This window comes from Roseibium denhamense (assembly GCF_009711415.1).
Taxonomy (GTDB): Bacteria; Pseudomonadota; Alphaproteobacteria; order Rhizobiales; family Stappiaceae; genus Roseibium; species Roseibium denhamense.
Genome location: NZ_SMLZ01000109.1, coordinates 1 through 115,343, shown reverse-complemented (window position 1 = coordinate 115,343; position 115,343 = coordinate 1). Strand labels below are relative to the sequence as shown.

98 protein-coding genes and 1 tRNA gene (1 of these 99 running past the window's edge) are annotated in these 115,343 nt (G+C 56.8%); 62 read left to right on the top strand and 37 right to left on the bottom strand.

The window, feature by feature from the left end:
- Positions 1-224, bottom strand: partial view of a GGDEF domain-containing protein gene (locus E1180_RS12895; RefSeq protein WP_155191594.1) — the 5' portion only. Its footprint begins 700 nt before the window's first position; the window shows 224 of its 924 coding nt (coding positions 1-224); its start codon is at positions 222-224; the stop codon falls past the left edge of the window.
- 345 nt (positions 225-569) lie between these two features.
- On the opposite strand from E1180_RS12895, the gene E1180_RS12890 reads away from it, so the two are divergent.
- From E1180_RS12890 to E1180_RS12880, 3 genes are all read left to right on the top strand, one after another.
- The gene (locus E1180_RS12890) at positions 570-854 is read left to right on the top strand and encodes a hypothetical protein (RefSeq protein WP_155191593.1); all 285 of its coding nucleotides are present in this window, start codon (positions 570-572) and stop codon (positions 852-854) included.
- Positions 855-946: 92 nt separating this feature from the next.
- Positions 947-2,167 (top strand): YcaO-like family protein, encoded by a 1,221-nt coding sequence (locus E1180_RS12885; protein ID WP_208997121.1) that lies wholly within the window; start codon positions 947-949, stop codon positions 2,165-2,167.
- Entirely contained in the window at positions 2,164-3,498 is a 1,335-nt protein-coding gene (locus tag E1180_RS12880; protein ID WP_196220588.1) for a TfuA-like protein, read from the top strand. The genes E1180_RS12885 and E1180_RS12880 overlap by 4 nt, the downstream gene beginning before the upstream one ends.
- A 97-nt stretch (positions 3,499-3,595) precedes the next feature.
- Here the strand turns inward: E1180_RS12880 and E1180_RS12875 are convergent, their stop codons facing one another.
- The 3 genes from E1180_RS12875 to E1180_RS12865 form a co-directional block, all read right to left on the bottom strand.
- Positions 3,596-4,489: an SDR family oxidoreductase gene (locus E1180_RS12875; protein WP_155191591.1), complete on the bottom strand. Its 894-nt coding sequence runs from the start codon at positions 4,487-4,489 to the stop codon at positions 3,596-3,598.
- Between the two features lie 41 nt (positions 4,490-4,530).
- Complete coding sequence (locus E1180_RS12870) at positions 4,531-8,091, bottom strand: ATP-binding protein (protein WP_155191590.1); 3,561 nt, start codon at positions 8,089-8,091, stop codon at positions 4,531-4,533.
- Between the two features lie 365 nt (positions 8,092-8,456).
- On the bottom strand, positions 8,457-9,974 hold the full coding sequence (locus E1180_RS12865; RefSeq protein ID WP_155191589.1) for an aldehyde dehydrogenase (NADP(+)): 1,518 nt from the start codon (positions 9,972-9,974) through the stop codon (positions 8,457-8,459).
- Between the two features lie 264 nt (positions 9,975-10,238).
- Between E1180_RS12865 and E1180_RS12860 the strand changes: the two genes are divergently transcribed.
- The 12 genes from E1180_RS12860 to E1180_RS12805 all read left to right on the top strand — a co-directional run bounded on the left by E1180_RS12860 (position 10,239) and on the right by E1180_RS12805 (position 31,338).
- Positions 10,239-12,719, top strand: a complete 2,481-nt coding sequence (locus E1180_RS12860) for a PAS-domain containing protein (RefSeq protein WP_155191588.1) — start codon at positions 10,239-10,241, stop codon at positions 12,717-12,719.
- A gap of 25 nt (positions 12,720-12,744) precedes the next feature.
- Complete coding sequence (locus tag E1180_RS12855) at positions 12,745-13,926, top strand: EAL domain-containing response regulator (RefSeq protein WP_196220587.1); 1,182 nt, start codon at positions 12,745-12,747, stop codon at positions 13,924-13,926.
- Between the two features lie 285 nt (positions 13,927-14,211).
- A complete protein-coding gene (locus E1180_RS12850; RefSeq protein ID WP_208997120.1) occupies positions 14,212-16,107 on the top strand; it encodes a DUF4114 domain-containing protein in 1,896 nt (631 codons plus the stop codon).
- A 286-nt stretch (positions 16,108-16,393) separates the two neighbouring features.
- Entirely contained in the window at positions 16,394-17,992 is a 1,599-nt protein-coding gene (locus E1180_RS12845; protein WP_244314061.1) for a PilZ domain-containing protein, read from the top strand.
- The gene (locus E1180_RS12840) at positions 17,989-19,581 is read left to right on the top strand and encodes a glycosyltransferase (protein WP_155191585.1); all 1,593 of its coding nucleotides are present in this window, start codon (positions 17,989-17,991) and stop codon (positions 19,579-19,581) included. Before E1180_RS12845 ends, E1180_RS12840 begins: the two co-directional genes overlap by 4 nt.
- A 473-nt stretch (positions 19,582-20,054) precedes the next feature.
- Complete coding sequence (locus E1180_RS12835; protein WP_155191584.1) at positions 20,055-21,323, top strand: hypothetical protein; 1,269 nt, start codon at positions 20,055-20,057, stop codon at positions 21,321-21,323.
- The gene (locus E1180_RS12830; RefSeq protein ID WP_155191583.1) at positions 21,316-21,531 is read left to right on the top strand and encodes a hypothetical protein; all 216 of its coding nucleotides are present in this window, start codon (positions 21,316-21,318) and stop codon (positions 21,529-21,531) included. The genes E1180_RS12835 and E1180_RS12830 overlap by 8 nt, the downstream gene beginning before the upstream one ends.
- Positions 21,528-22,754: an SEL1-like repeat protein gene (locus E1180_RS12825; RefSeq protein WP_155191582.1), complete on the top strand. Its 1,227-nt coding sequence runs from the start codon at positions 21,528-21,530 to the stop codon at positions 22,752-22,754. Before E1180_RS12830 ends, E1180_RS12825 begins: the two co-directional genes overlap by 4 nt.
- Before the next feature lie 3 nt (positions 22,755-22,757).
- Positions 22,758-24,266 carry an MBOAT family O-acyltransferase gene (locus tag E1180_RS12820; protein ID WP_155191581.1) on the top strand — a complete coding sequence of 503 codons (1,509 nt, stop codon included), beginning with the start codon at positions 22,758-22,760 and terminating at the stop codon, positions 24,264-24,266.
- Between the two features lie 13 nt (positions 24,267-24,279).
- Complete coding sequence (locus E1180_RS12815) at positions 24,280-26,208, top strand: hypothetical protein (protein WP_155191580.1); 1,929 nt, start codon at positions 24,280-24,282, stop codon at positions 26,206-26,208.
- A gap of 130 nt (positions 26,209-26,338) precedes the next feature.
- A complete protein-coding gene (locus E1180_RS12810; RefSeq protein ID WP_208997118.1) occupies positions 26,339-29,818 on the top strand; it encodes a PAS domain S-box protein in 3,480 nt (1,159 codons plus the stop codon).
- Between the two features lie 23 nt (positions 29,819-29,841).
- Complete coding sequence (locus E1180_RS12805) at positions 29,842-31,338, top strand: sigma-54-dependent transcriptional regulator (protein WP_208997117.1); 1,497 nt, start codon at positions 29,842-29,844, stop codon at positions 31,336-31,338.
- A 27-nt stretch (positions 31,339-31,365) separates the two neighbouring features.
- Here E1180_RS12805 and E1180_RS12800 read toward each other — a convergent pair whose 3' ends face one another.
- Both E1180_RS12800 and E1180_RS12795 read right to left on the bottom strand, forming a co-directional pair.
- Positions 31,366-31,947: an NUDIX hydrolase gene (locus E1180_RS12800; RefSeq protein WP_155191578.1), complete on the bottom strand. Its 582-nt coding sequence runs from the start codon at positions 31,945-31,947 to the stop codon at positions 31,366-31,368.
- A gap of 1 nt (position 31,948) precedes the next feature.
- On the bottom strand, positions 31,949-32,791 hold the full coding sequence (locus tag E1180_RS12795; RefSeq protein WP_155191577.1) for a hypothetical protein: 843 nt from the start codon (positions 32,789-32,791) through the stop codon (positions 31,949-31,951).
- Between the two features lie 504 nt (positions 32,792-33,295).
- Between E1180_RS12795 and E1180_RS12790 the strand changes: the two genes are divergently transcribed.
- Positions 33,296-34,705 (top strand): nucleotide sugar dehydrogenase, encoded by a 1,410-nt coding sequence (locus E1180_RS12790; RefSeq protein ID WP_155191576.1) that lies wholly within the window; start codon positions 33,296-33,298, stop codon positions 34,703-34,705.
- 279 nt (positions 34,706-34,984) lie between these two features.
- On the opposite strand, the gene E1180_RS12785 is transcribed toward E1180_RS12790, so the two are convergent.
- From E1180_RS12785 to E1180_RS12755, 7 genes are all read right to left on the bottom strand, one after another.
- Entirely contained in the window at positions 34,985-35,623 is a 639-nt protein-coding gene (locus E1180_RS12785; protein WP_155191575.1) for a type 2 periplasmic-binding domain-containing protein, read from the bottom strand.
- 345 nt (positions 35,624-35,968) lie between these two features.
- Positions 35,969-37,192, bottom strand: a complete 1,224-nt coding sequence (nqrF, locus tag E1180_RS12780; RefSeq protein ID WP_341873557.1) for an NADH:ubiquinone reductase (Na(+)-transporting) subunit F — start codon at positions 37,190-37,192, stop codon at positions 35,969-35,971.
- A 12-nt stretch (positions 37,193-37,204) separates the two neighbouring features.
- Positions 37,205-37,813 carry an NADH:ubiquinone reductase (Na(+)-transporting) subunit E gene (gene nqrE, locus E1180_RS12775; protein ID WP_155191574.1) on the bottom strand — a complete coding sequence of 203 codons (609 nt, stop codon included), beginning with the start codon at positions 37,811-37,813 and terminating at the stop codon, positions 37,205-37,207.
- The gene (locus tag E1180_RS12770; protein ID WP_155191573.1) at positions 37,813-38,466 is read right to left on the bottom strand and encodes an NADH:ubiquinone reductase (Na(+)-transporting) subunit D; all 654 of its coding nucleotides are present in this window, start codon (positions 38,464-38,466) and stop codon (positions 37,813-37,815) included. The genes nqrE and E1180_RS12770 overlap by 1 nt, the downstream gene beginning before the upstream one ends.
- Entirely contained in the window at positions 38,466-39,290 is an 825-nt protein-coding gene (locus tag E1180_RS12765) for a Na(+)-translocating NADH-quinone reductase subunit C (protein ID WP_155191572.1), read from the bottom strand. The genes E1180_RS12770 and E1180_RS12765 overlap by 1 nt, the downstream gene beginning before the upstream one ends.
- Positions 39,283-40,482 carry an NADH:ubiquinone reductase (Na(+)-transporting) subunit B gene (locus E1180_RS12760; protein ID WP_155191571.1) on the bottom strand — a complete coding sequence of 400 codons (1,200 nt, stop codon included), beginning with the start codon at positions 40,480-40,482 and terminating at the stop codon, positions 39,283-39,285. The genes E1180_RS12765 and E1180_RS12760 overlap by 8 nt, the downstream gene beginning before the upstream one ends.
- 3 nt (positions 40,483-40,485) lie before the next feature.
- Positions 40,486-41,829: a Na(+)-translocating NADH-quinone reductase subunit A gene (locus E1180_RS12755; protein WP_283404403.1), complete on the bottom strand. Its 1,344-nt coding sequence runs from the start codon at positions 41,827-41,829 to the stop codon at positions 40,486-40,488.
- Between the two features lie 214 nt (positions 41,830-42,043).
- On the opposite strand from E1180_RS12755, the gene E1180_RS12750 reads away from it, so the two are divergent.
- Together E1180_RS12750 and nqrM are read left to right on the top strand one after the other, a co-directional pair.
- The gene (locus E1180_RS12750) at positions 42,044-43,036 is read left to right on the top strand and encodes an FAD:protein FMN transferase (protein WP_155191569.1); all 993 of its coding nucleotides are present in this window, start codon (positions 42,044-42,046) and stop codon (positions 43,034-43,036) included.
- Positions 43,037-43,057: 21 nt separating this feature from the next.
- A complete protein-coding gene (gene nqrM / locus E1180_RS12745; protein ID WP_283404402.1) occupies positions 43,058-43,288 on the top strand; it encodes a (Na+)-NQR maturation NqrM in 231 nt (76 codons plus the stop codon).
- A gap of 49 nt (positions 43,289-43,337) precedes the next feature.
- Here the strand turns inward: nqrM and E1180_RS12740 are convergent, their stop codons facing one another.
- Positions 43,338-43,523, bottom strand: a complete 186-nt coding sequence (locus E1180_RS12740) for a hypothetical protein (RefSeq protein ID WP_155191568.1) — start codon at positions 43,521-43,523, stop codon at positions 43,338-43,340.
- A gap of 188 nt (positions 43,524-43,711) precedes the next feature.
- Here E1180_RS12740 and E1180_RS12735 point away from each other — a divergent pair, with 188 nt between their 5' ends.
- The 10 genes from E1180_RS12735 (at position 43,712) to E1180_RS12690 (ending at position 56,082) form a co-directional block, all read left to right on the top strand.
- Positions 43,712-44,233 (top strand): CBS domain-containing protein, encoded by a 522-nt coding sequence (locus E1180_RS12735; protein WP_155191567.1) that lies wholly within the window; start codon positions 43,712-43,714, stop codon positions 44,231-44,233.
- Positions 44,234-44,638: 405 nt separating this feature from the next.
- The gene (locus tag E1180_RS12730; RefSeq protein ID WP_208997116.1) at positions 44,639-45,754 is read left to right on the top strand and encodes a LacI family DNA-binding transcriptional regulator; all 1,116 of its coding nucleotides are present in this window, start codon (positions 44,639-44,641) and stop codon (positions 45,752-45,754) included.
- Position 45,755: 1 nt separating this feature from the next.
- On the top strand, positions 45,756-47,102 hold the full coding sequence (locus tag E1180_RS12725; protein ID WP_155191566.1) for an ABC transporter substrate-binding protein: 1,347 nt from the start codon (positions 45,756-45,758) through the stop codon (positions 47,100-47,102).
- Between the two features lie 55 nt (positions 47,103-47,157).
- Positions 47,158-48,393 carry a carbohydrate ABC transporter permease gene (locus E1180_RS12720; protein ID WP_155191565.1) on the top strand — a complete coding sequence of 412 codons (1,236 nt, stop codon included), beginning with the start codon at positions 47,158-47,160 and terminating at the stop codon, positions 48,391-48,393.
- Positions 48,390-49,592, top strand: a complete 1,203-nt coding sequence (locus E1180_RS12715; RefSeq protein WP_155191564.1) for a carbohydrate ABC transporter permease — start codon at positions 48,390-48,392, stop codon at positions 49,590-49,592. Before E1180_RS12720 ends, E1180_RS12715 begins: the two co-directional genes overlap by 4 nt.
- Positions 49,593-49,596: 4 nt before the next feature.
- A complete protein-coding gene (locus E1180_RS12710) occupies positions 49,597-50,850 on the top strand; it encodes an MGH1-like glycoside hydrolase domain-containing protein (RefSeq protein ID WP_155191563.1) in 1,254 nt (417 codons plus the stop codon).
- Positions 50,850-51,896 carry an ABC transporter ATP-binding protein gene (locus E1180_RS12705; protein WP_155191684.1) on the top strand — a complete coding sequence of 349 codons (1,047 nt, stop codon included), beginning with the start codon at positions 50,850-50,852 and terminating at the stop codon, positions 51,894-51,896. The genes E1180_RS12710 and E1180_RS12705 overlap by 1 nt, the downstream gene beginning before the upstream one ends.
- A gap of 142 nt (positions 51,897-52,038) precedes the next feature.
- Complete coding sequence (locus E1180_RS12700; protein ID WP_155191562.1) at positions 52,039-52,374, top strand: hypothetical protein; 336 nt, start codon at positions 52,039-52,041, stop codon at positions 52,372-52,374.
- Between the two features lie 349 nt (positions 52,375-52,723).
- On the top strand, positions 52,724-54,583 hold the full coding sequence (locus tag E1180_RS12695; RefSeq protein WP_155191561.1) for an ABC transporter ATP-binding protein: 1,860 nt from the start codon (positions 52,724-52,726) through the stop codon (positions 54,581-54,583).
- A gap of 290 nt (positions 54,584-54,873) precedes the next feature.
- Positions 54,874-56,082, top strand: a complete 1,209-nt coding sequence (locus tag E1180_RS12690; RefSeq protein WP_155191560.1) for an ABC transporter ATP-binding protein — start codon at positions 54,874-54,876, stop codon at positions 56,080-56,082.
- A gap of 61 nt (positions 56,083-56,143) precedes the next feature.
- On the opposite strand, the gene E1180_RS12685 is transcribed toward E1180_RS12690, so the two are convergent.
- Together E1180_RS12685 and mnmA are read right to left on the bottom strand one after the other, a co-directional pair.
- Positions 56,144-56,220 (bottom strand) — tRNA-Met (locus tag E1180_RS12685).
- A gap of 113 nt (positions 56,221-56,333) precedes the next feature.
- Entirely contained in the window at positions 56,334-57,512 is a 1,179-nt protein-coding gene (mnmA, locus tag E1180_RS12680; RefSeq protein ID WP_155191559.1) for a tRNA 2-thiouridine(34) synthase MnmA, read from the bottom strand.
- Between the two features lie 332 nt (positions 57,513-57,844).
- Here mnmA and E1180_RS12675 point away from each other — a divergent pair, with 332 nt between their 5' ends.
- From E1180_RS12675 to flhA, 9 genes are all read left to right on the top strand, one after another.
- On the top strand, positions 57,845-59,902 hold the full coding sequence (locus E1180_RS12675) for a flagellar hook-length control protein FliK (RefSeq protein ID WP_196220586.1): 2,058 nt from the start codon (positions 57,845-57,847) through the stop codon (positions 59,900-59,902).
- Between the two features lie 26 nt (positions 59,903-59,928).
- Complete coding sequence (locus E1180_RS12670; protein WP_155191557.1) at positions 59,929-60,591, top strand: flagellar hook assembly protein FlgD; 663 nt, start codon at positions 59,929-59,931, stop codon at positions 60,589-60,591.
- 322 nt (positions 60,592-60,913) lie between these two features.
- Positions 60,914-61,189 (top strand): CtrA inhibitor SciP, encoded by a 276-nt coding sequence (gene sciP / locus E1180_RS12665; RefSeq protein ID WP_008194991.1) that lies wholly within the window; start codon positions 60,914-60,916, stop codon positions 61,187-61,189.
- A 307-nt stretch (positions 61,190-61,496) separates the two neighbouring features.
- Positions 61,497-63,116, top strand: coding sequence for a flagellar basal-body MS-ring/collar protein FliF (gene fliF / locus E1180_RS12660; protein WP_283404401.1), 1,620 nt, complete (start codon positions 61,497-61,499; stop codon positions 63,114-63,116).
- Positions 63,116-64,165 (top strand): flagellar motor switch protein FliG, encoded by a 1,050-nt coding sequence (gene fliG / locus E1180_RS12655; protein ID WP_155191555.1) that lies wholly within the window; start codon positions 63,116-63,118, stop codon positions 64,163-64,165. The genes fliF and fliG overlap by 1 nt, the downstream gene beginning before the upstream one ends.
- Positions 64,166-64,203: 38 nt before the next feature.
- Positions 64,204-64,896, top strand: coding sequence for a FliH/SctL family protein (locus E1180_RS12650; protein ID WP_208997115.1), 693 nt, complete (start codon positions 64,204-64,206; stop codon positions 64,894-64,896).
- On the top strand, positions 64,893-65,228 hold the full coding sequence (fliN, locus tag E1180_RS12645) for a flagellar motor switch protein FliN (RefSeq protein WP_155191553.1): 336 nt from the start codon (positions 64,893-64,895) through the stop codon (positions 65,226-65,228). Before E1180_RS12650 ends, fliN begins: the two co-directional genes overlap by 4 nt.
- Before the next feature lie 12 nt (positions 65,229-65,240).
- Positions 65,241-66,593: a sigma-54-dependent transcriptional regulator FlbD gene (flbD, locus tag E1180_RS12640; RefSeq protein ID WP_155191552.1), complete on the top strand. Its 1,353-nt coding sequence runs from the start codon at positions 65,241-65,243 to the stop codon at positions 66,591-66,593.
- Positions 66,594-66,663: 70 nt separating this feature from the next.
- The gene (gene flhA / locus E1180_RS12635; RefSeq protein ID WP_155191551.1) at positions 66,664-68,841 is read left to right on the top strand and encodes a flagellar biosynthesis protein FlhA; all 2,178 of its coding nucleotides are present in this window, start codon (positions 66,664-66,666) and stop codon (positions 68,839-68,841) included.
- A gap of 31 nt (positions 68,842-68,872) precedes the next feature.
- Here the strand turns inward: flhA and E1180_RS12630 are convergent, their stop codons facing one another.
- The gene (locus tag E1180_RS12630) at positions 68,873-69,148 is read right to left on the bottom strand and encodes a flagellar biosynthesis protein (protein WP_155191550.1); all 276 of its coding nucleotides are present in this window, start codon (positions 69,146-69,148) and stop codon (positions 68,873-68,875) included.
- A 105-nt stretch (positions 69,149-69,253) separates the two neighbouring features.
- Positions 69,254-69,538, bottom strand: coding sequence for a hypothetical protein (locus E1180_RS12625; RefSeq protein ID WP_155191549.1), 285 nt, complete (start codon positions 69,536-69,538; stop codon positions 69,254-69,256).
- A 158-nt stretch (positions 69,539-69,696) separates the two neighbouring features.
- Between E1180_RS12625 and E1180_RS12620 the strand changes: the two genes are divergently transcribed.
- Positions 69,697-70,323, top strand: coding sequence for a GNAT family N-acetyltransferase (locus tag E1180_RS12620; protein WP_155191548.1), 627 nt, complete (start codon positions 69,697-69,699; stop codon positions 70,321-70,323).
- A 15-nt stretch (positions 70,324-70,338) separates the two neighbouring features.
- Here E1180_RS12620 and mtnA read toward each other — a convergent pair whose 3' ends face one another.
- Positions 70,339-71,445: an S-methyl-5-thioribose-1-phosphate isomerase gene (gene mtnA / locus E1180_RS12615; RefSeq protein ID WP_155191547.1), complete on the bottom strand. Its 1,107-nt coding sequence runs from the start codon at positions 71,443-71,445 to the stop codon at positions 70,339-70,341.
- 233 nt (positions 71,446-71,678) lie between these two features.
- On the opposite strand from mtnA, the gene E1180_RS12610 reads away from it, so the two are divergent.
- Positions 71,679-72,260 (top strand): hypothetical protein, encoded by a 582-nt coding sequence (locus E1180_RS12610; protein ID WP_155191546.1) that lies wholly within the window; start codon positions 71,679-71,681, stop codon positions 72,258-72,260.
- Here E1180_RS12610 and E1180_RS12605 read toward each other — a convergent pair.
- Positions 72,257-73,210, bottom strand: a complete 954-nt coding sequence (locus E1180_RS12605) for a metallophosphoesterase family protein (protein ID WP_155191545.1) — start codon at positions 73,208-73,210, stop codon at positions 72,257-72,259. The genes E1180_RS12610 and E1180_RS12605 overlap by 4 nt on opposite strands.
- A 523-nt stretch (positions 73,211-73,733) precedes the next feature.
- Between E1180_RS12605 and E1180_RS12600 the strand changes: the two genes are divergently transcribed.
- Positions 73,734-74,219 (top strand): NUDIX domain-containing protein, encoded by a 486-nt coding sequence (locus tag E1180_RS12600; RefSeq protein WP_155191544.1) that lies wholly within the window; start codon positions 73,734-73,736, stop codon positions 74,217-74,219.
- Between the two features lie 13 nt (positions 74,220-74,232).
- On the opposite strand, the gene E1180_RS12595 is transcribed toward E1180_RS12600, so the two are convergent.
- The gene (locus E1180_RS12595; protein ID WP_155191543.1) at positions 74,233-75,207 is read right to left on the bottom strand and encodes a glutathione S-transferase family protein; all 975 of its coding nucleotides are present in this window, start codon (positions 75,205-75,207) and stop codon (positions 74,233-74,235) included.
- A gap of 349 nt (positions 75,208-75,556) precedes the next feature.
- Here E1180_RS12595 and E1180_RS12590 point away from each other — a divergent pair, with 349 nt between their 5' ends.
- Positions 75,557-76,060: a GNAT family N-acetyltransferase gene (locus E1180_RS12590; RefSeq protein WP_283404400.1), complete on the top strand. Its 504-nt coding sequence runs from the start codon at positions 75,557-75,559 to the stop codon at positions 76,058-76,060.
- Between the two features lie 243 nt (positions 76,061-76,303).
- Here the strand turns inward: E1180_RS12590 and E1180_RS12585 are convergent, their stop codons facing one another.
- The 4 genes from E1180_RS12585 to E1180_RS12570 are packed head-to-tail and all read right to left on the bottom strand — an operon-like array spanning position 76,304 to position 83,194.
- Positions 76,304-78,379 (bottom strand): hypothetical protein, encoded by a 2,076-nt coding sequence (locus E1180_RS12585; RefSeq protein WP_155191541.1) that lies wholly within the window; start codon positions 78,377-78,379, stop codon positions 76,304-76,306.
- A gap of 9 nt (positions 78,380-78,388) precedes the next feature.
- Positions 78,389-81,211, bottom strand: coding sequence for a DUF4159 domain-containing protein (locus tag E1180_RS12580; protein WP_283404399.1), 2,823 nt, complete (start codon positions 81,209-81,211; stop codon positions 78,389-78,391).
- A gap of 3 nt (positions 81,212-81,214) precedes the next feature.
- Positions 81,215-82,138 (bottom strand): DUF58 domain-containing protein, encoded by a 924-nt coding sequence (locus E1180_RS12575; protein ID WP_155191540.1) that lies wholly within the window; start codon positions 82,136-82,138, stop codon positions 81,215-81,217.
- A gap of 36 nt (positions 82,139-82,174) precedes the next feature.
- Positions 82,175-83,194: an AAA family ATPase gene (locus E1180_RS12570; RefSeq protein ID WP_155191539.1), complete on the bottom strand. Its 1,020-nt coding sequence runs from the start codon at positions 83,192-83,194 to the stop codon at positions 82,175-82,177.
- 266 nt (positions 83,195-83,460) lie between these two features.
- On the opposite strand from E1180_RS12570, the gene E1180_RS12565 reads away from it, so the two are divergent.
- The 5 genes from E1180_RS12565 (at position 83,461) to E1180_RS12545 (ending at position 87,476) form a co-directional block, all read left to right on the top strand.
- Positions 83,461-84,057 (top strand): DUF1285 domain-containing protein, encoded by a 597-nt coding sequence (locus E1180_RS12565; protein WP_155191538.1) that lies wholly within the window; start codon positions 83,461-83,463, stop codon positions 84,055-84,057.
- Positions 84,058-84,105: 48 nt separating this feature from the next.
- On the top strand, positions 84,106-84,756 hold the full coding sequence (locus E1180_RS12560; protein ID WP_155191537.1) for a CoA pyrophosphatase: 651 nt from the start codon (positions 84,106-84,108) through the stop codon (positions 84,754-84,756).
- On the top strand, positions 84,756-85,013 hold the full coding sequence (locus E1180_RS12555) for a DUF6111 family protein (protein ID WP_155191536.1): 258 nt from the start codon (positions 84,756-84,758) through the stop codon (positions 85,011-85,013). The genes E1180_RS12560 and E1180_RS12555 overlap by 1 nt, the downstream gene beginning before the upstream one ends.
- Positions 85,014-85,015: 2 nt before the next feature.
- A complete protein-coding gene (locus E1180_RS12550) occupies positions 85,016-86,263 on the top strand; it encodes a CCA tRNA nucleotidyltransferase (protein WP_155191535.1) in 1,248 nt (415 codons plus the stop codon).
- Positions 86,264-86,360: 97 nt separating this feature from the next.
- Positions 86,361-87,476 (top strand): HD-GYP domain-containing protein, encoded by a 1,116-nt coding sequence (locus E1180_RS12545; RefSeq protein ID WP_155191534.1) that lies wholly within the window; start codon positions 86,361-86,363, stop codon positions 87,474-87,476.
- A gap of 30 nt (positions 87,477-87,506) precedes the next feature.
- Here the strand turns inward: E1180_RS12545 and hemF are convergent, their stop codons facing one another.
- Positions 87,507-88,433: an oxygen-dependent coproporphyrinogen oxidase gene (gene hemF, locus E1180_RS12540; RefSeq protein ID WP_155191533.1), complete on the bottom strand. Its 927-nt coding sequence runs from the start codon at positions 88,431-88,433 to the stop codon at positions 87,507-87,509.
- Between the two features lie 44 nt (positions 88,434-88,477).
- On the bottom strand, positions 88,478-88,948 hold the full coding sequence (locus E1180_RS12535; protein ID WP_155191532.1) for a tRNA (cytidine(34)-2'-O)-methyltransferase: 471 nt from the start codon (positions 88,946-88,948) through the stop codon (positions 88,478-88,480).
- A gap of 181 nt (positions 88,949-89,129) precedes the next feature.
- Here E1180_RS12535 and E1180_RS12530 point away from each other — a divergent pair, with 181 nt between their 5' ends.
- The 14 genes from E1180_RS12530 to E1180_RS12465 all read left to right on the top strand — a co-directional run bounded on the left by E1180_RS12530 (position 89,130) and on the right by E1180_RS12465 (position 104,681).
- Positions 89,130-90,983: an ABC transporter ATP-binding protein gene (locus E1180_RS12530; RefSeq protein ID WP_208997114.1), complete on the top strand. Its 1,854-nt coding sequence runs from the start codon at positions 89,130-89,132 to the stop codon at positions 90,981-90,983.
- Positions 90,984-91,059: 76 nt separating this feature from the next.
- Positions 91,060-91,473 carry a DUF2177 family protein gene (locus E1180_RS12525; RefSeq protein ID WP_155191531.1) on the top strand — a complete coding sequence of 138 codons (414 nt, stop codon included), beginning with the start codon at positions 91,060-91,062 and terminating at the stop codon, positions 91,471-91,473.
- Between the two features lie 156 nt (positions 91,474-91,629).
- Positions 91,630-92,949 carry a methyl-accepting chemotaxis protein gene (locus E1180_RS22500; protein ID WP_208997113.1) on the top strand — a complete coding sequence of 440 codons (1,320 nt, stop codon included), beginning with the start codon at positions 91,630-91,632 and terminating at the stop codon, positions 92,947-92,949.
- 150 nt (positions 92,950-93,099) lie between these two features.
- Complete coding sequence (locus E1180_RS12515; RefSeq protein ID WP_155191530.1) at positions 93,100-94,947, top strand: putative bifunctional diguanylate cyclase/phosphodiesterase; 1,848 nt, start codon at positions 93,100-93,102, stop codon at positions 94,945-94,947.
- Between the two features lie 400 nt (positions 94,948-95,347).
- On the top strand, positions 95,348-95,815 hold the full coding sequence (locus E1180_RS12510) for a hypothetical protein (protein WP_155191529.1): 468 nt from the start codon (positions 95,348-95,350) through the stop codon (positions 95,813-95,815).
- Positions 95,808-97,646, top strand: a complete 1,839-nt coding sequence (locus E1180_RS12505; RefSeq protein ID WP_155191528.1) for an ABC transporter ATP-binding protein — start codon at positions 95,808-95,810, stop codon at positions 97,644-97,646. Before E1180_RS12510 ends, E1180_RS12505 begins: the two co-directional genes overlap by 8 nt.
- A gap of 307 nt (positions 97,647-97,953) precedes the next feature.
- Entirely contained in the window at positions 97,954-98,514 is a 561-nt protein-coding gene (petA, locus tag E1180_RS12500) for a ubiquinol-cytochrome c reductase iron-sulfur subunit (protein ID WP_155191527.1), read from the top strand.
- Positions 98,515-98,538: 24 nt separating this feature from the next.
- Positions 98,539-99,813, top strand: a complete 1,275-nt coding sequence (locus tag E1180_RS12495) for a cytochrome b (protein WP_155191526.1) — start codon at positions 98,539-98,541, stop codon at positions 99,811-99,813.
- Positions 99,814-99,841: 28 nt separating this feature from the next.
- Entirely contained in the window at positions 99,842-100,681 is an 840-nt protein-coding gene (locus E1180_RS12490) for a cytochrome c1 (protein ID WP_155191525.1), read from the top strand.
- Between the two features lie 124 nt (positions 100,682-100,805).
- The gene (locus E1180_RS12485) at positions 100,806-101,687 is read left to right on the top strand and encodes an S-methyl-5'-thioadenosine phosphorylase (RefSeq protein ID WP_155191524.1); all 882 of its coding nucleotides are present in this window, start codon (positions 100,806-100,808) and stop codon (positions 101,685-101,687) included.
- A gap of 126 nt (positions 101,688-101,813) precedes the next feature.
- On the top strand, positions 101,814-102,362 hold the full coding sequence (locus tag E1180_RS12480; protein WP_155191523.1) for an adenine phosphoribosyltransferase: 549 nt from the start codon (positions 101,814-101,816) through the stop codon (positions 102,360-102,362).
- A gap of 3 nt (positions 102,363-102,365) precedes the next feature.
- Positions 102,366-103,031, top strand: a complete 666-nt coding sequence (bluB, locus tag E1180_RS12475; protein ID WP_283404397.1) for a 5,6-dimethylbenzimidazole synthase — start codon at positions 102,366-102,368, stop codon at positions 103,029-103,031.
- Positions 103,032-103,040: 9 nt separating this feature from the next.
- Complete coding sequence (locus E1180_RS12470; protein WP_155191522.1) at positions 103,041-103,520, top strand: GNAT family N-acetyltransferase; 480 nt, start codon at positions 103,041-103,043, stop codon at positions 103,518-103,520.
- Between the two features lie 138 nt (positions 103,521-103,658).
- Positions 103,659-104,681: a methyltransferase gene (locus E1180_RS12465; protein WP_155191521.1), complete on the top strand. Its 1,023-nt coding sequence runs from the start codon at positions 103,659-103,661 to the stop codon at positions 104,679-104,681.
- Positions 104,682-104,705: 24 nt separating this feature from the next.
- Here E1180_RS12465 and E1180_RS12460 read toward each other — a convergent pair whose 3' ends face one another.
- The 3 genes from E1180_RS12460 to E1180_RS12450 all read right to left on the bottom strand — a co-directional run bounded on the left by E1180_RS12460 (position 104,706) and on the right by E1180_RS12450 (position 106,078).
- Positions 104,706-105,185: a MaoC family dehydratase gene (locus E1180_RS12460; protein WP_155191520.1), complete on the bottom strand. Its 480-nt coding sequence runs from the start codon at positions 105,183-105,185 to the stop codon at positions 104,706-104,708.
- Positions 105,182-105,640 (bottom strand): MaoC family dehydratase, encoded by a 459-nt coding sequence (locus E1180_RS12455; RefSeq protein ID WP_155191519.1) that lies wholly within the window; start codon positions 105,638-105,640, stop codon positions 105,182-105,184. Before E1180_RS12455 ends, E1180_RS12460 begins: the two co-directional genes overlap by 4 nt.
- A 75-nt stretch (positions 105,641-105,715) precedes the next feature.
- On the bottom strand, positions 105,716-106,078 hold the full coding sequence (locus E1180_RS12450; protein WP_155191518.1) for a hypothetical protein: 363 nt from the start codon (positions 106,076-106,078) through the stop codon (positions 105,716-105,718).
- 202 nt (positions 106,079-106,280) lie between these two features.
- Here E1180_RS12450 and E1180_RS12445 point away from each other — a divergent pair, with 202 nt between their 5' ends.
- Positions 106,281-107,168 (top strand): AraC family transcriptional regulator, encoded by an 888-nt coding sequence (locus E1180_RS12445; protein WP_155191517.1) that lies wholly within the window; start codon positions 106,281-106,283, stop codon positions 107,166-107,168.
- 114 nt (positions 107,169-107,282) lie between these two features.
- Here the strand turns inward: E1180_RS12445 and E1180_RS12440 are convergent, their stop codons facing one another.
- Complete coding sequence (locus E1180_RS12440) at positions 107,283-108,188, bottom strand: NAD-dependent epimerase/dehydratase family protein (RefSeq protein ID WP_155191516.1); 906 nt, start codon at positions 108,186-108,188, stop codon at positions 107,283-107,285.
- 84 nt (positions 108,189-108,272) lie between these two features.
- Complete coding sequence (locus tag E1180_RS12435) at positions 108,273-110,048, bottom strand: SLC13 family permease (protein ID WP_155191515.1); 1,776 nt, start codon at positions 110,046-110,048, stop codon at positions 108,273-108,275.
- A 156-nt stretch (positions 110,049-110,204) separates the two neighbouring features.
- Here E1180_RS12435 and E1180_RS12430 point away from each other — a divergent pair, with 156 nt between their 5' ends.
- Entirely contained in the window at positions 110,205-110,357 is a 153-nt protein-coding gene (locus E1180_RS12430) for a hypothetical protein (protein ID WP_155191514.1), read from the top strand.
- Between the two features lie 40 nt (positions 110,358-110,397).
- On the opposite strand, the gene E1180_RS12425 is transcribed toward E1180_RS12430, so the two are convergent.
- The 5 genes from E1180_RS12425 to E1180_RS12405 form a co-directional block, all read right to left on the bottom strand.
- Positions 110,398-111,084, bottom strand: coding sequence for a fumarylacetoacetate hydrolase family protein (locus tag E1180_RS12425; protein ID WP_155191513.1), 687 nt, complete (start codon positions 111,082-111,084; stop codon positions 110,398-110,400).
- Between the two features lie 19 nt (positions 111,085-111,103).
- Positions 111,104-112,204, bottom strand: coding sequence for a redox-regulated ATPase YchF (gene ychF, locus E1180_RS12420; RefSeq protein WP_155191679.1), 1,101 nt, complete (start codon positions 112,202-112,204; stop codon positions 111,104-111,106).
- A gap of 325 nt (positions 112,205-112,529) precedes the next feature.
- Entirely contained in the window at positions 112,530-113,546 is a 1,017-nt protein-coding gene (locus E1180_RS12415; protein ID WP_155191512.1) for a ribonuclease T2 family protein, read from the bottom strand.
- Between the two features lie 117 nt (positions 113,547-113,663).
- Positions 113,664-114,416 carry an aminoacyl-tRNA hydrolase gene (pth, locus tag E1180_RS12410; RefSeq protein ID WP_155191511.1) on the bottom strand — a complete coding sequence of 251 codons (753 nt, stop codon included), beginning with the start codon at positions 114,414-114,416 and terminating at the stop codon, positions 113,664-113,666.
- Positions 114,417-114,522: 106 nt separating this feature from the next.
- Entirely contained in the window at positions 114,523-115,149 is a 627-nt protein-coding gene (locus E1180_RS12405; RefSeq protein WP_155191510.1) for a 50S ribosomal protein L25/general stress protein Ctc, read from the bottom strand.
- Positions 115,150-115,343: the final 194 nt, after the last annotated feature.

The following is a 115,343-nucleotide window of genomic DNA, read 5'->3' as shown; positions in this document are numbered from 1 at the left end:
ATGTCCCGCTCACGCACTTTGATGTCACTGTCCTTGGAGCGGCCAATCACTGTTTGTGGTTTTGTGAAGATGAAGGACCGGCCGGTGTCCAAACCGTCGATGAACACGATTCCCGGTTTTCTGTCTTCATCCGCCGGACGCCGCTTCGCGCTGTCTTCCAAAATGAGGGTGGCATCGCCCTGGATTGTCCCGTCATCGGAAATTGCGGCATAGGTAATGGTCATGTTTGTTGCCCCGACGATTAACCCAGCTTTATTGCCCCAAAGCCAGCAAGGCCAAAAAAACTCGGCCGTTGCGCACCGCCGTCGCGGCGGATAAGCAGATTTGACATGTTTCAAATTTTATATGTCATTGACCGATCAGCTTCAACCTTGCCGCTAGGTTACACGAAAATTCTATAAACTTATGTTGAACTGATCCTTTTACTGAATTAAAAATGATCCGTTTGGAGATGCTTTCTGCGATTAATAGAAAGTCTTGATGCATCAATTTCCCCAAAAATATTGATAGTTTTGCCGTGTTTTGATATTTTTAGTAGCGATTCTTTTTCTCAAAATTTGGGGTGGTGCATGTCTGGTGAAAATGAGACTTCCTGGGACTATAGGCAGGACTTGCTAGTCGTTCGTGATGGGCAATATTATCATATTCCTAAAGATGTTTGGATGAATCAAGAAAAGCACTTGGTTGATTCGAACAAGCGCGTTGAACATCTTGTGAAGAATGGCGCGGCGGCCGCGAGTATTCCAACTGTTCCAGCTGGAGGAGCAGAGGAAACGCCTGTTCCCGGCATTTTTGGGGCAACATGCTTCTTGCTCAATCTTGATGTTCTCAAGGGTGGACCTGATGGCGGATGATCCGCACATCTGCTGATGCTCGACCGGGAATGAACTTCGAGGGTAGCGATGTCCTACCTTCGAAGCATTCTGATACAACGCCGAAAGAACATGTGCACGGGACACACCGCCTTGTTTCGCCGGCCGTGACCCTGCAGCGCCTAAAGCCCCATCTCAAGACATTTGGTATCACGCGCGTTGCGAATGTGACCGGCCTCGATACGATCGGGTTGCCGGTCGTAGCAGTCTATAGACCAAACGCCCGCTCTCTTTCTGTATCGCAGGGCAAGGGCCTCAATCTCGATTCAGCACGTGTATCGGGGATCATGGAGGCCATTGAGGGCTATCACGCAGAACATGTCACTCTTCCCTTGAGACACGCTCACTTTGCGGAGCTGTCGGAGGACGGCAGTGTGATCGATGTAGCAGGTCTGCCGCGAATGGTCGGCGGGATTTTCGACCCTTTCCGTCCAATTCTTTGGTGCCAAGGGACTGAATTGAACAGCGGGCGCTCAACGTGGGTGCCGTTTGAAACGGTTCACACCAATTTCTCATATCCGTTGCCGCCAACCAGCGGGAATTTCCAAATGAGCTCAAATGGGCTCGCTAGTGGTAATCATTGGCTCGAGGCGGTCAGTCACGGCATCTGCGAACTTATTGAGCGGGACGCCTTGACTTTGTGGGCTGAAACCGGCGGACCGGAAAGTTCTGAATGCCGTCTGGATCTGGCAACGGTGGACGATCCTGACTGCCGGTTTGCTATCGACCTCCTGTCGGCTGCCAATCAGGCGATAGGCGTCTGGGACATTAGCACGGATATCGGCCTGCCGGTCTTTTCCTGCACGATTGCGGATCGCGACCCGAACCATCTCGGGCAATTTTATTGCAGCCACGGAAGCGGATGCCATCTGACACGCGACGTCGCCTTGTTGCGGGCTCTTACCGAGGCAGCTCAAACCAGACTGACCTTTATCGCCGGGGCGCGTGATGATGCGCACCGTGACTTCTTTGAAGCGGCCCGAAATCCGGACCGGGTCGGAAAACATCGGGATCAGATCGAAAGCGGTGTTTCGAAATCGATGCGAACGTTTTCCTCAGCGCCCTCTTTCGCGCATTCGACGTTTGAGGAAGATGTGTCTTGTCTGCTTCAGAAGCTCGGCCGCGTTGGACTATCGCAGGTCGTGGCTGTCGATCTTGGGGGACGGGTTCCTGGAATTGAAGTTGTGCGGGTAATCGTGCCCGGCCTTGAAGGCCTGCATGATGCGCCTGGTTACTGCGTTGGAAAGCGGAGTCTTGCCCGCAGGGCAGCCTACCGAAGGGGGCCGCAGTCTTGACCGCTGCCGTTTTTCTCGGACCAACCTTGGAGCCCGGTACAGCAAGGTCACTTGCCGATGTTCAAGTACTGCCGCCGGTTTCCCAGGGAGACGTCTATCGTGCCGTCCAGAACGGTTTTCGCATCATCGGCATCGTTGATGGTTATTTCGAGCAGGTTCCAGCGGTTTGGCACAAGGAGATACTCTGGGCCATGAGCCAGGGCGTGCATGTGTTCGGTGCTGCCAGCATGGGCGCGCTGAGGGCTGCAGAACTTGCGGATTTCGGCATGAAAGGCGTCGGCCGGGTTTTCTGCGATTTCTATAGCGGCAGCCTTGAAGACGATGATGAGGTCGCTGTTGTGCACGGGCCGGCAGAGGTCGGCTATCCGTGCTTGTCGGAAGCAATGGTCAACATTCGGGCAACGCTTGGTCTCGCCGAGGCGGCAAAGGTAATCGACACGACGGCCCATAAGCTGATGCTTGACCATGCCAAGACGCTTCATTTCTCCAAGCGCAGCTACAAAAATGTTGCTGACGGCGTTGCATGCGATGTTCCTGTCCAAATGTTGTCCGACTTTTTCGGCTGGTTACCGGGTGGCCGAGCGGATGTGAAGCATGACGATGCGTGCGAGATGCTGGCCCAAATCTCAGCTCTCATGAAAAATGCTCTTCATCCCATGACGGTTAGTTATAAGTTTGAGCATACCGATACCTGGGAGCGGCTGATCCGTCAGGCTGGAAGGCCTGCCTCCGAAGGCCGTTGCGAAGGTCTCATGGAAGAACTCCGTCTTGATCCGGATCTCCATGCCCAAACACTTGGCGAGGCTGCCGGTAGAGCTTTGGCCGCCCGCGAAGCATCAAGGCTGCAGATGGAAGACGATGGAGCGGTATTTGATGCTGTTCTCAACCGCTTCTTTCTAAGCCGTGATTTGGTAGAAGGGGCCGAGATCGAAGAGTGGATGGCAAATCAACAAATCACCGTGCCTGAGCTAACAAGCTTTATGAAGCGACAGGTTGTTTTCGAGACCGCGAAATCACAACGGGATAACGAAATCCGGACATATGTGCCTGACGCACTGAGAGCCAAAGGTCAATACGGGCGCCTAAGCCGTCGGGCGGAGGAAAAAGCCGAATGGCTGAGGCTCAACGGTAAAGAACCCAGTGACGTGGAAGCCACTGGGCTATGCGAAACAGAGTTGGTCGCCTGGTACTTTAAAACCTGTCTTCAAAAGCCTGTTCCCCGGCACATTGATGCCCATATTCAAGCGCTTGGTTTCAAAAGCAAACAGGCTTTTCTTCAAGCCCTGGCCCGCGAGTTCCTCTTTCGTGGCGACAGTTCGGACTCGGTTTGATAACCGCTGTCCGGCAATATCGGGTTTTGGCTGCAGGTCTATATCGAATAGCATGTTCCTCCCCCGCCACAGGGTGAAAACCCTATCCGTTGGCACGCTAGGCTTTGGGCAGGGACGAAGACAAATCCGTCAAGAAGTCGTCAAGTGGCCGGGGCGTGTACGCCAATACCTTTGACGCCTCAGAATTATCGATTTCGCATCCTTTATCAGCGCAGACCAGCATCAGACCTCCAAATGTGCGCATAAGAGGATCGTCTCCATTCGCCATTTCAACCAGTTGCGCATGTGGCGTGTCTTCCACCTCAATTGATCTGCCGGTCATCGCTTCGCATCTTGAGATGACGTCAGACTGGCTGAGGGCTGCGTCGCCGCCGATTTGCAGGACCTTGTTCCGTGCGGCCGGTGCATCGAGGCTGGCGCAAACAGCATCGCGCACATCATCCAGCGCAATCCATGAGATCGGAGCCTTACCTCCGCCGCAGGTTCGCATGGCGCCTGTTTCCGGATTGATGCCAAGCGGTGCGGTCAACCACCCTTCCCGGAAGTGGGGCGCCTGAATAATTGTGTAGTTTGGGAGCGCCCCGCCTTTGAGTTTCTCCTCAATCGCTCTTTTCGCGGTTTGAAGCGGAAACTCGCCGGGAAATGGAGGGAAAGACATAAACACAAAATGATCCGTACCGGCCTCTTTGGCTACATCAATCAGATCAAGATGCCCTTGCCGGTCGACAGTTTCGAAATTGTCCGTTTCGCGTCGCATGGACACTGACGTCGCGGTTGAGATGACAGCTTCTATCCCGCGAGACGCAGCTTGCAGGGAGGACTTGTCTGTCAAATCGCCAATCGCGATTTCAGCTCCAGCTGAGCGGAGGCGGTCCACTTCGGCTGGATCGCGGTCGGCCCGGACCAGCGCGCGAACGGTCTTTCCCGACTCCAGAAGCGCAAAACAGATCGCAGACCCGAGAATGCCTGTTGCACCAACCACCAAAATCATCTTCGTCTCCAATTCACGTTCCAGATGGCAATTGTTTGAACTCAAAGAAATCCGGCCGAAACTGATTGATCCAATGCGCGCTTTGCGCTGCTCATCATAAGGGCCGTATCGTCTCTTTCAGCGGCTTGAACGATCTGGCGCATAGGGCCATCAATCGCGTCCGGCAGGTGCAGTTGGATTGGGTCAATAAGGGTCTTGGCCATCTGAGATAGCTTGTCGTACTGCTTGTTCTCATAGGCGATCTGCAGGCTGACGAGGGCAGCCGTCCATTGCATGGAATACACATAGGAAAGGCTGTTCCAAACCTCGAACGCTCGTGCCAATTCCAGCTCTGCATGCTTGACGTCGCCGTGCTTCATGTCGGTCCATGCCAGAGATGCATGCGCGATGCCGATATAATCAATCATCTCGCCATCGCTCGCCTGACGAAGAAGATCCTGGGCGGCGTTTCTTGTCGCCTCGATTTGCTGCAGCCGGCGCAGAAGAATGACGTAGTAGCAGAGAGAGCGGGTCTCTCCGCCAGCATCACCAATTTCTTGATAGAGGGAAATTGCGGTCAGGAATTCTGGCTTTGCTTCTTCCAAACGTCCTGCAAAAAGCCTCAAGAAACCGAGTTCGAAGTGGGCGAATGCGATTTCCGCTTCGCTCTTGCGGTCAAGCGCAGCTGCTAGCAGTGCTTCGCCAAGTTGAAGCAGATCAACACCGACGCGATAGCGGCCTTTGCGCAAGGAGTTAAGGATCTGCGAGAAGTAAAACCCATACCTGTGGTCGGCGGTGCCATGGCGTTCAATAAGCTGGCGCGTTCCGGCAAGTTCCGCTTCGATTGCTTCCGTTTGTGCCGACCAATAGTAGATCCAAAGGCGGCCCAGCCTTATTTCGATCTGCTCGTTCTGCCAAGCTTTCAGATTATTGCTTACTCTCGCCAATTCGGCTTCCGCCCCTGAATAAGCTGCAAGCGCTTCGTCGTGGTTGTGCTCTCCCTCCCAGGCCTTGGCTACTTTTCGCAAGAGACGGCATTGGGAAAGGGGATTATCGGTTGCCGATTGAAGGGCGGTTTCAAAGCGCTGACGCGAGCGATTGTGCAGGCGTTTGAGGAGAAGCAGCTCGCCGAGCGCCTCGTTGACCTCGACAGTTTCCTTCGCCCAGCTTCCGGGTTCCGGGTCAGCTGATTGTCTTGCCTTGCCGATCTCAGTGTCAGCCGTTTCATAAAACTGGATGGCTTCCTCAATGGCATGGGCTTTTTTGGCCTGTGCACCCGCCTGCCCAAGATAGGGAACCGCCTTCTCAGGAATGCCCGCCGCAGACCAATGGTGTCCAAGCTGGCCGGGATTGTCGGGGGGCATGCGGTCCGCTTCTGTCACTCCTTCCAATGCTTGCGCGATCTGCAAATGCCGTTCCCGCAGGCGCGCGGCGGGAAGTGATGCCTCTGCAATCTCACGGATCTTGTCATGCAGGAACCGCAGGCCGCCGGTTGCCGAGTGTTCAAGAACCTGCTGGCTGACGAGCTCGTCAATGATCGACAGCATGGTCGGTCCATCGACTTGCTCGATCCTTGAGATCAGGTCGGGATCAAAGTCCCGGCCGATCAGAGCTGCGCAATCAAGAGCGCTGCGAGCAACCGGTGCAGTCCGGTTCAACCGTAACTCGATCAGCGCGCGCAGGGATTGCGGGAGGTCCAGGGCCTCGTATTGGCGTTCATCCGACATGCCACTGCCCGAGAACAACCATTCGCCCCTCAGGTTCCTGACAAGGACCTTCTCCTGCACGGCACTTCTAAGGTATTCGGCGATAAAGAAAGGGTTTCCGTTGCTGCGCTCCAGAAGGAACCGAGCAAATGCTGCCGGAACCGGATTGATGGCCAGCATGCCGCCGGTCATGGCCGTCACTTCTTCGGATCCCATCCGCGCCAGTGAAATTTCTTCGATCTCAGGAAGTGAGAGCAGAGTTTTTACAGGTGCGGATTGTTCCTCCGAGCGCACGGTGCCGACTACCAGACCCTTCATATCCGCAAGATGTCCGTCTGCCAGATAAGACAACATGCCGAGGGAAAGTTCGTCCGCCCACTGGATATCGTCAATCAGCAAGAAAAGAGGTTGGGCCCCCCCGCAGGCCGTGATGAGCTTTGCAACCGCGCGATAAAGCCGCCTCCTTGCATCGTCTTCGCCGATTTGGGGCGGGGCAGTCAGCCCGGCCACGTCCGGTAGGGATGCAATGCTCTCCGAGTATTCGGCCAAGACAGCGGCATCCCGCTCCTCGACCGACGTCTTCAGGAAACCCGGCTGTTCGCTGCAAAGATCTGCAAATGCATCAAACAAGGGTTGAAAAGGGTGAAGCGGACGATGCGCCTGGACCTTCATCTGGCCGCCGTCAAACAGTCCAGAATGGCATTGTCCGTTGATAATCCGCATATCGGAGCGCTTGGCGCGCCTCGCCAATTCCATGGCGTGGCGGGTTTTTCCCGAACCGCTTTCGCCGCTCAGAACGATGAACTGTCCCTTGCCTTTGCAAGCGGTCTCGATGTGTTTGGAACAACGCTCTATCACTTTGCCGGAGGCGACAAACGACGCTTTGTAGAGATAAGGGCTCGGTTGATTGACGGCGAAATCCTGGGAATTTGGAAGGCCGCCCATTTCCTCAAGCGCCAAAGCCACATTTTCTGCATAGCCTATTCTACTGTCTCTCGACTTTGCCATAAGCGACAGGATCAGCTCATCCAGCTCCGCCGGTACGTCGCTGGCAAGATCCGATGGGCGGACCGGATCTCTTTCTAAGTGCCCCCTTAAAACTTGGGCGCGGGAGCCGGAAAACGGGGTCTTTCCGGTTACGAGCCGATAGAGGATGCAGCCGAAGGCGTATAGGTCGCACCGGGCATCAAGCGCTTCACCGCGAATTTGCTCCGGCGCCATATAGTTCGGCGAGCCGCTGATCCCGAGCGCGCTCTCAACAACTTCCCTGCCGCTTTCATCATTCATCTGGCTCCCGAGACCGAAATCCACGAGGATCGGATCAACGCCGTTTTTGATGAAAATGTTGCCCGGTTTCAGGTCACGGTGAATGATGCCCTCACCGTGCACATAGGCAAGGGTGCGGCAGATCCGGCTGCCGAGCGCGAGCAGGTCATTCAGACCTTTGTCGTCATCGTGCTGGGAAGACTGATATTTTTCGGCAGCCGGTGTCGAGCCCCTCAAAACGTGTCGTTCTGCAAGGGGGCGCAAGTCTGAAATCAGGGTCGCGTCGTCATCGCCTGAAACAGAGACTGGTGTGGCGCTAGCGAGTTGAGTTGATGAGTGTTCCGGCCGTTTTTGGCGGACGAGACTGTCCAAGGTCGTTCCTTGCAGCAATTCCATGGCATACCACGGTTTGCCGCCGTCAATACCGTGTTCGAGAATCTGGACAACACCGGGGTGGTGAAGCCGTGCAAGCGAACGGATTTCCTTACGTATCTGCCCAAGCTTTGCGGCCTCTATGGTCGACACCGTTTTGATGGCAGCAGTTGTTCCGGTCTCTACATGTCGGCCAGCGTAGATCAGTCCCATGCTGCCTTTGCCAAGCAGGGTCTCAATGAGATAAGGACCGATCTGAGCCCGGTTCTGAGTGTCCATCACTCGGAGGCTCCGGAGCGGAGGTTCACAGATTCTTCTCCTGATTTCAGTCTCTATGCCGTTCGCTCTAAGAGCCGTTCCTACACGCCGTGCGAGTTTCCGTGCATGATACAATTTTATCGGAAGCAGATTCTGTCAAATTTTACTAGAGTGCTGTTTGCAGTTTTTTGAAAATTACAACTTTGAGAAATGCATATTTTTCCACTTACTTTAAATTGCAGGAATGCTTGAGAAGAAACTGTGAGGGCACAAATATGCTCCTGCATCCGCTATTGGAATGAGAGGCGGGGGGATCATTGCCCAAACCGCCTCTCAGGAAGGTGTTTCCAGGATAACGTCAATTTCGTAGGCCGGGCCGAAATTTGTCAGTCTGCCCAGTCCGTTGGGAGAAGATCAGCCGAAAGATTTTGATAGCTGACCGGCCTCAAAAACCGCCGGATGGCGAGTGTTCCCACGGATGTCGCTCCGAAGTTCGTGGACGCCGGGTAGGGGCCCCCATGGACCATGGCGTCAGCGACCTCAACACCTGTCGGAAACCCGTTGGCGAGAACCCGGCCCGCTTTACGTTCCAGAACCGGCATCAGCATTTTCGCAAGGTCAGTATCGTCGGCTTCCATCTGAAGGGTACAGGTAAGCTGCCCTTCCAGGTGTCTCGCAATTTCAAGGAGCTGGGCTGTGTTCTTGACCCTGACGACAATTCCCAGCGGGCCGAATACTTCATGCCAAAGCTCTTTGTTTGCCAGCCATGTGTCCCCGGATGTTTCGAACAAATAGGGCGCGGCAGCACGGTTCTCGCAGGCCGCTCCAACCAGTTTCCGGATGTCTGGCACAGCTGCGATCCGGTGGGCACCTGATTGGAATGCATCCGCAATTCCGTCTGCAAGCATCGTTTGACTCTCGGTCGTCTCCAAGGCTTGACGTGCTGTCTCGACAAACGTGTCGGCCTCAGCGCCTTCCAGGACGAGAACAAGACCAGGGTTCGTGCAGAATTGGCCGGCGCCCATGGTCAGCGAGGCCGCCCAGCCTCTGGCGATCTCATCGCTTCTGTTGTGAAGCGCAGCCGGTAGCAAGAACACGGGATTGATCGAGCCAAGCTCGCCGAAAAACGGGATCGGTACTGGCCGTTGAGCACACAGGTCGAAAAGTGCTCTGCCGCCGCGAAGAGAACCGGTAAACCCAACGGCTGTGATCAGTGGATGCTGGACAAGTGCCTGCCCGATTTCGTGCCCTGGTCCTTGAATGAAGGAAAAAACTCCCGGATGAAGAGCGCAGGATTTCAGGGCAGCCGATATGGCTTCGGCAACAATCTCACCCGTGCCCGGATGCGCCGGATGACCGCGCACGACCACCGGACAGCCTGCCGCAAGCGCGGATGCCGTGTCTCCGCCCGCCGTGGAGAAAGCCAAGGGGAAGTTCGATGCACCGAACACGGCCACCGGGCCAATCGGGCGCTGAACCATCTTTAAATCCGGGCGCGGAAGCGGCTGGCGGTCCGGCAGGGCGCCGTCGTGCCGTTTGTCGAGATAGGCCCCGTCCAGGATATGAGTGGCAAAGAGGCGCAGCTGGCCCACCGTTCTTCCGCGTTCCCCTTGCAGCCTTGCTTTCGGCAAACCTGTTTCGGCCATTCCGATTTCCGTAATCGCATCCGCACGGGCTTCGATTTCATCGGCAATCGCGTTCAGGAACGCGGCACGGGTTTCGCGGGACGCATACCCGAAACTCCAGAAAGCCTCTTCCGCTGCTTGGCAGGCCAAATCGACCTGGGCCACAGTGCCGGCGCAAAAGGTATGCGGCGCGCCTTGTGCAGGGTCTGACTGAAAGGTTCCGTCGCTGGACGTCCATTGTCCGGCAATGAAGTGTTTTCCGTGCGGCATGAATGTCATGGCAATCCTGCTCAATTGGGAAGGGCACCGTCTCTGGCGACCTGCTGGACACTGACGAGGGTGATGACTGGAAGCTGCGGTTGGGCTGGCCTTCAGAAAGGTTGGTTGAAAGAACTACTAGTCGTCACTGCTGGTGAAGACAACCTCCTTGCGTGAATGCATCATGGAATGATGCGAGGATAGGACGGATCACCTTTGGCGGTCGCCCGGCGTCTTTGGTACCATTGGGCACATCAGACCCGCTCACAAGGACGAGGCGCGAACATGGACAGGGATGGACTGCTCGAAAGCGTACTCTCCAGCATGATCCAGGGTGTCGCCGTTTTTGATGAAAACCTGGAGCTACTTGCCTGGAACACGCGCTTCCGGGAAATGCGCCACTATCCGGATGCACTTGTATTTCGGGGGCAGAGCGTTGAGGCGCTTATCCGGTTCGATGCCGAACAAGGTGAGTTCGGTTCAGGTGATGTCGACGACATAGTCGATGGACTTATGAAGAAAGTCCGCTGCTTCGAAGAGCATTCCTTCGAACGCTCCCGTCCCGACGGCAGTTACATGGAAGTCAAGGGCGGTCCGATTCCCGGCGGCGGTTTCGTCAGCACCTATTCCGACATCACCGAACGGGTCCAGGCTCGCCAACAGTTGCTGCAACAGATGGAAGAGCTCAAGGAAGCGCGTCAGGCGACGCTTGATATGATGGAAAAAGCGGAGGCGAACCGAAAGCGCGCGGAAGATCTCAGGGAAAAGGCTGAAAGCGCAACGCGCGCCAAGGACATGTTTCTGGCGGCTATGAGCCACGAAATCCGTACGCCAATGAATGGGGTTGTCGGGATGATAGACCTGCTGACGCACACGGATCTGGATGACAACCAGCGGCAAATGACCTCCACGATCCGGGACTCGGCCTTCTCGCTCCTTACAATCATCAATGACATTCTCGATTTTTCAAAGATTGAAGCGGGCAAGATGGATTTGGAGATGATCCCGATATCCGTGCCGGACATCGTGGATGGGGTCGGTGAAACGATGGGCCCAAATGCGGGCAACAAGGGCCTCGATCTGATCTGTTACTGCGACCCGCAGATTCCGCCTTTTGTCAAAGGGGATCAGGTGCGGCTGCGGCAAATCCTTTTTAATTTGCTGGGAAATGCAGTCAAATTCACGGAAGCGGGAGAAGTAACCCTCACAGCAGAACTGGCGGGCCTCGCAGAGGATCAGGCGACAATCCGGTATCGTGTGAGCGATCAGGGGATCGGTTTGACGCCGGAGCAGATAGCCAACCTTTTCCAGCCGTTTCAGCAGGCAGACATTTCCACCACGCGGCGGTTTGGAGGAACGGGGCTTGGACTTACGATTGTGCGCCGTCTGGTCGACATGATGGGCGGCCAAATTGATGTTGCCAGCGAGCCCGGTCAGGGCAGCACTTTTGCCGTAACGATCTCACATGCAGTTTCAGACGAAGGCGCTGCCAATCCAAGTTACGATTTTGAGGGCATACGCCTTCTGGCGCATTTTCAGGAAGATGGCACACGGCAGAAAACCATTCAGGCATGGCTCGATCATGCCGGTATTCATGCAACCTTCCATAAAGATGTAGAGGATGTGTTTTCGTCGGCTCAGTCCGCCGGAAAAGGCGGTGAGCCTTATGACATCGTCCTTCTGGGCGCATTGGGTGACGAAGCGGCAACAACAAGGATTCAGAACAAGTTCCGGGATCACCCAGGTCTGAATGCGACCCGGTTTGTGCGTGAACACAAAAACACTGATGATGCCGATGCATTGGCGTTGCCAGATACCGTCTTTATGCCGTCAACACCGCTGACCCGCCGAAGTTTTCTAAACAGTCTTTGTGTAGCCCTTGGAAGGGCCTCTCCAAGCCTTCAGGGGAAAGGGCCATCCATTGGTATGGGTGCGGTAGACGCACCTGATCTGAAAACAGCAATTGCCAATAACGAGCTCATCCTGGTGATCGAGGACAACAAGACCAATCAGGATGTCATTCAGCGTCAATTGAGGCTGTTGGGGTATCAATGCGAAATTGTCGAAGATGGTGAAGCAGGCTTGGCCGCCCTCCGGTCTGGCCGCTACGCCGTCGCGCTGTCCGATGTGCACATGCCGAAACTGGATGGTTTGGAAATGACCAGATCCCTACGGCGGGACGAGACGACCAGCGCGAACAGGCTTCCGGTCATTGCGATTACGGCAAATGCCCTTCAGGGGGAGGCGGATCGTTGTCTTGATGCCGGTATGGATGATTTTCTGCCCAAACCGCTGGAGATGGCAAAACTGAAGGCTCTGCTGGAGCGGTGGCTCCCCAATGCCCGCGCCACGAAAGCGTCCTTGTCGGGAGCCAAAGGGCGTGTTTCGCAACAGACCGGAACGGAATCAGCCGGTACTTCCGGCCAGCAAGGTGGGGACCCGCCAATCGACCTGTCGGCATTGCAAGATATCTTTGGTGATGATCCGGAGACGATCAAAGAGATACTCGCCGATTTCATCGAACCGGCCTGGTTGGGAATTGCCGAAATCGAAGCAGCGGTTGCGAGCGGGGATGCAGATGCGGTTGCTGCAGCCGGTCACAAACTAAAGTCGTCTTCGCGTTCGGTCGGGGCGTCCGATCTTGCCGCGGTGAGTTACACGCTGGAACAGGCCGGAAAATCACAAGATTGGACGATTATTAACGCAGACTGTGCAAAGTTACGGCCAATCATGGACCGGATCGCAATATATATCGAGGGTCTTTGAACAGGAGAGCACCGCCAAGATGGGCATGGCGAAGATATTGATCGTCGACGATGATCCGTTCATCACCAAGTTGACAACAAAGATCCTCACGAAGATTGGCTACGACACGGTCTTGGCGGCCGAAGACGGGGCCAGGGGACTTGAGGCCGTGGAAGCGCACGGGCCGGACATTATCATCTGCGACCTCAACATGCCGGGAATGGACGGGCTGGAATTCCTCCGCCATCTCGCAGAACGTAATGCCGCCTGCGGGATTGTTTTGGTCAGCGGCGAGGAAAAGCGGATCCTGCAGACCGCCGCGCAACTGGCTGAGGCGCACCGTTTGAACGTGCTTGGATCCCTACAGAAACCGATCAAGCCCGATCCGCTCAAGGCGTTGCTGGACACTTATGCGGCGCAGCAGGAGGCCGCAAAACGTGGTCCGATTGATGTCCTGAGCCTGAAGGACATCCAAGATGGCCTAAAAAGCGGCTGCATCGATGTTTTTTTCCAGCCCAAGGTTTCTGTCGCCGATCGCAGGATTGTCGGCGTGGAGGCTCTGGCCCGCTGGCGGGGAGCGGATGGCCGCCTGATCCCTCCCATCGCCTTTGTCCCGGTTATTGAAGATAACGGTCTTATCGATGAAATGACCCGGCAAGTCTTTGAAAAATCCATTGCGGTTCTGGCGGATTGGTGGCGCAAAGGGCTGGAGATCTCGGTTGCGGTGAACTTCTCGGTTGACTCCCTGACCCGCTACGAAGTGTTCGATCTGGTAAGCCAGGCAATTGCGAAGGAGCAGGCTGATCCGGGGTACGTCACAATTGAAGTGACCGAGAGCCGGATCATGGATGACATTGCCGCGCCACTCGAGATCCTGACACGCTTGCGCATGAAAGGCCTTGGGCTTGCCATCGACGATTACGGCACCGGGGCCTCGTCCATGCAGCAGTTGAAACGGATCCCTTTCACAGAACTGAAGATCGACCGGGCGTTTGTTGCCGGGGCTCCGCAGGACGAAGAGGCGCGGGCAATGCTGGAATCGAGCGTTTCCCTTGCAAAAAGACTGGGTCTGTCGACGGTTGCGGAAGGCGTTGAAACCGAGACCGAATGGGACCTTGTCGCGAAACTCGGTGTTGATGTTGTCCAGGGCTATTTCATTGCCAAACCAATGCCGGCGGACGAGGTTTTTGTGTGGGCCCAAGAGCAGGGCGGCTTGACGTCCTCTTAGTTACGGCGGCATGCTTTGTGCCTGTCAGGTTTTTCAGAGCCGCTCCGTCATGCCAGCTACACGGACGCCCGATGGCTGCCGCCGTTTCGAAAACGCAATTTTGGTTTTGCATTTGCCGAAGTACGCCTCCTGAATTGGTAACGCCTGGTCCGGGTATTCGTCCCTGAAACTACAGAAAAATCAGTGTTCTAGTCGCCAAAGTGCCGGCTTCTCCGGCCATTTGGTCTTCTCTTTGCACTTCTCCTGCCTGATCGCGCGCATGCGCGTAAGCGAAGGAGTAATCACATGGCGAGTTTGCCCGCAACACGTCCCATGATTGGGACCAATGAAGACGATACTTTGAATGGGACAAAGCATTCCGATGTTATGTCCGGCCGCTTCGGCGATGACCTTTTGAAAGGCCACAACGGCAATGACGAGGTCTGGGGCGGCACCGGCGATGATACGCTCTACGGAAACAACGGCGACGACATTCTTTACGGTTCCGGCGGCCCCAATCTGGTGCATGTAACGTCGGTCGAAGTTGCCAACGACTATCCGGTCTCGGTCATTTTTGAAGGCGAGACTGCAGGGTATCGCAACACTTTCGGCTATTACAAAGTGGCTGAAGACGGCACCATCACGGACGTTCAGTTCATTTGGCCGAATGCCTCGTTGAAACACAGCGGTGGCGACTTGATCCAGGGCCAGTCCCGCGAATATCTGGACGTACAGTCCGGAGACAAGATTGCCTTTTTCATCGTGTCTAACGGTTACAGCCTGAACGGTGGGTATTCCGGTCTGGATCTGGAAAACGGAAGCTTGAAGTTCCTGAACGCCGATGGTTCATCCGCGACCGTCGGGAGTGAGGCTCCACGGCTCTATCATATCGCGCCGGATGGCACACAGACGCTTATCAAGTACAACCCCTATCATACGGCGGCTTACGGCGAGACGGTTGGTCTAAATCCTGATGGGATCCTGCATACAACCGGCGTTTTGAAAACAGATGCCGGTACGCTCACACTCGGGTTTGAAGATCTGTTCAACGGCGGTGACCGTGACTTTGACGACAGCGTCTTCACTGTTGATATCGGCGTTGCAAATGCTCTGCTGTTGAACGCGCATTTCACGCAGGATGACGCTGGCACTGACCCTGATCCAGGGACGGGTAACGATCTGCCGCCAATTGTCCGCACCGACAATGACCTGCTGATGGGCGGCGATGGCGCGGATGAACTCCATGGCCGTTCCGGAAACGACCGGCTTTATGGGGAGAACGGCCATGACGACCTGCATGGCGGGAGCGGTGACGACGACCTTTATGGTGGTTCGGGCTCCGACGATCTGTACGGCAATTCCGGAAACGACACCCTTTATGGCGGACAGCAGGATGACAACTTGAACGGGAACAACGGCAGCGATGCGCTGTTTGGTGAAAGTGGAAACGATACGCTCAACGGCGGTACAGGTGATGATGCGCTTGATGGTGGGCACGGTGATGATGTGCTTATCGGTGGATCTGGAGATGATGTCCTGACCGGGGGATATGGCGAAGATGTCCTGAAAGGCGGTGCCGGGAACGACCATCTCTACGGGGGAAATCAAGACGACCAGCTCTATGGCGGTCATGACGACGATACATTTTATGGCGATGCCGGAAATGACATGATGCATGGTGGACGCGGCAATGACACGGTCGATTACTCCGCCTTTGAGGTCGACTTGTCTATTTCCTTGCATAACAAGCGGGCGCATGGTCTGGAAATCGGAACCGACACCCTGAAGTTCATCGACAATATTCAGTCAGGGGGCGGCAACGACATCCTGAAAGGGTCGAAAGGCGACAACATCATAGATGGTGGGGCCGGCAATGATCAGATCCGCGGACTGCAAGGTTCCGACATTTTATCAGGTGGCAGCGGTACCGACACGTTTGTCTATCGCACGTACGATCTCAGCGGTACCGATACGATCACTGATTTCGACGTGGATTTGGATCTTCTGGATTTCAGCCATCTTGCGGGCAGCAATGACGCTCAAACGTTTCTACAATTGATCGAGGGGTCCGAAACCAACGGTGATCTTTCGCTTTCTGTCGATTGGAACGGCAATGGCAGTTATCAGGATGTCTGCGTCCTGGAAAATGCCGGAGGTCAAACCGTGAATTCGTTGTTCGATAACGGTTGCTTCCTCTTCTAACGATCAAAAATGCCGGGCCGACGACTTTCGCTCAAAGCGACCGAAGCGTTCGGCCCGGCATTTTCCTTCCCCGTTCTTCAGCTCTGCCCTTTGCATAATGAGAAACTGGCCCCAGTCCACACAGTCCTCCTGGGGTTTGCAATTTGCAAAGAGTGACCAGGATGCTGAGTCTAGCCTTTGAAATTTTCTATATTTTTCAATTGCCTATCGTTTGTGCGGATCTCATTTGCAGGTCTCGGCCCGGACAATCCCGGTTGGCATCGTCCTTGCGAACACATTGGTGCCGATGACATCAAAGGTTGCAAAAGTGGACATCATTCATGAAAGGCCCAGCCAAAGGCTGCACTACAGGGTAACAGCGCCGATGCGCGTCACCCTTGGTGATCAGACTTTTGACGCTGCGGATTGGGGGCTCGGCGGTTGCCGGATCTCCGGCCTTTCTGCGCCGCTTCCTGAGGTCGGATCGGACCACCCTCTCTTGTGCACCCTGCCGTTCCAGGGCTTCAACATCACCTTGAAGGCCAGCGCTGAAGTCGTCCGTTCGAGTGAAGACACCAAAGAGGTCGCTTTCCGCTTCGTAGACCTTGGAGAGCGGGAAACGGCGTTGATGCAACACTTTGTCGAGGATCTCGTCCGCGGCAAGATGACAGACGTCACCGACACGATTGTTCGCATCGATACACCGGTCACACCGGTGCCTACCAAACCGGACCCAAACCCGGCACAGGGAATCCCCGTCCGCCGCTGGCCGATCAAGCAGATCGTCATGTCGCTCTTCTATTTCGCCCTTGGCATTGCCGTCTTCGGGTATGTCGGGATTTACATTTTCGCAACGCTCTTCCGCCTGGAAATTTCGACCGCAGTCGTCAGTGCCGAACGTTATGAGGTCACGGCACCGGCGACCGGACGTCTCACCGGTCTGAGCCTGCGCACCGGTGATGTTGCAGCTTCTGGAGTTCCGATCGCCTTTATCGAGAACGACGCGCTGATTTCGGAAATCCGCAAAGCCGAAACCGCGCTTATGCAGGCGCAGGTGGAGCTCTCCGAGCACAAGCTTTATCTGCAAGTCGAAGCCGACCGCGAAACAGGCTACAGCCTTGTCGCTGCCAATGATCTGCGCCAGGCCCGCGCAGAAACCGTCACACTAGAGCTTGCCGTTGAAACGGCCCAGGACCGGTTGAACCGCTACAAGGATCTGTTCGCACAAGGCTACTTGAAACGGGATGTGCTCGCCACGGCACAGCTTGAGTTGGCCACGGCCAAGAGCGCGCTTGAAAAACACATCATTCACGTTGCCGAGTTGGAAAAATTGGGCTCTGAAGGCGGAAACTTTGGCATCTTGAACGGCGACAAGTTCAGCGGATTGAAGTCCGAACGCATTGCCGAAGTGGCGCGCTGGCAGCAGGAAGTCGACTTCCGCACCAAGCTGTTGGAAGAGCTGCGCGTTCAACCGGACATGATGCCGGTGACGCTTGGCTCCAATGCCGCTGTTGTGGATGTGATTGCAGCCGATGGTCAAACGCTTAAAGCCGGCGCCCCGCTTGTGGTTCTGGAGGAAAGCGACCACCGGGTTATCACAGCGTTCCTGACCCAGGAAGAAATCACTCAGGTCCGCAAAGGCAGCCCGGCCCGAATTTATGTGCCGGCCGAAGACCGCTGGATCGAAGCAACAGTAGACATGATCAGCCGCACAGACGGGTTCATTGATGAGACCACACAAATGCACCGGTTCCGCGCACCGGATGCGCGTTCTGCAAAGGTCGATCTGATCTCAAAGGGGGGCACCCTTCCTCAATCCGGAACACCGGTCACCGTCTACTTTGAGCGGTACCGCGCAAACAAGGTCTTGCGGCTGATCTCAGGTTACCTCGGAGACGCGACATGAGCCGGTCCCTGCAGCAGGATTTCAACGTCGATGAAATCACGCATCAACCGAGGGGGTTGGCCAAATGGACCCCATTTGCGTTGTTCCAGATCAGCCTTTACTTCGGCCTCTGCTTTGTCGGGGTGACCACCTTTGAGAACGTCTTCTTCAGCCCGGCGACGAAACAAATCACCTTTGTGATCGGGATCCTCGGCGTCTGGCGCTATGGCTGGTGGTTCACTCACGCCGTGCGGGCCTGGATCTATGGCAAGTTTGTCTACCCGTCCATGCGGGACGCCGGGAAGAAGGTGTGGGAGGACGGCTGGCGTCCCCGCCACCTCCACTTCATGATGACGACCTACAAGGAACACCGGGACATCACGGAAAAGGTGATCCGGTCGATCTGCCGCGAAATCCGGGACGCCGGTGTGCCGGGCACGATCTGGCTCGGTTCTGGCGACCGGTATGACGAAGACCTCATCTCCAATCTTCTGGCCCGGGAGTGGTCCGATCTTGACGTGACCCTTCATGTCGTCCGGCAGAACCAGCCCGGCAAGCGTTTGGCGATTGGCCTTGTTTTGCGTGCGATGAGCCGGGGTGACGTAGAAGACGACGACCTCATCATTTTCATGGATGGTGACTTTATTCTGGCCAAAAATGCTGTTGGTGCATGCCTGCCGCTCTTCAAGCTTTACCCGGACCTGCAAGCCTGCACGACGGATGAAGAAGTGCTTTGCATCGGCCCGCGCTGGATTGCCAACTGGCTGACCATGCGCTTTGCGCAGCGCCGGCTAGCCATGCAATCCCACTCGCTCTCCGGCCGGGTTCTGACCCTGACGGGACGGATGTCCGTTTTCCGGGCGAACCACCTGACAAAGCTCAAGTTCATTCGTCTTCTCGAGGCAGATCATCTCGAGCATTGGCTGTGGGGGAAGTTCCGTTTCCTGTCGGGCGACGACAAAAGCACCTGGTACTACATGCTCCAATCCGGCTGCCGCATGCTCTATGTGCCCGACGCCATGGGCTACACGGTTGAAGTCATTGAAGGCTCCGGCATGGACCGGATGGTTCAAAACTTCCGCCGCTGGTCTGGCAACATGCTGCGCAATGGCTCTCGCGCCCTTGCATTGGGGCCGGGCCGGATGCCGTTCTTTATCTGGTGGTGCCTTTTGGACCAGCGCGTTTCCATGTGGACCATGCTGGTAAGCCCGGTGCTCGCGGTCTGCACGACGTTTCTCTATGACCCCTACTACATCTTCGGATATGTGGTCTTCATCTGCATAACCCGGATGCTGCTGTCGCTGTTTCTCTATCGGTACGCCCGCAAAGTGGACCTCAGCTATCCGTTCATTCTCTACTTCAACCAGTTGATCAATGCGTCGGTGAAGGTCTACTGCATCTTCCGCCTGTCAAAACAACGCTGGTCCAACCGCGGTGACCAGCGCGCAGGTGAAGGCGACGGGCTGCTCGCCACCCTGCAGAACCTCATGGCGAGTTATCTCACCCTTCTTTATGTGACGATGCTGTTTGTCGGTGTCTGCCTGATGGCGGGTCTCATCGAACCGCCGAGTGGTCTCATGATCGCCCACATTCTCGGCTTGCCGGCCTGATTGGCTGACTGTGACGGGACACTGCAACTGTTTTCGGGGGGACGGGAAATGTTCCGTTCTCCAAGGAAAGAAATAAGGTTGGAGAAACTGTGCCCGGCACTGCGGTTACCCCGGGCGAACGAGGTTAGACCCGCGGCAACTCATTTGCAGAGCCTGACGCGCAATAACTGGCGGATGCCGATTGACTGGTAGGGAACTCCGGCTTTGGCATCCAGAACTGCGAGTGGGCCCCGGAACTTCGCTCCGCTCCGTCCGGCGTGACACTTACAGGGTGTTCGACACCCAGGACTCCAACACACTCAGAGACCTTTTCAATTTGCAAAACTGCTCTTACGCAATTGCTAAGTCCTACCAGTTTCCAAAAATGCAAAAAAATCACAACTATTTGAATTAATTGGGATAATAATTCGAAAGCTGAGTTGGCCCAGCTCTTGAAAGGATCCAGCCAATTGGATCAAACGAGGGCCACAGCTATGAAGCTGACACCGAAACTCTACACTGCTGCATTGACCCTGACCGCTTGCCTCGCACTGGCTCCGGTTGCGTTCAACGGTGTCGTTGACGCCTACAACCACAACCAGTTCATCGATCTTGGGCTCGACAAAACGGAAATCAGCGTCAAGGCGCACTATCCGCTTTACAAGATGATCGAGTATCCGCGGATCAAGGCACCGACGGTTGTTCTGGGCGACAGCCGTGCGCGCGCGCTTCAAGACAAATACTGGCAGGAACTCGGACGCAATGATGTCTACAATTTCGCCTATGGCGGGGCGACCGTTTTTGAGATCTACGACACCTTCCAGTATCTGAAGGAAAACGCAGACCTGGAAACGTTGATCGTCAGCTTGCCGCTTCGGTCCATGGATGCCCGGTTCAAGGGTGGCATGAACCGCGTGCCGGAGGCGATCTCACTCGCAAACGATCCGTTCGGCTACTACACGAACTGGTTTGTGGCCAAGACCGGTTGGGCGCTTTTGCAGGACCGCTACCCGAAAGTCTTCGAGGCCGCCGAGAAACTTTCGCTGTCCCCAATTTCGCAAGCAAAGGCCGGTGAACTCAGCGGTCTTGAAACTCTTTCCGTCGACGCGCTGTTAGACCCTGCCTTATGCGACGAGTGCATCTTGCAGACACCGAATGGCACATTGATCTTGCCGGCTGTTTACCACGGTCGGGGGCTCGGTCTGGGCCACTGGGCGCGCTACTGGCCGGACATCGCAATTGACCGGGATCTCCCGTCCCTGTTCGCCAAGCAGGTTGGCACCAATGGTGCAGCTGACTGGCGGCGGTTCAAACAATCAGAAGACCTGTGGGCGATGGTCGAAGAGATTGCCGCCTGGTGCGACGAACACGATGTCGAACTCATCTTCTTCATTCCGCCGACAATCTCCGAGATGCAGCAGCGCATCAATGACTTCGGACTTGCTGCCGCAAACCACAAATTCCGAGGTCGGCTTTCAAATCTTGCGCCGGTCGTGGACATGGATTTCGACACGGGTTTTACCCGGGATCTGAAAAATTTCACAGACGCCTATCACTTCGGGTCCAACCCGGCCCGCAAGATCGTCGGCGAACTGCTGCAAGTGATCGATAGCGATAAGGCAGGCGTCAAAACGGCGATGGACCGCCGGGCTGATCTCGCTTGCCCGGTGCGTCCGGACGACATCACCCAAACCCACAACGAAGGCACCCTTCAGCTGATAGAAGGCACATCCTGCAGAATCTGGAGGCAAATCGATGGCTAAGTCGAACAAGACCCTGGAAGAAGCCCTGATTTGCGTAACCGGTTTTGTGATTGGCGCCATTGCCGCCTCAAGCTTCACCGAGATGCCGGGAACCACTGCTGTGGAACCAAACCGCATCGATTGGCTGTTTGATCATGCTGAGCCCATGGCCCGGCAAATGTCGGCCGAAGGGGATCAGCCGAGCTTTGAAATGGAGTTGCCCAAATGACCCGCAAACCATTGAACCGAAACATTCTAAAAGCAGCCTTTGTCGCCGCGATCATCGGTGGGGCCGGCGCTGTAGCGCTCTCTGGCGATGCAGTTCGCCCGGCAGCAAAGGCCGAGCGGATCGATCCTACTATCGAGGAAATGATCAAACAGGCGCGCGGCCTTCAGAAAGTCGGCCGTTGGGAAGCTGCCGCCGATCTCCTGACCCAGCTTGCCAGCGATGGTCATCCGGTTGCTCTTTACCACCTGGGCCGGGCCTACAAGAACGGCTGGGGCGTTGACGCGGACCTCGACCAGGCACGCCTGGTCTTCATGGAAGCCGTGCGCTACTCCTTCGTTTATCGCGGCGAGACGGCTTATGAGCTGGGACGGCTGTTCCAGCGTTCGTCCGGCGAACGGTGTGCAGAAATCGCTCTGCAGTGGTTCCACAAGTCTCTTGGCTGGGATTACCCGAAAGCGCACGTTCAACTCGCAAAACACTATGAGCGTGGCATCGGCACAGAGCGGGATCTGACCCTCGCCTTTCATCATTACGAGAAAGCTGCGATTGCCGGGTACCCGTCGTCCACCATCAACTACGCCCGGATCCTTTTGAACGGCCGCTATGGCTCTACGCCCAACCCGGAACAAGCTCTGTTCTGGGCCGAGCGCGCAATCGCCGGTCTTGAAAAGAAAGCCCGCGATGGATCGGCAAGCTCAGCCAAGACGCTGGGCCGGCTCTACCGGGACGGAGAATTCATGACAGCGGACCGGGCGCTTGCCCGCGACTGGTTCCTGCGCTCTGCCGACCTCGGCGACGCCGGAGCCATGCATGATCTCGCGCTGATGATGCTGGCAACCTCCGACGATAAGAACACCGTTCAGGAAGCGCTGAAATGGCTTCGACTTGCTGCAAAAGCGGAACATGGCGGTGCTCTCACCGGCCTTGCCCGTCTGCATCTGAAGGAAAAACACGGCCTCGATGCCGAAGCGGCTGTCGAGCTGCTGGAGCGCGGAGTGTCTGCCGGCCACCCGGGTGCCATGGAAGAGCTTGGCCGTCTTTACGCAAAGGGCAAGCTTGTCGAGCAGGACCGGACCAAGGCGTTCGAACTTGCCCGGAAAGGTGCCGACCGTGGCCACCAGGGCAGCGCCACTTTGCTCGAAGAGCTTCAGAAAACCGACGAAGCAAATCTCACCATTCTCCTGCGGACCACTCCGCAAGACATCAGCAACAAGGAGGGCTGAGTTATGGTTTTCAGTTCCCTGGAATTCATCTACCTGTTCCTGCCGCCGGTCCTCATCGGTTACCTCGTGCTCCGTCACTGGGGCTGGGAAAACGGCATTATCTGGTGGCTCACCATTGCCTCGCTGGTGTTCTACGCCTGGTGGACCCCGGTCTATCTGCCCCTTCTCCTGGGTTCTGTCGTGATCAACTACGGTTTTCACCGGGTGCTCCGGCAGGTCCGCGACAAGTTCATCCTGATCACGGGCATCGTCTTCAATCTCGCTCTGATTGCGGTGTTCAAATATGCCGACTTCTTTATCGGTAACGCGAATCTGATTGCCGGCGCGGATATCCCGATGCTCAACCTGGTCCTGCCTCTGGCGATCTCGTTCTTCACCTTCCAGCAGATCTCGTTCCTGATCGACACCTACAAGGGTGACATCATCCAGTGTGACTTCGGCCGTTACATGCTGTTCGTGGTGTTCTTCCCGCAGCTGATCGCTGGTCCGATTGTGATGCAGAAGGAAACCATTCCGCAGTTCAAGCTGCCGGTGTTCCGCAACAAGCTCGTCCTGAACCTTGCGGTTGGCAGCACACTATTTGCCATCGGCCTCTTCAAGAAAATCGTGCTGGCGGACGGCATCGCACCCTATGCCAACCAGGTCTTTTCCCTTGCCGAGACCACAAATGGTGTTCCGCTGGAAGCTGCCTGGATCGGCGCGCTTGCCTACACCTTCCAGCTCTACTTCGACTTCTCCGGCTACTGCGACATGGCGCTCGGCCTGGCCCGGCTGTTCGGCATCCGTCTGCCTGTTAACTTCAACTCGCCCTACAAGGCAACCAGCATCTCCGACTTCTGGCGCCGCTGGCACATTACCCTGTCGCACTTCCTTAGGGACTATCTCTACATCCCGCTGGGGGGCAACCGCAGTGGTCCGATCCGCCGCTATGCCAACCTCATGATCACCATGCTTCTTGGCGGTCTGTGGCACGGGGCGAGCTGGACCTTCGTCTTCTGGGGCGGTCTGCACGGCGCATATCTTGCGATCAATCATGGCTGGGATGCCCTGTCCAAGAATGGCTATGTGCCCAACATACTGCCGCGCCCGGTCGGAAACCTCCTGAGCCGTGGCATCACGCTCCTTGCCGTCGTCGTTGCCTGGGTGTTCTTCCGCGCAGAGAGCTTTAACGGTGCCAGCAACATCATCCACGGCATGACCGGCTTCTCGACCGTCTATGAGCCGAAGCTCTGGGAAAGCGCGTTGAGCGGCACCCTGCAGGTTTGGGCCATGATGGTTGCTCTTGCCGCTATCGTCTTCCTCCTGCCGAACGCCATCGAGTTCACTGAGAAGTACAACCCGGTGCTTGGCTTGAAGAAGCTGGTTGCTCAGCGCCGTTCGGAAGGGTTCTTGCCGGTGCGCTGGCAGCCGACCACAGGCTGGGCCCTCGGTGTCTCGGTCCTGTTCGGACTGGCGCTGATCCAGACCTATCGGCTCGCAGAAATGACCGAGTTCATCTACTTCAACTTCTGACCGGAGACAGCTGATGCGCTCGCTCTTTCTGACACTTGCCTTCTCAACGGCCCTTTGTGCCGGAACACCGACAACTTGGGCCGCACCGGAAGGTGCGGTTCAAAACGCCCTTCTGGTTCTGCCCGCCCAAGGCCTCGAAGTCGACCTGAAGAGCGGAGATGTCACCCGCAAGGGCGTGACCGGCCAGTGCCTTGAAACCGTATCGAAGGCCGGGTCCAACCTTCTTGTTGTCGCGAAGAATTCGGGCGATGACAAACCGACCGTCTCGGTGGATGGCATGATCCGGGATCTCGGTGGCCCTGCCCAGGAGGGAGCCCGCCTTGGCACCATTCGTCTCGCCCGCGATGGATCATTGGTCCACATGCGCACCTGGAAAACCGGCGACAAGCAGACCGAACTGCTTCAGGAAAGCGTGGTCCGGCTCACATTCAAGCGCGGCACACTCGCGAAACTGTTGCGCTTTACCGAGACCCAAGCTCTTCTGTTGGTCACCCGGCCAGGCGAACCGGCGCGGCTTATCCGCCATAAACGCGGGGCAGGCGGCCTTGTTTCCAAAGAGCCCGAGGTTCTTCTCGATTTTGCGGGCTGCGTGCCCGAACGCGTGTTGGTTCGAGGCGATGTGCTCTGGGCCCGCATGGAATGTGCAGACACGGATACCGCCGGGATCTACAGGATAGACCTTACGACAGGGTCCATTGAATCGCCTGTCATGACAAGCGAGACCGCGGACTTCATGACGCTTCCGCGCGCAGACCGTCCTGACGGCGAAGCCGTTCTGACAGTATCCGGGTCTCCTTCCGGCATCAATTTCTACTATGCGGTCAACGGCCTCCTCGCCGCGCAGACCGGTGAGGTGCGCGCCTGCTCGTCGGATGCGGAAGGACTGCAGAGCTGGAACCAAAGCTATCGGCTTCGCGCCCTCGCTAGCCTTTTTGAGAAGACCGGAGATTCCGTGTTTGCTGCTCTTGCCCGCAAGTCGATGCGTCTCACCCTTGCAGCTCAAGATGGCGTCAACGGCCGTACGAGCAATCAGAACCCTTCTTGCGGTTGGAGTTCAACGATCTACGCGACGAACAACAACGATCGGATGACCCTGATGATCAATCAGGCGATGATTGCCAACAGCCTTGCAAAGGCTTGCAAGGCCCTCGGTGGAGGCTGCCCGGTTGAGCTTGCTAACAGAATTGCCGGAACACAGGCCTGTCTCGCCAATGAATACGAGCCGGATTTCGATCCAACCGTCGGGCTCTACCGGATCAACAAGGATATCGACTTCAGGTTCAAGGGAAGCATTGCTCCCTGGAACTGGCAAGTTTCCATGGCCGCGTTGCTCAAAGACTTGTCCGATCCTGCCTTGAGCGCGCGCGGTAGATCCGTCGTGAAAGGCTTTTATGACGAATGGAGCGCCGATGAGAATGGTGCCCTGTTCCGCTATTGGCCAAAGGCGGCTTTTGAAGACCGTGATGGCTCCCCGTCAAAACGTGCCGGCGAGCGTTTCGAAGACACTGGGCACGCAGGGATATCGCTGCTGAGCGCCGCCGAATTCCCTGATCTGATGACCGGCGACCATATTGCCGCGCTCAAAAGCCGGGAAGACTTCCTGCTCACTTTTGGGGCCGCAACTCCGCGTGATCTGGATGGTGCAGGACCGGCCGGTCCCCGCTGGTTCCCCGCAGGCGGGTGGTCATCCGTGCCGTCTGAGGCCTTCAAGAAACGGTTTTCCGGCCCAGTCCCCGGCGTGCAGTCGGCCGACACGGTCTTTGCCTATGCAAACCTCTTTGATCCGGACGCGGATTTCCAGCTGATACTCAGCATTCACGGATGCACAGACGTCTGCGCACTTCACAAAACCTACAAATACGACAGCTGGCAGGCTTTCTTTAACGGCAATCCGTTCTTCGAGTTCAGGCCTGCCGCGCTGCCAATCGCGTCAAAACCTTGAGTTGCCGTTGTTTCCTTAAAGCGAAATTTTACATCCAATGACCAGACTAAAACGTGAAGACTGCAAGAGTCTTTCGAATTCGCAGGACACACAGACCGGAGACAGAACAATGCGGCAACGGATCGTAAGCATGATTCAGGATGCAACGTTCTGGCTCGTCCTGGTTTTCATTTGCGCGTCCGCCATCTCTGCCTACGTCATCGCGGTCGATTTCGGCCAGAAGGCCAGAACCGCCGACCTCTCGGCCGCTGCACAAGCGCAAAACGAGCTGTTGACCGCGACCCGGTCGTTCTACTCGCGCGAAGTGATCGACAAGGTCTATCTGTCAGACGACATGTCGGTCAGCCATGACTATCATGGCAAAGACCTGACGATCCCGGCACCTGTGTCCATGACCCTTGGGCTTGAGGAGGAACTGGCTGCGCTTGGGGCATCAAGCCGGATCAGGATGTTGTCCAATCATCCGTGGCCATGGCGTCAGGACCGTGAACTTGACAGCTTCGAACGTGAAGCGCTGGCGGCTCTTAGCGAAGCTCCCGACCAACCCTATCAGCGGCTTGAAGCGAGAGCCGACGGAAACGTCTTCCGCAGTGCGCGGGCCGTTCGGATGGAGGACAGCTGCGTTGCATGTCACAACTCCCACCCGGAGTCTCCCAAGACCGATTGGGAAGTCGGGGACATCCGGGGCATTCAGGAAGTCATACTGCCGGCAAGCGCGCTCTATGGCGGCGGTGTCACTTCGATAGACAGTTTGATCGTGCTTCTCGGGGTTGCCTTCCTTGCCGCTGTCGCCTTGACACTTGTGCTGTCTTCTCAGCGCCAGAGAGCACTCACACGGGTTCATGACCTTGCAGACGCAGAACGGGAGAAGAACGCGGCTTTGCAAGCCGCGATCACGCGCGCCGAAACCGGTGAGGCGCAGGTCAATGCGGTCCTTGAAACCATGCTGGATGGTGTGGTGACCCTGTCTCCCGGCGGGGATCTTTTGAGCGCCAATCCGTCGGCCCTGCGAATGTTTGGGGTGGCCTCGTTCGATGATTTGTCCGGCAAACGGATTTGCGACATCCTGCCTGAAGACGATGCGAATGTATTGCCATTCGAGTGTTGCGCCGGTCCATCGCCGGAGCTCGATGACGACAAGGCAAGATTTGAAGTAACCGGGCGGCGCTTCGATGGCAGCCGCTATCCGGTGGAGCTGTCCTTGTCCAAAACCGTGGTGGACGGCCGGGTGACCTATACGGCCATTTTGCGGGACCTGACCGAGCAAAAAGCCGCCGCCGCCAAGCTGCTGCAGGCAGAAACGCGGCTCGTCGATGCGATCGAATCCTTGCCCGATGGGTTTGTGCTTTATGACGCGGATGACCGCCTGGTCATGTGCAACAGCAAATACAAGGAATTTTACCGCCGCAGCGCGGATCTCATCGAGGTCGGCAAGACATTTGAGGAGATTATCAGGGACGGGGCACAGCGGGGGCAATACCAAGTCTCTGGAGAAGCCTTGGAGGACTGGGTGGAGCTCAGGATGCAGAACCACCGGCATCCGGGCGCGCCTATGGAACAGCACCTGGATGACGGCCGCTGGCTCAGGGTGATCGAGTCCCGCACAAGTGAAGGCGGCTTGGTCGGCTTTCGAGTCGATATTACCGAATTGAAAAAGCGGGAGCAGGAACTGGTTCGTAGCCAAAGCCTGCTGCGCAATGTGGTCTCCGCATCCTTTGACGGCGTCATCGTTATGGATGGGAACGGCACTGTTCTGGATTACAGCCCGTCCGCGGAAGAGGTGTTCGGCTGGAAAGCTGCCGAAATCGTTGGGGAAAAGATGTCGGACTACATCATCCCCGAAAAATACCGGGCCATGCATGATGCCGGACTGGAAAAGTTTCTGAAGACGGGCGAAGGGCCCGTTCTTGGAAAACGGATCGAAATTGAAGGCCTGCACAAGGAGGGCCATCAGATTATCGTGGAACTCGCGATCCGCCATACCAAGGGTGAACGCGGGCCGCTGTTTCTCGGCTATGTCCGCGATATTACCGAGCGAAAGGCTGCTGAAGAGGCTCTGCGGGACGCCAAGGAAAAAGCTGAGGCTGCCAATGAAGCGAAGGCCAAATTCCTGGCGATGATGAGCCATGAGATCCGTACACCTATGAATGGTGTGCTCGGGATCCTCAGCCTGCTGCGTGATACGGATCTTGATCCCGACCAGAAGTCCTATGTCAAAACTGCGCGCGACTCCGGCCGGTCACTTCTTGAGTTGATCAATGACATTCTCGATTTCTCAAAACTGGAGGCCGGACGTACCGAGCTTGAAACTGCGCCCTTCCGCCTCAAGACGGTGGTCAGAAGCATTGTCGATCTGTTCATGCCGATTGCTCAGGAAAAAGGGATCGGCATGGAGTTGATTTATCCGGCTGATGTTCCTCAAGTTGTGACAAGTGACGCAGGGCGGTTGCGGCAAGTGCTGCTCAATCTTGTGTCCAATGCGGTCAAGTTCACGGAATTGGGGTCTATTCGTATAACGGTCTCCGTCGACAAGGATGACCCGGTTCGTCCGGTCTTCCGCTTTTCTGTCCAAGATACCGGTATCGGAATACCCAAGGACAGGCACGAAAGCTTGTTCGGTGACTTTGTCACGATCGACAGCAGCTACACTAAAAAACAGGGCGGCACTGGGCTCGGTCTGGCCATCAGCAAGCGTATCTCGGACCTGATGGGCGGTGAAATCCTGGTGGAGAGCTTGCCTGGGGCCGGCAGCACGTTCCATTTCTGTGTTCCGCTTGAACTGGCCGATGAGCAGGCAGAATTGCCGGAGCCGGAAGTAGCCATGCTGGAGGAACATATTCCGGATGGATTGACAGTGCTCGTGGCGGAGGACAATGCAACCAACCAGATTGTAGTGTCTCATGCCCTTCAGCGGGCCGGATGCGACATTGATATCGCCAACAATGGCAAGGAAGCGGTCATCGCTGCCCAAAACCGCGATTATGACTGTATCTTGATGGACATCTCTATGCCGGAAATGGATGGGCTCGAGGCGACCAGGCATATCCAGAACGGACACCGGAATACAAATACGCCGGTCATCGCCCTAACAGCCTATGCCTTGCGTGGAGATAGGGAACGGTTTCTTGCGGCTGGAATGGCGGATTTCCTGTCCAAGCCGGTTGAGAAGCAGGACCTTCTCGCCTGTATTGCCCGCAATGTCCGCAGGCATGCCAGCGCGTTTGATCATGCAATAACACCTGCCACGCATCAGGAACTGTCGGAGGCCAGAGTGCTTCTGGCGGACATGCCGCCGGCGTTGCAGGAAAAACTTCTCAACCAGTTCAAAGCAGATACCCGGGAAAAACGCGAAGCGGCCCGTCTGGCGGCGCAAACGCATGACTTTACTCAGCTGGAACGCGCAACACATGCCTTGAAAAGCGTTGCCGGGACATTTGGCGCAACACGCCTGACGACGATTGCGGCAGAAATCAACACTTTGGTCCGTGAGGAAAAAACCGCATCTGCCCTGACACGGGTGGACGAACTGATTTCAATAAGTGACGATACGTTAGCAGATGTGAAAGCTTTGGCGGACGAGATGGAAATAGGCTTGGCACCCGATCCATAAAAGCTCCGCAAGACTTTGAGGGAATGGCTTTGAAAGTTCTGATTGTCGAAGACACGTTGTCGCTTGCAACTGTTTATGAGCATCATCTGTCCCGTGCGGGAATTGAAACCACCCATGTGGAGACCGGGCAGGCAGCGCTCGCCAAGATCCGCAAGGGCGGGATCAGCGTTGTCCTATTGGACCTGCAATTGCCGGATATGAACGGCCTTGAAGTCCTCGCAACTGTGCGGGAAGAACAGCTGCCGGTCACCGTTGTTGTCGTGACCAGTTCAGGATCGATCAAGACCGCAGTCGACGCCATGCAGGCGGGCGCCTACGACTTCATCGTCAAGCCGGTGGCTGAAGAGCGGCTTGTTACGACAACCCGGAACGCGCTGGAGCGTGAAACCCTTACGGAAGTCGTTGCAGAGGTTAGAAAACCTTCCGGCGGAAAGGCCAATCACGGCTTTGTCGGTTCGTCCCTGCCTATGACCGCTGTCTATAAAATGATCGAAAGCGTCGCCCGGTCGAATGCGTCTGTCTTCATCACAGGTGAAAGCGGTACCGGCAAGGAGGTCTGCGCAGAAGCCATCCACAAATCCAGCCCCCGCGCTAAAAAACCTTTTGTGCCGCTCAATTGTGCGGCCATTCCGAAAGACCTTATTGAATCTGAAATTTTCGGCCATGTGAAAGGCGCCTTTACCGGAGCAACGGGTGATCGCGATGGAGCTGCGGCGCGTGCTGATGGCGGCACTCTCTTCCTTGACGAGATCTGCGAGCTGGAATTGAGTCTGCAAGCCAAACTTCTGCGCTTCCTGCAAAGCGGAACGGTTCAGAAGGTCGGCAGTGACAAGCTCACCAAGGTTGATGTGCGCATCGTCTGCGCCACCAACCGGGACCCGCAAGAAGAAGTGGAAGCCGGCCGGTTTCGCGAAGACCTCTATTACCGTCTTCACGTTCTACCCATCGGGCTGCCGCCACTCAGAGCCCGCGGGGCGGACGTCCTTGAGCTGGCCCGGCATTTTCTCATCAAGTTTGCTGGCGAAGAAGGGAAAACATTCGAAGGCTTTTCTGTTGAGGCAGAAGAGGTTTTGATGCGCCATCCCTGGCCGGGCAATGTCCGTGAAATGCAAAACACAATCCGCAACTTGGTGGTGCTGAACGAAGGCCCGATTGTCGAGGTGGACATGCTGGCAACGCTTCAGGGACGTCAACCCTCAGCTCCCCGACCAGCGCCAGCCGTCCCGCTCAGTGTGCCGCAGGCGGCTAGTCCGCCCGCATCAATTGTCAGCGCCACGGGTGATGTCTGGCCGCAAATTACGCTGTCTCTCGGTCAACCCTTCGAAACGCTTGAGCGCAGCATAATCGAGGCAACGATTGACGCTTGTGGCGGCAGTCTTCCGAAAACCGCACGTGTGCTTCAGGTCAGCCCCTCCACCCTTTATCGCAAGAAAGAGATCTGGGCGGCGCAGGAAAACGAGACCGGTGGAGATGACCTGACCGGTGCTCCCGATGACGATGGCGTCGCCGTGAATTCCTGAATTTTTCCATGATTATGCACTCACAGCTCAGGATGAACTGCCAGCCCGGATCATGGTTTCCGCTATGCCTACAGCTGCTGCATGCGACGTGATCGGCAGCTTGCCATCTATGAGACTGCGTTGAACGTCTTTCCGTGACTGCAACTTGACCTGCATATCTTCAAGGTCACCGGGTGAGGGGTCGTTGAGTTTGATGACATGGCGGGCGACGAATATGTGGCCAAGTGCAACGCGTTGATTGCCGTGAAGAACCAGTGACGGTCCGGCAAGCCAACGTCCACCGCCATAACCGGTTTCTTCAAGCAGCTCCCTGCGGGCCGCGAATTCCGGATTTTCACCCGGGTCGATCTGTCCGCCCGGAAGTGTCAGGCAGACCTGGCCAACACCATGTTTGTATTGCTCCAGCAGCAGCACTTCGTCCTGGTCGGTTACCGCGTAGATGGTCGCGTAGGTCGGTAGGTCAATCTGATAGTAGTCCTCGACACGTGTGAGATCAGGTAACTCGACTGTTTGTCGAAGGACTTTCAGACGATCTCCGGCCTCAAACACCTTTTCGCTGCTTAGCAGGCTCCAGTTGGTGTTTGGCTCTTGTTGTTTTGCTAGCTCCATTTCATGCCTCAACTTTTTCCAAGGCCGGCGCGGCAGAGTTTTGTTCTTGCTGCAAAAGACGGCGGAACTCGTAGCTTAGGAGCTGGCTGACATCGGACGGCCCCGCAATGATCGAGAGCACGTCCTTTGACCCAAACGCTTCAGACAGCGCTGCGGCATAAGAGCTTGATGCTGCAGGTGTCATGTAACCGACAAGCCTTGCATTTTTGTGCCGCTTCAGGAGGTGGCGCATGACAAGATCCGAAGAGAAGGTTTTCGGAACAATGAGAAGGCTTGTTGCCGTATCTCTGTGAATACAGTAGTCAGGGAACCTTGCGTTGAATTCATGGATGATCGTTGACAGTTCATCATGTTCGCCTTCCCAGGCCGCATATTCACCGATTTCCCGAAGTGTCGACTGGTATCCGGCAATGCAAAGGCGCAGGGTTGCTGACCCGTTTTCAAGCATCGGTGCGCGTTTTTCCGGGTAAGCGCTGGTCTGTATGACTTTCACCATGAACTCATAAAGGTCGTCGGAAAAGTCATGCTCATGCTGGAGCACCAGCTCGTCACGGACCCAGAGTTCTGTGCCTCCGGCTGCGTAAAGTCCGGCACAGGCGGCCCGTAGGGAGGAAGGCACCCGGGCCATTATGTCCGTGATGCTCGTGTTGGAGAGAATGTAGCAGGGCCGCTTGTTCGCAAACGCAGTTAGGTAACGGGCAAACTCGACATCCATCCGGCCCTTTGGGCTCGGCACAAGCGTGTCGAGATCGAATACGTAAACATCATTGATCGGCGCCGGGCTTTTCCAACCGATTGGGCCAGTGACTTGTCCGATGGGGGCAAATACCGCTTTTGGAAACATGACAGCCTCTCCTTTGTGAGATTTGGTTTGGAGAGACGGGGTGCAACTGGCTTGCCAAGTGCAGTGGCTGTGTCCCGTGGGCAATTTTTCTTAATTAAAACATATGCCTATCCGTTGCGGTCGCGCTTTTGTTGCCGATTTTGCCCGTTATCATTTCTGATTTCCGGAAGCTTTCTTTCTGAATTCGCGAAATCCGATCTGATTGTGTTGCGCTATTTGGGATGTCCTCAAATCCGGCTGTCAGGCTTTATTATATAGGCCGCGTTTCATCGGCTTTTCATTTGATAAATGCGCGGGGTTGATCGCAAACTTGCATGTTTCCGAAATCCCGAAATTTTTTTGTTCGAATTTGAATTTTTGTTTTCAAAATCAAAAGGCCAGCAAACAAGAGAAAGTGGTGAGAATTTTGTAAATCACTGTTTTTATTTGCCTTTAATGTGCCAATCCGGTTTGGCACGGCGCTTGTAACTGTTGCCCCAGGACCATCACACTGGGAGCAGTGATATGAAAATGCATGTAGGAAAATTCGAAGCCGTTCAAAGACTCAATGGATTTGATTGGCGTGTAATTGAAACCAAGGACACCATCAGTGTTATCGGCCTGGGATATGTTGGAGCCGTTTCCCTCGCCTGTCTGAGCTCGCTTGGCCACAAGGTCATCGGCGCCGACATTGATGCGAAGAAAGTCGATTCCATCTCCTGGGGTCAGAGCCCAATCGTTGAAGACCAACTCGGTGACTTACTGACCGCAGGTGTCAATGACGAGCTGCTGACCGCCACCACCGATGTCTCACGGGCAGTCTTGGAGTCAGACGTGACGTTTGTCTCCGTTGGTACTCCGACCAGCGAAGATGGCGGCTGCGACACGCGTGCAATCAAAGCGGTTGCCCGGTCTATCGGTGCTGCGATTGCGGCCAAGGACGCCTTCCACGTCGTCGTTCTGCGCTGCTCCGTTCCTCCGGGAACGACACTCGAGATCATGACCCCGATCATCGAGGAAGTGTCCGGCAAGCGTGCCGGCGAGGATTTCGGCGTGTGTTTCAATCCCGAGTTCTTGCGGGAAGGCACGGCTGTTTCCGATTTTCACGCACCGCCCAAAACGGTGATCGGTGTAACGGATGAGCGCACCGCGAACATCTTGAAAAAGATTTATGCACCGGTTGATGACAACCCGATCGTCACCTCTGTTGATGTCGCCGAACTGGTGAAATACGTCGACAATGTCTGGCACGCCACGAAGGTGAGCTTTGCCAACGAAGTTGGTCGCCTTTGCAAGCCGATGGGGATCGACAGCCATAAGGTCATGGACATCTTTGTTCAGGACACGAAGCTGAACCTCTCGCCCTACTACCTGAAGCCTGGCTTTGCCTTTGGCGGCTCTTGCCTGCCCAAGGAAGTGCGCGCCGTTTCGCATCTTGCAGAACAACTGAATGTCAGTGTTCCGCTCATCGACTCGCTGATCCCGACCAACGACCAGCAAGTCGAAGAGGCCATCGAAATGGTCCGCAAGACCGGTGCCAAGAAAGCCGCCATCCTCGGTGTTGCGTTCAAGCCGGGCACGGACGACCTGCGGGAAAGCCCGGTTCTGGAACTGATTGCGGCCCTGCGCGCCGAAGGCGTGGAGGTCACCGCTTACGACCCGGCCATCGTGCCTGGTCCCCATATCGCACAGCAGTTTGAATATATGCAGCACGCTTCACCGCATCTCAAAGCTGTTGTCGATGCCTTGCCCGACTTCCTGAAACAGACCCCGGAAGAGGCCATCGCGGACGCTGATGCAATCATCGTTTCGCAAAACGGTCCGGCTATTCGGAGTGTGATGAGATCCAAAAAGGAAGACGCGGCAGTGGTGGATTTGGTCCGCCTGCACGCTGAACCGCCGGCATGCTCCCGCTATGCGGGGATCGGCTGGTAGGACCATCCACTCCCGTCCGCTCCCTCCCGTGGCCCCATCTTAAGAGATGGGAGGGGGCGGACACCTTCAGATCTGCAGATGGTGGGTCGCTTAAGCGTCAAAGCTTCGTGGTTAGGTCATGGGAAATAGGGTTTTCGAAAAACCACACGCGAAGCAGCGTGGCCCTACTCATACTCAAGACAAACAACACCAATGCAATCACCGTTTATTGAAGGTTTCATGGGTCTAATACTGGAACCAACGATGACTTTCAGAGTTCATTAATGGTGAACTCACTAGCTATCCGGATGACGGCCTTTCCTGAAATTCAGCCCTAAAAAAAGTATCTGTAACATCCTCGATTTGCCCGGTTTCCAGCATGTCCCGCAAAACGCGCGTTACGCTTGGTACCAAATGGCCGTTTTTTGAATGAAGGTAGTGAAAAAAATCAACCTGCTCCAAAGAGCCGCCGACAGCTTCAATACACCCACGATCTGCGCGTTTGGAATAACGCTCCAAGGCAATTTGAGGACCGACTACAGCATCTAGGCGATCCAGCTTGAGCATATCAAAGAGCTCCTGGAAAGAATCTCCCAGCCACACGTTTTCATATCCGGCAGTATGTCTTGATAAAACGCGTGCTCCATTTAATTGGCCCCAACGTTTTTGCGTCATTGATTCGCTGGCGAGGAATTCAAGGCTACAGGAAAATATTCTGATGTCGATCTGCATGATCGGTACATCTATACGCCGGAGAGCTGGGAATTCGGTTTCAAACAGTTTCGGCCCGGCAATAATGCCATCAACTTCTGCAATTGATGTTGGAAGAATATTACGCGACCGCGCCATAGGCAGTTTCTTGATCGAAATGCCCATTTGGTCATACGCGGCCTCAACTATCCGAACAGCCAACCCAATCGGCGCAGCGTTGTCAGCCATAGAAAACTTAAGGGTCTCCTGAGCTTGCGACGAGGGCCCAAGCCAACCCAATACACACAAAGTGAAGACTAAATGTTGGAGCCTTGCCCACATGGAATTCCTCAGCTCTCAGCCACATCGTCCAACGAAAAGCAACGCAAATGGAGTCGTCGCCAAGACAGAATATGGCAAGTTTGCTCACACTATATCAGTAATCAGTGCTGTTTGGAGTCCAATAGCTCAAGGTCGGAGTTTGCGATTCATATAGAAGAATACGGATTTCCGGATGGTGATTGTCCTTCAAAAAAGACCGTCAGTCTGCGCCGGTCTTTTTTGTTTTTCGGTTCAGCTTTTATGCAGGCGGGATTAACCGCCAAAGTCGTCAAGCATGATGTCTTCCCGGTCGACGCCCAATTCCAGAAGCATGTTGATGACAGAGGAGTTCATGATCGGGGGACCGCACATATAAAATTCACAGTCTTCCGGCGCGGGATGGTCTTTCAGGTACTCGTTGTAGAGCACGTTGTGAATGAAGCCGGTGTAGCCGCTCCAGTTGTCGTCCGGCTGTGCATCTGACAGTGCGACATGCCATTCGAAATTGTCGAACTCTTCGGCGAGCTGGTCGAAGTCCTCAACAAAGAACATTTCTTTCTTGGACCGGGCGCCGTACCAGAACGTGATCTTGCGATCCTTGTTCTTCAGACGCTTGAGCTGGTCGAAGATGTGCGAGCGCATCGGAGCCATACCGGCACCACCGCCGATAAAGACCATCTCTTTTTGGGTGTCACGGGCAAAGAATTCGCCGAACGGACCGGAGATTGTCACCTTGTCCCCGGGCTTCAGGTTGAAGATGTAGGAGGACATCTGTCCGGGAGGAATGCCCGCGGAGCCTGGAGGCGGAGAGGCGACACGCACGTTCAGCATGATCAAGCCTTTTTCGTCCGGGTAGTTCGCCATCGAGTAGGCGCGCTCGATTGCCTCCGGCACGTTGGACTCGTATTGCCACAGGTTAAACCTGTCCCAGTCCTCGTGATATTCTTCGCTGATGTCAAAGTCCTTGTAGGACAGCGTGTGCGCCGGTGCCTCGATCTGGATATAGCCGCCAGCCCGGAAATTGACGTCTTCGCCTTCCGGCAATTCAAGAACGAGGTTCTTGATGAAGGTTGCAACGTTGTCATTCGACCGGACGGTGCATTCCCATTTCTTGACGCCAAAGACTTCCTCGGGAACCTCAATCTCCATGTCCTGCTTGACAGCAACTTGACAGGACAGCCGGTCGCCGCACGCCGCTTCACGTTTGGTGATATGGCTTTCTTCCGTCGGCAGAATGGAGCCGCCGCCTGAGTGAATTTTCACCCGGCATTGGGCACAGGTGCCGCCGCCGCCGCAAGCGGACGGAACAAACAGTTTCTGTTCGCCAAGGGTTTGCAGGAGTTTGCCGCCAGCCGGCACCGAGATGGTTTTTTCGCCGTTGATGCTGATATTGACGTTGCCTACCGACACGAGTTTCGACCGGGCGGCCAGAATGATCGTGACGAGCGCAAGAACAATCAGGGTAAAGAGCAGTATGCCTAGTCCGAATGTGGCCACAGGGCTCTCCCGTTACAGTTTGACGCCGCTGAAGGACATGAAGGCGAGTGCCATCAGTCCAGCAGAGATAAAGGTAATGCCAAGGCCTTGAAGACCTTCAGGAATGTCGGAGTATTTCAGCTTCTCGCGGACACCAGCCATAGCTGCGATCGCAAGGGCCCAGCCAAAGCCTGACGACAGGCCGTAGGTCACGGATTCGGTGAAGTCGTAATCCCGCTCCACCATGAAAAGCGACCCGCCGAGGATGGCGCAGTTCACTGTAATGAGCGGCAGGAAGACGCCGAGAGCATTGTAGAGCGGCGGAAAATACTTATCGAGCACCATCTCAAGAATCTGAACCAGTGCCGCGATCACGCCGATATAGGAGATCAATCCGAGAAATGTCAGGTCGACATCGCTAAAGCCTGCCCAGGAGAGGGCTCCCGGCGCAAGCAGGTAGTTCAGGATGATGTTGTTGGCCGGCACGGTGATGGCCTGCACGATCATCACAGAGATGCCAAGGCCGATGGCGGTTGAGATCTTCTTGGAAACCGCGATGAACGTGCACATGCCCAGGAAGAAGGACAAGGCAAGGTTTTCAACGAAGATCGCTTTGACGGCGAGAGAGAGTAGGTGTTCCATCAGTGGGACTCCACGGCCTGGATCTTGTACTCGGCATCTTCAACTTGCTCAGGCTTCCAGGTGCGGAATGCCCAGATCAAAAGACCGATGATGAAGAACGCCGAAGGCGGCAGCAAAAGCATGCCGTTCGGGATGTACCAGCCGCCGTTGTTCACCGTTTCGAAGATAGTCAGGCCGAACAAGCTGCCGGCGCCGAACAGTTCGCGGATGAAGCCGACAAGCATCAGGATCAGGCCGTAGCCGAGACCGTTTCCAACACCGTCGATGAAAGAGGCGAGGGGCGGGTTCTTCATTGCGAACGCTTCCGCACGGCCCATGACGATACAGTTGGTGATGATCAATCCGACAAAGACCGAAAGTGTCTTGGAGATCTCGAAGGCATAGGCCTTCAACAGCTGATCGACGATGATCACAAGCGATGCGATGATCACCATCTGCACAATAATCCGGATCGAACCCGGAATATGGTTGCGCAGCATCGAGATGAACATCGATGAAAAGCCTGTCACCAGAGTGACCGCAATCGACATCACGAACGCGACTTGCAGCGACGAGGTCACCGCAAGAGCCGAGCAGATGCCAAGCACCTGGAGTGTGATCGGGTTGTTGTCGACCAATGGATCGACCAGCATTTTCCGTTTGGTCTGCGCCATCAGATCTCTCCTGCTTGCAGGTTCTCAAGGAACGGAGCGTAACCGGCTTCCCCCATCCAGAACCGGACCAGATTGTCCACGCCGACGGAGGTCAAAGTGGCACCGGCCAGAGCATCGATATGATACTCAGGCCCTTGGGGCGGGGCTGTTTTCGCAACTGTAATGAGCAATTCGCCGCTGTCATCGCGGAGCTTCTTGCCTTGCCACAGGGCTTTCCAGCGCGGGTTGTCGACTTCCGCGCCCAGCCCCGGCGTTTCCGCGTGCTGATAGAACTGAAGCCCGTAAATATCGTTGCCGTTCGCTTCCAGCGAGATGAAGCCGTAAAGTGTGGACCACAGGCCATAGCCGTGAAGCGGCAGGATCACCTTGTCGAGGCTGCCGTCGTCCTTGCGGAGCAGATAAACCGTCACGAATTTCGATTGGCGGCCGATGGAGGCCGGATCGTCTTCAAGAGCGATTGATGTTGCGGGGTCGCTTGCCGCTGCAAGATCGTCAAAGGTCGCCGGATCGAACTGATCGGTGAACTCGCCTGTTGCAAGCTCCAGGACATGCGGCTCGAACGTTGCGAATGCCTCGGTCACGTCAATGCCCGGTTCGTAACGGCCTGCGACCTGCAAGATGTTGACCTGTTTGTCCTTTAGCCTGTTGACCTCCTGCAACGGCCGCAGGGACACGGCCGCGGCAGATACGATCATCGAGGCGACCAGACACAGGCTGACGGCGACAAAAACGGTTTTCGGAACGGAGTCGGGCGGAAGGTCTAGAAAACGCCGCACGAAACCCTTTTTGGCTTCATTTGCTTTTTGAGGGGTGTCTTCAGGCATTCCGTTTCGCCCTGCGTTTGATGTTTGCCTGTACGACGAAATAGTCGATCAACGGCGCGAACACGTTGCCGAACAGGATCGCCAGCATCATGCCCTCAGGGAAGGCAGGATTGATCACGCGGATCATCACGACCATGACACCGATCAAGGCACCATAGATGTACCGGCCAAGATTGGTGTGGGACGCGGAGACTGGCTCCGTCACCATGAAGGCAAGACCGAAGGCGTATCCGCCAATCACAAGGTGCCAGTACCACGGCATGGCGAACATTGGATTGGTGTCTGATCCAATCAGATTGAGCAGGGTCGAAAAGCCGATCATCCCCGCAAGACAGCCCACGATCAGCCGCCAGTTTGCGATTTTGGTGATCAAGAGGAATGCCAGGCCGATGAAACAGGCAAGGGCGGAAGTTTCGCCAATGCTTCCCTGCATGACACCCAGGAACGAATCCATCCAGGTCACGCCGTATTCGGCCAGTTGCGTGTAGCTGTCAGATGCGGTGACGGACAGGGCGGTCGCGCCGGAAAACCCGTCAACGGGTGTCCAGATTGTGTCGCCGGACATTTGCGCGGGATATGCAAAGTAGAGGAAGGCGCGGCCGGTCAGGGCGGGGTTCAGGAAGTTCTTGCCTGTGCCACCGAAGACTTCCTTGCCGATGACCACCCCGAACGCGATACCAAGGCCAACTTGCCACAAGGGCGCGGATGGCGGCAGGATCAGCGCATAAAGCATGGAAGTGACAAGAAAACCCTCGTTGACTTCGTGGCCGCGGATGGTTGCAAACACAACTTCACAGATGCCGCCGACGACTAGAGTGGTCACGTAGATGGGCAGAAAATAAAGAAGACCATGGAGGATATTGGCCAGTGGATTGGCCGGATTAAAGCCGATGCCGAGGGCCTCTATGATCCAGGCCCGCCATCCGGAAGCCCCGTAGGTGGCAATGGCCGAGTTGGTCTGGAAGCCAACATTGTAAAGCCCGACGAGAATGCAGGGGATCGTTGCAATGACCACGTAGGTCATGATCCGCTTCATGTCGATGTAGGACCGCGCGTGCGGGGCGACCGTTGTCACCGTTTTGGGCGTGTAGAGGAAACTCTCCACCATTTCGTAGATGGGGAAGAGTTTCTCGTATCTGCCGCCTTTGACAAAATTGGGCTCAATACGGTCAAAGAAGTTGCGAAGACCCAAGGCCTAGCCCTCCTTTTCGATTTTGGTGAGGCAGTCGCGAAGGGCTATGCCATATTCATATTTTGCAGGACAAGCAAAACCAACCAGACCCAGGTCTTCCTCGTCCAGTTCTAGGGCCCCCAGGGCCTGGGCTTCGTCAGTATCCATCACTAAGAGAGCGCGCAAAAGCTGCGTGGGAAGGAAGTCTTGCGGCATCAGCTGTTCAAATGTTCCAATCGGTACCATTGCGCGGCGCCCGCCATTGAGGTTCGAGGTCAAAGCGTACAGCTTTTTGGAAAAGGCGGAGCCTAGAACAGGCTGCAGGGCAAACTTCGATGGCATTGGACGGATCCAGCCCATCGGGATTTGTTTGTGATCCTCCTCGATCACCGTAATCTGCCGCGCATAACGGCCGAGATAGGCACTGGGACCTTCTCCCATGCGGCCGCTCAGGATTGAGCCGGAGATCAGGCGGACCGGTTCGTCTCCATCGATTTCGCCTTCGCAAAGCTCTTCCATCGACGCGCCGGCAATTGTCCGGACAAGCCGTGGATTGGTGCACCTAGGTCCGGACAGCGCAATCACTCGGGAAGGATCGCACGTCCCGGTTTCCAGCAGCCGGCCAATGGCAATCACATCCTGGTACCCGATGGTCCAGACCGTCTTCTCTGCTGTCGGAACATTCAGGAAGTGAATGTGTGTTCCGGCCAGACCTGCCGGATGGGGACCCGAGAAGCCTGCAACTTCAATACCGTCCATTTCCAGACCTGGAATGTCGGCTCCTGTCTCGCAGCAAAGATAGGTTGGGCCTTTGCTCAAGCCCTTGATGGCGTCCAGCCCTTTTTCGAAAGCAGAGCTGTTTTCAGCAATGACGACCTGCGGCTCGGCGGTCAGCGGTTCCGTGTCCATCGCCGTGACGTACAATGCCGCTGGGCGGGCCTCCGGGTCCGGAACCTTTGAGTATGGGCGTGTGCGGAAGGATGTCCAAAGGCCGGAGGCGCAGAGACGTTCAACTAGCCCGTTTGCTTCGTTGCGGTCGCCGGTATTTGAAAAGTCGACGGGTTCGGAAGCCGTGCCGTCGATTTCAATTTCGACACTGATCAAGACACGGCGGGCTCCACGATTAATGGCCTTAATGCGCCCGGTCACCGGCGATGTGACCATCACATCCGGCGTGTCCTTGTGGAAGAACAGAGGTGAGCCAATACCGACGGCGTCGCCTTCTTCAACGACGAGGCGCGGCTTCAACCCAATGTAGTCCGCGGCGATCACCGCAGCGGTCTTGACCGGCCGCCCTTCGCTGATCTCCTGAACGGGGACACCCGCCACCGGTAGATCTAGACCTTTTTTGAGTTTAAAGCTTTGCACGCATCTGGCCTCCAGAATTCGATAGGCCGCCATATGCTATGTTTTGACGAGTTGAAAAAGTTCTTTTTTGCCCTAGCGGTCCATTTTTTTGTTGAATCGGTTCTGAAAACCAAAGAAAAGCGCCACGTGACACGCGACCAATGTCGCACATGATCTATCGGAGTCAGTTACCGTGCCATCGAACATCGTATTTTCCCGACGGAGTTTCATCTTGATGTCGCTGTCCCTTGCTGCCTGCAAAGGCGGTTCGGAGCTGGTGGACTTTTCCGGATCGACGATGGGAACGACGTACACGGTCACGGGTGTCGATCATGACCGGCGTGTTGATACAGCTGCCTTGAAGGCAGCGGTTGAAAAAACGCTTCTTGATGTGAACGCGCAGATGTCCAATTGGGATCGGTCTTCCGAGGTTTCGCGTTTCAACGCGGCAACGACTACCGATCCGGTATCGGTCTCAAAGGGGCTTGCCGAGGTTGTTCGTGCCTCTCAACAGGTCAACCGCGACAGCGATGGCCAATTCGACATCACGCTTGGCCCGGTTATTGAAGCCTGGGGTTTCGGGGCACAGAACACGGGGTCCCGCGAGGCGCCAGATCAACACGTCCTCAATGCCGCGCTCGCGTCTGCCGGCAAGACCGGAGCGCTGCAACTCGATGGCAACCGCATTCGCAAACCGCATCAGGACACACAGATCCACCTGCCGTCGATCGGCAAGGGTTATGGTGTGGACCAGATGGCGGAAGTGGCCCGTTCGTTCGGGCTGTCTGATTTCATGGTGGAAATCGGTGGCGACATCTATGTCTCCGGCCGGAACGCGGACAGCATGAAATGGCAGATCGGTATTGAAACGCCGAGCGCCATGACCCGCCAGGCCTACAAAGTCGCCAGTGTCTCGAACATGGGCATGGCCACATCCGGCGACTACCGCAACTACTATGAGCGGGACGGCAAACGCTATTCGCACATTATTGATGCGCATACCGGCCATCCGATTACGCACCGCACCGCGTCGGTCACGGTGCTTGCCGATAACACCATGCTCGCAGATGCGTGGGCGACAGCCATGCTTGTTCTTGGCACCGGGCGCGGCTTGGAGATCGCCAACAAGCTCGATCTCGCGGCAATGTTCATTGACCGCAACTCAAATGACCTAAATAAAGGGTTTGTGACTACGTCAAGCGACCGCTTTGAAGCGTTGCAGGCCTGATCAACAAACCGGATTTCTGTCGTGCTGACTTTTGTGCTGGCTTTTTCATTGCTTCTGATCGCCGTCATTGGCATGTCGATCGGTGTGATTGTGTCCGGCCGTACAATCAAAGGCAGCTGCGGCGGTCTCAATGCGATCGCTGACGCGGATCATTGCCTTGTGTGCAACAAGGAAATCGACCCGGACAGCCCGCTGCGCGAGCGTCTTGCGTGCCCGAGAGCGCGGAAGATGCTTGCCGAGATGGAGAGCTGAACGGCTCGGCTAGCCGGTCAGAGGCTTGCTCATCCGTGCGCCCTTGCCGCTAGCCAGACATTGTGACCGGTACGAAACCGACAATCGCCAGCGATAATCCTGCCACAGTCCCAAACACCCAAAGCTGCCATCGCGGCCCTTCCTTGACCCAGGTCCGGCGGTATTGATATCCGGCCAGACAGGCGAGCACGAAGAGGGCCGTTGCCACCGTGGGTGTGAGTGCGAAGTCCTGCAATTTCGAACGTTCCTCAAATTTATCGAAACGGGAAGTGCCTGACCCGGAGTGTATGGGGCATTGCGGTGAAATCCCTGATTTCAAAACGCGATGTCCGGCTCAGCATTTTCACGATTTGCTTTGGCATGAATTGGGCTAAGCTGGAGACCGCCGCAATCGTTGGACCGACAGCAAGGAGCCCAAAAACAATGCCAAGCTCTTATCAGGCCCCCAGCCGCAAAGACAAGATGCAGAAAAAGACCCGGAGCCAGACGTCTACCACGAATACGGGGACAGAAACGGCGACGGTGAGCCGGCTTTTGGCGGGAAAAGGCAAGGATGTCTTTTCTGTCCGTCCGCAAAACACCTTGCTTGAGGCGGCCGAACTGCTCCGCGACAAACGCATTGGGGCGCTTGTGGTTAAGGATGCTGCTGGAAAACTGCAGGGCATCTTGTCCGAGCGCGATATTGTCCGGCGCCTCGCTGAAACGCCGGGCAAGACGCTGTCTCAAAACGTTGAAGACATTATGACGCGCCGTGTCGAAGTATGTGCGCCGGACGATGCGTTGATCTCGGTTCTGCGCAAAATGACCGAAGGCCGGTTCCGCCACATGCCGGTGGTGGAAGAGGATGCTGTCGTTGGGATCGTGACCATTGGCGATGTGGTGAACTATCGCCTGAGTGAGCTTGAATACGAATCCCTTCAGCTCAAGCAGCTGATCGTCGGCTAAGACCCGATTTTCAGGCATGGCCGGTCAAACGGCCGTGCCTCTTCCAGCAAATGACGGACGTTTTACAGCCGGAGCAACGTTTCTGAAAACAGAGCCAGTTCGCAATGCGGAACTGGCTGCGTGTCTGGCGCAAACACGGGTGTCGCTGCAACCCGGGGGATGGTATCCGGTGGGGTCGCCGCGCTCTTCGTCAAACGGCACAGCGACTTTATGCTCCAACGTAAAGTGGGATTTCCCTGCCCCAGCAGGGCATGTGCGGCAGTGCCGTATTCATTAAAATCGATATCTGCGGCGCTTGCTTCGGCGAGGCATGCGAATCAGCGGAATTTCAAAAAAAAGGTCTATTTCTACTTGCCGAAACCGGTTTCGGAACTTTCAATGTTCTGAAACGGGAGGAATGCAGCCGTGGAAACACGCGCACACAAAGTGCGTTCGGCGCTGCGCCGGCAACGCGTGACCATAAACGACGTTGCCAGTGAACTTGGCATGACCAAGAGCACAGTCAGCCGGGCGTTGAATGATTATCCGGATATCTCGGATTCCACGCGTCTGCGCGTCCGCGAGGCTGCGCGGACCCTCGGGTATCGTCCGCTGGCGAATGCCCAGGCGATCCGGACCGGGCGTTTGCGGGCCATCGGGCTCGTGCTGCAGCTAAATGAGCATGACCGGCACCGGCCGTTCCTTGCAGACTTCCTGGCCGGAATTTCGCAGGCAGCGTCAGCGGCCGGCTGGACGGTGACGGTATCGACGGCCACAAGCGACGAGGACACGTTGCGGCTGCTGAGCAATCTTGCACAGGAACACAAGGCAGACGGCTTCATCCTCCCCAGGACCCTATGGCAGGATCCCAGAATAGAGTTCTTGCGGGAGACCGACATTCCCTTTGTCCTGTATGGGCGGACCGGCAAGCCGGATGGCTGTGCGTGGTTTGACATTACCAGTGAAGCCGCGGCTGAGGACGCTGTAAAGTGCCTTTACGACCTCGGGCATCGGCGGATCGGCTTCATACCGGGCGAAATGAAATACACCCACGCGCGTTTGAAGCTGGAAGGATACAAGGCTGGCCTGAAGGCCTGCGGCTTGGCCTACGATCCGGATCTGGTTTCGGCAGCCGCGCTTAACCGCCGCCAAGGGGCTGCGACCGCAGAACAGCTGTTGTCGCAGAGATGTCCGCCGACGGCGCTTGTTTGTACGGTCGACCGGGCGGCCATCGGGGCCTATCTGGCGGCAGACCGGTTCGGCCTCAAGGTCGGGTCGGATCTCTCAATCATCTCCTATGACGGTATTGAAGAGGGCGAGTATCAGACGCCGCCGCTCACAACATTTTCCGCAAATGTTGCCGATGCTGGAGAACGGCTGACCCATCTTCTGATCAAACGGATCAATGGCGCGGCTCCCGAAAGCCTGCGCGAATTATCGCCTGCAAGCTTTGTTGCGCGCGGCTCACATGGACCGGTGAGGAAAACACCGGCTGAACTCGCAGACATAATCTCAATTGCGAACCATCAAGTGGAGGAATGACATGACCTATTTCAGCAGATTGCTGGCAACGACTGCATTGGTGCTGCCGATGAGTGTGGCAGCCGTTCAAGCCGATACGATCCGGTTCTGGACGACCGAGGAACAGCCCGAGCGCCTGGCAAAACAACAGGAAATGGCCGCAGATTTTGAACAGCAGACCGGCACGTCCGTTGAGGTCATTCCGGTCAGTGAGTCAGATCTGGGCACCCGCGCAACGGCTGCTTTTGCAGCGGGTGACCTCCCGGACGTGATCTATCACACGCTCCAATACGCATTGCCGTGGGCGGAGGCAGGCATTCTGGATACGGAAGCAGCGACCGAGGTGGTCGAAGAGCTTGGCAAGGATACGTTTGCGCAAGGCGCGCTCCAAATGGCGATCTTTGAGGGCGATTACGCTTCAGTCCCGGTTGATGGCTGGACCCAGATGGTTGTCTACCGCAAAGATCTTTTTGACGAGAACGGTTTGGCCGCACCAACCTCCTATGAAGCCGTTGAGGCAGCGCTTGAGAAACTGCACAACCCGCCGGAAATGTTCGGTTTTGTAGCTGCCACCAAGGTTGATGAGAACTTCATGAGCCAGGTGCTGGAACATGTGTTCCTGGCGAACGGTGTGTCACCTGTGAACGATGGCGGGTTTGCGCCGCTCGAGGAGGCGAAGACCATCGAGGTGCTTGAGTTCTACAAAAAACTCGCAAAGGCCTCCCCTCCTGGTGATCTCTACTGGAAGCAGTCGCGCGAGCTCTATTTTGCCGGTGATGCTGCCATGATCATATGGTCGCCCTTCATCCTGGATGAGCTTGCCGGCCTTCGCGACAGCGCGCCGCCAACCATCAATGATGATCCGACATCAAGCGAGCTGGCGTCCAAGACCGGGATCGTGACCAATTTCTCAGGTCCGTCCAACCCCGACGGCGCGGCCTGGGGCGATATCCGTTACTTCGGCATCACGTCCGACGCTGATACGGATGCGGCCATGGAGTTCGTGAAATACTCCATGGATGAGGGTTACACCCAGACCCTTTCGATTGCGCCGGAAGGCAAATTCCCGGTTCGGCGCGGCAATGCGGACAATCCGGCGGCCTTTACCGAAGCATGGTCCCAACTGCCTGTCGGTGTGGATCGCAAGGCACCGCTTGGCGATCTGTATGCTCAGGAAATGATCGATGAAATCGTCGGTGGGCTGGATGTCGCGCAACGCTGGGGTGTTGCCGAGGGCCAGCTGAGCCTGGCCTCCAAAATCATCAACAGCCAGGCGATCAACCGCGTGGTCCGTCAATTCATTGATGATGAAGTCGATGGACCGGCCGCCGTTTCTGCGATCAACGACGAACTGGCCAAAGTCCAGTAATCCCTGCCGTTCGCTGCTCCGGCACGCGCCGGAGCAGCTACATCTTGGATGACAAATGTCTGTTTCATCTCTACCGCCAAGCGGAACCACTCCGCTTGCCAAGCGGGAAGCCCGGCTCGCATGGGGACTGCTTGCGCCGACAATCATAAGTGTCGCACTGGTCGTTGTTTTGCCGCTGCTTGCAATCTTCTGGATCAGTGTGAAGCCAATAGGTCTTGCGGACCTGCGCCCGCCGCAACCCATCGCGCGCGAGTCGCTGCGTGGCAGCGATGATGATCTGCGGATCGAGTACCGCCTGCGCAACTCGAGCCAGGACCAGATCGTTGCCGATGTGGTGCTGACGGACACCATCCCGGATGATGTCGAGATCATCGGAGACCTTCCGGAAGCATGCGATCTTCAGGGCGCCTTACTGAGATGCGAATTCGGGACCATTGAAGGCGGTTTCAGAACCCGGTTGCGCCTTCCGGTGCAGGCGGCTGACGAGGAACTGGCAGAAGAACGCGTCGAGGCCAGCGAACCAGTGGTTACAGGGACGGCTGACAGCGTTCTGACCAACCTTACCTTCACCACCGATAATTTCGCGCGGATCTTCGACGGCGAAGAGTTCTGGGAAGTTCTTGGTGTCACAATCTTCTACACGGTTTTCGGGACCATCGGCGCCATTGTGGTCGGCCTTTTTGCGGCCCTGCTCCTCAACAAATCGTTCCGGGGGCAGGGGATCCTAAGAGGCTTATATCTGTTCCCTTATGTGGCCCCAGTCATTGCGGTGGCGTTTTCGTGGCTGATCCTCTTTGATCCGTTTTCCGGCAGTGCCAACGCCCTGCTGGTGCAGATGGGCGTAACGAACGAGGCCATCAATTTCTTCGGGGAACGGCCCCTCGCCCTCATCATGGTCACAGTGTTTGAGATCTGGCGGTACTTCCCCTTGTCTTTCCTCTTCATCCTGGCGCGGATGCAATCCATCGATACTGACATGTATGAGGCGGCCGATATGGACGGGGCCAGCCCGTTCCAGAAGTTCTGGTACCTCAGCCTTCCGATGCTTTTGGGCATTCTGTCCGTGCTGTTCTTGCTGCGGTTCATTTGGACGTTCAACAAGTTCGACGACATCTTCCTTCTGACCGGCGGTAATGCCGGGACCCGCACGCTGACAGTGAATGTCTATGAGCAGGCCTTTGCGATATCCAACATCGGCGCAGGGGCCGCGGTGGCAGTGGTCATCTTCTTTTGCCTGCTCGCCTTCTCGTTCTTCTTCTTCAAATTCATCAGCCGGGAGGAGGGGCTATGAGACTTCTGCAAAACGGCTATCTCACCGGTCCGCTTCTCGGGGCGCTTTGGGTCCTGACCATATCTGCAACCGTTGCCGTTGCGATGAGTTTTGCCACCGGCGATGCCTTCCGGCCGTCTGTCCTTTTGTCGCTTCTGTCAGGTCTTGCCGCCGGTGCGGTTGCGCTGTTTGGGCGGCTGCCTCAGATTGCCGCTGCACTTGCCCTGGCTGCAGCGGGGTTTGCCGGCGCCGGGCCGATGGCAACCGGTGACATCTCGGTCTTGTCGGCCTTAGTGGGCCATAGCTCGGTCGCGGCGTTCTCGATGCTGGGACTTGCCTTGATCCTCAAAGGCGCGCATCCGGGGGCACTGTCCCGGCATGAGTTTGAAGAGGCCGTCATCCGTTTCCTGACTGGTTTCGGTTACATCTTCTTCACGGCCATCGTGCTCATTCCGTTCTACGTCATGGTCATGACCAGCCTGAAGAACCAATCGGAGCTCTTGCAAAATCCGCTGGATTTCACGCTCGATTTTTCCAAAGGCTTCGGACTGCTCAGATCTTATCAGGAGCTCTTCCAGGACTTTAATTTCGGCACCTATCTGATCAACTCGTTCGGCATATCGGTGATGACTGTTTTCATCACCCTGGCCTTCAGCGTGCCTGGTGCCTACGCCGTGGCGCGGCTGAGGTTCCGTGGGCGGGCGGCATTCTCCAGATCCATTCTGCTGATCTACATGGTGCCGATGATCGTCCTGGCGTTGCCGATCTACATCGCCTTTTCCATGACCGGATTACGGAACTCCCTGTTCGGCATCGTTCTCATCTACCCGGTAACGACCATCCCCGTCGCGCTCTACATGCTGCAAGGCTATTTCAGGGGATTGCCTGCAGAAATCGAGGAAGCCGGCCTGATGGACGGCCTGTCCCGGCTGGCCGTCATTTGGAAGATAACCCTGCCCCTGGCCCTGCCGGCGCTTGCCTCGGTCTCACTCTACGTTTTCATGATCGCCTGGAACGAATTCCTGCTGGCGTTCATGCTTTTGGACGATCCGTCGAAATTCACGCTGACGCGCGGGATCGCCAGCCTCAACTCCTCTGAAATTCCCAGACAGCATCTGATGGCAGGTGCGGTCATTGCGACCGTACCGATCATGGCGCTTTTCCTGGGACTTGAACGCTTCATGACCAAGGGCCTGACAGCGGGCTCTGTCAAAGGATAATCTCATGTTGACACAAGTAAGCCGCTCGGAAGAAGCGCGGAACATCCTCATCCAGAATGACCGGGGCGGATACACGATCCCCACAGCGGGCCTTTATCCCTATCAGTGGAACTGGGACAGTGCCATCACCGCCATGGGGTTCGCCGAATTTGACATCGGCCGTGCATGGCAGGAGCTGGAAACACTGTTTTCAGGCCAGTGGGCGGACGGCATGGTTCCCCATATCCTGTTTCATAAGGCTGACGCCGGATACTTCCCGGGACCTGATGTCTGGGGTGGCACCGGACCGATCCCCTCGTCGGGCATCACCCAGCCGCCGGTTGCCGCCACGATGGCGCGGTTGATCTGGAACAAGGACCGGAGCGCGGGCACGCCGCGCCTCAAAACCCTGTGGCCCAAGTTGCGCGCCTGGCATACGTGGTTCCTGAAATGGCGTCTTGACCAGGGGGCTGTCTGCGTCACCCATCCGTGGGAGGCCGGCCGGGACAACGCGCCGGACTGGGACGGGGTTATGGAGCGGATCGATCCTGTCGGGGTTGGCGAGTATGAGCGGCGCGACACGTCTCACGTCGACGGCTCAATGCGGCCGACAAAGCACGATTACGACCGCTATATCTGGCTCGTGCAGATGGGGAACCGGCTGAAGTGGGATCAGGCAAAGCTCCTTGAGGAAAATCCATTCCGCATCGCCGATCCAACCATGACCTTCCTGCTTTTGAGAGCGCATCGGGATTTGCTGGCTGTTGGTGAAGAGTTGGGACTGCAGACGGCCGGTATGGCTGAGGAGATTGCGCTTCTTGAAAAAGGCGCTGCGACGTTGTGGAACCCGGAGCTGAAAAGCTACGACAGCCGGGATGCAAAAACCGGCCTTTGGACCGGCTGCATTTCCAATGCGTCTTACCTGTGCTGGCTTGCTGGTCTGGATAGCCCGGATCAGGCTGCTCATCTGGAACGGTCCCTTGAACGGGTGAAGTTCGGCGTTGCAAGCTACGATCCGACCGGCGAGAAATTTGACAGCAAACGCTATTGGCGCGGTCCGACCTGGGCCTTCATGAATTTCCTGATCGGTCTGGGCCTGGAAGAGCAACAGCACCCGCTCGCCCCGCGCTTACGGGCGGTGACACGCGAGGTGATCCGCCAGCATGGATTTGCAGAATACTTTGATCCAACGGATGGCTCCCCGGCTGGAGGGCAGTCGTTCACTTGGACGGCCGCCGTCTGGCTAGGCTGGGCGTCCAAAGACCTGGGAGCGGCATGATGGGGGCAATCACGCTTGAGGGCATCGAGAAGTGGTACGGTGCCATCCAGGTCATCAAGGGTGTCGACCTGTCTATCGAAAAGGGCGAATTTATCGTCTTTGTCGGTCCGTCGGGCTGCGGCAAGTCGACATTGCTGCGGATGATCGGTGGGCTGGAAGACATTTCCAGAGGTGATCTCTTCATTGATGGCACCAACCAGACAGCGGATCCGCCTGCAAAGCGCGGATTGTCCATGGTGTTCCAGTCTTATGCGCTCTATCCGCATATGTCTGTGCGCGATAATATGGGCTTCGGCTTGAAGACCGCCGGCGCTCCGAAAACCGAAATTGCCGAAAAGGTGGATGCGGCCGCAGAGATCCTGAAACTGGACACCTATCTGGACCGCAGGCCCAAGGACCTGTCGGGCGGTCAACGGCAGCGCGTTGCCATCGGACGTTCGATCGTCCGAAATCCCACGGCATTCCTGTTCGATGAACCGCTGTCCAACCTTGATGCGGCCTTGCGCGTTGAGATGCGCTACGAAATCGCCAAGCTGCATGAGCAGCTCAAGACCACGATGATCTATGTCACCCATGACCAGGTCGAAGCCATGACCCTGGCCGACAGGATTGTGGTTCTGGAATTTGGCCGCATTGCGCAGGTGGGCACACCGCGCGAACTCTATGAGCGCCCGGCAAACCGCTTTGTCGCGCAATTCATCGGCAGTCCGAAAATGAACCTTATGGCCTGCCATCATGACGATGGTCACTATGTTCTGGAGGGCGGCCGCAAGGGTGTCTATAGGGGAACGGGCCGGCCCGTTGAAGTCGGGATCCGCCCGGAGCACATTACCTTTGGAGCGCCCGGCGAAGGTCAATGCGACGGCGTTGTCGACTTTGTCGAATATCTGGGGGCCGACAGCTTTTCGATTGTTGACTGCGGGGCCCTTGGCAAAATCAATGTCCGCACCGTGGGCGACGCATTGCATGAGGAAGGCGAGGCGGTGAGCCTGGCCTTTGCGCCGGACCGCACCCATTTCTTTGGTGAAGACGGCGAACGCGTTTAGGCGTCTGTTTTGGCGCCCTTGTGTCGGCGACGGGCTTATAGCTGGCGGGTGCCTTCCCGCGCGCCGGTGCACAGCCGTTGTGAAATAGCTCATCGTTGTGGCACTGGCGGCGATTTGGTACGATGAGTGATTGATTTCGCCGATGAACGACAACCCAAGCCGGGAGGATGCCGCCTTCAACTGGAGCAAAAGAGAACAGCAGTTCAAGGAGTGGCGCCGCGCGCTGGATGAACTGTCTTCACTATCGAGCACCGCGGCTCGGGAAACAGTGGTCGAGCTGCAAAAGCAGATCGACGGCGTGACAAAGATCTACAACAGGGCCAAGGCCGACGTTGAGAGCGGCAAGGACATTGATCGGGCGGCTGTCAAAGCCGAGCTTCACAAGTCCTTCGACGCCGTGGACCTTGCCTTTGAAAAAGCGGCCCACCGGTTTCAGGTGTCCGCGCCACGTGTGGAGCGGGCACCCGAGGCTGTGTAGACCTTGGTCCTTGTGCGATCATAATCGATGCTGCGCCTGGGGCTGAGGGAGTTTTGAACTCAGAAAATGACCGGCAGAGGCATCCTGCGCTTCTGCCGGTTTGTCTTTTCCGGTGGCATTTTTTCGCATGAATGCGGTGCCGTCTGTCGGCCCGGCAACGCAACGTGAACGTTTTCATGGCAAGGTCGCTTATGAATAACCGCCCGCTCTGCCTTTCAAACTGCTCACAGGACGCTTGCGGGCTACCATTTGCCATTGGCGAAAATCGCAGCAGTTAACGCAATGTCAAAAGCTTGGCCCGTGCTATGCGGAACGTGACGGTCTCACCGCCCCCAACGAAGAGTTTTTGATGCCGATCAAGCAGCTGCGATCCTCTTTTAAAATCCAGCGTGTTGAGGCACTGGTTGACCCGCTTCAAGATATTGAGGACACGGACCCGCCCCAGAATCTATGGCCGTTTCTGCGCTGGGCTCTTGCGGGCGCACGCCGCCCGGTGATCCTGCTTGTGGCGTTTTCGCTGGCTTTTGGCATCGTCGACGCGGCCTTCGCTTATTTTATTGGAGAACTTGTGGACCGGGCGACGCTCGCCGGGCCACCTGCGGTTCTTGCCGACGGATGGCCGTTTCTCTTGTTTTTGGCCGGGTTTGTGGTTCTGGCAAAGCCGATTGCCCAGCTTGGAGGGAGTGCCATTCAGCTGCTCTCGGTCGGGCCGGGGCTTTATCCGCAAATAGCCTGGCGGCTTCATCGCCGGACGCTTGGGCATTCCATGCGTTTTTTTGAAGATGATTTTGCAGGCCGGATTGTTCAAAGGCAGCTACAGACCGCGCAAGCGGTCACCGATCTGGTTCTTGATGCTGTTATGGCAGCTGGATTGCTTGTGGCCTATGTCATTGCGATGATCGCGCTGCTGGGCACTGCGAACCCATGGCTTGCGGCCATTGTTGTGATTTGGGTGGCGGGATTTTTGGGCACTTTGTGGTGGTATGTGCCCCAAATTCAAATGCGCGCAAAAGACCAGGCCGAGGCACGGGCAGGAATCACCGGGCAGTTCGTGGATTCGCTCGCGCATATGAAAACCGTTAAACTCTATGCCCATGCCGCTCTGGAAGAGACGGCAGCGAAAGGCGTGGTTCGCCAGTATCGCAACGTGTCCTTGGCATTTGGCCGTGACATGCTGGCCATGCGCGCCGTGCTGACCCTCCTTAACTCCCTTGTAATCGTTGCAATGATCGGCGCGTCGGTCGTCCTGTATTCCCAGGAAACAGCCTCGGTTGGCGTAATCGCCCTGTCTACGATTTTGACCCTTCGGCTGACCCAAATGTCGCGCTGGGCGTCCCAAACGGCAATGGCCATTTTCAATGCGCTCGGCACGATCGAGGACGGTGCTGCGGCGCTTTCAGAAGCTGGAAGTCCTGCGAGCGCCGGTGCGTTGGTTGATGATCATGCATCGCAAGGGGCAATCACCTTCGAGAAGGTGACGTTTGGCTATGATGGCCATATTGGCGCCGTCCGGAACCTGTCATTTCGTGTGTCGCCACAAGAAAAGGTTGGCCTTGTCGGCCGGTCGGGTGCGGGAAAGTCAACAGCGCTGTCGCTCCTGCTTCGCCTTTATGATCCACAATCCGGCTCCATCACCATGAACGGGATTGATACGCGGGCATTTGCGGTCGACGATCTTCGGCGGAACATTTCGATGGTGTCGCAGGAACCGGAGATTTTCAATCGCAGCGCTCTGGCGAATATCCAGTATGGCAAGCCGGAGGCCACGCTGGACGAAGTCATGGCCGCTGCGCGCAGCGCGCGGGCACATGACTTTATTGAAGCGTTATCCGATGGCAACGGCCGAACCGGTTATGACGCGCATCTCGGCGAGAACGGTGTGAAACTCTCCGGCGGTCAGCGTCAGCGCGTAGCTCTTGCGCGGGCAATTTTGAAGGACGCACCGATTTTTATCCTCGATGAAGCGACAAGTGCGCTCGATTCCGAAGTTGAGGATGAGATACAGACAGCGCTTCTGGAGTTCATGAGACGCAAGACCGTGATTGCGGTCGCGCACAGGCTGTCGACACTGACCGCAATGGACCGGATCCTCGTAATGGATGCGGGTCAGATCGCCGAAGAAGGAACGCATGCCGAGCTGCTGGCAAAGGGTGGCGTGTACAGTGAACTGTGGAAGCGCCAATCTTTAAAAACTCCCCAGTCGCCATGACCACTGGTTCTCCAGGCCTGGAGAGTTAAAGCCAGGATCTGCGCCATGAACAGGCTGCCGTCAATGGAAGGAAAAACAAGGAGCGACATGGGGTGGCGGAATTGCGAATTCTTTAGCGGGGCAAGGGGGCCATGTCACGCAGATTGCCAAGACAGCACTTCGGCAAGCCTTCATGATTTGAAGGTGAGCGCTTGGAGTTCACGCATAAAAGCGCTAGAGAAGCGGCAGTAGGGGCGCACCATCACCGCGATTACCCCCGCAGCCAGGGATTTGCAGTTTAGCAAAAAGACATGAAAAGACTGGTCTTTTACTTCCCTGGGTACGACAAACGCCCAATACGCCACACGTTTCCGCTGTTCCGGACGGAGTGCCAACGGTTCTTCAAGATCCGCGGTGTAGCGGGCGCCCTGGGAGACCCTCATGACAGTCAAATACCTTTTGACGGCACAACGGCCTGGGAGGGGCATGCCGACTGGCCCGAGGGGCACGTCGAAACACAGTTTGTCCAGCTTAACTGGCAGGACCTGATCCAACCGGATTTCGAACGCTCCTGGCCGCGTACCGTCCGCGACGGGATCCGCTCCTTCGCCCTTTATGCTCGGGCTGGGGGATATTCAGCGGCCTGGAAGAGCAACTGGGCTCATGCCGTTTTCTGTCTTTACCCTGCAATCGGGTTGTTGCTGTATCTGATCATCAGCTTTTTGCCACCGCTCCTTCTGGCGTTCACGCTGCCAAGTGCAATCGCGGGGATCCACTCCATTTCGCATGCGGGCCTCATCTTCTGGGGCGTTTTTCTGGGGGCTAGCCTTGTCTGGATGATCTCAACCTATGCATTCATGCAGTGGCTCGAGACGAACTCCTATTTCCGTTATCTGGTGAACAGCTGGTACTTCATCGAGCGGCTTGCCCGCAATGAACACCATCCGATGTCGGAACGGATTGAACACTATGCCGACTTGATCGTGGCCAGGTCCGAAAACGCCACTGAGGAAGAAGTGGTCTTGGTGTCGCACAGCTGCGGCACCTTTGTTGCGGTCTATATTCTGGCTGCGGTCCTCCGGCGCAAGCCCGATTTCGCCAGCCGCAAAGGGGGCTTTGCCTTCGTCACGCTTGGACCGGCCTTCGAGTGTATCGGTGGTTACGGCGCGCAGCATGGTTTCGGTGATGCGATGGCGACTGTGGCCCGCTCAGGTGCCGATTGGACGGATCTGTATTCACCGCACGATCCGATCTGCGGCGGCCGCACGCCGCCGGTTGCCCGCTACGCGGCACTCACGAAAGCCGACGGCAAAAAACCGGAGCCGAGGCGTTTCAGCATTTGCATTCCAGACCGTATGGAACCCGCCACCTTTCGTCATCTGCGATACAGGTTCTTCAAGCTTCACTTCTGCTATTTTTTTGCGTCCGTAAAGCCGGGCCTGTTTGATTTTTACAGACTGACGCTTGGGCCAAAGCCCGCCGTGGACCAGCTGAAGGCGTGGAACGACGGCCGAGACTAAAGCTTGGTCTTTACGATCCGATGCGCTTGAAACACTGTGTGGTGGTTCTGTGTATGAAAAGTGGTAGCGGGAGAGGGACTCGAACCCCCGACACGCGGATTATGATTCCGCTGCTCTAACCACCTGAGCTACCCCGCCATCCAGCCGGCCGCCTGCTGAGAGGCCCGTGCGATGTGGGGTGCTTATAGTGAGGCTATCAGCGGGCGTCAAGCGCAGAATCGGCCCGCGCCCGCATTCCCTTCGCCAGGCCATCAGACCGCAGAAACCGGAGCGTTCGCTTGTGGAAAATCGATCGCCCAGGTGCCGGTGCGTTCCGTTTTGTGGATCCAGCCGCCGCCGAGCACGCGGGCGGTGTCGTCATCGCTGTCGAAGAAGACGCAAGCCTGCCCCGGGGCAACGCCGGTTTCGCCATTTGCCAGATCTACAAAGGCCTTGCCATTGAGGATCTTCAGTGTCGCCGGTGCCGGCGGGCGGGTTGAGCGCACCTTTGCAAACACCTCAATCTCGTCGCCCTCATCGAGCGGCTGATCGCCGATCCAGTTCATCTCGCGCAACAGGATCGTGTGTGTGGCCAGCGCCTCGCGCGGCCCGACCACCACCCGTTTTTCATCTGCATCAAGGCGGACCACATAAAGAGGGTCGCCCGTGGCAACACCGATCCCGCGCCGCTGGCCGATGGTGAAATGGATGATGCCGTCATGACGTCCAAGCACCCGGCCGTCCATATGGACAATTTCGCCCGGCTCGGCCGCATTGGGCCGCAGCTTGCGGATGACCTCTGCATAATCGCCGTTCGGCACAAAGCAGATGTCCTGGCTGTCCGGTTTGTTTGCCACCGACAAGCCGAATTCAGCCGCCAATTCGCGGACTTTCGATTTCGGCATGCCGCCCAGCGGAAATCGGACAAAATCGAGCTGTTCCTGCGTGGTGGCGAACAAAAAGTAACTCTGGTCCCGGTCCAGATCCATCGGCCGGAAAAGCGCACGTTTGTTACCGGCAGGTGCCGAGCGCACGTAGTGTCCGGTCGCGAGGGCGTCTGCGCCCAGGTCCTGGGCCATTTTCAAAAGATCGGTGAATTTGACCGTCTGATTGCAGGAAACACAGGGAATAGGGGTTTCGCCGGCAATGTAGCTGTCGGCGAACCGGTCCATCACCTGTTCCTTAAAGCGGCTTTCATAATCCAGCACATAGTGCGGGATGCCAATTTTCTCCGCTGCCCGGCGCGCATCATGAATGTCGACACCCGCGCAACAGGACTTTGACTTGGAGACGGCCGCACCATGGTCATAGAGTTGAAGGGTGACGCCAACGACGTCGTACCCTTCGGCTTTCATCATGGCGGCCACAACAGAGCTGTCAACGCCGCCGGACATAGCAACGACAACGCGCGTTTCTTCTGGGCGGCCGGGAAGATCCAGACTGTTCTTCATGTTCTTTACTTCCAGAAATCTGACCGGCTGAGTGGCTGCGCTTTACGCCATTTGATCCGCCGGTCCGCCAGCGGGCCACATCAAGCCTCTGTTCAAGTTGGCGGCAATATATAGATGCCGGGCCGTTCTGCCAATTGCGCTGACCGCATAGCAGGAATCCTTTGCCCTGTCCGGCAAAGCTTGCCGTGCTGTTTGCCGGCGGATTTATTGGCTGATTAAGAAAGTCAAATAAAAACAATGATTTATATCAACTCAAATTCTGGCCCGGTGTTTGCTTTCATATCGGTGACGAATTGTGCCTGTCAGTCAGGCTGAAGCTTTGGGGGCAAAAAGTGCTGCCATTTGGATTTATGAGCGATGTGTCCGTGAGCGCCCTTGGGGGTGGCAAAGCCGGTGCCGGTGCTGCTTCCGCCGCCGGAAACGGGCAGGGCGTGCCTGCTGGTCCGACGGGTTTTCAAGCGGCCCTCAATGGGACCGGCAAAGCCAGCACGGCGAAGGCGGGAAGCAATGGTGCGGGCGCCGAGCAGGTGCCAGGTACTCAGCTGCCGAAGCCAGACACAGCCCCGTCTCCATCCTTTTCGGCGAAGTTTGAAGAATTCGCGGCTGCGCCCGAGATCGTCGAAGGGGCAGCGTCTTTAGAGGAAGGCGATTTTGGGCAGGAAAGCGCCAGTATAGACTTGCCTCCGGTGACTACGGCCAATGCTGCTGGTGAATTTGCAGGCGTCTTCATGGCGGTGCAGGTTCCGCAGCCATCCGCAGAGGCTGTGGCAGCACCTTTCGGTGGTGGTAGCGGCAGCACAGGCGCCTCCTTACTTTCTGGCATATCTGATCAAAATGCGCTTCCCGCCGCCGGAAGTGGTCATCAGGCCACTGCCGGTCAGGCAGCAGGCATGGCTGCGCCGGTCCCGCAGGCAGGCGGAGCAGTTGGTCAGCCTTCAACTGGATTACCCTCCGGGGCAAATGAAGGCCCGGCGGTGCCGGTCCCTCAGATGAGCGGCGCGCCAGGAGCAGGCGATCTGCCTGGGTCACCATCGGGTCCCGGTACGATGGCCGCCGACACAGCTGTCCCGCCAGGAGCGCCAAGACCGAGCTTGCCTTTAGCCACACCGGACAGGGCTCCAACGCCATCGGCTGAACCTGGCACTCCCAGCGGCCCGGAAACAACCGAACGCCGGTGGCAAACCGGATTGCCTGTCGAGCTGCGAGCATCGCAGGCGCCTATCTTGACGAAGGCCGTCTCATCCCCGGCATCACCAACTCAGGCACCCGTTATAATGGCTGCCGCACAGCAAGCCGATCCGGTCTTGCCGGTTGGAAGTGGTGGACCTGAAGTGGTTGCGCAAAAAGGACGTGTTACGGCGCTTCCTCCTGCTGCGGTTCCAACTGAAGGCGATGCTGTATCTGAGGTGCCGCAAGTTGCGCTGCCAACCAAACAAGCTCCGCAGGCGCCGTCCCCGGAAAGCCCGGCGCGAAACGCCCAATTGGCTGCGGGACCACTCGTTCAGCCGCAGGCCAACCAGATGGCACGCGTTCAGCAGGCCCCGCCGGGCTCGGCAGTGCCGATACCTGATGCCGGCTTTGATCCCTCGGCTGGTGATGCGCCTCTTGATCCGTTGCCGGAGCCTTTACCGCTCAACCCGCGCGTTGCCGGAGCTTCTCTGTCCAATCTGGCGGAAAAGGGAACCCATGCAGCTAACAATCCGCAGAGTGTTGGGTCCGGGGCCGCCAACCCTGCCGGTGCTCCGACCGGCCTTCCGGCAGGGCAGGCACAGATCGCCAAGGCCGCTCCTGATGTTGCCGGGCTCGCCGCTCCGGTTGAGGACCGTGACCTGGCGCTCGATTTCAGGGACTTCTCCAGTTCCACTGACTTCACCGCAACCATACGCGGGGGAGACAGCCAGGGCGCTGCGAGACTGGAGAGTCTTCAACTGCCCAATCAGGCCCAGTCGGGTCAAGTGGCTGCCCAAGTCGCTGTAGAAATGGCGCGCAATCTCAAGAATGGCCAGAACCGTTTCCAAATGCGGTTTGATCCTCCTGAGCTTGGACGCGTTGAGGTCAACATGCGGGTCTCGGCCGATGGAAGTGTTCAGGCCCATCTGATCGTGGAACGTCCGGAAACCCTCGACATGTTCCTCCGGGATCAACGGGGTCTCGAACGGGCCTTGGAAGCGGCCGGTTTGAACGCGGACAACAAGAACCTTGAGTTTTCGCTCCGGCAGGATGGCGGACAGCAATTTGCTTCCGGAGACGGCCAGGCGGATGATCGCAGTGCTCAAGGGCAGGGTAAATCAGACGGCGCTGACGGCATGGAGCCGGTCGAGGCTGTGCCGGATCCGGTTATCAGAATGGCATTGGCGGCCCAGCGGGGCGGCCTGGATGTTCAGGTTTAACGGGGCTGCTGCCTCAGGAGTATGAAATGACCATAGTATCCTCAAGCACTACAACAACGACGCAAAGTGCGGCGTCGGCAAGCCAGACTGGCCTTGATGCCAATTACGACTTGTTCTTGAGCATCCTCACGACACAGATCCAAAACCAGGATCCGCTCGATCCGATGGATTCGGCTGAATACACCAGTCAGCTTGTCGAGTATTCGGCGGTGGAGCAGTCGATCAAGACGAACGAGAATCTGGAAGACATGATGGCACTGCTCGAGACCAACCAGAACATGGGGTATCTCAATTTCCTGGGGGCAGAGGTCACAGCGGACGCTTCTAGTGCGATCCTGGCCGGAGGAGAAACCAGTTGGCAATATGAAGTTGCAGAAGATGCGGCCGGCAAATTTGAAATCCGCAACAGCAGCGGAACCGTAGTTTATTCGGGCGATATCGAGTTGCCCTCCGGCTCGGGAACGATTCCATGGGACGGAACAACTGATTCTGGCGCAACAGCTGCCAATGGGACTTATACAATCCATTTTGACCTTCTAGACTCAGCAGGTCGTCAGGAGCCGGTTAAGACCGTGGTTCAAGGTGTCGTCGACGGCTTGGATATGTCGTCCGGCGAAGCGATATTGAGCGTCGATGGGCGCGAAATTCCCGTGTCGAAAGTGCAGTCGGTGTCCACGGCTTCCTCCTGACCTTTTGGGGGGGTGAGCGGCACCTTTTACTTGCGATCAACGGCGGGCAGACGCCCGCCGTTTCTGTATCTGGCTCATGACCTTTCAGGGCGTGGTTGAACGGGTCGCAGATGGTTTTGCAATATGCAATGCAAAATCGTTAAGGTTAACAAAATCATGAAAAGTATTTAAATATTAAATCTATCTTCGGTCTCGGATCCTAAGAACTATTCATATATTCCCGTTTTTATAGTAAATAAATGCATAATTTTGCTTTAGTCGTTTGTTAAGCGTCGTTGTGTAGGCTCTTACTCACATTGGTCATGGTTAGTGTGAGAGTACAATGACCGAACAAATTCGTTCGCGTGTTAAATATGTTATCGGCCCGGATGGCAGCCCGCTTACCATTGCGGATCTGCCTCCAACATCCACCAAGCGGTGGGTGATCCGGCGCAAGGCCGAGGTGGTCGCTGCCGTGAGGGGCGGGCTCCTATCGCTCGAGGAGGCGTGTCAAAGGTACACGCTTACCGTGGAAGAATTTCTGTCGTGGCAGAGTTCGATCGAAAAACACGGTTTGGCAGGATTACGGGCAACCCGGATCCAGCAGTATCGCAACTAGGACAGTTGCGATTTCACGGCGCACGGGGGATGCGCTATTTGAGAGGTCGGCCTAGCCGGCCTTTTTTGTCTGGGTCCGATCGGCTATGGTTTATCCAAAGTTAATAAACTAGGCAGTTTTTCCCCACCTTCCTTGCAAATTGCAGGCCGCAAAACCGCGGAAAACCGTCGCTTCCCGCAATTGGTTAATCCGCTGTTAACTTCTTGTTAACCCTCTGGGCGGCAAATTTTGCCCATCGGGAACATGGCATGTCGAGCCGACTCTCATAATAACGGTCAAGGCATGTGTCAGATGCGGGCGGGCATTCGTGAACGGACTTATTGAATTCATTAGAACACTTGGGCCGGCAAGGGTTGCGGCCATGGGCGCGGTCGCGGCCATATTGATCGGTGTGTTTGCGTTCATCACGCTGCGGGTCACTTCCCCTCAGATGACCACGCTCTACAACGAGCTGACCCTTGAAGATTCCGCGGCAATCGTCTCCCAGCTGGAAAGCCAGGGTGTTCAATTCCAGATTGCCCGCGAGGGGGCATCCATCATGGTGCCGCGCGAGCAGGTTGCCCGTTTGCGCATGCAGTTGGCGGCCGAGGGGCTGCCGACCGGCGGTTCAATCGGCTATGAGATTTTTGATCGGACCGACACGCTTGGCGCTACGAGCTTTGTCCAGAACATTAATCATCTGCGCGCGATGGAAGGTGAGCTGGCGCGAACCATCGGGTCACTGGACCGGATCCGGAACGCCCGTGTTCACCTTGTTATCCCCGAACGGCAATTGTTCCAGCGGGATCGCCGTCCCCCGTCCGCCTCAATCGTGCTGAATGTTCGCGGAGGGCTTGGGCCCGGCGAGATCCGCGCTGTTCAGCATATTGTGGCGACTGCCGTGGAGGGCCTCGACCCGGACCGTGTGTCCATTGTGGATGAAAGCGGCCGGTTGCTCGCGTCCGGTGCAAACAGCGATGAAGAAGGCATGGTGTCTGCCTCCCTGCAGGAGCGCACTGTTGCGATTGAAAGCCGGCTGCGGAACCAGATTGAAGAAATCCTGAATTCTGTCGTCGGTCCCGGCCGGGCGCGCGTCCGCGTGAATGCAGATGTGGATTACAATCGTCTGACCGAGACCACCGAAACTTTCGATCCGGAAGGACAGGTTGTCCGCTCCACCCAGACACGTGAAGAAGCTGCAGACAGCACCCGCCAGGACGGGCAGGTCACCGCTGGCAATCAGCTGCCCAACCAGGAAGGCAACAATAACGGCGAAGGCGAACGCGATACGTCCTCCATGACGGAGGAGGTCGTCAATTACGAGATTTCCAAGTCCACCCGGACGGAAATCGTGGAAGCCGGCCGTGTGACCCGGTTGTCGGTTGCCGTGCTTGTAGACGGAACATATCAGCCGGATGGCAATGGTGATGCGGCCTATACACCGCGCTCTCAAGAAACTCTGGACCGAATTGCCGTTCTTGTCCGCTCCGCCGTCGGTTTCGATGAAGCGCGCGGCGATGTGGTTGAGGTTGTTAACCTGCAGTTTGCCTTGCCGCCACAAGACGACCTTCTGGCAGAGGGCGATGGCCTGTTTGAATTTACCAGAGATGATATCCTGCGGTTTGCAGAACTCGGTGTGTTGTTCCTGATTGCGCTTCTCCTGCTGCTCTTCGTCGTCCGGCCGCTGCTGCGGCGCATCGTGACACCGGAAGAAAAGCAGCCTCAGGAACTGGTCATCGGCCCGGATGGAACGCTGGTCGCTGACAGTGAAGCTCCGAAGGAAGATCTCGATGAGGAAGACGAGTTCGTAATCGAGTGGCTGGAACAGGCGAAGCAGGAAGGCGCCATGCAGGCCAGCTCAATTACCAAGGTTGGCGAGATGATCGCAGATCATCCGACCGAGGCCGTCAACATTGTTCGTGGTTGGCTAGATGAACAGGCAGCATAATGGTCTCTGATCAACTACAGAAACAGCTTCAGGTCAGTGCTGACCAAGAAGAGCGGGAGCTGCGTGGCGCGGAACGTGCCGCGGTTCTTCTGCTGGCGCTGGGTGAGGTGCATGGGGCTCCGATCTGGGACAAGCTTGACGAGATCGAAGTGCGTCAGGTGTCAGCGGCAATGGCGAACCTCGGACCGGTCACGCCGAACATGCTGGAGGACCTCTTCAAGGATTTTGTACGCCGGGTAACCTCCAAGGGCGCGCTGACGGGCAATGTCGACGCAACGGAGCGTTTGCTGGCGAGCTTCTTGCCCGGGGACAAAGTCTCCGTCATCATGGAAGAAATCCGCGGTCCTGCCGGCCGGAACATGTGGGAGAAGCTTTCCAACGTTCAGGAAAACGTTCTCGCGAACTACCTGAAGAACGAATATCCGCAGACGGTCGCAGTCGTGCTTTCGAAAATCAATTCCGATCATGCCGCGCGGGTGCTGGGTATTCTTCCCGAGGAGTTGGCGCTCGAGGTGGTCAGCCGGATGCTGCGCATGGACGCAGTTCAAAAAGAGGTTCTGGAAAAGGTCGAGCAGACACTGCGGGTGGAGTTCATGTCCAACCTGACCAACACTTCGCGCCGCGACAGTCATGAGATGATGGCTGACATCTTCAACAATTTCGACCGTCAAACGGAAGCGCGCTTCCTGGCCGCTCTTGAAGAGGATAATCGCGAGGCAGCTGACCGTATCAAAACCTTGATGTTCACATTCGACGACCTGCTGAAGCTGGACGCGGCAAGCTGTCAGACGCTGCTGCGGTACGTGGAAAAAGATCAGCTGGCAATCGCCCTGAAAGGGTCCACAGACACGGCCAGAGACTTCTTCTTCGGCAACATGTCCTCAAGAGCCGCCAAGCTCCTTCAGGACGATATGGATGCGCTTGGACCGGTTCGGTTGCGCGATGTGGATGACGCGCAGACCGGTATGGTCAACAAGGCAAAAGATCTGGCTGCGAAGGGCGAAATCATGATTTCGAAATCCAAGGGCGATGATGAGATCATTTATTGATGCAGCAGGAACCGGGCACCGAAACGAGAATGGGCAGCATGACTAACCCGTCAAAATTCCTGTTCAATATGGACTTCTCCGAGCCGGAGGAACCGGAGGTCGTTGCGCCGCCCGCACCCGAGATCCCGATGATCGCGGTGAGCGAGCACAAGAAGCTTTTGAAAAATGCCAAGGCAGAGGCATTCGAAGAGGGCCGGAAGAAGGCACTGCAGGATTTGCAGACCAAGCAGGAAACGCTCTTGACCGAAGAGGTTGGCCGGCTTGTGGAAGCGGTCGGCGGGGTCCTTAAAACACTGGATGAGCATCAGTCAGGCGCGGAACAAGATGCCATCAGCCTTGCATTTCTTGTGGCTAGACGGCTTTGCGCACACCTAATCGCCCGTCAGCCGCTGGCGGAAACAATCGCATTGGTGTCAGAGTGCCTGGGTCCGCTTCGCAAAGCACCGCATTTGGTGATCCGGATCGCGGAGAAGGATGTTGAGGCGTTGAGGGCCCAGGTCGATCCGATCATTCATGAAAAAGGCTTTGAGGGACGGCTTGTCATTCTTGGAGAGCCGGATCTGAGCCGTGGCGACTGCCATATCGAGTGGGCGGACGGTGGGATCAAGCGGGACCGGAAGGTCCTGGAAGGCGAGATTGACGCAAGCATCCGGTCTTACCTGAAAGCGCGTCAGGCGAGTAAGTCGGCGAAGCAAGTTGCCCCTGAAGCGGAAAAGGAGTCTGACGCATGAGCGACGAGCAGGACACCAGCATTCCGCTGGATGAATTGGAACTTCCTGAAAGTGACGGTGAGGGCGAACAAACTCATGTGCCTCAGTCGGCAGCTGACCTTGAGGCCGTGTTTGATGTGCCTGTCCGGATTTCGGCAGTTCTCGGCCATTCCAAGATGCATGTTTCCGATTTGTTGAAACTGGCTTCCGGCACGGTTTTGGAACTTGACCGCAAGGTCGGTGAGGCAATCGATATCTATGTGAATGACCGGTTGGTCGCGCGCGGCGAAGTGGTTCTGGTGGAAGATAAGCTCGGTGTGACCATGACCGAGATTATCAAAACCGATCGGTAGGAAAGGTTAGGGATGCGTCTTCTTATTGTCGGGACCTTGGGCGGCCAGCTGACGACGGCTTCAAAAATCGCCATGCAGGGCGGCGCACAGGTCACCCATGCCGATGACGTCGAAGGCGCATTGAAGGTTTTGCGGTCCGGCCGGGGGGCCGACCTGTTGATGGTCGAGGTTCACCTCGATATTGCAGGGCTTATTGGCAAGCTCCAGAACGAGCGGGTTCATGTGCCCGTGGTAGCATGCGGCGTGGAGACAGATGCCCAAGCTGCCGTATCCGCGATCCGGGCCGGCGCGAAAGAATATATTCCGCTGCCTCCGGACCCCGAGATGATTGCAGCGGTCCTTGCGGCCGTTGCCCAGGAGCGCGGTGACCTGATCTACCGGGACGCGGCCATGAGCAGCGTCGTCAAGCTGGCAGAGCAAGTGGCACCGTCCGAGGCTTCCGTCTTGATCACGGGCGAATCCGGTACGGGTAAGGAAGTCATCGCCCGGCATGTGCACAAGTGCTCGAACCGGGCCTCCAATGCATTCATTTCCATCAACTGTGCCGCAATTCCCGAGCATCTTCTGGAATCCGAACTATTTGGGCATGAAAAAGGTGCGTTTACCGGAGCCGTTGCGCGGCGGCTTGGCAAATTCGAAGAGGCCGACAGTGGCACGCTGCTGCTGGATGAGATTTCGGAAATGGATGTTCGGCTCCAGGCAAAGCTGTTGCGGGCCATTCAGGAGAAGGTCATTGACCGGGTAGGCGGGAACAGGCCTGTTCCCGTCAATATCAGGATCCTGGCAACCTCCAACCGCGACCTTGCCGAAAGCGTGCGCCAGGGACAATTCCGCGAAGACTTGTTGTTCCGCCTCAACGTGGTCAACTTGAAAATCCCGCCTTTGCGCGAGCGTCCCGCGGATATTTTGGAACTCGCCCAGTTTTTCATCCAGCACTATTCCAAGGCAAATGGAGTTTCTGAACGTCCATTGTCTGTTGAAGCGCGTCAATCGCTGATGTCCAACCCCTGGCCTGGAAACGTGCGTGAGTTGGAGAACACCATGCACCGTGCCGTTCTTTTGGCGAGCGGTGCCGAGATTGGGGCAGAAGCCATCCGGATGCCCGACGGCAGCCCCTTGTCCGGGGCGACAGGACCTGCTGCGATCGCCGCGCAGGCAGCGGAAGCCGTCACCCGCTCATTTGTCGGGCGCACTGTCGCCGACGTCGAGCGGGATCTCATCCTGGATACGCTGGATCATTGTCTGGGCAACCGGACCCATGCTGCGAAAATTCTGGGAATCTCCATCCGCACGCTGCGGAACAAGCTGAATCAATATACCGATGAAGGTGTGCAGGTGCCCGGCCCGGGTGAGGCGCGGGGGTAGGTTTTTACAGAACGGATTTGGCCGCGCCAATAGCTTGAAAGACGGCCGGTCAGAAGCAACGGAAGCGTAAATGTCGGATACGGCGGCAGGTGGACAAGGCGGACCTTCTCAGGCAGCACCGGATCAGGGCGGGGCGGCTGCGCCCGCTACCGGTGCGCGCTCCGGCTTTCCGAGCGTTACGGAGATCATCAATGGGCTGAAACAGGGCGATGTGGGCCTTGCCACCGGCATTCTGGTGATCCTGACGCTTCTCATTCTGCCCATGCCGCCGATGATGCTGGATATGTTCCTGGCGGTATCCATCATCTTTTCCGTCATGGTCCTGATGACCGGACTGTTTATCCAGAAACCGCTCGAGTTTTCTTCGTTTCCCACTGTCCTGCTGATCGCGACCATGTTGCGCCTTGGCCTGAATATCGCCTCCACCCGGTTGATCCTGTCCAACGGTCATGAGGGAACGGCGGCTGCAGGTAATGTCATTCAGTCGTTCGGCAATCTGGTTATGGGCGGCAATTATGTGATCGGGATCATCGTTTTCGCGATCCTGGTCATCGTGAATTTCGTCGTGATCACAAAAGGTTCCGGGCGTATCGCAGAAGTTGCTGCCCGCTTTACCCTTGATGCCATGCCTGGCAAGCAGATGGCGATTGACGCCGATCTGTCGGCCGGTTTGATCGATGAAGCCGAGGCCAAGAAGCGCCGGAAAGATCTTGAGGACGAAAGTTCCTTCTTCGGGGCGATGGACGGTGCCTCCAAGTTTGTCCGCGGCGATGCGATTGCAGGCCTTTTGATCACGTTCATCAATATTCTGGGCGGCATCTTCATCGGCGTTGCCCAAATGGAGCTTTCCTTCTCCGAAGCGGCCAACAACTACACGCTTCTGACAATTGGTGACGGGCTGGTCTCTCAGATCCCGGCTCTGATTGTTTCGACAGCAGCCGGTCTGCTCGTGTCCAAGGCAGGCGTTCACGGTGCTGCTGACCAGGCCCTGGCAAGCCAGTTTACAGGCTACCCAAAAGCGCTCGGCATGTCGGCGGCCGTGATGGTTATTCTGGCGCTTCTGCCAGGCATGCCGATGATCCCATTCCTGGGTCTGGCCGCGCTTGCTGGATATCTGGCTTACCAGGTGGGGGCTAACAAGAAGAAGGCTGCGGTCAAGAAAGCGGAGAAGAAGGCTATCGAGACCGCGCCGAAACCCCCGCCCGAGCCGCCGATTACCGATGCACTCAAAATGGACGAACTACGGATTGAGCTGGGATATGCCCTGTTGCCGCTGATCAACGGCAAGGCGCGGACGGAAGGCGACGTCCTGACAGAGCAAATCAAGGCGCTGCGCCGCCAGATCGCCGGGGACATGGGTGTCATCATGCCGCCTGTCAGGATCCTCGACAATATTCAGCTCGGGGCCAACGACTATGTGATCAAGGTGAAAGAGGTCGAGGCGGGCCGGGGTATCCTTTACCCGAACCACTATATGGTTATGGACCCGGCAGGTGGTCAGGTGAAATTGCCCGGAACCCATACGACTGAACCCACTTTCGGCCTTCCGGCAACCTGGGTGGAAGCGCAATACCGGGAAGACGCCTCGCTGCGGGGTTACACCGTTGTCGATCCGGCGACTGTCCTCTCGACGCATCTTACCGAAACCATCAAGGCGAATATCAGCGAGCTGCTGACGTATGGCGACGTTCAAAAACTCCTGAAAGAGTTGCAGGGTGAACAGGCAAAGCTGGTCGAGGACCTGATCCCGAGCCAAATTACGGTTTCTGGTGTTCAAAGAGTGCTTCAGGCGCTTTTGAACGAACGTATTTCAGTCCGCGATCTTGGCACCATTTTGGAAGGCGTGTCGGAAGCCACCGGCATGACCCGCAACACCGACACAATCGCGGAACATGTGCGCACCCGGCTGGGGCGGCAAATCTGTGCGGCCAACCTGGCACCTGGAGGCTATTTGCCTTTGATTGCTCTGTCGCCCAGCTGGGAGCAGGCTTTCATCGAATCCATCGTCGGCGAGGGCGATGACAGGCAGTTGGCGATGCAGCCGAGCAAGTTGCAGGAATTCGTCGGAAAAGTCAGGGATGCTTTTGAAGAGGCCGCCCAGGCTGGCGAAGTGCCCGTTCTCTTGACATCGCCGCAGACCCGTCCGTTCGTGCGGTCCATCGTCGAGCGGTTCCGGGCGCACACGACCATCATGAGCCAGGCCGAGGTTCATCCGCGCGTCAAGCTTAAGACGATCGGCTCAATCTGATTTTACCGGATGGGATTTCGCTTCAGCGCGATTAGGCGAGGATATTCACGCGATTCATAACCGCGGTGGTACTGGCATACTGGCTGGTGCCACCCGCGTTCTGGAGCAGATACATGGTCTTCGCCTGTCCGGCCTGTGCGCTGGACATGATGAAGGTGGAAGCGGTTGTGCGCATTTGCTGAATTTTTTTCGCCGCGTTCGTGCGGCGCTTGTTCCAGGACTCATTATAGTCGGACCACGTGCTACTCTTCTTCGATCTGAAGGTATTGTGGTAGTCGCGCTGGATGTAGTTTCCGACCTTAGGCATCGTGCATCTCTCCTGGACACACCTAACACCTGACAAATTATGGTTAACAGCCGGTTAATCCGGTCTTTTTTCACACCGGTTCTTAACAGGAGTTAAGGGGCCCAGTCAGACCTGCAGATTGATGCGGTTCCCGATAACTGCCGGTGTATCGAAACTGCCATAAGGCTTTTGAAGACGGGTTCGCATCAAATAAAGCGTTTGCAGTTGCGTCGACTGAATATTGGTCGCTTGAATGGAATAGGCGAGCTGGTTCCGGATCGCCTGACTTTTCTTGATTGCGTTCGCACGTTTTGTTTTCCAGGCCTGCGCATTGCGCTGCCAGACGTTTTTGCGCTGCGCTTCGATCCGCTTCATAGCGTTGAATCTGGATTTGGAGCCGATGGCCGCCATCTTGGCGTTCCTAAAGTTGAGCTGAAGAATCTATCTGCCCGAATCGCTGAAATATCAATCGCAGTCATATGCCGTGAACGGGAGAGTTCTGCGATTCTTGGCATGAGATTAATGAAGTGATAAAGCCAGCGGCAAAACCGGAGTTGCTTGGAGGCCGCATGTCCACACTGACACTTTCTCTAGATGGTTATACAGACATTCCGGACACGAAAATTGCTGTTGTGGTCACCTATCTTGAGATGAAGGCACGGCCAGAACAGGACGGCGTGCCGGACTTGCCTGAAGTGCGCCTGGAGCGTTGGCACAATCCGGATCCTTCCGCATATAAAGAACTGTTTCGTGAGGTTGGCGAGGACTGGATCTGGTTCGGCCGCCTGATGCTGCCGGACGATAAACTGGCGGCGATACTCAGCGATCCTTCCTGCGAAAACTACCGCCTGATGCGCGGCAATCAGGTCCTGGGCATGGTGGAGCTTCATTTCGGAGATCCCGAGAACCCAGAGGTTTCCTATTTCGGTTTGATTCCAAAGGCCGTCGGCGGGGGGCTTGGTAAATGGCTGATGTCTCAAGCCATCGATATCGCGTGGTCGAGACCAGAAACACAGCGTTTATGGTTGCGCACTTGCACGGCAGACAGCCCTCAGGCGATCAAGTTCTACCTATCCAGGGGATTTAAACCCTATCGCCGTTCAATCGAAATCGCTGATGATCCGAGGCTTCTCGGGCTCTATCCTTGTGAGGCAGCGCCTCATGTTCCATGTCTCGGCGTTCGGCCGGAGCGCTAAGCGCGACGTCTGTGTCTAGGCGCTAAGCTTGAGCCGCTCGGGGAAGGCCTGCGCGATGGATTGCCGGTTGGCTTCCAGAACCCCCCGTTCGGTGATCAAGCCGGTCACAAGCCGCGCGGGGGTCACATCAAATGCAGGATTGGCAACCTCAGAGCCTTCGGCAACGATGTTGACGGTTTCGATGGTGCCTTGCGCGGTGCGCCCAGTCATCTGGCTGACCTCCAAGCCGCTGCGCTCTTCAATTGGGATTTCCCGGACGCCGTCGGACAGGGAGAAATCTATCGTCGGGGACGGCAGCGCCACATAGAACGGGACATTGTTGTCCTTTGCGGCAAGGGCCTTGAGATAGGTGCCTATCTTGTTGCACACGTCTCCCGATGCTGTGGTCCGGTCTGTGCCCGTAATGACGATGTCCACCATACCGTGCTGCATGAGGTGGCCCCCGGCATTGTCGACAATGACCGTGTGCGGGACACCATGATGGCCGAGTTCCCAGGCCGTCAAAAAGGCACCCTGATTGCGCGGGCGGGTCTCGTCCACCCATACATGAACCGGAATGCCGCCGTCGTGGCACATATAGATCGGCGCCGTTGCGGTTCCCCAATCAACGGTAGCCAGCCAGCCGGCATTGCAATGGGTCAGGATGTTGACCGGTTCCCCTGGCTTTTTCGTTTGTGCGAGGGCTGCGATCAGCTCCATGCCATGCATGCCAATCGCCATGTTAATTGCGATGTCCTCGTCGCATATGCTGTTGGCAAGCGTAAAGGCAGCTTCTTCGCGGTGTTCCGCCGGTACCTTGATCAGGGCCTTGCGGGCTTTGCTCAGTGCCCAGTGAAGATTTATGGCCGTTGGCCGGGTTTCCAGAAGTTCCGCGCAGACGGCATGCAATGAAGCATCCGAGGGGTCTGCCCGCATGGCAAGAGCAACGCCGAAGGCAGCTGTTGCGCCGATCAACGGCGCGCCGCGGACCTGCATCACCCGGATCGCATGGGCTGCGTCCTCTTTCGTGCGCAATTGGGCAATTTCGAAGGCATAGGGAAATTTGGTCTGGTCGATAATGTCGACCGAGCCGCCATCTTCGGAAATCCATATGGTCCGGTACTTCTTGCCGTCGACATTCATCCGGAAATCCCCGTTTAGGCATCAGTTCTCTTTGCATAACCCAAGAACACTGTGGGCACCAGCAGCTTGGCTGCTGGTCTCAAGGTTAAAAATCTCCTAACCTTCGTTAACCATGACCAGACCATTGCCAGTGGATAGCGCTGCGGGAAGGGGTGTCGCGCCTGACCCCGATGGCGAGACTCAGGTAGGAGTCGAAGTTCCAAACGGCAAAAAGCAGCGGAGACTGGCGCCTCATGTCTGAAATGCAGGATAACGTGGTCCCTCATACCCGGATGCGATCCTTGCGGGACGCTATCCGGAAAGTTCAGCTCGGCGAAGTCGAACGTTCCGACGTGGTTGTTGAACTGCAGGATACGGAACGGGCACGTCTCGACATGCTTGCCGATGAATTGAAGGACGTTTTTAAGGAAATCCCGGAAGACGATGACCAGTTCTCGCTGCAGATCATCTCGGGATCGACGCCGAGGCTCTGGATCGATGCGACCAGCCATGTGGTTGTCGGCGGGGACCGGAAAACATACCGTTTCCTGAAAGACACACGCCTTGGACGGGTGGTGATACTGGAAACTGCGAATATCGACGATATGGCCGACTGCCTGACCGAATATATCGCGGAACGCGTTCTGGAACGTGAAAAGGCCTTGGAAGGTGATTGGCTGAACAACCGCTTGCGTCAGGTCGCGCGCGAATCCCACGTGGTGCGGGTTCAGGAAAACCGCATGCCATGGCTCGCAACAGCTGGTGTGTTTGGTGTTGGTCTTGCGACCGGCATTGTCGGGCTGATTGCCTTCGCCTGGTTCGCAAATCCGCTCTAAGCGCTATCGATACCAAGCGCTGGCCGAACCTGCGGAATCTCCACTTGTCGGCTGGCTATCAGTTCAACCGGTTGGTCCGGTTCTGTAAAGCCGTGCTCGTCCAGCTGACACACCCAGCCTTCGTTGGTCTTCTTAATTGAAAACAGATTGTAGCGTGCAGGCGGTTTTTTGCCGCCAGGAGCGCTAGTTGCTGACGGAACGCCAACGACCGGGACGGGGCCGCTGGGACCTTCAATCGTCTCGAAACTGTCAATATGGGTATGACCGTGCAGAAGAAGCTCTGCTCCGGCGCGTTTGATCACAGCCCTTACACGGGAAGCGTCGGACAGGCGTTTGTGCCATCCTGTCGCCTTGGGGAAAGGCGGATGGTGAAGCATCACAATACGGAATAGGCCCTCTCCACCGAGCATTTCCAAAGTGTCCCGTAATCGTTTGCTTTGTTTGCTGCCGACCCGCCCTGTGGCAAACCAGGGAGCACTGGCCCGCCCTGTTGTGACGCCAACAAGGGCCATATCACCACGCCTGCGTACATAGGGAAATGTTGCTTCGGTGGTGGTCTTCTCATGCGGCACGGCGTCCGCATTGTCTCCGCTCATATAGGGCCACCAAGCGGCCCGTGCCCGCCTTACAGCGCCAGGAACATACGCATCGTGATTGCCGGGCACTACGGAGACGTTGTCCGGCGCTCCAATCGTTTCAAGCCAGCTTCGGGCGCCTGATATTTCAAGGGGGAGGGCGATGTTCACGAGGTCGCCCGTTACCGCGATATGATCCGGCGCCTGGGCTCTCATGTCTTCAACGAGTTGCTCAAGGTAGTTGCCGCCCATAATTTTCGAGCGGTTCCGTTGCCAGTTCAAATACCCAAGCAGCCGTTTGGAGAAAAGTTGCAGAAGTTTGGGGTCAGGAAGAGGGCCGAGATGGGGATCTGACAAATGCGCAAGCTTAAACATGCGCGCATCTTCAAACCAAAAAGCGCCGCGTCAAGAAAAAAGACGCAGCGCTTTTCAAAAACGCATAACATACATGTCAGGCTGGGAGAGCCTTTTACCGACCTTTGCGTGCTGTTGGAACCGGCGTCCGGATACCAGCAACTGTGCCTTTATCTGTGCGTGTGGTCTCACGCAAAGTCGCTTCTACGACACGGACAAAACCAAACATGGCAACGCCCCAAAGTTAATCCGGCCAATCAGTTGGTCGGGAAGGTTGTCAGGGACGCGGCGATGCGCGGGTTTGTCAGGTCGACAGCAGGCTTCCAGGTGTAGGAAGCCGGGCGGCGGCGGCGTTTGGAAAACAGGTTGAACATCTCTTTGATCCTCTTCGGAAAGGCTGTTACTGCCCTTCAATTCATCATCTTGCCTGCAATATAGGCATTCAATGAATGAAGGAGGAGCGTTATTATGATTGGGCAGGCCTGCAAAAAATGCATGGGTTAACAGTGCCTTACCATCGCTTTTGCATATCAATACCATCAAAATGTTGAATGTATTCCCGTTGCTTCCGAAACAGTTGACCAAGTGGATTATCCAGGGACAGGGGTTGCTGCGTAATCCCTACACTCTGGGTGTTCGTGTCATCGTTGAGGACGACACCGGCGCCATTTTGCTGATCCGGCATACCTATCTGAACGACTGGTACTTGCCCGGTGGTGGGGTCGATACTGGAGAAAGCCTGCATCAAGCTGCTGTGCGGGAATTGCAGGAAGAGGCTGGTATAGCGCTGATCTCGGAGCCTGAGCTGGTCAATGTCTATTTGAACCGGGGAGCCCTTGGCCGGGATCATGTTGGCCTGTTCAAGGCTGGGCGCTGGGAGCCAACCGGAACATTTCTGAAGCCCAACCGCGAAATCGCAGACGCCGCTTTCTTTCCTTTGGACGGACTGCCGGCATCAACCAGCGAGGCGACGGTCCGCCGGCTTCTGGAACATCAAAATGCTGCGTTTCCAGCCGGCGGTGTTTGGTAGCGCCGGTCCGCCCTCAAGCGGCCGCCTGGAGCCGGTCCCGGTCATGCGGCCGGTCAAAGTCCAAAACCGGACCGACAGGCACAACACGATGCGGGTTAATGGTCTCATGCGAGCCGTAGTAGTGCTGTTTGATCGTCTGCATGTCGACCGTCTCCGCAATGCCCTCGATCTGATAAAGCTCCCGCAGATAGTTTGACAGATTTGGATAATCATCGATCCGGCGGATGTTGCACTTGAAATGCCCGACATAAACCGCGTCAAACCGGATCAGTGTAGTGAAAAGCCGCCAATCGGCTTCCGTCAAACGATGGCCAGTCAGATACCGGTGATTGGAGAGAATAACTTCGAGCTCATCGAGCATGTCGAACAGGGCGGTCACTGCCTCGGTGTAAGCTTCCTGTGTCGTCGCGAACCCGGATTTGTAGACGCCATTGTTCACGGCGTCGTAGACGCGGCTGTTGATCTCATCGATGGATGACCGCAAATCCTCAGGATAGTAGTCGTCTTTGTTTCCCGTCAGGTCATTGAACGCAGAATTGAACATGCGGATGATCTCGGAAGATTCATTGCTGACAATCGTGTTCTGATGCTTGTCCCAAAGGATTGGCACGGTCGCCCGCCCGGAATGACCCGGATTTGCTTTCACATAGATTTGCCATGCGTAGTTCGCGCCGGTCAGGGGATCCGTTTCGGGGAATTCCCAGCCGTTCTCTAGCATCAGCGGTTGAACGGCGGAGAGGGAAATCAAGTCTTCAAGGCCCTTGAGTTTCCGGAAGATCATGGTCCGGTGAGCCCAGGGACAGGCATAGGAGACAAACAGGTGGTAGCGGCCTGCTTCGGCCTTAAATCCGGAAACGCCAGTTGGGCCCGCTGAGCCGTCGGGTGTGATCCAGTTGCGGAATGCTGCGTCCTTACGCACAAAGCGGCCGCCGGTCGACTTCGTATCGTACCACTGATCTTTCCATTCACCGTCTACCAGAACACCCATCACAAACTCCTTTGGTTACACTTGTTAAGTTTGTGCGGGGTCCTTGGTTTTCAATCAACTGAATGGAGTGTTCAGTTGAGATGAACAATCGGTGGGTCTGGCGTACGGGTAAAAATTGCTGGACCTTAAGAAGGGAGCATGGTACGCGCGATGTCCGTGGCAAACACGAGACCCAACAGGGACTTTGGCTGAAAGATGCAGATGACTGCAGGTCTGACACTCCGACGACGAACCAACCGGCGAGACATTTCTCGTCCGCGCCGTCGCGCCTGACCTGTTCCCGGTAACAACAGCTTGACCCGGGCGCCGGCCATCGCGCCCCCAAATTATGCAAGCTGAGAGCATTCCCGTGAAACAGTCCACCTGGGTTATTCGTCTCGAAGAGACATCCGACACATCCGAAATTGAACAACTGCAAGCCGAAGCATTTGGGCCTGGCCGTTTTGTCCGGACCGCTTTCCAGGTTCGCAAAGACGTGCCGCATCGTCCGGATTTGTCATTTGTCGGTCTGTCCGGTTCGGATATCGCCGGGTCAATCCGCCTCACGCCGATCCATATAGGAGAAACGCCGGCCTTGTTGCTTGGCCCCTTGACTGTTTCGCCAGCGTTCAAGAACCGGGGCCTTGGAAAGCTGTTGCTGCAAATCGCTCTTAATGCGGTCGAGGCTGCCGGGGACCGGATTGTGCTGCTGGTTGGAGACGCGCCCTATTATGGGCCCTTTGGGTTCGAGCAAGTCCCGATGGGAAAGATCACATTGCCCGGACCCGTGGATCCCGCGCGGTTGCTCGTGGCCCGGCTGAAGGGGGCCGATATGCCCGACGGGGCAGTCTCTGCGACCATGCGCACCGCATGATGCTGACCGCAACACCGGCTACACGGTTCCAGGAGTAGCCAAATGCACCAGACGTGCCTGCGCAAAGCGATTCCAGTACGTCTGGTGATGGTCTTGTCTCAGTCGCTTTCCGGACTGGCCTTGGCAACGGGCCGTTTTCAGCTGAATCTGCGCGCGATAAATCGATGGGGAGCTACCTATCAAAATTGATTGCTTATTCGCTCGTCCGGCTTCTTAGGCGCTTACCGTATAGCACCCGTGGATTTAGCGCCCTTCCCGATACCACATGAAGGACAACGCTCCGAGCAAGAGAGCGAGACCGAACAGCCCGATCATCAACGGATACCGGTCAACGCCGTTCAGGACGCTTGCGCTGGTGGCGCGCAAGCCGATCCACCCGTTTCCGGCAAAATTGGCAGACTGGCGCATCGAGACCACACGCGGGACATCCGCCGCCCCGCCAATGTCGCGTAGACGCCTTGAAACACCTCCCGTTTCCTGAGCCAAAGGTGCCAGCAATCCGGTGGTCGAAAGAACGTCGGTATATTCCTTCGGGTTTTGCGGACCAACATGGATCAGCGTTGTCATCTCGCCATCGGTGATGGAGTAAAGGCCGGTTTCAGTTGCCGGTACGGTTGCCTGCCAAAGGCCGGGTTCCCGCTCGTTCATGGTCACGTTCCGGCGGTCGCCGGTTGGTGAGACGATTGTTGCTTCGCCAACGGTTTCACCCAGGGTCTGCCGCTCCACGATCAGTTCAGGCCCGCGCATGGACACGGTCAGCGCTTCTTCTTCAAGATCCGGTTCTTGCATCAGCCAATGGGCAAGCCGCCGCAACAAGGGGACGTGCGGTCCGCCACCTTCAAAACCCCGGGCCCAGAGCCAGACATGATCGGACAATAGCATCGCCACCCGGCCTTCACCTTCCCGGTTCAGAACAAGGAGCGGCATGTCGCCAGGGCCGGACATCAGCGCTTGCCCGGCGTCCAGTTCCGTATCGACCATCCGGAACCAGCGGCTCCAGGCGGGGGGATCCTGATTGGCCCCGGGCAGGCCGCGTGTCACCGGATGCCGTTCACCCAGGCGGGCAAGGGTCGCGTGGAAGGGTTGCTCCAGGATGGAGCCCGTCGGCCGGGCGGGCAGGATCGGGGCAAGCGGTGTCCGGTAAAGACTGCCGTTCTCCGCATAATCGGGCCCACCGGCCAGAAGCACTGCGCCGCCGTCCTGGACGTAGCGCGCAATGTTGTCGAAGTAGAGCATCGGCAGAACGCCGCGCCGCACATACCTATCAAAAATGATCAGGTCGAATTCATCGATCTTGACCGAAAACAGTTCCCGGGTCGGGAAGGCAATCAGAGAGAGCTGATTGATTGGAGTTCCGTCCTGTTTTTCCGGTGGCCGGAGAATCGTAAAATGAACCAAATCAACCGATGCATCGGACTTGAGAAGGTTCCGCCATGTCCGCTCACCGGCGTGAGGTGATCCGGAGACGAGAAGAACCCGCAAGTTCTCGCGGATGCCATCGATGGTAACCACAGCCCGGTTGTTGAGCGTGGTGAGCTCGTCGGGCAGCGCAGCGGCCTCAAACTCGAAGATGTTGCTGCCGCCATGGTCGATCTCCACCGGGATATCGATCTTTTCGCCTGAGCGGGCGGTCTGGCGGGTGATCACATTACCGTCGCGTTTCACGGTCAGCTCTACCGGATCGCCCGGCCCGGTGCCTGCACCCTGATCAACCACCGTCAAACTGACGGTCTGCTCCGAGCCGACAAGCCCAAATCGCGGCGCTGTCTGCAAAACGATCCGGCGGTCTTTCTCATCGGCTGTTCCAGTGATGATGCCGTGAATAGGTGCGTTGAAACCCAGCGCTTCGGCAGTCTCCGGGATGTCGTGGATCTGCCCGTCGGTTACAATGATCGCGCCGCCAACCCGTTCCGGTGGCACATCGGCAAGGCCATTGGTGAGCGTTTGAAACACTTCGGTCCCGTCGCCGGAACCCGAATTCCGCGCTTCCAGGATGCGCAAGTCAAACCCGCTGAGCTCGTTGATCCGGCTTTCCAGCTCTTCAGCGGCAGCGTCAGTCGCGCTTTCCCGGTCTGCAAGGCGTTGGCTCTGGCTTTTGTCCACGACCAGCGCCACGACGCTTGAAAGCGGGGCCCGGTCTTCATGTTCGATGGCGGGGTTGGCGAGGGCGAGAAGCAACAGCGCCATCGTCATGGCCCGCAATGGCCATGCCCTCAACTTGAGGAAACCGGACACCAGAACGAGCGCCAACGCCAGCGCGATGCCGGTGCCCAGGGCCCAAATCGGCAACAGCGGATCAAATGAGACAGACCAGACCATCGTTTCTCCCTATTGTCCGAGCCGTTCGAGCAGCGCCGGAATGTGCACCTGATCAGCCTTGTAGTTTCCGGTGAGGCTGTACATGACAATGTTCACCCCTGACCGGAACGCATAATCCCGTTGAACCGGATCATTCGGTACGGTCGGGAACATGAAATCGCCGGCCGCCGTAATCGCCCAGGCCGCCGCGAAATCGTTTCCTGTGATCAGGATCGGAGACACACCATCGCCGGCGCGCACGGGGCGGTCACCGCGTGTGCCGATATCCTCTAGGCTTTCGACCCAAAGCGGGCTCGTCGCATAGCGGCCCGGGAACGTGTCCAGTAGATAAAAGGCTTTGGTCAGCACATGGTCGGGCGGGACAGGCTCCAGTGGCGGCACATCCAGATCCTCCAGGATTTCCCGGAGTTTCAAGGTTGCCGGTGTAGATGAGAACCCGGTTGTCGAGGCGTTGATATGATCCCGGGTGTCGAACAGGATCGTCCCGCCGTTGCGCATGAAAGTGTCGATGCGGGCGATGGTCTGTTCTGCCGGCTTGTCCATTGCCGGATCGATCGGCCAGTAAATGAGTGAGTAAAAGGACAGCTCGTCGCGTGCAATGTCCACGCCGATGGGCGAGCCTGGCTCAAGTGCGGTCCGTTCTGACAGGAATTGGGTCAGTCCGGAAAGACCAGATGCACTTGCATCGTCGATTTCCGGGTTGCCGGTCAGCACATAGGCCAAGCGCGTTTCCAAAGTGGATTCGAGTGCCCGGAGCTCGTCACTTGCCGACTGTGCCAAGGCCGAAGTTCCGCCTTGGAATACCGTCAAACCACCCGCGAAGGCGAGTGCCAAGGCGATACCTGCTGCCCGTTGGCGCAGGCCAATCCGGCTGAGGCCGCCTGCCAGCAGGAACACGGCAATGCTGTCCAGGACAATCAGCAAGAAGGCTAGCGTGAAGAAGACAGCGCGAAGGTCGAGCGGATCGGTCGTCGGATAGGCGGCACGAACGAGCGCGTTGCCAAGTGGTTCCAGATCAAGCGACCGGATTTCGTCTTCTGCTTTCAAAAGGTTCAGAGCACGGAAGCCATCTTCGGTGCCGTAAAGGCCGGGAGGTGTTCTGCGGCTGGCCGAGGCATCACGGAAGGCGGAGGCGTTTACCGGCGTTACTTCAACCGGTGGGGAGCCAAACCGCCCGTAACCGTCCAGCAATCTCAAGGGTGGCAATACCGATTGTGCCTGAGTGCCGTCCTCTGCGGTCTCCGCTGCGGCCGCCGCAACGTTGGACACAGCCAGGATGCGGCGGAGCATGTTCAAGAACACACCGGACAAGGGCACATTCGACCAGGAGGAATCTGCCGTTACATGAAAGAGCACTATGCTGCCTGCGCCCATGGAACTCGCGGTGACGAGAGGCGTCCCGTCCTCCAGCATGGCCCAGGTCCGGTCCGGCAAGTCGGCGGTCGGTTCCGCGAGAACCTGGCGCGATACGGTCACTTCCTCGGGAACATCCAGTCCGAAGAAAGGCGAGTCGTCCGGGAAGGGCGCCAAGTGTTGCGGTTGCTTCCAAGACAAGGACCCGCCGAGGGACCGGTCACCGGCGCGCAAACGGACCGGAATGAGTTCATCTGTTCCGCCCGCAGTGCGCGGCCCTGCAAACCGCAACAGTGTGCCGCCATTTTGCACCCACTCGCGCAATTCTTCGGCCGTGCTGTCCGGCACCCGGCCGACATCCGCCAGAACCAGGACGGATATGCCCTGATCGATCAGGCCCGGGATGGCTTCAACGATATCGGCATCGCGCGGGCGCCGGATATCGGAGAAGGGCGCAAGCGCGCGTTCCAGATAATAGAGCGGAGACAGGAGAGGTTGATCAAGGTCGCCCGCCTGACCTGAGATCAGCCCAACAGTCCGGCGCCGCCAGCTGTCGTCGAGAAGCTGGACCGCCCCTGCCGACGCCTCGCCCGCGATTTCCACCCGTGCAATGTCGTTGCGCAATTCACTCGGCAGCTCAAAGCGCACATCCGTTTCGGTTTGGCCTGCATCGAATTGTGCCAATACTTCGCCGAGCACCAGCCCCTTCAAGTCCAGAACCTGCACGGTTGCTCCGGAAAGGGATGTCTCCGGATGCCTGACCATCTTGACGACAAGTGCATCGGAATCGTTGGAGAGCCCTTTCAAACCCATGGGCGTCGGCAAACCAGTCAACACCGTTATTGGGACATCGCCCACAATATCGGCAAGGTCTGACGAGAAGCCCGGGTCAGAGGCTGTATTGTCGGAAAGCCAGATAACTGCAGACGGCGGGTTTTCCTGAGCTGCCCTTCTCAGGCCTATGTTCAACTCGCTGCGGCGCGGAGCAAATGGCCGGGGATCCAATGCCCGCAAACGCTCAAGGGCAGCGGTCGCCGATTCCGGCACAAGGCTTTGCCCTGGGCCTTCGGCTGTCGCGCCGAACAAGACCGCCTGACCTTCTCGTTCTGCTGAGGTTAGGATTTGCTCCGCAGTGTTGACTTGGGCGTCCCAACTTCTTGAAGATGTCCAGCCGTTGTCGAGCAGGACCCACAAGACCTCATCACCTGTTTCAATCGGATCTGCGGGCCGCCAGATCGGGCCAGCCAGTGCAATGATCAAAATCGCTGCCAGCAGCAGCCGCAAGAGCGTTAGCCACCATGGGCTGCGTTGCGGGGTTTCATCATGCTGATCGATATCGAGCAGCAGCCGGGTAGGTGGAAATGCAATTTCACGGGGCCTTGGCGGCGTGAGCCGGAGCAGCCACCAGATGGCCGGCAAAAGCGCGAGAGCCGCAAGAATCCAGGGTGCTGTGAATGTAAGGGGAAGTCCGGCTAACACGCGTCACATGCCTCCTTGGCCTAAGAGATCTTGTGCACCGGACAATGCACTGTGGAGCACGAGTAGCGGCTCGGACGCCGGGCGGTCGGTGTGGTGAATGACATAGGTCCATCCGGCCCGGCGCGCCATGTCCCGGATTTCGGCACGGTGTGCCTCCAGCCGGTTCTGGTAGTCCTCGCGCCAGGTTTCGGCTCTGCCGGCAGTCAGCCTCAAGCCCCGCTCGGGGTCGGTAAATTCAATCCGGCCATCAAACGGGAAAGTTTCCTCAATCGGATCGAGGACTTGCACAAGATGGCCCCGGGCACCGGTGCTCGCCACCTTGCTGAGCCAAGCTGCAATGTCTTCCAGGGGGTCTAGGAAATCCGAAACCAAAACCACGTCCGCGAACCGTTTTACCGCTGTCGTGTCAGGAAGGGCGACCGGCTGGGAAAGGTGGGCGAGTGCGTCCGCAATGCGTTCCGCCGCGCGGCGGTCGGAAAACGGGCGGGTCAAACCTGTCAGCCCGATGCGTTCGCCGGTTTCGGCGAGCATGTCGGCAAGCGCCAGCATGAGAACAATCGCCCGGTCGCGTTTTGAAACCTCTGACAAACGGGACCGGAACACCATCGAAGGGGATAGGTCCGACCACAGCCAGACGGTATGGGCGGCCTCCCATTCGCGCTCGCGCACATACAAATGATCATCGCGGGCGGACCGGCGCCAGTCGATCCGTTTCGCCGGTTCGCCCATGTAAAATGGTCTGAATTGCCAGAAGCTCTCACCTGGCCCTGCGCGGCGGCGTCCATGCCATCCTGCTATGATCGAGCTGGCAACGTGACTTGCTTCAACCAGGAGATCGGGCAGGCCATCGGCAACAGACCGAGCTTCGCCAATGACGTTCGGCAACGTGTTGTGATCAATCCCGGTGCTGAGAGTGTCGGATGCCATCCAGTGGGGTGCTCCTGCCGTTTGCCCAGTCTTTTCCTATGAGATGCTCTCTTTGACGCGGCGAATGACGTCTCGAACCGTATGTCCATCCGCACGCGCTGCAAACGTGAGCGCCATTCTGTGCTGCAAGATGGGTTCCGCCAGTGCCAGTACGTCATCGAGCGACGGCGCGAGTCGGCCGTCGACCAGAGCTCTGGCCCGGACGGTTAGCATGAGGGCCTGGCTTGCGCGTGGACCCGGGCCCCAGGCAATCAGTTTGGTCAGATCCGAGGACGGTGTTCCTTCTTCCGGGCGCGCGGCGCGGACGAGCTTCAATATCGCTTCCACTACACTTTCCCCAACAGGCATTCTGCGGACAAGCTGCTGATACTCGATCAAGTCGGTGGCGGTAACAGCTGCCTTGACTTCGGTTTGGCCGGCGCTGGTTGTTTCCAGAAGGATGCGGCGTTCGGCTTCCAGGTCAGGATAGTGGACATCGATTTGCATCAAGAAACGGTCGAGCTGGGCTTCAGGAAGCGGATAGGTGCCTTCTTGCTCGAGCGGGTTTTGGGTCGCCAGGACGTGGAAGGGCCGCGGCAAATCATGCGGGTGGCCGGCGATGGTCACATGGTATTCCTGCATGGCCTGAAGCAGCGCAGACTGAGTTCGCGGGCTGGCCCGGTTGATTTCATCGGCCATCAGGAGCTGCGAGAAAATAGGCCCTGGGATAAAGCGGAATGAGCGTCCGCCGCTTGTGTCCTGCTCCATCACTTCGGCGCCGAGGATATCGGAGGGCATCAGGTCCGGTGTAAACTGAATACGCCGCGCGTCGAGCCCGAGAACTGTTCCAAGGGTTTCCACAAGCTTGGTCTTCGCAAGGCCCGGAACACCCACCAGAAGGCCATGGCCACCGGCGAGGATAGTGATGAGCGATTGTTCGACGACGGTCTCCTGGCCGAAGATGATTCTAGAGATTTCTGCTTTTGCGTCGTGTATCCGATTGACCGCGCGCTCTGCACTTTCGGCAACGGCAGCAAGATCTTCTTCGGAAGGGTTGTTGGGAGAAACGACGCTCATAAATCACCTATCCTAATGTTTTGTCGCGGGCCGGGCCCGATAAGCAGCTCGTCATGTTTTTGAAAACATTGCTGCGACCCTGGCAGTCTGACACCATATGACAGGGTAGATAAGGCGCAAATTTGCACCATACAGAGAATAGGCCCAAGTTTCTTGGAGACAACAGGCCAAACTCTGCGGGTGAAGCAGAGGCACTGCCTCATTGTGTTGAATGGTATAGGTAAAAATCCGGGTGTGCTGTACCCGCTTTGGAGGACTGGCTCCTGATGGCAAACGGTGCCGTTAACAAGATGGAAGATATCCCCGACGGCCTGAAGGCGCTGATGGGGAGAGCAACCGGAAAAGATGCGAAATTGCCGCCGGTGGAGACCTGGAATCCGCCATTTTGCGGGGATCTCGACATTCGGATCGCAGGGGACGGATCATGGTTTTATCTCGGGTCACCCATTGGTCGGAAGCCGCTTGTGAAACTGTTCGCATCCGTTTTACGCAAGGATGCGGATGGCAAGCACTATCTTGTGACCCCGGTCGAAAAAATCGGCATCACCGTCGATGACGCCCCCTTTCTGGCCGTGGAGATGGTACGGGAGGGGACCGGCGAGGATGCGGTCCTGACCCTTCGGACAAATCTTGGTGAAGTGGTATGCATCGGGCCGAATCATCCCCTGCGTTTTGAAGCCGAACAGGAACATGACGGTTTCAAACCCTATGTCTTGGTCCGCGGGCGTCTTGAGGCGCTCTTCACGCGGGCGTTGATGTACGACCTCGCTGAAATTCTTGAAGAGCGGCCTGCGGCAGGAGGCGGCGGGACCGGTGTGTGGAGCCAAGGCGTGTTTTTTCCGGTTCCTGCCGAATTGCTTTGATCATGCGAATGACACCCACGAATAACCACGGCGGCCAACGTCCATATCATGCCTGAATTTCTCGTCCCGCCCATTCAAAGCCATTCTGAGCGCCTTGCCCGGATCCGGGCAAGGCTTGCCGATCCTGGCTACAACAATCCAGTTATGGACACTGGTGATCATGTCCTCAATCCTGGTCTTGGTCCCTATGCGAAATGGAAAGGTGCGCCCAAGGATGCGGCCGTTCTGATTGGAATCGTGAACCGGGAAACGGATCAACGGGTAGTTCTGACCGAACGGACCCGGCATTTGTCTTCTCACGCGGGGCAGGTCGCCTTTCCAGGTGGCAAGATCGATGCCGAGGACACCGGCCCCGAGGCTGCGGCCTTGCGGGAGGCTGAAGAAGAGATCGGATTGCCTCCGAGCCAGGTTTCTGTTCTTGGACGTTTGGCCCCTTATCTGACTGGGTCCGGCTACAAAGTTGTTCCAGTTGTCGGTCTGATAAACGCTGAAGCCGTATTGACACCCAATCCCGAAGAGGTCGAGAAGGTCTTCGAGGTTCCCTTGGACTTTCTGCTCGATCCCTCCAATCACACCAAGTCCAGCCGCGAGTGGAAAGGACACCAGCGTTTTTTTTACGAAATGCCCTATGAGGGTCACTATATCTGGGGTGTAACGGCCGGGATCATCCGGTCCTTTTATGAAACGGTTGATCGCTGATGGTTCGAGTTTTTCTCACTCACATTATCTTGTTTTTGCTTCCATTTTTTTGCTACGCCCTGTGGCTCTGGCTTGCCAACAAGTCCAAGAAGCCGGGCAATTGGGCAAAGGGACCGGTCGCTTGGCTGACCGTTGCCGGTCTTATCCTCGTGATCGGCGGGCTTGTGACATTTGGGATATCCGCACCGCCGGAGGACAAGGAATTTATTCCGTCCACAATCGAAAACGGGGTGTTCGTTCCAGGGCGTTATGAATAGCCATGCCCGCACAAGCTGAACGATCTCTGGCGCATGCCTATTGGTTACAGAACCCCGGCATTCAGGCCGTCTTCTCGGCAATTGAAACAGGCGGTGATGAAGCGCGGGTTGTGGGTGGTGCCGTGCGCAACACACTCCTGAGTCATGATGTTCCCGATATCGATATCGCAACAACGGCAAGTCCCCAGGACGTCATGGACCGCGCCGCCCGCGCTGGTTTGAAGCCGGTCGGCACGGGCATTGATCATGGCACAGTGACCATTGTGAGCAGTGGTTTTGCCTATGAAGTCACGACGCTGCGTGAGGATGTTGAAACATTCGGCCGGCAGGCCCGGGTCGTTTTCGGGCGCAATTGGGAGAATGACGCCAAGCGCCGCGATTTCACAATGAACGCGCTTTACGCCGACCGGGATGGTCAGCTGTTCGATCCGCTCGGCGGGCTTGACGACTGCCTTGCCGGCCGGGTGCGGTTCATTGGGGACCCCGATACCCGGATCCGCGAGGATTATCTTCGGATCCTGCGCTTTTTCCGGATCTACGCCGCGTATGGTTCCGGTGATATGGACCAAGATGGGCTAGGGGCATGCCTTCGGCAACGGGACGGATTGCGCCATTTGTCTCCGGAACGGATTGGCCATGAAATGCGGCGGCTTATGAAAGCCAAGCTAGCTGCCACGGCACTGCGCATGATGAGCGAATGCGGTCTTTGGGAGATTGCAACCGGGGGGCTTGCGCGCACCAGCGACTACGAGGCTCTGCGGAGCCTTGATGATCTTGCACCTGAGACCCGCGACCCGGAAGTCGGTCTGACTGTTCTTGCCGGTTTTGTTCGCGAAGATCTGGAGCGGATCGCAGACCGGTTCCGCTTGTCGAATGCGGAGCGCAAACGGATGCAGGCGGCCTGGGCGGCTGCCAAGAGCTTGCGAACTGAGGAAACCTTTCCCAGCGCCACCCGCTTTCTTTATGAATTTGGACGTCAGGGCGCAACCGACGGGTTGCTCGCGTTTGCAGCGACTGCGCTTGGACAGAAAACCGGTCTTTCGGCAGATGCTGTTGGCGATTACCTCATGGATCTCCGATCCAGCTCCGTTCCGGAATTTCCTTTAAAGGGCGCTGATCTGCTGGCGATTGGCTGCGCGCCGGGGCCGGAGCTTGGACGTGTGCTGGCCGCCTTGCGCCAAAGGTGGATCGATAGCGGTTTTGACGCTGATCGCGGACAACTGCTGGATCAGGCGCGGTCCGGGCGCTAAAACCCTGTAAATGAGTTTAAAACCATTGCAGCCAATAATTGCGTGACCATCAATTTTGGCAGGCATGGTTCTTGGCAACCGGGAGAGAGGGAAGCCGATGGAAATCGTTCTGATTTGCGACGGGCCGCTTCCCCCTGAATCGCCCCTGCGGAAAATTCCGTTTTTTTATCATGCCCGCCTCATCGATATGGCGCGGGTGTCCGGCGACACGGTTGCCGAAGCTCAAGTGGCTATCGTTGAGCTCTTAAGCGCAACAGATGCCGGACTATCCGCTTTGAAAGCGTCCTGGGCGAGCATCGCCGAGATCCCGGTGATCTGTATGACGGCCCGCAACAACCGTCGGGAGACCATTCAAGCTGCTGCGCTGGGCAAGTCCGAGATCATGGAGCGCGACGCGCCTCTGGCCCTGCTTTTGAACCGGATTAGGGGTCTCATCGGGCCAGACGTGAAGGCCATGATACCGCCGGAGACACCTCAATCCGTCGCCCATGCGCTGGTGGAAGCAAGTGCATTCATCGACAGCATGACGTTGTCTGTTGCAACGGATGCAGGCCTGAAGATGAAGGTCCTTGAGACAAGCGCGAATGATGTGCTTGCAGCGATCGACAAGGAAGGTCTGCCGGTCTGGCTGGAGACTATTCAAAACCACCATAGTCCGACCTTCATTCATTCCATGGCGGTTGCCGGCCTTGCCGGAGCTTTTGCGCGCCACATCGGGTGGAGCACGAAAGACTGCTCGGAAGTGGTTGCCGGCGGCTTGATACATGACATTGGAAAAACCCGGATCCCGCTCACCATACTCGACAAAGCGGGAAAACTTTCTCCTGAAGAGCGTGCATTGATCGCCAAGCATACAGAGTTTGGCGGTGAGATCCTCAAACCACGTCTGGAGGTGCCGCCGGACATCAAGCGGATGGCCCTACAGCATCATGAATATCTCGACGGGTCGGGATATCCGAACCGCTTGAAGGGGGAGCGGATTGTTCCCAAAGTGCGCCTGATAACGCTTTGCGATATCTATACGGCTCTGACGGAAACGCGGCCGTACAAGGAAACGCACACCAGTCGAGAGGCCCTTGCGGCGATGAAGCAAATGGGCGGCAAACTTGACCAGGCAATGCTGGCCAAGTTCTCACAGATGATTTTGGGAAGAGATCTGGGTGATGTCAGCCGCAGCGACGCCAAAGCGGGTGTTTCCCTGGCGTCGGACTGATAGCCCAAATTCTCATGGTCAGTTTTTAAGTTACGGCCACTTCACGACGGGCGGCATGGACGACAGGATGGAGGCAACATTTCCCCCTGTCTTGAGGCCGAAGATCGTGCCCCGGTCATATAGCAGATTGTATTCCACATACCGGCCACGGCGGATCAACTGTTCTTCACGCTCTTCATCGGACCAGGGTTTTGTGAAGTTGTTCCGCACCAACTCAGGATAAACGTCATTGAAGGCGCGCCCGACGTCCTGAGTGAAGGCAAAGTCCTGATCCCAGCCCCCGCTGTTCAGATAATCGTAAAAGATTCCCCCAATGCCGCGCGGCTCATTGCGGTGCTTGAGGAAGAAGTAGTCGTCGCACCAGGCCTTGTAGGCTTCGTAGTCTGCGACCTCATGCGGTGTACAAGCTTGTTTCATGGCCTCATGGAACCGCACCGTATCCGGGTCTTCCTGTGTTCTGCGTACCATCAAGACCGGGGTGAGGTCGGCTCCGCCGCCAAACCACTGACGGGTTGTGACGACCATACGCGTGTTCATATGAACCGCTGGTACATGCGGATTTTGCGGATGCGCGATGAGGCTTATGCCGGAGGCCCAAAATCTCGGATCTTCGCTCGCACCTGGGATCTGTCCCCTGAACTCGGGTGAAAACTCGCCATGAACCGTTGAGATATGGACCCCGACCTTCTCGAAAACACGGCCGTGCATCATGGACATGACGCCGCCACCGCCTTTTGTACCGCTCGCGTCCGTCCGCTCCCATGGCGTTTGCTCGAAACGGCCCGCTGGCCGGTCGCTCAAAGGCCCTTTGCCGGTATCAATTTCATCTTCAAGCTTTTCAAAGGCCGTGCAAATCTGGTCGCGGAGCTCACGGAACCACGTTGTCGCGGTTTCCTTCTTCTGCTCAATCCCGTCCGGGATCGGGCCGCCGCGTTGTTCAGGAGTTGCATTGGTCATGAAAGGGCCTTTGATTGGATCGCTACGGATGGAGTATTCTCAAGCTAGGTCAAAGTCTTAGGAAATCGGTCTGTTTGGCGCAAGGCCTCCGAAAGCACCATGCCCGCAGACACGGCAACGTTCAATGATCGCATGCCCCCAACCATCGGGATCGTCAGCCGCGCATCGGCACCGTCATGGACAGTTTCGGGCACACCGGAACTCTCCCGGCCCAACAACAGGATGTCATCCGACTGGAACGAAAAGCCGGTGAAGGGCTGATCGGACTTGGTGGTCAACAAGATCACGCGGCGTTTGTGTTCGCGGCGCCAATCGTCGAAGGCTTCGAAGTTCAGGTGACGTCGCAGGACTGCGCGCTCAAGATAGTCCATACCGGCACGTTTGAGGGCGCTGTCCGAAATCGGAAAGCCTGCAGGTTCGATCAAATGAACTGCTATCCCCATACAAGCGGAAAGGCGCAAGATCGTTCCCGTGTTTTGGGGAATGTCCGGTTGATAGAGGGCTAAGTCCGGCATTTCACTCTTTAATCTAGTTAAGGGCAGCGACGGAAATAGCAGCTGATTCCAGCCGTGTCATGCAAGGCCTCTGATGATTGCCTGAGATTGTTTGGGCCAAGAGCGTTTGGTCCGCGTAGTATCCAGGTGCAAATCATGTGTGCCGTTTTGCCTCGCCGTTTCATTTTCAGGAGCCTGTCTGTTGTCTGCCCTTTTCCGGTTGTTCGAAAACTGGATTGATCCTTTCAAGCCCCTTCCGGGCAAGGACTTGCCCCATGGCGGCGTAGCCTTTCTGCTTTACTTCATCTCCCAAGTGCGCTGGCCGTTTGTCGCGATGCTGGTTCTGGGTGGAGCTGCGGCGTTCGTCGAGGTGGCCATCTTCAATTTTCTCGGGACGATCGTTGTCCTGCTGGAACAGGGCGATCGTGAGACCTTGTTCGCAGATCACGGCTGGACGCTATTCGGCATGGCGTGTGTTGTGCTGATCGTCCGGGTCTGTACCAACAGCCTGATGGCGCTTGTTGAGGAGCAGACGGTCGTGCCCGGCTTCTTCAATCTTGTCCGCTGGCAGTCCCACCAGCGCATGATGCAGCAGGGCTTGAGCTACTTTCAGGACGATCTCGCGGGCCGGCTGTCCCAGAAAGTCCTGCAGGCCGGCATGTCCGCCGGCGACTTCATGATCAATCTTCTCCAGGTCGCCTGGTTCATCGTCGTCTATGCGATCACAACCCTTGTTCTGGTGACCAACCTTGACTACCGGCTTGGATTGATTGTTGCCGTTTGGCTGGCGTGCTTCGGTGTCGCAGCCTGGTTTTTTGTGCCCCGTGTCCGCTCGGCGGCCAAGCAAAACGCCAATGCCTATTCAGGCGTCTCCGGACGCCTGGTCGATACCTATACCAACATCCAATCCGTAAAGCTGTTTGGGTCAGTTGATGAAGAAACCCGCGGTGCCAAGCAGGCCTTCACGGTATTCATCGGCACCTTGCAGCGGTTTACCCGTCTTTTGACCACGATCCGGATTGTCATGTCCGTGATCAATGGGGTGATGATCGTTTCGATCACCGGGACTGCGCTGCTGATATGGCAGGCCGACGGGATCAGCACCGGTCATGTTGCCTTCGCCCTTAGCCTCATCTTGCGGCTGAACATCCTGCTCAATCGGCTTTTCAATCAGCTGAATGGCCTTTTCCGCAACTTTGGTTCCCTTCAGGACAGTGTGGAGACCATTGTCAAACCCATCAGCCTCACAGATCAACCCGATGCTGTTGAAATCGCAGTTCCGAATGGACGAGTGGAACTTGAGAACGTCCGGTTTCACTACGGAAAATCCGGCGGTGTGATCGATCACCTCAATCTTGTGATCGAGCCCGGTGAACGCGTGGGCCTGGTTGGTCCGTCCGGTGCCGGTAAAACAACGCTCGTGAGCCTGCTTCTGCGCTTCTACGATGTTGAGGCCGGACGGATCCTGATCGATGGTCAGGATGTCCGGAAGGTCACGCAGGAATCGCTCCGCCACTCCATCGGATTGGTCACACAGGACCCTTCGCTGCTGCACCGGTCCATCCGCGAAAATATTCTTTACGGCCGTCCGGAAGCAAGCGAGGACGAACTTGTGTCGGCCGCCCGCAAGGCCCACGCATATGAGTTTATCCGCCAGCTGGAAGACAAGCGTGGCCGCCTTGGTTTCGATGCATATGTCGGCGAGCGGGGTGTCAAACTCTCAGGTGGCCAGCGTCAGAGGATTGCGATCGCAAGGGTTCTTCTGAAGAACGCGCCCATCCTGGTTCTGGATGAGGCAACCTCAGCTTTGGATTCCGAGGTTGAGGCGTCGATCCAGGAAAACCTCCAGCAATTGATGACGGGGAAAACGGTGATCGCGATCGCGCACCGCCTGTCGACAATTGCGGCCATGGATCGGCTGGTCGTCATGGAAAAGGGTCGAATCGTGCAAATGGGCACGCATGACAGCCTGTTAGAGGAAACAGATGGCGTATACGCAGGCCTTTGGCGGCGGCAGTCTGGCGGCTTTCTGACCTCCGAAACCGTCGAGGATTAAACGCCGAACTATTCCAGTCGCCAGTTGATCCATGCCCTTCGTGAAACCGTAAACCAATCATCGCTTAGGGGGTCTTATGTTTAAGCTTGTTGTCGCCTATTTCATGACCGCAATAGTATTTCTGGCCATTGACTATGTTTGGTTGTCCAAGGTCGCGACCCGGTTCTACTTCGATCGCATCGGGCATCTTCTCATGGATAAGCCGAACATGATTGCGGCTGGCGTTTTTTACATCGTTTATGTGGTTGGAATCGTTATTTTTGCAGTCGCCCCGGCACTCAAAAACGATAGCATTGCAACAGCTCTGATCTACGGAGCTTTGTTCGGGTTCTTCACCTACGCCACTTACGACGTGACCAATTACGCAACGCTCAAAAACTGGCCGGTCATTGTCGCCGTTGTCGATGTTATTTGGGGTACGGTCTTGTCTGCAACGTCCGCAGTTCTGGGTTTCCTGCTCACCCGGCTCGTCACATCCGGTTATCAGTAAGGGCGTCTTTTACAAACCAGTAATGGGCGAAGTGTTGCTCCGTTCCGGTCCGTTACTGAATTTTTACGTGCATCACGGTACTCTTTCGCCTTGGGTGCAGAAACCGGGACTTTCCTGGGGTGATGTGCTTATGGACAGGCTACTGGGGTTCGATCCGTGACGCTTTCAATCAAGGGCCGCTTCGTGGCCATGGTACTTACCGCCGCTGCCATTATGATGGCCGGGACAGCTTTTGCTTTTTATACCTTCCGCCAAGCGTTCCTCGCGCAGATCGGTACAGCTGAAAGCGCTCAAAACTTCTTATCCGGCAATGTTGGTCAAAAAGTCGATGGCCTCATTATAGACCAGATGATCACCATCGCGCTGGTCGTATCCCCCGTTGGACTGCTCTTCCTGGGATTTGCGGTCATTCTTGCAATCGGTATCGCAGGGCCTTTGGCAAGGCTTCAGGACGGCCTCGACAAGCTGAGCCAAGGCGAGATTGATATCGAAATTGATGGAACCGAGCGGAGCGATGAAATCGGAGCGATTGCGAGATCCGTGACGGCTTTCCGGTCCAATCTTGCCGAACGCGCAAAGGAACAGGCCCGCCAGGAACTGGCGCATCAGGAAGATCTGGCCTCCGAGCGTAAGGCGCTGATGGAGGATGTTGCGGATGATTTTGAAAAATCGGTGATTGGCGTCGTGACTGCCCTGTCCAGCGCAGCAAACAGCGTTGAACAGAATTCGGGACGGTTGAACGGCGCAGTAGAATCCTCCTTGCATGCTGTGACGGAGGTCCGGGGTGCCAGTGCGGAGTCCGAGCAGGCGGTCAAGATCGTTACCGATTCAGCTGACCATCTTTCCGGGTCGCTTGGACGTGTCCGCCAGGATGTCGATCAGGCAACCACTATTGCAGGCGCCGCTGTGGAAGAAGCCCGCAAGACCGATGAGATTGTGGGACGGCTGTCGGAGACCGGGCGCGCAATCGGTGAGATTGTCGAGTTGATCAGCCAGATTGCGAGCCAGACAAACCTGCTTGCTTTGAACGCAACGATCGAAGCAGCACGCGCAGGCGAGGCCGGCCGCGGCTTTGCGGTCGTTGCAAGCGAAGTCAAGGCTCTTGCCGAGCAGACGACAAAGGCGACCGAGGATATTTCCGCCCAGGTGGCCTCTGTCCAGAGCGTGGCAGAGCAGTCCGAAACGGCGATCAGGTCAATTGCCGAAACGATTGGTCGGGTCAGTGAGATTTCTGGCAAAATCCGCGAGGCGGTCGAAGAGCAATCCAGTGCGACGGGTGAAATCAGCAGCAACGCGCTGACCGCCCGCTCAAGTTCCGAGCAGGTCTCAAGCAATGTCGGCACGTTGACCGAGGCGATGGAGTCCAGCAGGACGGCAACTCTTGAAATGAACAATGCGTCGTCTGAACTCGGTCAGCTGTCCCAAACGCTTCAGACGCAGGTCAGGCAGTTTCTTCAAAGTGTCCGGGCAGCATGACTTGGGGGCATTTTCTGAGTTTTCCGGCTGGCTAGCTATTGATTAACGCTCACGGTCATATCTGGCATGATCTTGCGATAGTATATTAACGAAGTGATTTTAGGTTTGTCCTGTGATCAAGTGTAATCGCAGTTGAGTGAGCCGGTCATATTGGATTTTTTTCCGCTAGGGTATGAAGTGATGCTGCTGGTGACGCTATTCGCCGGCAGCCTTGGCTTTTTCATTCGCGGGATTACGCTCAAGCGCTCTGCCTCCACGGGAAGGGAGGCGGTTTTCGGCAACGATACGGCTATCCTGAAGCTCGTGGTCAAGCACGCCCATGATGGCCTGATCCTGCAAGACATCACTGGCCGGATAGAGTGGATTAACCCGGCCTACACCAGGATCACGGGGTATACGGCGGCAGAGATTATTGGCCGGCGTCCGCAAGAGTTCATTCTGACCCCCGAGAATCAGATCCCAGCCGAAGAGATTGCGAAATTTAAATTCGACCTGAGCCAGGTTTCCAACGGGTCTGAAGAAGTCATCCGGAACCAACGCAAGAACGGCGAATATTTCTGGAACCAGCTTACATTTGCGGTCGTCGAGGCCGAGCAGGAGCGCGATACAAAGGTGATCATCATCTGCAGGGATGTGACCAGCCAGGTTGAACATTTGAAGCAGATCGAAGATGCCCAAAACCGCCTCAAGTATCAGGCCGAGCACGATGATCTGACCGGTTTGGCGAACCGGAGCAAACTTGCTGAGCACCTTGAGGGTGTTTTGGAAGCGGCGCAGAGGGGACAGGCGTCGATCGGTTTTCTCCATATCGATCTCGACCACTTCAAGGACGTGAATGACACTTTTGGTCATGGTGCCGGTGATGCGGTTCTGGTGCATGTCGCTAATCTGCTGGACCGGATCGTGGACCGAAAAGGCATTGTCGCGCGCATGGGGGGGGATGAGTTCGTCGCCGTTTTGGACCATGCACCGGACCGGCAAAGCATCGAAGCTGCGGCCGATACCATCCTGGAGCAAATCAGGCTGCCAATCTCCTGGGAGGAGCATCAGCTGCATATCGGGTGCAGCATCGGGCTCGTTTCCGGCGCGGACACCAGTGGCACGGTCTCCGGCATCATCAACAGCGCTGATCTCGCCCTTTATGAAGCCAAGGCCAACGGGCGCGATCAGCATTTCTGGTATTCACGGACCCTGGGTGAAAAACACCGCCAAAACCGGCTGAACCTTGAACTGCTCGACAAGGCATTGGACGATGAGGGTTTGCGGATAGTTCTCCTGCCGCAATACTGTTTGAACAGGCAGACCGTTGTCGGCTTTGAGGCCGCTGTGCGCTGGGATCACCCTAGCCTGGGTGAAGTCGATCCGCTCGCAGACCTGACCGCTGCCGACGATGTGAGCCGGACCGCCCGGCTCGAGGACATTGCTCTGCGCAAAGGTATCGAAACCTTGTCAACGATCCAGGCATCGTCCAATCAGCCCTATCACATCTCCGTCAATGTCAGCCCTGCCAGTCTGCGCCTGAAAGGGTTTGCAGAGCGCTTGCACGGGCTGTGTCACGAGGCCGAAGTCTCCGCGGACACGGTTTATCTTGAACTGAACGAGCGCCTTGTCCGTGCAGATGAGCTCGGGAGCATGTTGAAGGTGATCGAGGATCTGAGTGGTATGGGGTTCCGGATCACGCTTGATGGGTTTGGCGGCGGGTATGGTAGTGCTGGCCAATTGCGGGACTTCAAGGCGAATTTGCTGAAGATCAGTCCGGATCTCATTGCCCGTTTGAACGCCGGCACCATGGAGCAGCACCTTGTACAGTCCATTATCCAGCTGGCCAAAAAGCTCGACTTGAAGGTCATGGCAGAAGGTGTCGACAAACCGGAGCTTTTGCAGGCACTGCAGACGTTTGATTGCCCCCTGGTGCAGGGCGCGGTCATCGGCGGTGCCCTGCGTCCTGAAATGATTGAGAGTTTTCTGCGGCAGCCGGTTCTTCTGAAGACTGGCTGAGCCGGGTCGCAATACACCTTGGGGATGTACCCTGTGGTTGTGGCGATTTGGCCACAGGTCGGCACTAGGTTCGCGCCATAACGGTTTTGCATCTTTTCACCTGGCGCAAAACAGGGTACCCCGTTTTCCACTGGCGTTGATTGCCAGTTTCATTTCTTCTTTGCGGCCGCCCGGCCGCGCAACCAGGAGGGCGCACATGCTAAATCGTTACATGCTTTCAGCATCTGCGGTCCACGTGGTTTGCCCAAGTTGGTCCGTACGTTTCGCCTAGAGGCGTACCTGACTTCCTAAAACTATTCCTGCGCCAGGCTAAAGCCATCCAATCCTCTGGCTGCACGCTTCCTTGAACGCGTGTCTGCGGGCGCTTCCGTAAATTGCATTTTTGTTTCGGAGACACATCATGTCTTTCGGTGATCCAATTCGGCCTGCGCGGCCATTCTTGGACCTTGACCCTATGCGGGACATGCCAAGTGATTTTCCAGATATCCGTCCAGAGTCGGCCGGGGCCGGCCGACAGGGTTTCGGAAGAAGGAAAAGTTTTCTGAAGGCCGTTGCTGCATTTGCTGCCGCCACAGCAGGACTAACCGTTCTGATTGCGGTGCCGGTTCTCGCCTTGGAGTTGGCGGCTGTCGACACGGTCGGCATCCACGGCAAGACCTTGTCGGCGGCGGAATTCGCTGACCGGCTGGAAAATTTATTCATGGGTTCCTTAATTGTAGCAGCGTCTCTGGTAAGCTTTGTCGCCTCCGCTGCGTTAGCTGCGCCGAAGTATGGTGCACGCGTTATGGAACCCGATCCTTCTCCGGATGCGCGGCACAAACCGGCAACGCCGGGTGCATCCGTATTTACAAAGGTTCATCATGTTTAAGCGGTTTGAAAACCTAGTCGACCCGTTTGAGGACACCAGTCTCGACGTTCCCCCGAAAGGGTTCTGGGCCTTTTGTTGGTTCTACAGCAAACCAGTCTGGCCCATCCTGGCGGGTGTCTCTTTGTTGGGCGCCCTGATCGCTGTTCTCGAGGTCACCATCTTCACCTTTCTCGGCGAGCTGGTGACGTGGCTGAGCACGGAAAATGCGGAGACGTTTTTTCCCGATAACAGGCAACAGCTATTGTGGATGGGGGGCATCATCCTGATTGCCTTGCCCGTCTGCGCTGCCATTTGGGAAATGGCGTTTCATCAGGGTCTGATGGGCACTTATCCCATGTCGGTCCGCTGGCGGGTCCACAGGTACCTTCTGCGGCAAAGCATTTCCTTCTATCAAAATGACTTTGCCGGGCGGATTGCCAACAAGCTGATGCAAACAGCACTGGCGGTTCGGGAAGTCGTGACCCGGATCGCCGACATCCTGGTCTATGTGATTGTCTATTTCGTTGCGGCGTTGTTCGTCGTGGCGGAGGCCAGCATCTACTTTGCGTTACCGTTCATTGGCTGGCTTATCTGTTACCTGATCACGATCCGGGTCTTCATTCCGCGGCTTAAAAACGTCTCGCGGGATCAGGCGGATGCACGTTCGCTGATGACCGGTCATGTGGTTGACGCCTACACCAATATTTCCACGGTGAAGCTGTTTTCCCATGCGGACCGCGAAGAGGAATACGCCAAGCAGTCAATGACCGGTTTCCTGAAAACCGTGTTTTTGCAGATGCGTCTCGTCTCAGGCATGAACATCACCTTGACCACGTTGAACATGGTTCTCCTGTTCACGGTTGCGGCCATGTCGATAAGTCTTTGGCAGCGCGGCGCTGTGACGACGGGCGAGATTGCGGTCGCGGTTGCCTTGGTGTTGCGCTTCCAGGGGATGTCCCAATGGATCCTGTGGGAAGTGTCCGGCCTGTTTGAAAACATCGGTACCGTACAGGATGGCATCAACACCATTTCCCGCGAACGAGATGTTGTTGACGTTCCAGATGCCAAGCCGCTTACGGTGCCTCATGGGGAAATCCGTTTCGACAACATCAGCTTTCATTACGGCAAGTCGAGCGGGGTGATCGACCAGCTCAGCCTGACCATGAAACCGGGGGAGAAGATCGGTTTGATTGGACGCTCGGGGGCAGGAAAGTCCACTTTGGTCAATCTGCTTTTGAGGTTTTATGACCTGGAAGGCGGCCGGATCCTGGTGGACGGTCAGGACATCTCTCAGGTCCGTCAGGATGATATCCGGGCGAATGTCGGTGTTGTGACCCAGGACACGTCGCTTCTGCACCGGTCCATCTTCGAGAACGTTGCCTACGGCAAACCGGATGCGACCCGTCAGGAAGTTAAGCAGGCTCTCGAGAAGGCGCATGCGCTTGAGTTCGTGCAGGGTCTGACTGATCTGGAGGGGCGGCAAGGCCTGGATGCCCATGTGGGTGAACGCGGGGTCAAGCTGTCCGGTGGTCAGCGCCAGCGGATCGCGATTGCGCGTGTGCTTTTGAAGGATGCGCCGATACTCGCGCTGGATGAAGCCACCTCGGCGCTCGATTCCGAAGTCGAGATCGCCATTCAGGAAAGCCTGTTCGACCTCATGGAAGGCAAGACCGTCATCGCAATCGCGCACCGTCTGTCGACGATTGCTGCGATGGACAGGCTCATCGTGATGGACAAAGGCCGAATCATCGAAGAGGGCTCTCACCAGCAGCTCTTGGACAGGAACGGTCTTTATGCCCAGCTTTGGCAGCACCAGTCCGGCGGCTTCCTGGATCCGGTGCAGGCAGCGTAAGAAACGCCTACAAAAAGCAAAACCGGTTCTTGCCGAGAGCCGGTTTTGCATTGCTTGGTTCAATGGCGGCCAAAAAACGGCACTGATGTGGTCTTTGTCTGCGACATTTGCGTTTTGGGCAGCTTGTTGAACTGGACAAGTCATTCGAAGGGTGCAAAAAGACACACCGTTTGGCGAGTGCGGAAATCTGCCGCACTTGCGCACCGTTGAGCCCGGCATGGTTTCGGCTATCTTCTTCGCCAGAGAGATAGCGCGTCATGATGCGGGCTATCGGTGCAAGTTGAACAGGTTTCGAGAGGACGCGACCTTGGCACATACGGATCAGGCGGAACCAAACCGCCGCGATTTCCTCTACATTGCGACCGGCGCCATGGGCGTCGTGGGCGCTGGCGCATTGGCATGGCCATTCATCGACCAGATGAACCCTGATGCCTCCGCTTTGGCCCTGGCTTCGATCGAAGTCGACACTTCTGCCGTGGAAGAGGGGCAGTCAATCACAGTTCAGTGGCGCGGAAAGCCGGTCTTTATCCGGAACCGCACCGTGGCAGAGATCGAGGAAGCGCAATCCGTTCCGCTTTCCGATTTGCCCGATCCGCTGGCGCGTAATGCTAACCTTCCGGCTGATGCAGAAGCGACCGATGCCAACCGTGGTGTTGTAGGCAAGGAGAACTGGCTGGTTCAGGTCGGCATTTGTACCCACCTGGGCTGCGTTCCGATTGGGGATGCTGGCGAATACGATGGCTGGTTCTGCCCGTGCCACGGGTCGCACTACGATACCGCAGGCCGCATTCGCAAAGGTCCCGCACCAGAGAATTTGCTTATCCCGCCGCTTGAGTTCGTGTCCGATACCACACTTCGGATCGGTTAATCGCAAGGGTCAAAGGAGGCAGCCATGGCTGGACATTCTAATTATGTACCGCAGAGCGCCGCGGCGAAATGGCTCGAAAGCCGTTTGCCGGTCATTTCGCTCGTCCGCGGTTCGTTCGTCGACTTTCCTACCCCGAAGAACCTGAACTACTTCTGGACTTTCGGCGGTATTCTTTTCTTCATCCTGATCGCTCAGATCCTCACCGGGATCGTGCTGGTCATGCACTACACCGCAAGCACATCGGCTGCGTTCGACAGCGTCGAGCATATCATGCGTGATGTGAACTTCGGTTGGCTTTTGCGGTACCTGCACGCCAATGGCGCATCGATGTTCTTTGTGGCCGTGTACATCCACATCTTCCGCGGATTGTACTACGGATCATACAAGGCGCCCCGCGAAATCTCGTGGATCCTGGGTGTGATCATCTTCCTCATCATGATGGCGACCGCCTTCATGGGCTACGTGCTGCCATGGGGTCAGATGTCTTTCTGGGGTGCTACCGTTATTACCAACCTGTTCTCGGCGATCCCGCTGGTTGGTGAGACAATCGTGGTTTGGCTGTGGGGTGGCTTTGCAGTCGACAACCCGACGCTGACACGCTTCTTCTCTCTGCACTATCTGCTGCCGTTCATGATCTTCGGCGTGGTGCTGCTGCACGTGTGGGCTTTCCACACGACGGGCAACAACAACCCGACTGGCGTTCAGCCGAAGACAAAGCAGGACACGGTGCCGTTCCACCCGTACTACACGATCAAGGACTTGTTCGCGATTATCGTGTTCATGATATTCTTCGCGTATTTCGTGTTCTATCTGCCGAACTATCTGGGGCACGCGGATAACTACATCGAAGCGAATCCGCTGGTTACACCTGCGCACATCGTTCCGGAGTGGTACTTCCTGCCGTTCTACGCGATCCTGCGTGCTGTCCCGGACAAACTTGGCGGTGTTGTTCTGATGTTCGGTGCGATTGCCGTTCTGTTCATCCTGCCATGGCTCGACACCTCCAAGGTGCGCTCCGGTGCCTACCGTCCGCTGTTCAAGCAGTTCTTCTGGATCTTTGCTGCAAACGCGGTTGTCCTGGGTTACCTTGGCGCGATGCCAGCTGAGGGAATCTATGTGATCATGTCCCAGATCTGCACCACCATCTACTTTGCGTACTTCCTGGTGGTCCTGCCGGTCCTTGGGTTCCTTGAAAAACCATTGCCGCTGCCAGCGTCTATCGCAGACTCGGTCCTGAAGTCAGGATCCGCTGGGTCTGGGACGCCTGCTGCCGCCGTTTCCGCTCCGGAAACCAAGTAAGCGAACCGATCAGGAGTTATTTGAGACAATGAGCACCATGATCAATATGGTTCGTTCCCTTGCAGCGGTGGCGGCTCTCGCCATCGCAACCCCAGCGCTTGCTGCCGGTGCGAAGGTTGAGATCGACTATCAGAATTGGTCCTTCGCAGGCCCGTTCGGATACTATGACCGAGGCCAGCTTCAGCGCGGTTTTAAAGTTTTCCAGGAAAATTGCTCTGCGTGCCACGCTTTGAGCCGGGTTGCATTCCGCAACCTTGCCGAAGATGGCGGTCCGGGCTTTACGGAAGACCAGGCAAAGGTAATTGCCGCAGATTACATCGTCGAGGACGGTCCTGACGATTTTGGTGACATGTTTGAGCGTCCTGCCATTTTGGCAGACCGCTTCCCGTCACCCTTTCCGAATGAGCAAGCGGCCCGTGCATCGAACAATGGCGCCTATCCGCCGGACTTCTCGCTGCTTGCGAAAGCCAGGGCTCCTCAGCGCGGTTTCCCGAACTTCGTGTTTGACATTTTCACGCAGTATCAGGAAAACGGTCCGGATTATATCTACTCCCTGCTAACCGGTTATGAAGAGCCGCCGGAGGGGATGGAAGTGCCGGATGGGCAGTACTACAATCACTCATTCCTTGCAGGGCAGTTCATCTCAATGGCCCCGCCATTGTATGAGGACAGCATTGAGTATACCGACGGCACTCCCATGACGGTTGAAAACTACGCGCGCGACGTGGCAGCTTTCATGATGTGGGCAGCCGAGCCACACCTTGAAGACCGCAAGAAGATTGGCTTCCGGGTTATGATCTTCCTGATTGTCTTTGCCGGCATGTTGTATTTCACAAAGAAAAAACTGTGGCGGAACGTCGAACACTAAAGGCGTGTGACAACGATCTAAAGATTTGAAGGCGGGCCATTCGGCCCGCCTTTTTTGTGGGCTGTTCTTTTGACTGATGGCTTGCTAAGCAATCAGAAAGACTGAAGGGTTCTGAGGGAAACATATGACTGACGCGGTACTTGGAATTATCGGCGGCTCGGGCATTTACGATCTGCCGGGTCTGGAGGACAGTCAGTGGATTGAGGTTTCCAGTCCTTGGGGTGCGCCGTCAGATGCGGTGCGGATTGGCCGGATCAATGGTCTCAAGATCGTCTTTCTGCCCCGTCATGGACGTGGTCATGTCTATTCACCGAGCACGATCAACTACCGCGCCAACATCGATGTGATGAAGCGGTGCGGCGTAACCGACTTGCTATCGGTCTCCGCGTGCGGCTCCCTGAAGGAGCAGCACGAGCCGGGCATGTTTGTTCTGGTGGACCAGTTCATTGACCGCACGATTGCGCGGGAGAAAAGTTTCTTTGGATCCGGATGCGTGGCCCACGTCTCCATGGCAACGCCGGTGAGCCCCAAACTTGTTGATGCCGTTGCCGCTGCCGCTGAAGCCGAAGGGCTCAAGTACCACAAGGGCGGGACCTACCTGGCAATGGAAGGACCGCAGTTTTCCTCGCTTGCAGAGAGTGAGCTTTACCGGTCCTGGGGTTGCGACGTCATTGGCATGACGAACATGCCGGAAGCCAAGCTCGCGCGGGAAGCGGAGATCTGCTACGCGACCGTTGCAATGGTGACAGACTACGACAGCTGGCATCCCGACCATGGTGAGGTCGATATCCAGGCCATCATCAAGGTGCTGCATGACAATGCGGAAAACGCGCAACGGCTGGTCGGACGTGTTGCCCGGGATTTCCCGAAAAACCATCAAAGCTGTCCGGCGGGATCCGATACCGCACTCGAGTTTGCAATGATGACGGCGGCTGACAAACGGGATCCTGCCCTATTGGCCAAGCTGGATGCTGTGGCGGGGCGCATTCTCTCGAAAGCCGGCTGAGCTAACGCGCTTATAGGGCTGCGCGAATTTGCTTCGACGCGTTCCTTTTCCTTGATATAACCGACCGTCGACGCAGCTGATGTCCGTACTTTGCGCGATTTTTGATGGTCCAAGAAAGAGAACCACATGGTTGATCAAACGATCCAGGATGAATTGCTCGCTGCCATCAGAACCATCAAGGATTACCCGAAAGAGGGTATCCTGTTCCGGGACATCACGACCTTGCTTGGAAACGCAAGGGCATTCCGCCGGGCGGTCGACGCGCTGGTTCAGCCATGGGCCGGATCCAAGGTTGACCAGATTGCAGGGATCGAGGCACGCGGCTTTATCCTTGGCGGCGCGGTTGCGCATCAGCTGTCGGCGGGATTTGTGCCAATCCGCAAGAAAGGCAAGCTCCCTCACGAAACAGTCCGTATTGCCTATTCCCTGGAATATGGTCTTGATGAAATGGAAATGCATAAGGACGCAATCCAGCCTGGGGATCGCGTGATTGTTGTCGACGATTTGATTGCGACTGGCGGAACGGCCGAGGCGGCGTGCAAGTTGCTCAAGTCCATGGGCGCTAACATCGTTGCCGCCTGTTTCATCGTCGACCTTCCGGATCTTGGGGGGCGTAAGAAGATCGAAGCTTTGAATGTCCCTGTCCGCACGTTGGTGGAATTTCCCGGTCATTAACCTGTGACGGACCAAAGCGGCAATAACGAACGGCTGGCCCCGGTGTTCTCCGGGGCATTCCGGTCAGAGTTCGAGACCCTTCTGCGCTGGCGCCGGGACGTCCGCAGGTTCTTGCCCGATCCCGTTCCCGGGCCTGTTCTTGATCGCATTCTCGCACTCGCTGATCTTGCTCCCTCGGTTGGCAACAGCCAGCCTTGGAGGATCGTTATTGTCTCGGATGAAATCCGCCGATCTGCAATCATCCAGTCCTTCGAGGCCGAAAACGAAATCGCCGCCGGTCAGTATGACGGTGAGAAGGGCCGCCTATACCGCCAGTTAAAGCTGTCCGGTCTCAAGGAAGCTCCTGTTCATCTTGCGATTTTCTCCGAAGATAACCCGGAACAGGGGGACGGCCTTGGGCGGATGAGCATGCCGGAGACCTTGGCCTACTCCACCGTCAGCATGATTCACACGCTGTGGCTTGCGGCCCGCACGGAAGGTGTGGGGGTCGGTTGGGTCTCGATCCTGGACCCGGTTGAGGTCACGCGAGCCCTTGACGTTGACCCTGATTGGCGACTTGTGGCTTATTTGTGCGTTGGATATCCGCAAGAAGAACACATAGATCCCGAACTTGAACGGGCGCGTTGGCAAGCCCGGACGCCCCTAGCATCCCGTCTGATATACCGTTGAGGCCAAGAGATGAGCGTGATTACCCATCCGATCAGAGAGGATGACAAGCCAGATGTCTACCAGCTGCTTGCGGATCGCTGGGCCGGACCCGAGATGCTTTTAGACGGACAGATAATTGATGCGTCTGCGCTTCCCGGGTTTGTTGCTTATGAAGGCTCTGATCTTGTCGGGCTCGTGACGCTGATCAAGCGGGATGCGGAATGGGAAATTCTCACACTGGATTCCCTGAACCGTTGGGGCGGGACGGGAACGCTCTTACTCGATGCGGTCGTTGACGATGCCAGACAGAACGGCATCGACCGGCTGACTGTCCGGACCTCCAACGATAATCTCGATGCCTTCCGGTTTTATCAGCGGCGCGGCTTCCGTTTTGAGCGGGTGGCACGTGGTGTGATCGATGCGGAACGGGAAAAGAAGCCGGAGATCCCGCTGCGCGGTGACTATGGTATCGAAATCCGCGACGAGATCCTGTTCTCACGGGCCCTTTAAGCGGGCCGCACCGCCTGGTCCTTGCCAAAATTTGCAATGCAACACAGACTGCCTATAGTTCTGCCCGTTATGTGATTTTTCCGCGTTTTTGCGAGCGGAATCACATTTTTTGGAAGTTTATTTCCGGGAGGAATTTGTATGTTGGCAGTCAAGCCACTTGAAACAGCTGAGTCGATCTCAGATATTGCTTTTGCATTTATGGGGTCGAAAGCTCTTTTTTCAGCGCTTCATGTAGATCTTTTCTCCGTATTGTCCGAAACAACTATGAATCCGGAAAAAGTTGCAGAGAAGTGCGGCTTGCATGTGGATCGTGCAACTACATTGCTGACCGCGTTGACAGCCCTTGGCCTGGTTGAAAAGGACGGTGCGGCATTCAAGAATTCGCCGGCAGCGGAGGCCTTTCTCGTCAAGGGCCGTAAGTATGACTTCGGGGACTATTTGCGGTTCCAGATTGACCAGCAAATGTATCCGTTTCTGACACAGTTGAACGGGGCGCTGACCGGCACGTTGAAGCCTGACCAGATTGCCTCTTATGAAGACTGGTTCAGCGATCCGGAGCAGGCGCGGCTCTATTCGAAGTCTCAGCATGCTGGATCGCTGGGGCCGGGGCGCAGCCTTGCCAAGATGGTGGATCTGTCCAGCGCCCGTACCTTGCTTGATGTTGGTGGCGGTACCGGAGCGTTTTCCATCTCCTTGTGCAAAGCCTATCCGGACCTTTCCTCCACCATTTTGGATTTTCCAAATGTGGCCAAGGTCGGTGCCGGTTTCATCGAAGGGGAGGGGCTTTCGGAGCGGATCAGCTACCAGCCCGGCAATGCGCTGAAGGACAGCTGGCCGGATCGCGCGGATGCGGTCCTGATGTCATACCTTTATTCAGGTGTGCCGGGAACAGCCATACCCGGCCTTGTCCGCAAGGCGTATGAAACGCTATCAGCCGGTGGCCGTTACATGGTGCATGACTTCATGGTGGACGAAAACAGGGACGGCCCGAAACTGGCCGCACTCTGGCAGCTCCAGCATACGGCCTTCAACCCGCAGGCAAAATCCATTACCAGCGACTATGTCGCCGGACTTATGGAAGCTGCCGGATTTGAAGATATCCAGACCGGTGTGATGATCCCCGGAATGACCATGCTGGTTCACGGCCGGAAGCCGCAATAAAGAACAAGCGGCTGCGGACTTTGATCAGAGTCCGCGCCGTTCCACGAACACTTTTCCGCAAAAGCAAAAGGCCAATGCCCCGTCCTGATTGTGCGCTTCCACATCGAAATGGAGCAGGCCCCACTGCGGGCGGCTTTTGCTTGGTGTCTTTCCGGTCACGGTCGACCTGTAGCTCAAGGTGTCGCCCGGATAGACCGGTTTGATCCACTTCAGGTTTGAAAAACCGGGCGACGGGCCGAAGCGGGCGGGGCGCTGGCCAGCATTGATCATCTCCTGTGCGCGGGCTTTCATAGCCGCAACATTGAGCTTCATGAAAACAGAGGCGGTGTGCCAGCCGGAAGCAACGAGCCGCCCGAAATGCGTGCGGGCGGCTTCTTCCTCACTCAGGTGAAACGGTTGCGGGTCATACTTCCCGGCAAAGGCGAGGATGTTCTCCCGTGTGAATGTGTAGCTCCCGAGTTCGGCCCGGTCCCCAATGGCAATATCGTCGAAGAACTGGCTCATGGCGCCATCTCGCGTTTGGCGAACATGATCGGGTTTTCCCAGAACAGGACGGGAAGATCGTCCTGATTGGTAACGGCAATCCGGACAAACACCAGACCGAGATCAGGTTTCGTCACAAGCGAGCGGACTTTTTGAATGGTCGCGGTGGCGGACAATGTATCGCCCGGAAAGACAGGACGCTTCCATTCAATTGTGTCAACGCCCGGAGCGCCCTTGCTGCTCGATCTATTCAGCAAGCCGTCGGCGAGAAGGCGCATCACCATCGCACAGGTGTGCCAGCCCGATGCGGCCAGCCCACCCAGCATGGATGCGCGGCCTGCTTCCTCGTCCAGGTGAAAGGGTTGGGGATCATACTCTGCCGCGAAAGCGACAATCTCGTCCTTCGAGACGCAGACGGATCCAAGGTCATAGGTCTGCCCGGGGACGAAGTCTTCAAAGTGCAGGTCTGAGGCCATTGTTCAACATTCACAACAAAAACGCGGATCGTTGAGGTCCGCGTCTTCAAAAAATCAGGTTCGGTCGACAGCGGTTTAGTCGAAATAAATCTCGTTGTCATCGAGATAGACATTGCTGGCTGTGCAAATGTCTATGTTGATGGGGTCATCCAAGACTTCGCTATCGTCTTCGCCAAGCCATCCGACCTGGAACACCTGATCACAATTGCCTGTGTCGGCGAAAAACTCCGCCCTTGAATTTTCACCTGGCTCCAGATCGACATCCAGCCAGTTGTCGCTCCAGCCGCTTCCGTCATTGGTGTAGAAACCGATGACAACGTTGTTCGCAGTGTTGTTATAAATCTGGAAATAACCCTCCGAGCCTGTTCCTTGAGCAAAGCTTGCTCCGGACCAGAGGATCATTGCGGCCGTGCAAAAAAGGGCTGTAAGTCTGTTCATGGCATTTTCCTTAACTCCGTCGCCCCATCAATTTCGGGCGTTTCGAAGCTACCGGTACCGTGTCATGAAGTAAAACGTTTCTGCCGCCCGAGCAGAGCATCCGAGTCCAGTTATTCTCGCCTGTTTCGTCCGAGGCTGAAGATCGCAAGATTTATCAAGCTGCCTGGTGATAGGTTTTGCCAACTCACGGGGAGCAAAACGGATGAACCTTCACAAGACGCCGCCCAGGCCAAACCGGGACAATGGCTATCTGCGCCGGTTTGAGCGTGTGATCGAATATATCTACGACCATCTGGACGAGGATATCGATCTAAACACGCTGGCGGAGGTTGCAGCCCTTTCGCCGTGGCATTGGCACCGGGTTTGGCAGTCACTTTACGGCGAATCCATATTTTCGATGGTCAAGCGGTTACGGCTGCACCGGGCAGCGTCCGACCTTGCCTACACGGCGCGCCCCGTGAGTGAGATCGCCCGCCGCGCGGGATATTCAAGTTCAGAAGCTTTCGGACGCAGTTTTAAAACATCTTACCTCCAATCCCCGTCGCAATACCGGGTGTCGCGAATGCGGCCCAATGACGACCTGAACGCTCTCATCACTTGGAAAGGGCACACTGACATGTATGAGGTTTCAATTCGTGACTTGCCCGCAGAACGTATTGCATCGTTACCGCACAAGGGGAGTTACATGGAGATCGGACGGGCCTTTGAAACGCTGGTCGGTATACTTGTGAGCCGGGGGCTTGTTGCCCAGATCCTTGGTATGAAGGCCTATTACTTCTCCGATCCGACCCACGTTGCCGAAGAGGATCTGCGCTCCTGTGCGGGGGCCGTTGTTGCCGAAGGGTTCCCGATCGAGGCGCCGCTTGAAGCTTATGAAAGCCGGGGTGGTCGCTATGCCGTGCTCACCCATGTCGGGCCCTATGCCGAATTGAAAGCTGCCTATGACTGGCTCTATGGTCATTGGCTGCCGCAGTCGGGCCAAACACCGGCCGATGCACCATGTATCGAGAATTACCTGAACAATCCCCGGGACACGGCACCGTCCGATCTCCTCACAGAAGTCTGCCTGCCACTGGCTAACGAAGGCTAGATCCGCAGGCGGTAAATCTGGCCTGATTTAGCACCCAAAGCGGATCGATTGTGGAGTGGCCGGGCATCGGGCGTTGTTGACGAAAGGCCTGAGCCTTTAGGGTCTGGACCTCAGCTATTTTGAAGGGTTCACATATTTGCGCCAGCTGTGCTCCTCCTCAAATCCAAGAACCTCCCGGATCTTCCGGTTGGAAAACAGAGCTTCATGCTCTTTGAGCGGACGGCTGACGGGTACGCCCGGATAATATCGGCGTATCAATTCGCTGTTCGGCAGGTCGACAGAGTTTTCATCGTTGCCCGCATTGAAGACCTGATACCCTAGGCCGTCCTTTTCCAGGCACCGGTCAACGATTTGGCCGAGATCACGCGCGTCGATATAGCAGAAGATGTTCCGGAGCCGCTGATCCGGGTTTTCAAAGAAATCAGGAAAGCGGCTGTATTCATGCGGCTCGATCACATTGCCGATCCGCAGAGCATAGATGTCAAAACCCGAGCGCCTTTGAAACGCGCGGGCGGTCTTTTCGTTGACCACCTTTGACAGGCCATAGCTGTCCATCGGGTTGGTGTCGTGATTTTCTTCGACGGGCAGACTGTCGGGCAGGGCTGTTCCGTCCGCAAAACAGACGCCGTAGGTCGTCTCGGACGAGGCGATGATGATCTTCCGGATCCCGAGCTTCACCGCTGCCTCAATGACATTATAAGTGCCGAATGTATTGACCTCGAAGGTCTTGTTGTCCGGATGGATCAAGATCCGCGGTACGGCCGCAAAATGAACCACCGCATCAAACTTGGGAACGCCGGTTCCAGGTTCCAGCTCGTCGAAATTGGCGTAACTGGTCAGTGCGTTGAACATTTCGCCGGACTGTGTGATGTCCGCTGTCAGGTTGTCGACACCTGGCTGGTCCAAAGGTGTCAGGTCAACATTCAGAACCCGGTGCCCCTTGTCCAAAAGATAGGCGATCACATGCTTTCCGGCCTTTCCGCTGCCGCCGGTAAACAAAATGCGCTTCGCAGTGGTCATGTCGGGTCTCTCCGTGAGTTAGATCAAGCAGCCGCAAAGGTTGTTCTCGCGGTTTGCGCAGGGGTGCTGAGGTGCACGGGCAGGTCAAAGGGGCCAGATAAGAAGTATGGCAGGGATGGAAACAAGCAAGACCAGGATCTCCAGCGGCAGCCCAAGGCGCCAATAGTCACCGAAGCTGTAGCCGCCGGGGCCCATGATGATTGTATTGTTCTTATGCCCGATCGGGGTGAGAAACGCACAGGATGCGGCAACTGCGACCGCCATCAGGAAAGCATCCGGGTTCACACCTAAAGTGTTGGCGATCTGGATTGAAATCGGCGCGGCGATCAGGGTCGTGGCGACGTTGTTCAAGAAATCCGACAGGGTCATTGTGACCACCATCAGAACCGTGAGCGTAATCCAGGCCGGTGCCCCGGATGTGAGCGATACGATCCCGTCCGCGATCAGCTGCGCGTTTCCGGCTTTTTCGAAGGCCTGGCCAAGCGGGATCAGGGACCCAAGGAGCACGATGACCTTCCATTCCACGGCTGAGTAAACCTCGGAGCCTGACACCAGGCCGGCGCCGGCATACAAGACCACACAGGCGGCGAGTGCGACGGGCAGATACGTCAATCCAGCTACAGCCGCCGCAATAGCAAGGGCGAAACCGGCAATCGCAAGCCACGCCTTGTTCCGCTGGATGAGGCCCGTGGAGCGTCCTTCCAGCGGATAGACGCCGAGCCATGTGGTTGCGGCTTCGACACGGTCTTCCGTACCAAGCAGCAGCAAGACATCACCTGGTCTTATGGCTTCATGGCGCACTCTCTTCTGGATCCTGCGGCCCTGGCGGGAGATCCCGAGCAGTGTGACACCATGCCCGTGCAAAAGGCGCATGTTGAAGGCAGACTGGCCGGTTACGCGGGCGCTGTCGGGAACAATCGCCTCACGCAAAATGAGGGCGCCGCCGCGCAGCCCTTCCTTGTGGGTTTCCGACCCTGCGAAATCGAGTTTGGCCGCGCCCATGAAACTCTCAATCGCTTTGGGGTCGCCTTCGACCACAAGGTAGTCGTCCGGCTTTATCGGTTCCCGCCGAGCGAAGCCGCGCAGCCGCCGTCCGTTCCGGATCAGGCCGATGATGGCAATGTCCTTTTCGTCGGCAACCGGATAAAGATCGCCGACGGTGAGGCTTGCTTCGTCCGGTGTCGCGCGGACCTTCAGTTCCGCTGTGTAGAGACTTTCGGCAAATCCGTCCTGTTCCGGGGCGTCCTGAAAGTGTTTGGGCAAGAGCCGCCAGCCGATCAGTGTGACGAAGGCTATTCCGCAAACGGCCACGATCAACCCGACAGGGGCAAAATCAAACATTCCATAGGGTGCGCCGAGCGCATCCGCCCGGTACTGGGCAATGACGATGTTTGGCGGCGTCCCGATCAGGGTGATCATGCCGCCAAGAATGGTCGCAAAGGAGAGGGGCATCAGGGAGAGGCCTGCCGACCGGCCCGCCTTCTTGGCTGCCTCAAGATCAAGCGGCATCAAAAGCGCCAGGGCGGCAACGTTATTGATGATCGCCGAAAGGCCAGCACCTGCTGCCGCCATCAAGCCGATATGCTTTGAGAGACTGCGGCCACTGGAAAGAAGCTGGCTCGCAATCAGTTCCACAGCACCGGAATTCATCAGGCCTTTGGAGACGATCAGAACCAGCGCAATGATGATCACTGCCGGATGCCCGAAGCCGGTAAATATCTGATCGGTGGAGATCAAGCCCATAAGGGCTGCGAGAACCAATGCGGCGAACGCAACGAGATCGAACCTGATCCTGCCCCAGATGAGCAGAGCGAAGACCGCTCCGAACAGGCAAAACAGCGCAATTTGATCGAAGGTCAATAGTTCAGGCTCCAATCGGGGACTTTGCCACAAACTGCGGCATCAGATGGTGACAAAATCTTAATGCGGTTGCCACCGGTTTGCCATGATCGGACCCCAGATGACGCTCACAAGAAAACCAATGCCAAAGCGGGCTGTCCGCAAAATGAGAAGAATATGAAAACGTTGCAAAACAGAGCTGCTGCCGGAAATCAGACCTTGCCGAAGCCCGAAGCTGCCCATTCCAAAGGCTTTGGACCTGGCGCGCATAAATGGGATGGTCAAAAAGGCCCGAACCCGTTGATCATGATGGGATTGGATCGAAGCTGATTCCCGGGCATTCAGGATTGCGGGTCTGTTTGCAGAGGTATCAGGAAACCTCAACAGACAAGCGCTCCAAACCGGATATGGTGGCCACCAGCTTGTCACCCTTCTGGACAGGTCCCACACCAGCGGGCGTTCCTGTCAATATGACGTCGCCTGCGCCGAGAACAAACAGTTCCGAAAGCTTTGAAATGATGCCTGGCACGTTCCAGATCATCTGATCAAGGTCGCCGCTCTGCCGGGTCTGTCCGTTGACGGTCAGCTGGATCGATCCCGAGCCGAGATGGCCGCAATCCGCTGCCGGTGTGACCGGGCCAATCGGTGCCGAGCGTTCAAATGCCTTGCCCGCGTCCCACGGGCGCCCGGCCTTCTTCGCCTCGGCCTGCAGATCCCTGCGGGTCATGTCGAGGGCCACTGCATAGCCGTAAACATGCGCCAGGGCGCGGCTTTCCGGGATTGAGCCGCTTCCCGACTTCAACAACACAGCCAGTTCGACCTCGTGGTGCACATTCGAACTGGCCCCCGGATAGGGAAAGACACCTGATGTCTCCAGATCGTCCGGGTTCTTTTGGAAGAAAAACGGCGGTTCGCGATCCGGGTCGTGCCCCATCTCCACTGCGTGATCTGCATAATTGCGCCCAACACAGTAAACGCGCCGGACGGGAAACCGCGCCGTGACATCAACAATCGGCAGGCCGGTCACGACCGGTGGATCGAACACATAGGTGGTCATTGGAGCTCCCGGACGCAGGTCAGGTGTTGAACTTGAAGAGCAGCACATCGCCGTCCTTGACGATGTATTCCTTGCCTTCGTCCCGGGCCTTGCCTGCTTCCTTGGCTGCCGCTTCCCCGCCCAGCGAAACATAGTCGTTGTAAGCGATGGTTTGCGCGCGGATGAAGCCCCGTTCAAAGTCGGTATGAATGACACCGGCAGCCCCCGGCGCCTTTGTGCCTTCGGTGATCGTCCAGGCGCGGGTCTCTTTCGGCCCTGCGGTAAAATAAGTGATCAGACCAAGAAGGTCGTAGCCAGCACGGATAAGCCGGTCGAGCCCGGGTTCTTCCAGGCCGATGGTTTCGAGGAACTCTTCCTGTTCTTCCTTGTCGAGCTGGGAAATCTCCGCCTCGATGGCAGCTGAAATCACAACGGCCCCGGCCCCTTCTGCATTTGCCTTTTCCGCAACCTTGGCAGACAGCGCATTGCCGGTGCCCGCGGAGGCTTCCTCGACATTACAGACATACAGCACTGGCTTTGAGGTCAAAAGGTTAAGGCCTCTCAACATCTTGGCCTCTTCCGCATCGGCGGTCTCGAGCGTGCGTGCCGGTTTGCCGTCCTGCAGCAAGGCCAGCGCTGCTTCCATGATCGGCAACAAGGCCTTTGCTTCCTTGTCGCCGCCGGTCGCTTTTTTCTTCAAGGGCGCAATACGCTTTTCAAGGCTTTCCATGTCCGCGACCATGAGTTCGGTCTCGACCGTATCGGCATCGGCAATCGGATCGACAGTGCCTTCGACATGGGTGATGTCATCATCTTCAAAGCATCTGAGCACATGAACGATCGCGTCAACTTCCCGGATGTTTGCCAGGAACTGGTTGCCGAGGCCTTCACCTTTTGATGCCCCGCGTACAAGGCCCGCAATATCGACAAAGGTGATCCGGGTCGGGATGACTTCCTTGGAAGCAGCGATATCGCGGATGGCTTCAAGCCGCGGATCGGGCACGGCGACTTCGCCGGTGTTCGGCTCGATGGTGCAGAACGGATAGTTGGCCGCCTGGGCCGCAGCAGTCTTTGTAAGCGCATTAAAGAGGGTGGACTTGCCGACATTGGGCAGTCCGACAATGCCGCACTGGAAACCCATGGTGAGGTCGCTTTCGGTTTGTGTCTGAAACTGTTGGAGCGCTACATGCCCGAGGGCCGGGACAAGGTCAAGTGCCGCCGTCCGGCACGGCAGAACAGCGGCGCTTCCCGCCTTGCACAGCGCAGGTTTAACGGCCGCTGAACCTACGAAGCCGATACTTGGGCTTGCGGTCACAAAGCAGCGGCCCTATCGCGGCTCAATATGGAGTGATCGGGCATTTTTGAGTGTTCCTGACAAAACGCCCGATGCTTTAAAACGGAATGCCCTGATGGTCGCCGACCGCTTTTCAAACGCAGTGGCAGTTTCAAAAACTCCAACGTTTGCCTTATTGAAGGCCTGCCGGATCAACCAGCCCGCCGTTGCAGCCCATCTGGGTCGCGTTGGCCGCCAGCATTAGGTCTCCCAGATCCGACTCCGGTGTGATCTGGCCTTTAAGGCTGATCCAGATTTCGTTGACGAGGGTCCGGCCATCGTCATTCGTGCATTTCACAAGCACCCGGTCCCCCGTGCCTTCGCCGAACGATTGGTCGAATGCGGTGCGGATGGCATCGCCCGTGATTTCGCTGCCGACATTGTTGACGAAGAGATCGGCAACCGCAGAGTCATTGACGAGCTCTGTCAGGTAAAGCGTGTCGTCGTAATATTCGTCCGCCTTGCCTTCGCCGAAGTAACAGGTGCCGTGCTTGATCCATTCGTGATGATGAAGATGGCTGGCAAAACCAGGCATGGCTGCAGCCAAGGCGTCTGTGGTGTCCGTGTCCAGATCCGGCGCGGGCAGCAAATGCCAGCTATTCGGCTTGTCCAGATTGCGAACCTGGCGGGAAACACCGCAATAATTGTTCCCCTTCGGCTGTGGCCACAAACCGTGGATCGACAGCTGGCGCGTCGTGTGCGGCAGGTTGCCTGCATTCAGGTCCTGGCATTCTGTTTTTCCCGGCCGGATCTCACAAAAGGCCGGTTGCCAGCTGAGGGTAAGCAGATTGTCCGTCGATTCTTCCCGGCCCGGAAGGTCGCTGATCTGGTCGTTGCCAAGCGGTTCGGCTGTTGCCGTTCCGGCGGAGACAACGTGAATGCCGCAATCGCTGCTGACCCATCGAGCGGTGGTCACAGGGGCGTCTTCGATGCGGATCTGGAAGTAGTCGCCGCCAGCCTTGTTGATCCCGATCATGTCATAGGCGACGCGGATCGAGGTCGCGATATTTCCGGGGTTGGTTTGCTTGTTTTTACTCTGGAAGGCTTCGCACGCCTTTTCCGCAATGAAATACCCTTCGAGCCTCTCAAAGGCGGATGCCGGGCCGGGTTGAAACAAAATGACCGATGCAAAAACGAGGAGAGTACGCATTCTTGCCTTCCAAACACTTCAAATGAACCAGCCAAGAGTGCCCGTCAGTGGTGACCGATTTGTGACGTGTGACAAGCTGAATAGTACGCGTATTGCGTGTTTTTTGGGCCGCCGGGATCAATCGCTGTTTTTCTTGCGGAGAAGTTTTTTGAGCATGTCAGCCATTGGCCCCGAATTGGGAAGGCTAGCCGGCTTGGCTTGGCGAGCTTGGCGAATATGGCTCTGGCCTTTCGCTTTTGCGGGTTTGGCAGGTCCTGACTTTGGCGCGTCCGGAGTTTTTGATTTCCGCTGCGCCTTTTCCGGTTCGAGCGCCAGGGTCAGCTTGTTGGCGAACTGGCTGTCTTGTCCTTGCGCCAAAAGCGGTGCCTGGTCCGCGAGAAGACCGAGGAGAGGGGCCAGCCATTCCTGATCGGCCTTGGCGAAGTCGCCAAGCACGTAGTTCGACACCAGCTTCTTGTCGCCCGGATGGCCGATCCCGAGCCGGAGGCGGCGGTAGTCGGCGCCAATATGAGCCGTGATCGACCGCAGACCGTTGTGTCCGCCGTGTCCTCCGCCGGTTTTCATGCGGAACTTTGCGGGAGGCAGGTCCAGTTCATCATAAATGACGACGATATCTTCCGGTGCGAGCTTGAAGAAGCGCATGGCTTCGCCGACTGAGCGGCCGGACTCGTTCATGAAGGTGCTGGGTTTGATCAGGAGAACCTTTTCGCTGCCTAGCCGCCCTTCGGAGACTTGTGCCTGAAACCTTGCCTTCCAAGGCTGGAAACCGGAGTTGCGCCGGTGGATCTCGTCCACCGCCATGAAGCCGATATTATGCCGGTTGCCGGAGTACTTGCTCCCCGGGTTACCGAGTCCGACGATCATTTTCATGATATGTTCCTCAGATCAGATCCTGAAATGAAAAAGCAGCCAAGAAGGCTGCTTTAAAATGAAGAGGCGAACCCGCCTCTTCAATCCGCGTTGTCAGGCAAATGCGTTAAGCGTCGCCGCCTTCTGCTTCGCCGTCCTCAGAAGCGTCATCATCAGCTTCCTTCACGCCGGCCGGGGCCGCAATCGTCGCGATAGTAAAGTCGCGGTCCGTGATGGTCGGCTCACAGCCCTTCGGCAGGGTGACTGCGGAGATGTGCAGGGTGTCACCCGGCTGAGCGTTTGCAAGGTCGATTTCCAGAGCTTCCGGGATCGCGTCAGCTGGAACGTTCATTTCAACCGTGTGACGGACAACGTTCAGAACACCGCCCTTCTTGATGCCCGGGCACTTGTCCTCGTTCAGGAACTGGACCGGAATCTCGATTGTGAACGTCGCGCCTTTGGTAACGCGCAGGAAGTCAACGTGCAGAACATCGTCGCGCACCGGGTGCAGCTGGAAGTCTTTCGCGATGACCTGGTGCTTTTCGCCGTCAACGTCGATGACACCGATTTGCGTCAGGAAGCCGCCCTTGTGCAGGGTCAGGGTGGTTTCTTTCACCGGGATGGTGATAGGCAGAGCCGGTTTTTTGTCGCCGTAGATCACGGCAGGAAGAAGGCCTTCGCGACGCAGTGCCCGAGCGGCCCCCTTGCCCACGCGGTCCCGTGCCTGTGCCTTTAGCTCATAGCTGGCAGCCATGGCAGAACTCCTATGGTATATGTAACGGACCGGCGAACTTTCGCGCCAAAAGAGCCTTGAGTTGTCCGGGATCGGTCCAAAAGCGCCTCCTCCAGGGGTGCAGGCGCGAGCGCGCGTATAGCGGAAAAGGGCGTGCGGCGCAAGTCCGGCACGGTTTTCCTGCCATTTCGACAAAAATCATTTCATGATCGGAT

Coding starts and splice junctions, on each gene's coding strand:
- E1180_RS12725 (WP_155191566.1), top strand. CDS start 45,756: ATGACCTATTTCAGCAGATTGCTGGCAACGACTGCATTGGTGCTGCCG.
- E1180_RS12825 (WP_155191582.1), top strand. CDS start 21,528: ATGACCCGCAAACCATTGAACCGAAACATTCTAAAAGCAGCCTTTGTC.
- E1180_RS12620 (WP_155191548.1), top strand. CDS start 69,697: ATGTCCACACTGACACTTTCTCTAGATGGTTATACAGACATTCCGGAC.
- E1180_RS12695 (WP_155191561.1), top strand. CDS start 52,724: ATGCCGATCAAGCAGCTGCGATCCTCTTTTAAAATCCAGCGTGTTGAG.
- E1180_RS12535 (WP_155191532.1), bottom strand. CDS start 88,948: ATGCCGGACTTAGCCCTCTATCAACCGGACATTCCCCAAAACACGGGA.
- E1180_RS12525 (WP_155191531.1), top strand. CDS start 91,060: ATGTTTAAGCTTGTTGTCGCCTATTTCATGACCGCAATAGTATTTCTG.
- E1180_RS12455 (WP_155191519.1), bottom strand. CDS start 105,640: ATGGCCTCAGACCTGCACTTTGAAGACTTCGTCCCCGGGCAGACCTAT.
- E1180_RS12425 (WP_155191513.1), bottom strand. CDS start 111,084: ATGACCACCTATGTGTTCGATCCACCGGTCGTGACCGGCCTGCCGATT.
- E1180_RS12790 (WP_155191576.1), top strand. CDS start 33,296: ATGAAAATGCATGTAGGAAAATTCGAAGCCGTTCAAAGACTCAATGGA.
- E1180_RS12845 (WP_244314061.1), top strand. CDS start 16,394: ATGACATCAAAGGTTGCAAAAGTGGACATCATTCATGAAAGGCCCAGC.
- fliN (WP_155191553.1), top strand. CDS start 64,893: ATGAGCGACGAGCAGGACACCAGCATTCCGCTGGATGAATTGGAACTT.
- E1180_RS12850 (WP_208997120.1), top strand. CDS start 14,212: ATGGCGAGTTTGCCCGCAACACGTCCCATGATTGGGACCAATGAAGAC.
- pth (WP_155191511.1), bottom strand. CDS start 114,416: ATGAAAATGATCGTCGGACTCGGTAACCCGGGGAGCAAGTACTCCGGC.
- E1180_RS12700 (WP_155191562.1), top strand. CDS start 52,039: ATGAACGACAACCCAAGCCGGGAGGATGCCGCCTTCAACTGGAGCAAA.
- E1180_RS12875 (WP_155191591.1), bottom strand. CDS start 4,489: ATGATTTTGGTGGTTGGTGCAACAGGCATTCTCGGGTCTGCGATCTGT.
- E1180_RS12470 (WP_155191522.1), top strand. CDS start 103,041: ATGAGCGTGATTACCCATCCGATCAGAGAGGATGACAAGCCAGATGTC.
- E1180_RS12565 (WP_155191538.1), top strand. CDS start 83,461: ATGGCAAACGGTGCCGTTAACAAGATGGAAGATATCCCCGACGGCCTG.
- E1180_RS12610 (WP_155191546.1), top strand. CDS start 71,679: ATGTCTGAAATGCAGGATAACGTGGTCCCTCATACCCGGATGCGATCC.
- flhA (WP_155191551.1), top strand. CDS start 66,664: ATGTCGGATACGGCGGCAGGTGGACAAGGCGGACCTTCTCAGGCAGCA.
- E1180_RS12750 (WP_155191569.1), top strand. CDS start 42,044: ATGTCGCTGTCCCTTGCTGCCTGCAAAGGCGGTTCGGAGCTGGTGGAC.
- E1180_RS12430 (WP_155191514.1), top strand. CDS start 110,205: ATGAAAACGTTGCAAAACAGAGCTGCTGCCGGAAATCAGACCTTGCCG.
- E1180_RS12785 (WP_155191575.1), bottom strand. CDS start 35,623: ATGGCTGACAACGCTGCGCCGATTGGGTTGGCTGTTCGGATAGTTGAG.
- E1180_RS12585 (WP_155191541.1), bottom strand. CDS start 78,379: ATGGTCTGGTCTGTCTCATTTGATCCGCTGTTGCCGATTTGGGCCCTG.
- E1180_RS12800 (WP_155191578.1), bottom strand. CDS start 31,947: ATGGAGCTAGCAAAACAACAAGAGCCAAACACCAACTGGAGCCTGCTA.
- nqrE (WP_155191574.1), bottom strand. CDS start 37,813: ATGGAACACCTACTCTCTCTCGCCGTCAAAGCGATCTTCGTTGAAAAC.
- E1180_RS12870 (WP_155191590.1), bottom strand. CDS start 8,091: ATGGACACTCAGAACCGGGCTCAGATCGGTCCTTATCTCATTGAGACC.
- E1180_RS12505 (WP_155191528.1), top strand. CDS start 95,808: ATGTTTAAGCGGTTTGAAAACCTAGTCGACCCGTTTGAGGACACCAGT.
- mtnA (WP_155191547.1), bottom strand. CDS start 71,445: ATGAATGTCGACGGCAAGAAGTACCGGACCATATGGATTTCCGAAGAT.
- E1180_RS12770 (WP_155191573.1), bottom strand. CDS start 38,466: ATGGCGCAGACCAAACGGAAAATGCTGGTCGATCCATTGGTCGACAAC.
- E1180_RS12720 (WP_155191565.1), top strand. CDS start 47,158: ATGTCTGTTTCATCTCTACCGCCAAGCGGAACCACTCCGCTTGCCAAG.
- E1180_RS12765 (WP_155191572.1), bottom strand. CDS start 39,290: ATGCCTGAAGACACCCCTCAAAAAGCAAATGAAGCCAAAAAGGGTTTC.
- E1180_RS12705 (WP_155191684.1), top strand. CDS start 50,850: ATGGGGGCAATCACGCTTGAGGGCATCGAGAAGTGGTACGGTGCCATC.
- E1180_RS12820 (WP_155191581.1), top strand. CDS start 22,758: ATGGTTTTCAGTTCCCTGGAATTCATCTACCTGTTCCTGCCGCCGGTC.
- E1180_RS12445 (WP_155191517.1), top strand. CDS start 106,281: ATGAACCTTCACAAGACGCCGCCCAGGCCAAACCGGGACAATGGCTAT.
- E1180_RS12570 (WP_155191539.1), bottom strand. CDS start 83,194: ATGAGCGTCGTTTCTCCCAACAACCCTTCCGAAGAAGATCTTGCTGCC.
- E1180_RS12495 (WP_155191526.1), top strand. CDS start 98,539: ATGGCTGGACATTCTAATTATGTACCGCAGAGCGCCGCGGCGAAATGG.
- E1180_RS12560 (WP_155191537.1), top strand. CDS start 84,106: ATGCCTGAATTTCTCGTCCCGCCCATTCAAAGCCATTCTGAGCGCCTT.
- hemF (WP_155191533.1), bottom strand. CDS start 88,433: ATGACCAATGCAACTCCTGAACAACGCGGCGGCCCGATCCCGGACGGG.
- E1180_RS12840 (WP_155191585.1), top strand. CDS start 17,989: ATGAGCCGGTCCCTGCAGCAGGATTTCAACGTCGATGAAATCACGCAT.
- E1180_RS12575 (WP_155191540.1), bottom strand. CDS start 82,138: ATGGCATCCGACACTCTCAGCACCGGGATTGATCACAACACGTTGCCG.
- E1180_RS12465 (WP_155191521.1), top strand. CDS start 103,659: ATGTTGGCAGTCAAGCCACTTGAAACAGCTGAGTCGATCTCAGATATT.
- flbD (WP_155191552.1), top strand. CDS start 65,241: ATGCGTCTTCTTATTGTCGGGACCTTGGGCGGCCAGCTGACGACGGCT.
- E1180_RS12835 (WP_155191584.1), top strand. CDS start 20,055: ATGAAGCTGACACCGAAACTCTACACTGCTGCATTGACCCTGACCGCT.
- E1180_RS12795 (WP_155191577.1), bottom strand. CDS start 32,791: ATGTTTCCAAAAGCGGTATTTGCCCCCATCGGACAAGTCACTGGCCCA.
- E1180_RS12450 (WP_155191518.1), bottom strand. CDS start 106,078: ATGAACAGACTTACAGCCCTTTTTTGCACGGCCGCAATGATCCTCTGG.
- E1180_RS12460 (WP_155191520.1), bottom strand. CDS start 105,185: ATGAGCCAGTTCTTCGACGATATTGCCATTGGGGACCGGGCCGAACTC.
- E1180_RS12715 (WP_155191564.1), top strand. CDS start 48,390: ATGAGACTTCTGCAAAACGGCTATCTCACCGGTCCGCTTCTCGGGGCG.
- E1180_RS12545 (WP_155191534.1), top strand. CDS start 86,361: ATGGAAATCGTTCTGATTTGCGACGGGCCGCTTCCCCCTGAATCGCCC.
- E1180_RS12510 (WP_155191529.1), top strand. CDS start 95,348: ATGTCTTTCGGTGATCCAATTCGGCCTGCGCGGCCATTCTTGGACCTT.
- E1180_RS12605 (WP_155191545.1), bottom strand. CDS start 73,210: ATGTTTAAGCTTGCGCATTTGTCAGATCCCCATCTCGGCCCTCTTCCT.
- E1180_RS12830 (WP_155191583.1), top strand. CDS start 21,316: ATGGCTAAGTCGAACAAGACCCTGGAAGAAGCCCTGATTTGCGTAACC.
- E1180_RS12810 (WP_208997118.1), top strand. CDS start 26,339: ATGATTCAGGATGCAACGTTCTGGCTCGTCCTGGTTTTCATTTGCGCG.
- fliG (WP_155191555.1), top strand. CDS start 63,116: ATGGTCTCTGATCAACTACAGAAACAGCTTCAGGTCAGTGCTGACCAA.
- E1180_RS12815 (WP_155191580.1), top strand. CDS start 24,280: ATGCGCTCGCTCTTTCTGACACTTGCCTTCTCAACGGCCCTTTGTGCC.
- E1180_RS12555 (WP_155191536.1), top strand. CDS start 84,756: ATGGTTCGAGTTTTTCTCACTCACATTATCTTGTTTTTGCTTCCATTT.
- mnmA (WP_155191559.1), bottom strand. CDS start 57,512: ATGAAGAACAGTCTGGATCTTCCCGGCCGCCCAGAAGAAACGCGCGTT.
- E1180_RS12415 (WP_155191512.1), bottom strand. CDS start 113,546: ATGCGTACTCTCCTCGTTTTTGCATCGGTCATTTTGTTTCAACCCGGC.
- E1180_RS12650 (WP_208997115.1), top strand. CDS start 64,204: ATGACTAACCCGTCAAAATTCCTGTTCAATATGGACTTCTCCGAGCCG.
- E1180_RS12890 (WP_155191593.1), top strand. CDS start 570: ATGTCTGGTGAAAATGAGACTTCCTGGGACTATAGGCAGGACTTGCTA.
- E1180_RS12405 (WP_155191510.1), bottom strand. CDS start 115,149: ATGGCTGCCAGCTATGAGCTAAAGGCACAGGCACGGGACCGCGTGGGC.
- E1180_RS12805 (WP_208997117.1), top strand. CDS start 29,842: ATGGCTTTGAAAGTTCTGATTGTCGAAGACACGTTGTCGCTTGCAACT.
- E1180_RS12480 (WP_155191523.1), top strand. CDS start 101,814: ATGGTTGATCAAACGATCCAGGATGAATTGCTCGCTGCCATCAGAACC.
- E1180_RS12670 (WP_155191557.1), top strand. CDS start 59,929: ATGACCATAGTATCCTCAAGCACTACAACAACGACGCAAAGTGCGGCG.
- E1180_RS12735 (WP_155191567.1), top strand. CDS start 43,712: ATGCCAAGCTCTTATCAGGCCCCCAGCCGCAAAGACAAGATGCAGAAA.
- E1180_RS12485 (WP_155191524.1), top strand. CDS start 100,806: ATGACTGACGCGGTACTTGGAATTATCGGCGGCTCGGGCATTTACGAT.
- E1180_RS12490 (WP_155191525.1), top strand. CDS start 99,842: ATGAGCACCATGATCAATATGGTTCGTTCCCTTGCAGCGGTGGCGGCT.
- E1180_RS12865 (WP_155191589.1), bottom strand. CDS start 9,974: ATGACATTCATGCCGCACGGAAAACACTTCATTGCCGGACAATGGACG.
- E1180_RS12630 (WP_155191550.1), bottom strand. CDS start 69,148: ATGCCTAAGGTCGGAAACTACATCCAGCGCGACTACCACAATACCTTC.
- E1180_RS12440 (WP_155191516.1), bottom strand. CDS start 108,188: ATGACCACTGCGAAGCGCATTTTGTTTACCGGCGGCAGCGGAAAGGCC.
- E1180_RS12855 (WP_196220587.1), top strand. CDS start 12,745: ATGGCGAAGATATTGATCGTCGACGATGATCCGTTCATCACCAAGTTG.
- E1180_RS12690 (WP_155191560.1), top strand. CDS start 54,874: ATGAAAAGACTGGTCTTTTACTTCCCTGGGTACGACAAACGCCCAATA.
- E1180_RS12550 (WP_155191535.1), top strand. CDS start 85,016: ATGCCCGCACAAGCTGAACGATCTCTGGCGCATGCCTATTGGTTACAG.
- E1180_RS12625 (WP_155191549.1), bottom strand. CDS start 69,538: ATGGCGGCCATCGGCTCCAAATCCAGATTCAACGCTATGAAGCGGATC.
- E1180_RS12860 (WP_155191588.1), top strand. CDS start 10,239: ATGGACAGGGATGGACTGCTCGAAAGCGTACTCTCCAGCATGATCCAG.
- E1180_RS12600 (WP_155191544.1), top strand. CDS start 73,734: ATGTTGAATGTATTCCCGTTGCTTCCGAAACAGTTGACCAAGTGGATT.
- ychF (WP_155191679.1), bottom strand. CDS start 112,204: ATGGGTTTCCAGTGCGGCATTGTCGGACTGCCCAATGTCGGCAAGTCC.
- E1180_RS12595 (WP_155191543.1), bottom strand. CDS start 75,207: ATGGGTGTTCTGGTAGACGGTGAATGGAAAGATCAGTGGTACGATACG.
- sciP (WP_008194991.1), top strand. CDS start 60,914: ATGACCGAACAAATTCGTTCGCGTGTTAAATATGTTATCGGCCCGGAT.
- E1180_RS12710 (WP_155191563.1), top strand. CDS start 49,597: ATGTTGACACAAGTAAGCCGCTCGGAAGAAGCGCGGAACATCCTCATC.